This is a genomic window from Streptomyces sp. NPDC001137 (genome assembly GCF_040298885.1).
In the GTDB taxonomy this organism is placed as follows: domain Bacteria; phylum Actinomycetota; class Actinomycetes; order Streptomycetales; family Streptomycetaceae; genus Streptomyces.
Map to the genome: position 1 here is coordinate 55,057 of NZ_JBEPBA010000005.1, position 113,676 is coordinate 168,732.

A 113,676-nucleotide genomic window follows, 5' to 3' on the forward strand; every position below is an offset into this window, starting at 1 on the left:
TCGAAGGGCTCGGTCGTGAACTCCACTCTCAATCGCACTGTGCCCCCACAACACCCTTCTGACCTGCTCTTTTACCCTGACTCCCCTTGGCGAGGGGCATCAGGGCGGAACGGGGACGCCTCAATCGACTGCTCGACTGGCGCGATGCACCGCAGGCCGACCAATTTCACCGCGGCGGAGCCGGTACGTCCGCCACGAGGCGACCCTAACCGACCCGCGGCCCACACGGCCCCGCAGATGACCAAGCCGTCCGCGCCTCCGGTCAGGGCCCGCCCGGCGGCTCCTCCGTGAAGCCCGGCAGCCAGCGGGACGCCTCGGCGCGGAAGGGGATCTCGCACTCCAGCTGGCACAGCACCGCCGTGGCCTGGCCGACCACACGGTTGACCAGGACGTACGACGGCGGCAGGTTGAAGCGCCGCAGCAGTCCGCCCTCGCGCAGGTCGATGGCCTGCACGACCTCCTCGCGGAGCCACTCACGGGTGAAGAGGTACGACTGCTCGGCCGTCGGAGTGGCGAGGGGCAGCAGGAACGAGCAGAGCGCGACGGGGTCGAGGGGAGCGCCGGGCGTGATGATGCCCTCCGCCACCAGGACCTTCTCGGCGGCAGCCCACTCTCCGCCCTGCGCCAGCCTGATCAGCGTGCCGAGCGCGGGCGGGAAGCCGTCCGGCAGGTGCTTGACGGCACCGAAGTCGACAACGCCGAGCCGGCCGTCCTCGAGCAGCCGGAAGTTGCCCGGGTGCGGGTCGGCATGCAGCCGGCCCGCGCGCTCGGGGCCGGAGAACAGGAAGCGGGCGTAGAGCAGGCCCGCCCGGTCGCGCTCGGCCTGCTCCCCGTCCCGGATGACGGCCGCGACCGGGGTGCCGTCCAGCCACTCGGTCACGATCACGCGCTGGGTGAAGGCCACCACGTCCGGGACCAGGATCTCCTTGTCGCCCCGGTAGGCCTCGGCGAAGGCCTGCTGGGCCGCCGCCTCCAGCCGGTAGTCGAGTTCGTCGGCGACCCGCTCCCGCAGCTCCCGCAGCATGGGCTCCACGTCCAGGCCGGGGGTGACCACGGAGAACAGCCGGATCAGACGGCCGAGTTGGGCGTAGTCGCCGAGCAGCGCCTCCCCGGCTCCCGGGTACTGGATCTTCACGGCCACCCGGCGGCCGTCCTCCCACACGGCCCGGTGGACCTGGCCGATGGAGGCGGCCGCGGCAGGGGTGTCGTCGAACTCGGTGAAGCGGTCGCGCCACCGTGCGCCCAGTTCCTCGGCCAGCACCGCGTGCACCTGCTCCGCGGGCAGGGTGGGCGCGGCCTCCTGCAGGAGGGTCAGGGCGGCGCGGTAGGGACCGATGACCTCCGGGGGCAGCGCCGCCTCGAAGACGGACAGCATCTGCCCGAACTTCATGGCGCCGCCCTTGAGTTCGCCCAGTACCCGGAAGAGGTGGTGGCTCGTGCGGCGTTGCAGTTCGCTGGTGATCAGGTCCACCGGCTGGCCCAGCAGACGTCGGCCGAAGCGCATCGCGGACCGCCCCGCGAAGCCGAGCGGCAGCGAGGCCAGCCGCGCGTTGCGCGCCAGGGGCGAGCGCGGAATGCCGCGCACGGCACGGTCACGGGGCTGCGGAACGCGAGGATCCTGTCCCGGCTCTCGTTCCTGGCCCTCCTCGTGCTCCTCCCCCTGCGGAGTCCGCCCGGCCCCGCTCATCGCAGGCTCCCCGCGGCCGCGGCGCCGGCCGGTACGCCACGGCCGAGGCCCGTCACGGCGTTGGTGATGAGCGTGCGGCCCGCGCGCTCGGCCGAGGTCATGATCGACTCCGGGTGGAACTGGACGGCCGCGATCGGCAGCACACGGTGCTCCACGCCCATCACGGTGCCGTCGGGCGTCCGTGCCGTCACCATCAGTTCCGCCGGCAGCGTGCGCGTGTCGGCGTACAGGGAGTGGTAGCGCCCGGCGCGGAACCGGGCGGGGAGGTCACGGAAGACCGTTCCGCCGTCGCCGACCACTTCGACGGGCGACGGTTTGCCGTGCACGGGCCGCGGGAGGGTGCCGAGCGTGCCGCCGAAGTACTCCACGATGCCCTGCAGCCCCAGGCACACCCCGAACACGGGGATACCGCGCAGCACCGCCCCGTCCAGCGTGCCGGACATGCCGAAGTCCCCGGGGCGGCCGGGGCCCGGCGACAGGAACAGCAGGTCCGGCCGCTCGGCGTCGAGAAGTTCCGCGGGAAAGCCCGCCCGGTAGGTGACCACCTCGGCACCGGTCTGGCGGATGTAGTCGGCGAGCGTGTGGACGAAGGAGTCCTGGTGGTCGACGAGCAGGACCCGCCGTGGCCGCCCGTCGTCCGGGCCGGCGACGCCCCACGGCCGGGACGGCCCGGGCAGGGCACCGCGCCCCGGTCGGCCGGCGGAGGCGTCCGGTCCGGGGACGGCGCCCGACGGGTTCTCCAACGCGTCAAGGAGTGCGGACGCCTTGAGCAGGGTCTCGTCCTCCTCCGCCCGCGGGTCGGAGTCGAACAGCAGCGTGGCACCCGCCCGTACGGTGGCGACGCCGTCGCGGATCTGGACGGTGCGCAGCGTGAGCGCGGTCTCCAGGCCTCCGTCGAAGCCGATCCGGCCGACAGCGCCGCCGTACCAGCGGCGCGGGCTGCGCTCGTGCTCCTCCAAAAAGGCGATCGCGGCCCGCTTCGGCGCCCCGGTGACGGTGACCGCCCACATGTGGGTCAGGAACGCGTCGAGCGCGTCCCGGTCGGCGCGCAGCCGGCCGCGGACGTGGTCGACGGTGTGGATGAGCCGGGAGTACAGCTCGATCTGACGGCGTGCCAGGACCTCGACGCCGCCGGGGACGCACACCCGGGCCTTGTCGTTGCGGTCGACGTCCGTGCACATCGTCAGCTCCGACTCCTCCTTGGCGGAGGCGAGCAGCGTGCGGATCTGCTCGGCGTCCTCCAGGGCGTCGCGGCCGCGGGCGACGGTGCCGCTGATGGGGCAGGACTCGACCGTGCGGGCGCGGGGGTCGACCCGGACGAACATCTCCGGTGACGCCCCGACCAGGTGCTCGCCGCCGGCGAGGTTCATCAGCAGTCCGTACGGGGCCGGGTTGCGCTCACGGAGCCTGCGGAAGACCTCCGAGGGCGGGGCGGTGGCGCGGCGGTGGAAGCTCTGCCCGGGGACGACCTCGAAGAGGTCACCGGTCCGGAACCGTTCCTTGGCACGGCGGACCAGCCGCGCGTACGCGCCGGGCTCGTGGTCGCGGCGGACGGCCGGCTCGGCGGGCGGCCCACAGGGCGCGTCGGGCGTGGCCCGGTCGAGGCCGGCGGTGCGGTGCCCGGCGTAGGAGAACTCGTAGCTGTGCAGGGCGGCGGTGCCGCGCCGCCGGTCGATGCGCAGGATGCGGTCCGGCAGGTGCAGGACGAGGGTGCGCTCGCGCGGGTCGCGGACCTGGCGCAGGGGTACGGGGTCGAAGCCGAGGACGAGGTCGTAGCCGAACGCGCCGTACAGGCCCCACAGTTCGTCGTGCGGGGCGGCGAGCGCGGCGACGAGGGCGCGCAGTGCGGTGAAGGCGGAGGGCAGGCGGGTGCGCTCCTCCTCGGCGACGGGCCCGGCGGGCGGTGCGAAGCCCGCGGCGCCGAGGGTGGTGGTGACGGTGCCCGCCGCCTCGTCCAGGAGTGCCCCGTGCGGGGCCAGGGCCGCGGCGAGCGCGGGCAGCAGGACGCGGCCGCGTGCGTTCAGTGCGCACAGCCGTACGCCGTCCTGGTCGGCGGTCACTTCGACGGGCGGGTCGACATGGCCGAGGTCGTGCGGCTGGTAGCGGCCGGGCTGGTCGCAGCGGCCCGAGAACAGCAGGCCCCGCCGGGTGTCCAGGGCGTCTTCGACGCGGGCCAGTTCGGCGTCGGCCCGCCGTGGGTCCAGCGGCTCGCTGACGCGGGTCACCTCCAGGCCGATCGGGGTCGTCCACCGGTGTGTCGTTGCCGTCATCATGAGGTCCTTCTGCGTCGGTTCGCGGAGTGTCCTGGGCGGCCGTGCGGGCGCATCTCGCGGTGCCGGGCGAGCACACGGTCCACGAGCGCGCCCGCGGCGCCGGTGTAGTGCTCGGGGGCGCACAGGGCGCGCAGTGCGTCGGCGTCGTACCGTCCGGTGAGTTCGGGTGTCCGGGCCAGGACGTCCGCCAGCGGGCGGCCCTCGGTCGCGGCCCGGGCGGAGGCGGCGGAGACGAGGGCCCTGGCGGGGGCCCGGCCGAGGCCGGGCGAGAGAGCCGCCGCGAGCCGTTCTGAGACCACCAGGCCGCCGGTGAGGGCGAGGTTGGCGCGCATCCGGTCGTCGTGCACGGTCAGGCCGGCGGCGAGTTCCGCCGCCGTGTGCGCGGCGCCGCCGGCCAGCCGCAGTGCGGTGCGCAGCGGCTCCCACTCGGCGTGCCAGGCGCCGGCCGGCCGCTCGTCGTCGGTGACGGCCGCGTGGGCGAGGGTGCTCGCGAGGCCCGGCAGCTGGTAGGCCGCGGACCGTACGAGGGCTGCGAGGGCGGGGTTGCGCTTGTGCGGCATGGCGGAGGAGGCGCCGCGGCCCTCGGCGCCGGGTTCGCAGACCTCCGCGGTCTCGGTGCGCGACAGCAGCTGGACGTCGGCGGCGAAGGTGCCGAGGACGGAGCCGGTGAGGGTGAGCGCCGCGGCCAGGTCGGCGAGCGGGGTGCGCACGGTGTGCCAGGGCACCGCCGGTGCGGCGAGGCCGAGTTCGGCGGCGTAGGCGGCGGGCAGCCGGCGGGTGTACTCGGCGAGGGCGTCCGGGGCGAGGTCCGCGACGACGCGCGCGTACTCGAGGTAGCCGGCCATCGTGCCGGCCGCGCCGCCCAGTTGGACGGGCAGCCCGCTCGTGCGGACGCGGCGCAGCCGCTCGGCGGCGTCGAGGACGCCTTGGAGCCAGCCGGCCGCCTTGAGCCCGAAGGTGGTGGGCACGGCGTGCTGGCCGAGGGTGCGCGCGGCCATCGGCGTGTCGCGGTGCCGTGCGGCGAGCGCGGCGAGCGCGTCGGCGGTGCGGTCCAGGTCGGCGAGGATCAGCTCCACGGTGCGGGCCGCGACGAGCATCAGACCGGTGTCGAGGATGTCCTGGCTGGTGGAGCCCTGGTGCACGTAGTGCGCGGCCTCGGGGTCCTTGCGGGCCACGGTCTCGCCGAGCACCCGGACCAGGGCGACGACCGGGTTGGCGGCGGCGCGGGCGGCGACGGCCAGGGCCCGCGCGTCGAAGTGCTCCGCCCGCGCGGTGTCGCTGATGAGCTCCGCGGCCCGCCCGGGCACGGTGCCGAAGCCCGCCTGGACCCGGGCGAGAGCCGCCTCCGCGTCGAGCAGGGCCTGCAGGCAGGCGGTGTCGCTCGTGGCGCCCTCCGCGGGCGAGCCGGCACGCACGGGCGACAGCAGACCGGCGTCGACCGGGGACGGCTCGCCGTACGGCGGCGGGGTGGCGCTCACTCGGTCTCCTGAAAGGCCTGGAGGCCGGGCTCCCGGCCGAGCTGTGGGACAGGGGTCAAGGGCACTGCGGCCGTGGCCGGGGGCGCGGGGACGGGTCTCAGGGCGAGCAGGGCCAGGGCTATCGCGTCGGAGTCGCCGAGCGTCACCGAATCGACGCCGGGGCGGACGCCGGCGGCGGTCACCCAGTGGACGGCCTCGGTGGGGACGCCGTAGGCGAAGCGGCGCGGATGCGGCCGGCCGTCGGCGGCCACCAGGTGGTAGGGGCGCCGGGTGACGGACAGGCCGCCGGTCTCGTGGTCGCCGTGCTCGGCGTCCGGCACCACGAAGGGACGGCACTGGCCGGTGTCGGCCAGGTGACGCAGCAGCGGATCCGTGGTGTGGCGCAGGTCCGGCTCCGGCAGCCGGGCCTCGACCAGGCAGGTCGCCTCGATGCGGGAGCCGGGCACCTCGGCCGAGTCGACGACGAAGGCGCTCACCACGGCGTCCAGTCCGTCTATGCGGGTGCCGTTGGCGAGTGTGACGCACTGGAGGCCGTCCGGCCGGTCGTGCAGCCGGACCGCGCGCAGGGGGTGGACGACGACGCCGACGTGCGACGGAGCGGTGCGCAGCACCCGGGCGAACACCCAGCGCAGGTAGTGGCCGTAGAAGGCGCGGGTCGGGTAGGAGTCGGGGGTCAGGTCGCGGGCCTCGGCGAGCACCTGGTCGTCGAGGACGCCGTCGTCGGCCCATGGATCGCCCATGAGCACGAGGGAGCGTGCCCACTCGTAGAGGCTGGGGCCGGGCGCGAGTTCGCCCGCCATCCGCACGCTCGGGTCGGTGAACAGGGTCACCTGTGAGGCGACGGTGTTCATCAGGAGGTGGTGGGACTGATCGGTGCGCCAGACCCGGCCGGCGCCGGGCGGGCAGGGGTCGACGACGTGGACCACCACCTCGGTGCCCAGGGCGTGTGCGCGGGCGTTGGCGCACAGCCGCTCCAGGACCGACAGGCCGCGGGGGCCGGCACCGATGACGCAGACTTCGAGCTGCCTTTCGCTCACTGGCTGTCCGTTTCGCTGAGAAGTGGGGCGCGCACGGCTCGCCGGGGAGCCGCTGGGCCGGGGCATGGCTGCCGGGCGGGCGCGGAAGAGGCCGGGGCGGGGGCCGGAGCGGGCGGGTCCCGGGGAGACCGGGCGCCGGGTAGGTCGGGCGTGGTCAGACACCCAGGTCGCGGCCGATGATCTCCTTCATGATCTCGTTGGTGCCGCCGTAGATCGGGTGTACGCGGTTGTCGACGAACGCCTTGGCCACGGGGGTCTCGCGCATGAAGCCGTAGCCGCCGTGCAGTTGGACGCAGCGGTCGAGCACCCGGCGCTGGACGTCGGTGGCCCACCACTTGGCCTTGGCGGCGGCGACCGCGTCGAGGCGGCCCGCGTTGTGCTCGCCGACGGCCCGGTCCACGTAGGTGCGCGCCACGTCCAACTCCGTTGCCATCTCGGCGAGTTCGAAGCGGATGTGCTGGAAGGCACCGATCGGCTGCCCGAAGGCGGTACGGCTCCTGCAGTACTCCAGGGTCTGGGCGAAGGCGGTCTCGGCGGCGGCCACGGCGTAGGCGGCGATACCGAGGCGCTCCTGCGGGAGGTTGGCGGCCAGATGCAGGAAGGCCCGGCCGGGCCGTCCGAGCAGATTGGCGGCCGGGACCCGGACGTCGTCGAAGAACAGCTCGGCCGTGTCCTGCGCGGCCATGCCGATCTTCTCCAGCTTGCGGCCGCGGCTGAAGCCCGGCATGTCACGCTCGACCACGAGCAGGCTCAGGCCGCGCGCGCCCCGGCCCGGCTGCGTGCGGGCCACCACGACGACCAGGTCCGCGTGGATGCCGTTGGTGATGAACGTCTTGGCACCCTTGAGGACGTAGTCGTCGCCGTCGCGGAACGCGGTGGTGCGGATGGACTGCAGATCGCTGCCGGCCTCGGGCTCGGTCATCGCGATCGCGGTGATCAGCCCGCCCGAGCAGAAACCGGGCAGCCAGCGCCGCTTCTGCTCCTCGGTGGCGAGGTCGAGCAGGTAGGGGGCGACCACGTCGTTGTGCAGCGCGAAGCCGATGCCGGTGGCGCCGACACGCATGATCTCCTCGCTGATGATGACCTGGTAGCGGAAGTCGCGCACGCCTGAGCCGCCGTACTCCTCGGGTACGTCGATGCCGAGCAGGCCCAGTTTGCCGGCGCTGCGCCACACCTCACGGTCGACGAGTCCGGCACGCTCCCAGTCGGCGTGGTGGGGCACGATCTCGTGCTCCACGAAGTCCCGCACCATCGCCTGGAAGTCGCGGTGTTCCTGGGTGAGTTCGCTGTCGCGCACGCTCCTCACCCCGCCATCCGGCCGGCGGCGGCCGCCGTGCGATGGATGATCTGCTCCACGGTGCCGGTGCAGGCGCGGCTGCCGTGCTGCGCGAAGCGGACCTCGGCGACCGCGCGCCGGGTGGAGCAACTGGTCAGCTCCGTCTCGATGGTGACGGGGCCGGGGACCAGCGGTGCGTGGTAGGCGACCGAGAGGCCGGCGGTGAGGAAGCCGGCGCCGTCCGGGATCGCGGACAGCATCACCAGTCCGGCGAAGTGGTCGACCAGGCAGGCGATCCAGCCGCCGAAGACGACACCGGGGGTGAGCGTCAGTTCCTCGTCGAACGCGGTCTCACAGGTGATCAGGCCCGGCAGCCACGAGGTGGCGGGCGGCAGCGCGAGCGTGCGGGCCGCCGGCGGATCGGCCACGGTGCCGTCGGCCAGTCCGGTGAGCACACGGCGGCCGCCGGTGTCCGCACCGGCCGGCGCGAGCCCGCGCAGCCGGGTGGGACGAGCGGGCGGCGGGGTGGTTTCGAGCATGCTGGCATCTCCGCGTTTCCAGGGATCAGAAGGGCCGTGCCGAGGGGAGGCCGCCGCTCCCGGAGCCGGGGGACGCACTCCGGGGCGGCGGACCGGTTCAGGGGGTGGGGGCGGTGCCGTCGGACGGGGCGCCGCTGCCGAGGTCGACGACGCCCCGGATGTCCCGGCGGCGCAGCTCCATCTCGTACTTCGTCAGCGCGTCTACGGCGGCCTTGTCGTCGAGCGCGCGCAGCGCCTCCTCGTCCACCTCGTGGAAGCCGAGGACGCCCATCCGGGCCAGCGCCTCCTGCACCCGCGGGCCGAACATCCCGATCTCCTTCAGCCCCGGCACGATCCGCATGAAGACCAGGCGCCGGAACTCCCTCTTGGCGGGCGAGCGCCGCGAGGCCTTGATGGCCTCCTCGCCGTACCCGAGCGTGTTCCAGATCTCGTCGTCGACATACCGGTCGCGCAGCGCCCAGCAGCCCTCGACGACGAAGTCCTCGCGCTCCTTGAGCTCGGCCTCGGTCAACTGCGGGTAGTACTCCCGCAGCAGCAGCCGCCCGAACGCCACATGCCGGGCCTCGTCGCGCGCGACATACGCGCTGAACGCCCGCGCCAGCGGGTCCTTCAGCCGCTCGCGGTGCACGCCGAACGTGGCCAGGCCCATGTTCTCGACGAGGATGTGGGCCGCGAGGACGCCGAAGTCCCAGCGCGGTTCGCGCATCGCCTGCTCGAACATCGCGGAGATCGACGGCGAAAGACCGTACCGCAGGCCGATCTTGGTGTGCAGGAAGCGGTTGAAGCCCTCCACATGGCGGGCCTCGTCCATCATCTGCGTGGCGGCGTACAGCTTGGAGTCCAGGTCCTCCACGGTGAGCAGGATCTTGCCGACCGCGATCAGCGCGGCCTGCTCGGAGTGCAGGAACTGCGAGTACAGCCAGCCGCTGCTGTGCCGCCGCACCACGCGCCGCTCGCTCTCCGGCAGCCGGTCCCACAGCTTGGACCCGGCGATGGAGATGAAGTCGTCGGGCAGGCCGAGCGGGTCGTCGGGGTCCGTCTCGTGGTCCCAGTCGAGCCGTTCGTCCATGTCCCACTGGCGCTGCTTGCCCTGCTTGTACAGCCGTACCAGCTTGTCGTTGCGCCGGTCGTAGTCCCACTGGATGACGGCGTTGCCGTGCACCGGGACGGCCCACTCGCCGGCGAGGTCCGTCAGGACCTCGGGGCGGGTGTAGTCGGTGGTGGTCATGCGGTGTGCTCCCTGTCGGCGGTGAGCGTCTGACGGGCGGTCTCGCGCAGCTGGGTGCGCAACGCCTTGCCTGCCGGATTGCGCGGGATGCGCTCCACGGGCAGGAAGTGGGTGGGGCGTTTGTACGGGGCGAGCCCCTCGACGCACAGCCGCAACAGTTCGGTCTCGTCGAACCGGCCGGCGCCGGCCGGCTGTACGAACGCCACGGGCGTCTGCCCCCAAAGGCCGGACGGCAGGGGTACGACGACGACGTCGGCGACGTGCGGCGACTGCCGCAGCACGTGCTCGATCTCGGCCGGGTACACGTTCTGCCCACCGCGCAGGATCAGGTCGTTGCGCCGGTCGACGACCCAGACCAGGCCGGACTCGTCGACGCAGCCCAGGTCGTGGGTGTTGAGCCGGCCGTCGCGCAGCACCTCGTCGGTGGCCTCCGGGTTCTTCCAGTACGTCTGCATCAGGCCGTCGCCGCTGATCCGGAGCTCCCCGACGGTGCCCGCGGGCACCTCGCGTCCGTCCTCGCCGGTGACGCTCAGCCCGGCGCCGAGCATCGGCACGCCCACGCAGACGGCTCCTGGCACCGGAGGCTCGCCGACGGCGGTTCCCGGGCGGAGCGTGAGGACGGGGCCGCCGCCCTCGGTGATCCCGAAGATGGTCTGCAGCTCCACGCCGAGCCGGTCCCGTGCCTCGCGGGCCAGTTCCTCGGGCATCGGCGCGGCTCCGTGCAGCAGCAGCCGCAGCCGCGACAGATCCGTACCGGCCAGGCTCCTGGTCTGCAGCAGCAGCCGGACCATGGACGGGACCAGGAAGGCCTGCTCCACCTCCCAGCGCTCCATGGCGGCCAGGCAGCCCTGCGGGGTGAAGCGGTCCAGTACGCAGACGGTGCCGCCCGCCGCCAGGTGGTCCAGGGCGATCACCACACTGCCGTGGAACAGCGGCCCGGCGTTGAGGAACACGGTGCCGGCGGCCGGGCGCACGTCGGCGAGCCAGGACAGGGCGTTGATCTGCAGCGAGCGCTGGTCGACGACGACGCCCTTGGCGCGCCCGGTCGTCGCCGAGGTGTGCAGGATGAGCACCGGGTCGGCCGTGCCGCTGCCCGGCTCTCCCGCGAACTCGGCGTCCTCGTCGGGCAGTTCGGGGATCGCCGCGACGTCGATGACGGGCAGCCCCGGGTACAGGCCGCCGAGACGGGCCGCGAAGCCCTCCTCGGCGATCGCCGCGGACGGCTCCACCGACTCCATGATCGCGCCGATCTCCGGGTCGGTCAGCGCCGGATTGACCGGTACCGCGACCAGGCCGGCCGCGGCGCAGGCGAAGTAGGTCTCCAGCACCTCGACGCGGTTGCCGCTGAGCACCAGGACGCGGCTGCCGGGCAGCGTGTCGTGGCGCAGCCGGCAGGCCAGCGCCCGCACGTCGCGGTGCAGTTCACGCCAGCTGACGTCGCGTCGGCTGTCGCGCAGGGCGAGGGCGTCGGGGTCCCGGTCGAGACCGCGCCGCACCACATGGTTGAGCCACATGTCAGTCGGCCTCCGCCCCGAGCAGCGCGGCGACGGCGCGCACCGACCTGAGCCCGAGCAGTTCCTCGTCCTGAAGGGGACGCCCGAGTTCCTCCTCCAGGGCCAGCGCGATCCGGATCAGTTCGCCCGAGCCGATGCCCGCCTGCGCGAAGTCGTCGTCGCCGCCCAGGCGGTCCAGCAGGCCGGGGTGGTCGAGGCTCGACTTGATCAGGGTGCGTACGGCGTCCAGGGAGCGTACGGCGGTCATGCGGTCCTCCTCGGGCGGGCGCCGACGCCGACCATCGCCCAGTAGGGGGCGGGTTCGCCGTCGAAGTACACGAGAGGTTCGGCGCTGTCGGTTCGGCAGGGCAGCAGCCGGTTGAAGCGGCTGCCGAAGCAGGCGGCGGCGAAGTCGGGCGACTCGGCGACCCCGCGCTCGTCGCCGACGGTGGCGACGAAGGCGAAGACCGGGTCGAGCGACTTGTGCACCCCGTCCTCGACGACGTCGCACCAGGCGTGGTCGCTGCCGAAGAGCCCGAGAAGGTAGCCGCGCCGGGCGGTGGCCTCCAGGCCGGCCGCGCGCAGCCGGTCGGCGAGCAGCCGCGAGGCGACCACGCAGTCGGCGATGCCGAGTTCCCAGGCCCGGTGGTGGTCGGCACGCAATGGCTCGGGCACCGTCTGGTAGATCACACGGCGTGCGGCGAGCGCCTCGACGACCTCGGCCCATGCCTCGTGGACGCGCGGGTCGCGGACCGTCTGCTCGGTGCCGGTGAGCCGGATGGCCGCCTGGTAGCCGGACGTACGCAGCGGCTCGTCGAAGGGGCCGCCGGAGAGCAGTTCCACGCCGGGCGCGTTCAGGTCGGGGACCCGGACGGTGACCGCCGGCCGTCCCTCGCCGGCGCCGGGGGCCTCCGCTCCCTCGCCGCCGGCCGTGCGGGACGGGTGGACGCCGAGCTCCCAGTCGCGGGGTGCGAACCAGCTGGCCCGCGGCGAGGCCGCGAAGCGCATCAGGAAACGCAGCCCGAGCTCCGGCACCGTCTGGCCGGTGCCGCAGAACATGCCGACGTTCATCAGGTCGTCGTAGTCGAACAGCGGTCCGTGCTCGGAGTCGACGCGGTGCGGGAGCCCCTCGGCGGCGAGCCGGGCGACCTGTTCGGGGGCGGCGCGCAGGGCGCGCGCCGCGGTCGCGGTGTCGGTGTCGTAACGGGCGACGTCGCAAGGCGCCGCCTTGAACCGGTCCAGCGCGCCGAGCAGCGCATGGGACTCGGCGGTCTCCACGGTCATATGGTGCTGCCCTTCCGCGCCAGCTCGGCCACGAAGTCGGCGAGTTCACGCACGGTCGCGGACTCGAACAGGAAGTCGTCGGGGATGACGACGTCGCACTCGTCCTCGATCTCGGTGATGGCGCGCAGGGCCTTGACGGACTCGATGCCGGGCACTGCCGACAGGGGCTTGTCGGGGTCGACGGACGACTCGGCGACGCCCGCCTGCACGGCCAGGGCCCGTACGACGATGTCCAGGGTCGCGGTGACGCTCACGAGTGCTGTCCTTCCGATGTGGTGGTCAGGGACTTGTGCTGCCGGTACAGGTCGGCCGCGCCGGAGCGCTTGACCTTTCCGGAGCTGGTGAAGGGGAGGGTCTGGGGGGAGACCGCGAGGGTCTCCACGGCGGTGAGGCCGAGGTGTTCGGCGAGCCGGGTGCGGATGGCCTCGCCGACGGCGCGGGCCGTGTCCGCGTCGAACTTCGTCTCCCAGATGACGACCATGCGCTCTTCTCCGTCCCCGTCCCAGGCGAAGGCGGCGCAGTGCCGGCGGTCGACCCCGGGCGTGGACTTGACGACCTCTTCGACGTCCTCGGCGTAGTAGTTCTGGCCGCGGACGACGGCCATCGCCTTCAGGCGGCCCATGACGTACAGCTCGCCGTCCTTCAGGAAGCCGATGTCGCCGGTGCGCAGCAGTCCGTCCGGGGTGAACGGCTGCTGCTCGGCGGGCAGGCCGAGGTAGCCGGAGGTCACCGGGCCGCCGCCGATCTGCACCTCGCCGACGACGCCCTCGTCGAGCGGGGTGCCCTCGGCGTCGCCGATGCGCAGCCGGAGGGCCTCGACGGGCCGGCCGCAGGAGACGACGGTGCGGGTGGTCGGCCCGGTCCGGGCGGTTTCCTTGACCCGGTCGCCGACGGACAGGCCGGCGCGCTCCAACTCCAGGCTGCGGTACGGGGATCCGGGCGCACCCGTACTGACGATCAGCGTGGCCTCGGCGAGGCCGTAGTTGGGCTGGACGACCTGGGGACGCAGCCCGTAGGGGGCGAAGGTCTGCTGGAACGCCTCCAGGCTGGAGCGGCGCACCGGTTCGGAGCCGTTGCCGCCGTAGCGCCAGGCCGACAGGTCGAGACCGTCGGGGATGCCCTTGGCGGCAGCCGCGACCAGATAGTCGTAGAAGAAGTTCGGCGCCGGCATGACCGTGGAGCGCGAGGCGGCGAACTCGGCGAACCACTGCATGGGACGGCGCACGAAGTCGCCGGGTTGCCACAGGGTGATCGTCGAGCCCTTGCGCACCGCGGCGAGCAGGGTGAACAGGCCCATGTCGTGGAAGAGCGGCAGCCACTCGCCGAGCCGGTCCTCGGGCGTCCAGCGGATGCCGGTCTCGATCGCGTCGAGCCCGGCCGAGACGTTGTCGTGGCTGACCACCACGCCCTTGGGGGCCGAGGTGGAGCCGGAGGTGTACTGGATGACCGCGGGGGCCGATCCCCCGCCCTGCGGTGCGGGCAGCTTCGCGCGGGTGGCGGGCGGTTCGGCGATGTCGATGAACGGGACGTCCGGTACGGCCTCGGCGACGCGGGAGACGACACGGCTGCCGAGGCTGCCGTCGACGAGCATCGCGTCCAGCGAGGCGTCCTGCGCGATGCGCCGGACGTGGGCGGCGTAGGCGTCGGCGCCGCCGAAGGCCACCGGGAGCGCCAGGGGTACGGCCGCCGCGTCGAGGCGGAGTGCGGCGAGCAGTCCGCGCACCCATGGCTCGCCGTTGGCCATGAGCAGGCCCACGCGGCGCGGGGCGCGGCCGTCGCACGCGGCGAGCACGGCGCCGGCGGTGCGCTCGGCGCGGGCGAACAGGGCGGTGCCCGAGACCGGTTCCTCCGAGCGCGAGGGGGTGTGCAGCCGGGTGTCCTCGCGAAGGCCGCGGGCGAGTTCGTGCCAGAGGTGGGTCATGGTGTTCAGGCCTCCTTCCGGGCCGTGGCCGTGCGCTGGATACGGCCGGCCAGCTTGCGGCGCAGTACGGACCTGCGGACCTTGTAGGAGCCGGTGACCGGCATGGCCTCCCACTCCCAGAAGCGCACCTGGAGGTCGGGCAGGCCGGCCTCGGCGGCGACGGCGCGGAACCGCTCCGGGTCGGGAGTGGTGCCCGGGCGCGGACAGGCCACGGCGAACACGGAGTTGTCGTCCTCGTCCTTGACGAGGACCAGCTCGACGAGTTCGGGCATGGCCTCCAGGAGGTGGTCCTCCTTCTCCAGGAGGCTGCCGACGCCGTCGACGTGTTCGACGATGCGGTCGAGGAGCTCCAGCGAACCGTCGTCGAGCAGGCGGCCGATGTCGCCCATGGGCCACCAGGCGTCCTGGGGCGGCATGGGGCCGCCGCCGACGTAGCCGCGCATGCGGCCGGGGGAACGGGTCTCGATGAAGCCGGGCGTGTTCACCGGCTGCGGCACTCCGTTCTCGTCGACGATGCGGATCTCCATGCCGCCGCCGGAGTGGCCGACGTTGCGCGGCGAGTAGGCGGCCGACTCCTCGCGGGTGACGATGCGCAGGCAGATGGGGCCCGACTCGGTCTGGCCGTACGCCTGGAAGTAGTGCGCGCGCGGATGCTCCGAGGCGCCCAGCAGGGTGCGCACGGTGCGCGGGTGCATCGCGTCGAAGGTGCTGATGAACCGCTCGACGTGCTGGAAGGGCCGGTCCGGGTCGTGGGCCAGGGACTCCCACTGGATGTAGACGTTCGGGTGGGTCTCGACGGAGGTCGGGCGGTGCTCCAGCATCAGCCGCTTGACGTTGGCCGGGTCCGGGTCGGCGATGGCCAGCGCGGGCATCGCCGTCTCCAGTGAGGCGAGCGTGCCGGCGCAGGTGCGGGCGTGCACGAAGGAGAGGTGCTTGGCGTTCAGGTCCTGCGTGGAGTACTGGTCGCGGAAGATCATGATCATCGGCGCGACCATGCCGAACAGGGAACGGGTCGAGTGCGCGGCCATCTTGGGCGCGCCGGTCGTGCCGGACGAGTGGGTGATCACGAACCACTCGTCCTCGTCCCGCGGATCAGCGGTGTGCGCGGTCCGCTCCTGCAGCGGTACGACCCAGTTCTCGTCCGTCTCTTCCAGGCACAGCACGTCGCGGGTCAACAGGCGCAGCGCGTGCCGGTGTTCGACGAGCCGGGACAGCCCGAAGGAGTCGACGAGGAGGTAGGGGTTCTCGAGCCGTGCGAAGCACTCCAGGAGCTCTCCGGTCTCCATGGCGGAGGAGAGCAGGGCGGGCAGCGCGCCGATCTTGCCGAGAGCGCACATGATGCCCTCGACCTCGATGTGGTTGCGCTGCACCACGGCGACGACGTCCCCGCGGCGTACTCCCCCCGCCCAGAGCCGGTCGGCGTAGTCGTCGATCGCCCGGGCGAAGTCGCCGAGGTTGCGGACCGGACCGTCGTAGGTGCGCCACGGGGTGTCGGAGAGGAAGGGGGTGTCGGGGTACTTCTCGGCCGCGACGGTCGGGAGGATTCCGAGAGGCGCGGTCGGCTCGGGGACGACATCGAGCTTGAGTGCGGATATGTCGGGCATGGCGGTTCCCTCTGCTCGGCCTGGCGATGACGTGCGGGCAGCTCAAACGCGCCCGGTGGGGGCTGGTGCGCGTGCGTGGGGGGAGGGCCGGATCCGCTCTGTGCGGCGGTGCGTCCGACATCAGACAAGAGGCCGGATCCAGCCCATGTACTCCACCGGAATCCAAGATTTTCCGGAGGCCCGTATTCCCCGGCGTCGGCCGGACGGGGTCGGTGGCGGCCGGGTGTCAGTGGCGGCCGGGTGTCAGTGGCGGCCGGAGAAGAGAGTCAGCGCCTCCGCTGCCACCAGGTCGGGACGTTCCTCGTGGAGGTAGTGGCCGGTACCGGGGACCACCTTGACGCGGAGGGCGTCCGCCTGGCGGCCCGCTTCCGTGATGACGGTGGGCGGGAGCATGAAGTCCCGCTCGCCCGCGAGGATCACCGTCGGGGTGGTCAGACGGAGCTTCTTGTAGCGGCCCAGGAGCAGCCTGGCGATGTCCCGCAGTGCGAAGGCGCGGTGCAGGGCCTCACCGGCCCGCGCCCGAGGGGGCTCCTGACTGGAGCGCACGAACTCGTCCATCACGGCCGGCGTCCACACCTCCTGGTCGACCACGCCCCTGCGCATCAGGTAGCGCGTGAAACCCGGGCGGTTGCGCAGCATCCAGCGGCCCAGCAGCGGCTGCTCCAGCAGTGCCGTGTACCAGAACCGCCAGGACTGCGGCATCAGCCGGTGGTGCTGGGGCCAGGGGTGCATCATGTTCAGCGCCAGGTACTGCCGGACCCGCTCCGGGGCCTGGAGACAGACGTGGAAGCCGGTCCACGCACCCCAGTCGTGCCCGATGAGGCGGACCTGCGGCAGGCCCAGTTCGTCGAGGAGGGCGAGCACGTCGGCCACCCTGCTGTCGGTGTCGTAGCCCTTGGCCGGTGCGTCGGACCACCCGAAACCGCGCTGGTCCACACAGAGCAGCCGGTACCGGCCGGACAGCAGCGGGACCAGCCGCCGCCAGCCGTACCAGTGCTGCGGGAAGCCGTGCAGCAGCACGACCGGTTCGCCTTCTCCCACCTCCGCGACGTGCAGCCGCACACCGCGCACGCTGACGTGGCGATGCCTGGCTCCCGCCAGTTCGGGCATGGGCGGGGTGCTGTTCTCCAGGGTGTCCACGGCGGCTCCAGGGGGTGTTCGGCTTGCTGGTCGGTCTGTCAGGAGTCGCCGGATGCACGAAAGGTTCCCCCCGGTTGCCCACAAGGCCCGCGCGAAGACGTACGGAACGTTTCGGCGTCCCGCCTCCTCCTGATCCGACGTGGCTCGTTGGAGCCGACTGGCCCTCAACAGAGGAGAAGACCGTGACAAGCAGGCGAGGCCTGGCCCAGGCCGCCGGGCACTGGAGCGCCACACACCGATGGGCGGCCGTGCTGCTGTGGCTGGCGTTCGTCGTCGTGGCCACCGTGGGCGGCGGCATGGTCACCCAGCAGGAGCCGACCCCGGCCGAACTCACCAACGGCGAGGCCCGGCACGCGGAACGGATTCTGGACGACGCCGGGCTGACGCTCCCCGCGCACGAGGTCGTGTTCGTGCACAGTGACCGGTCGACCGCGGACTCCGCGGAGTTCCGGACCGCCGTCGCCGACGTGGTGCGGCGCATCAGGGGCACGGGCAAGGTGCGCGACGTGGTGTCGCCGTTCGACCCGGCCGGCGCCGCGGCCGTCTCGGCGGACCGGCACAGCGCCCTGGTGCAGTTCGACATGGCGGGCGACGCCGTCAGGGCCAAGGAGGAGGTGCAGCCGGTCCTGGACGCCGTGGCGAAGGCGGACAGGTCCCATCGGGCGATCGCCCTCGAGCAGTTCGGCGAGGCCTCGTTCGCCCACAAGTACGAGGAGAAGCTGCACACCGACTACACGAACGCCGAGACCATCTCCTTCCCGGTGACGCTCGGCATCCTGCTGGTGGCCTTCGGGGCGCTGGTCGCCGCTCTGCTCCCCGTGGTACTCGCGATCACCGCCGTGGTCGCCGCCGGCGGTCTGCTCACCCTCAGCAGTCATCTGGTGCACATCGACCAGAACGGCAGCTCCGTGATGTCCCTCATCGGCATCGCGGTCGGCGTCGACTACTCGCTGTTCTACATCCGCCGGGTGCGCGAGGAGCGGGCGCGCGGCAACACCACGCAGGCGGCGGTCAGCGCGGCGGCCGCCACCTCGGGCCGGTCCGTCGTCGTCTCGGGCCTGACCGTCATCGTCTCCCTGGCCGGGCTCTTCCTGTCGGGCAACGGCATCTTCTACGGCATGGCGACCGCGACGATCATCGTGGTGGCGGTGGCCGTCCTCGGCTCGGTGACGGTGCTGCCCGCGCTGCTCTCGCTGCTCGGGCAGCGCCTCGACAAGGGCAGGGTGCCGCTGGTGCCCCGGATGCGGGTGGACGAGGAGGACACGGGCCGGCGCGGGTTCTGGGGCGTGGTGCTCGGCGCCGTACTGCGCCGTCCGGCCGTGTCGCTGGTGCTCTGCGGCGGTGCGCTGGTGGCGCTGGTCGCCCCGGCCTTCTCGCTGCACACCTCCGACCCGGGCGTGAGCGACCTGTCGGCCAACCGCCTGCCGGTGCTGCGGACGTACGAGCGCATCCAGGAGGCGTTCCCCGGCTCGTCGACCCCGGCCAAGGTCGTGGTCAGGGCCGACGGTCTGGACGGGGCCGCGGGCGCCGCGGCGCTGAAGCGCTTCACCGAGGCGGCCGGTTCCACGCCGGGGCTGAGCGGTCCGGTCACCTACCGCGTCTCGGACGACGGCAGGGTCGGGGTGGCCACGGTCGGCCTGGCCGGCACCGGCACGGACGAGACGTCCGTACACGCGCTGAAGACCCTGCGCGACAAGGTGGTGCCGGCGACCTTCGGCGCCGTCGCGGGGGCCGATGTGGCCGTCGGCGGAACCACCGCGGCCTCGGTGGACACCAACGCGAACCTCTCGGACCGGGCCCCGTGGGTGGCGGGCTTCGTGCTGCTGTTCACCTTCGCGGTGATGCTGGTCTCGTTCCGCTCGCTCGTGGTGGCGGGGTTCACGCTGGTGCTCAACCTGCTGTCGGTGGGCGCCGCGTACGGCATCGTGGTGCTCGTCTTCCAGCGCGGCTGGGGCGAGGGCCTGCTCGGCTTCACCAGCACCGGCGGGATCGCCTCGTGGGTGCCGCTGTTCATGTTCGTCTTCCTGTTCGGCCTGTCGATGGACTACCACGTGTTCGTCGTCAGCCGTATACGTGAGGGCCACGACCGCGGGCTGTCCACGGCCCGGGCCATCGAGCAGGGCATCAGGGGAACGGCCGGTGTGGTCACCGGCGCGGCCGTGGTGATGGTGGCGGTCGCGGGCGTGTTCGGCATGCTGCCGCAGCTGTCGATGAAGGAGTCCGGCGTGGGCATGGCCACGGCCGTCCTGGTCGACGCCACGTTCATCCGGATCGTGCTGCTGCCGGCCACGATGAAGCTCCTGGGCGAAGCCAACTGGTACCTGCCGAAGTGGCTGCGGTGGCTGCCGGCCGGTTTCGCCGAGCCCTCCGCAGACCCGACCGCGGCGCCCACGCGGCCCGCCGACCGGGAAACCCTCCCGACCGGCGCCTGACCTGCGTCGTACGGCCCCGCAGACACACCGATGCCGCCGGGTTCCCGGCGGCATCGGTGGGGTGAGGGCCCGCCGCCTCACCGGCGAGGGCCCCAGGGGGACTCAGTCGCCGGCCGCGCACAACTGTGCGGTCAGTCCGGCGATCTCGGCCGTCTGGGAGCCGTTGAGACGGGGGTCGCAGGCCGTCTCGTAGCGGCGGGGCAGGTCCTCCTCCGCGATGCCGGCGACACCGCCGACGCACTCGGTGACCGCGGCCGGGGTCGCCTCCAGATGGAGACCGCCGGGCCGGCCGCCGACCGAGCGGACCGCCTCGAAGAAACCGCGGATCTCGTCGGCCACCACCGCCACGTCCCGGGTCTTGTGCCCGCTGCCGCTGACGTACGTGTTGCCGTGCACCGGGTCGCACAGCCACACCACCGGGTGGCCGAGCCGCGCCACCTCCGCCACCAGCGGCGGCAGTGCCTCGCGCACCCGCTCCGCGCCCATCCGGGAGATCAGCACAAGCCGCCCCGGCTCCCGGTCGGGGTCGAGTGTGTCGCAGAGCGCGGCCAGGTCCTCGATGCCCGTGGAGGGGCCGATCTTCACGCCGACCGGGTTGACGACGCCGGACAGGAAGCGGACGTGCGCCCCCTCGGGGTCGCAGGTGCGCGCGCCGATCCAGGGCAGATGGGTGGAGGTCAGGCAGAGGACACCGGTCACCGGATCGCGCCGGACCTGGGGCTCCTCGTAGTCGAGCACCAGCGCCTCGTGGCTGGTCCACACAGCGGGCGCCGCGCCCGCCGGGAGACCCGGCATCGCCATGCCCGACTCGGCGAGTTCCCGCAGCAGGGCCAGCACCTCCCGCGCGTGCGCATGGCCGCGCAGCAGCCGCATCGCGTCGGGCGTCCGCGCCTCGGGATCCGGCCCCGGGTCGTTCACCAGGTGTCCCCGGTACGAGGGCAGGACCAGGCCGCCGACCCGCTCGGTGGGCGAGGAACGGGGCTTGGCGTACTGGCCCGCGAGCCGGCCGACGGGGATCACCGGCCGGCCCAAGGCGGAGCCGATGGTGCCGGCCGTGCAGTGCAGCAGGTCGGCCCGGGCCGCGATCTCGGCGAAGGTGGGGCCGTCGAACGTCTCGGCGCAGTCGCCCAGTTGCACCACGAAGGCGTCCCCGTGTGCGGCCGCGGCCAGCGAACGGCGCAGATCGAGGATTTCGTGCGGCCGTACGAGGGGTGCGGCGCCGGCCAGCCGGGCGCGGATCCGGCGCAGCAGTGCCGCGTCGGGCCAGTCGGGCTGCTGGGCGGCCGGGCGGTGGCGCCAGTCGGACGGTGTCCAGTCGGGCAGTCTGGGCGATGCGAGTACAGCGGGCGAGGGCATGGCGAATCGGCCTCCGTCGTCAGATGAGGGGACGTTCGGGTGAGTCAGGGACAGTCAGGTGTCGCGGTACGGAGGGAGGCAGCGGAAGAAGGCCGCGGCCCAGCTCCCCGTCCGGGGCTTCAGCCGGCCGGCAGCGCCCAGCACAGCACGCCGCCCTGCGGCAGGTGCCGTACGCTCACGCGCACACCCGGCTCGGGGTGGCCCACGGCCTCTGCGAGGAATCCGCTGCCGTCCGGTGTGAGCCGCAGGTCACGCAGTCCGCGCAGGTCGGCGCCGATGAGCGGGCTGAGGGCCTTGAAGGCGGCTTCCTTGGCGGAGTAGAGGGCGAGCAGCCGCGAGGCCGCGGCCGGGGGCGGGCCGAGCAGCGGCTGCTCGGGCTCCCGCAGCACCAGGTGAGCGGCACGCACTGGCAGTTCTCCCAGTTCGAGGTCGATGCCGAGGGCCGGGAAGCGGTCCGCGGGACCCGCGACGGCGACCGCGACCCCGCGGGAGTGACTGATCGACGCCGAGAGTCCTTCGGGCAGCCGGGGCCGGGGTCCGTCGCACAGGACGGCACCGACGCTCGTCCCGGCGGCGCGCACCGCGCGGTGCAGCGCGCTGCGCCCGATGAGGAAGTCGCGGCGGCGCGGTTGCGGCATCGTCCGCGCCAGCCGCCGTTCCTCCTCGGTCACGGCCACCGGCGGCCCCTCATGGACCGAGGCGACCGCAAAGCCCATCCCCGGAATACGCGGCCCAGCGCTGGAGAATACGCGGGGAAGAATCTGGAGCGTCCCACCGAATTGCACGATGCTCGTTTCCCTGTCCTTGGCTGATGGCTCCCGAAAGGGCCGGAGCCCGGATACCGGAGAATGTCCGGACAAGACCTTGTCCCTTTCGCCGGAGGCTGCCGGATCACACGGCGGAGTGGCCGGGCTCACATTTTCCGGGCACCCGGCGACCGCCGCCACATACAAAGAGGCCGCGCGGCACCGATGCACTCCCCGTGGCATGAATCTCTTACCCGGCGGCCATCCGGGTCACCGGCACCATCGCTTTTGCCGGGCCTTGACCGTGCGGGGCGGGCGATGCGATTCTCCCTGACATACGCGGCAGAGGGAGCGAAGCAATGACCGGTTCGGTGAACAGCGGTTGGCCGGCAGCCGAACTCGATGCCGTACGCCGGCTACAGGTCATCGCGTCCACCGCGAAGCATCCGGCCTACGCCGAGCGCCGTTTCGCCGTGCCCCTCGAGCAGCTGTGGCCCGTCGCCTCCGATCTTGAGAACGAACTCCCTCTCATGGTCGGCGGATTGCGCTCCTTCACCGTCACACAGTCCTCCGGCGAGCGGCTGTCCGGGCAGGCGGTCGGTGCGTTCGGCTACAAGGAACAGTTCGACGTCGTACTGCGCCCCGGCTGGTGCCTGATGCAGGGCAAGGTGCTGACCAGCGGAATGGCGGCGGTGGCGGACGGCGACGGCTGCCGGTTCGCCTTCTTCACCAGCCTGCGCCTGCCCGCCGGCGATCTCCTCGACCGGATGCGCGCACCGTGGTCCGCGCGCCGGGCCGAGGACATGCTCGACCGCCTGGGTGAGAGGGTTGCCGCCAGGTCAGCCCCAGGCCGAGCGGAATGACCGCCGGGCGCGGAACAACCGGGACCTGACCGTCCCCACGGGTATCTCCAGCAGGGCGGAGACCTCCTGTTCGCTCAGCCCCTCCACATGACGCAGCATCAGCACCGCCCGGTGCTCGGGCGCCAGCCGCTGCAGCGCGTCGGCGATGTCGGAGGCCAGGTGGAGGTCGCCGGAGGACGGCGCCTCCTCCCACTCCATGGGCACCGTCGGCTGCCGGCGGCGCTGGCCCGCGATCTTCAGTGCCTCACGCACCGCGATCGCCCGCGCCCAGCCGAACAGGGCGGCGGGCTCCTTGAGTTGGCGGATGCTGCGGAAGACCGCGATGAGCGCCTCCTGCGTCGCGTCCGCGCCGTCCTGGAGCGCGACGGGCCCGCAGATCCGGCCGACGTACGGGGCGAGGATGCCCAGCAGTTCGTCCATCGCCAGGGCGTCGCCGCGCTGGGCCCCCTGGACCAGGCGGGCCAGCAGCTCGGGGGCGTGCAGCGTGCGCGCTTCCCTGCCCCCCGTCACCGCATCGCCGCTTCCGGCGCCGCCGCACGCGCAAGAGGAGGGGAATTGGGAAACCCGCGGGAAAAAGCACTCAGCAACCGCGACGAACCGTACGGACCCTTCCCGTATTGACACCGCTTCTCATTGAAATGACAGAATTCCGCTTCCCCGGAAAAACGCAGAACCATATACAACACCCCCGTCGATGGCGAATTCAAAAGCACACGCACACCGTCGGCAACCCTAGCACCGGGCACTGGAAAGGCACAGGCATCCGGAGACCGAAGATCGTAGCCCTCGACCGATCCGTGAGTAACCGGAAAACGTGAACAACGATCACGTCCGCGCAGCGCCTCCGGCACACGGCCCCGGAATCCTACGCATCGACAGACTCAAGACCCAAAACCTTGAATCCTGGTCTTTCCCAGAGCTCACGGGACGGCCGCAGCGGATCCTCGGCCAGGGTGTCCCCGCGGTCGTAGATCTTCGTCGGTCTGCCACCCGTGCCCTGGGCGGGCCAGCCCGGATCCCCGGTCTCGGCGAACCGTACCCAGGCCGCGCGCATCCGGCGGGACAGCTCCACCGCCTCCGGCGACGGCCCGGGCCCCAGCATCATCCGGGCCGCCGGCGCGTCCAGGGTGCCGAGGACGAGCGGTACGTCGAGCCCGTGGCAGGCGCCGAGCCGACCGCCGAACGCGGGCGCGGGCCAGCGCAGTTCGTAGGCGAACGCCCTTCCGCCCGCGGCGGCCTGCGCCTCCAGCAGGAGCAGCGTGGGCACCCGGCACAGCCAGTCGGAGCACACCCGCTCGTACAGCTCCTCCGCGCCGAGCCCGGGAAAGGCGTCCCGGTAGGCGCGCTCGCCGCCCACCGCGGCGCCGAAGACCTCCAGGGCCCACCCGGCGCGGTGCGCGTCCACCTTGCCGAACTCGCCCCGCTTGGCCATGAACAGCCGGTACTCGTCGCGATTCCAGCCCAGCAGCAGGTCGATCCCGCGGGCGGCGCCGCGCTCGACCGCGTCCCACGGGACGCAGGCCGGCAGCACACCGTCGACGACCGGGGAGAACACGGTCTCCGCATGGGCCAGAGCGCCCCAGCCCTCCGCGTGCCGGTGGCGGTCGGCGAACACGTCCTCGGCCGCCCGCACCAGCGCCGCGGGGTCCGTCGTGCGCAGCGCCTCCGCCGTGGCGGGCCGGCCCAGCCGCGCGGCCACGGCCGACGCGACATCGGCCGCGAGGGAGGGGGTGACGTAGGAGCCGGGCACGCTCTGCGCCACGGCACGCCGCAGCAGGCCGGCCGCCGCGTCGGTGGCCAGCAGCGCGGCTATGGACCCGGCGCCGGCCGACTCGCCGAAGGCCGTGACGCGCGCCGGGTCGCCCCCGAACGCGGCGATGTTCTCCTGGACCCAGCGCAGCACGGCGATCTGGTCGAGCAGGCCCCGGTTGGCGGGGGCGCCGGCGATGTGCCCGAACCCCTCCATGCCCACGCGGTAGTTGAAGGTCACCACGACGACTCCCCCGGCGGCCGTCACAGAACCGTCGTACACCGGATCGCCGGAGTGCCCGAAGACATAGGCGCCGCCGTGGAACCACACCATGACCGGCAGTCCGGCCGCGCCGGGATCCGGCGACCACACGTTGAGGGTCAGGCAGTCGGGGGCCGGACCGGCGCCGCCCGCGGCCGGGCCCGCCGGGTTCATCCGGTCGTACTGCGGCACCGCCGGACCGAACTCGGTCGCCCGGCGTACGCCGTCCCAGGGCTCGGGCGGTTCGGGCGCGGCGAACCGCAGGGCGCCGAACGGCGGTCTCGCGAACGGGATACCGCGGAAGGCGGCCACCCGTGCGCGGGCGCCCCGCGCTCCGTCGACCGGCTCCATCCGGCCGGACACCCGGCCCCGCTCGGTATGCACCTCGACGCGCGAATCCCTCGGCACGTGCCCGTCCTCCTCCATGCTCGGGTGCCGTGGCGGCCCGGTATCAGGCCGCCACGGCGGGCATCACCGACATCCGAGTAGAGGCACCGGAGAGCCGATGCACTCCCTCGCCGCCCGCATCAGTTCACGCCAGTTCACGAAAGCCGGGAGTACCTGGCCGATGCGGCTCCTCCTCTCCACCGAAGCTCCCGCACCGGCGCCGCCTCGGTGGCGCCGGAGCGTCGCCGAGCAAGGGAGGAGAACAGCAGATGAACACGGCCAGAGCGGGCACCCTGCCACAGGACCCGGCTCCCCCGCGGACCGCCCGGGAGGACCCCTGGTCCGCGGCGGCCCCCCTTGTCCGGACTGCCCAGGCCGGTGACGCGATGGCTCTCAACGACCTGCTGAGCCTGCTCACCCCGTATGTCAGCAGGCTGTGCCGGCCGATCGCCCTCAACAACAGCGCCGACGCCGTCCAGGAAGCGCTGATCGCGGTCTTCCAGGGGCTGCCCCGGCTCCAGGATCCGCGTGCCCTGTACGGCTGGGTGCGCACGATCACCGTGCGCGAGGCGGTGCGCGTGGCGCGCCGGGCTGAGCGTGAGACACCGGTGTGCGAGTTCGACGACCTCGCCTGGCCGCGCAGCCCCGAACTCGCCGTGGACGTACGGGACGTCCTGCGGCGCATGTCCACCGAACACCGCGCGGTCCTGGTTCTGCGGGAACTGGAGGGCCTGGACGAGCGGTCGGCGAGTGAAATCCTCAACATCTCCTCGGGCACGGTGAAGTCCCGTCTGCACCGGGCCCGACACAGCTTCCGAAAGGCGTGGCCGCGATGAACTCCCACTGGCCGACAGCCGAACTCGACCCGGTCCGCCGCCTGCGCGTCCTGGCGGGGGGACTGCACGCCGTCATGTACGCGGACGCCCATCTGGACCTGCCGATCACGGAGGTGTGGGCCGTCGCCGGCGACCTGGAGCACGAACTGCCCCATCTGGTCCCGACGCTGCGGGCGTTCCGCTGCTACCCGACCTCCGGGGACCGGCAGGTGGCCTGGGCGTACGGCCCCCTGGGGCACACCGCCCGCTTCGACGTCCTGTTGCAGACCGGGTGGTGTCTCATGCAGAGCCGCCATGTGGTGGGCGGCATGGCCGCCGTCCCCGAGGGCTCGGGTACCCGGTTCGCGGTGCTCGGCGGTCTGCGCCGGCCCTGGTCGGCGCCCTTCCAGCGAGCGCTGCGCCCGCTGGGCCACTCCCGTGGCCTGATGATGGTGGACCGCGCCGCCCGCCGCGCCCTCGCCCGCCGCGACCGGGGCCCGGTCGAGGCGGACGGGGACCGATGATGGTCGCGGCCCTCCGTCACGGCCTGCCCTGCCGCCCCTTGTGCAGGAAGCCCCGCAGCCGGCGCTCCGGCCAGGTGTTGATGACGTCCTCCCGGGTGAGCCGGCCGCGCTGGGCGGTGCCGATGCCGTAGCGCATGTTGGCCAGGTGGGGGACGGCGTGGGCGTCGCTGTCGACGGCGAACTTCACCCCGTGCCGCCCGGCCCGCAGGATGTCCTCGTCGCGCAGGTCGAGGCGGTCCGGATGGGCGTTGATCTCCAGGGCGGTGCCGGTGCGGGCGCAGGCGGCGAAGATCGCGTCGAGGTCGGCGTCGATACCGGGCCGCTTGCCGATGATGCGGGTGGTGGGATGGCCGATGATGTTGACGTACGGGTTCTCGCAGGCCCGTACGATCCGCCGGGTCAGGGCCTCGCGCCCCTGGCTGAAGTGCGAGTGCACGGAGGCCACGCACAGGTCGAAGCCGGCGAGGAACTCCCCGGGCCAGTCCACCTCGCCGTCCGGGCCGATGTTCAGCTCGACGCCGTGCAGCAACCGCAGTCCGCCGCGCCTGCCCCGGGTGGCGTACGTCCCGTCGAGCTCGCGCACCCGCTCGCGCTGGGCCAGCATCCGCTCGTCCGTCATGCGCTGCATGGCCATGTCCGGGCCGTGGTCGGTGATCGCGTAGTAGGCCCAGCCGCGCTCGGCGGCGGCCTGCGCCATCTCCTCCAGCGGGGCGAGGCCGTCGGTGAGGTCGGTGTGGGAGTGCAGATCGCCGCGCAGGTCCGCCTCCGTCACCAGGTCGGGCAGTTCGCCGTGCAGTCCGTCCTCGATCTCCCCGCGGTCCTCGCGCAGCGTCGGCGGGATCCAGGGCAGCCCGAGCCGGGCGTACACCTCCTCCTCGGTCTCGGAGACGATCTTCTTGCCGCTCTCGACGTCGAAGAGCCCGTACTCGGAGAGCTTCAGCTTCTGGTGCACGGCCAGTTCGCGGGTGCGGATGTTGTGCGCCTTGGAGCCGGTGAAGTACTGCAGTGCCGCGCCCCAGGAATCCGGTGGCACGACCCGCAGATCGACGTTGAGGCCCTTGCTGGTGCGCACGGACGTCTTCTTCTCGCCCGTGCCGATCACCTCGGTGACGTACGGCAGCTCGGTGAACGCCCGCATGATCGGGGCCGGTTTCGTGGCCGCGGCGAGGATGTCGATGTCGCCGATCGTCTCGCGCATCCGGCGCAGTGACCCCGCGTAGGCGCAGCGCAGACAGCCCGGCACCGCGGACAGGCCGGTCACGATGTCGTCGGCGAGGTCCATGGCCAGGTCGATCTGGACGCGGCCCCCGGCGGACTGGAGAAGCGAGATTCCGTGGAGGATGTTCTCCTCCGTCTTCGGTCCGAAGCCCTTGAGGTCGCGCAGCCGCTCCTCGTGGATGGCGTCGGCCAGTTCCTCGACCGAGGAGATGCCCAGCTCCTCGTAGACCGTCAGTGCCTTCTTCGGGCCGAGCGTGGGGATGGCGGTCAGCCGGCGGACCCCGGCGGGGATCTTCGCCCGCAGCTCCTCGACGGCCGAGACGCTGCCGTGGTCGAAGTACTCCAGCACCTTCTGGGCGATCGACCTGCCGATGTTCGGGATCTGCTGGAGGCCCTTGAGGTCGAGCGTCGCGACGTCGGCGTGGTGGCCGCCGATCGACCGTGCAGCCTTCTCGTAGACGCGTGCCTTGAACGCGTCTCCTCCGGTGATCGAGATTAGGTCCGCGTACTCCTGGAGCAGCGCGGCGACCTCGTCGTTGGACCGGGCCACATCTTCAGGGTAGGCATGCCGCGACGGACGTGCCGTCCTCCCCCGTAGAGCAGATGACAGGAGTTCTCAGGGAGGGGACCGCAAGGTGACAGGGCGCAGGGTCAGGCGGGTCAGGGGTACGGCGGTGGCAGCGGCGGCGATGGCGGCGCTGACCGCGTCGCAGGCGCCGGGGACGATCCCGGCACGGGCGGATGCGCCGGTGGCGCAGTCCGCCGGGCACGGGCCGAGCGTGTCCGGCGACGCCCCGTACCGCACGGAGCTTCCCCCGCTCACGCGGGGGCACACGGGCCACGAGGACGGGGCACCGGCGGGCGCGGGCGGCGCGGTGCCCGCGACGGTCTTCGCCGCGTACCGCCGTGCCGAGGCGGAGCTCGCGCGCACCGCGCCCGGCTGCGGGCTGCGCTGGCAGCTGCTGGCCGCGATCGGGCAGGTGGAGTCGGGGCAGGCGGACGGCGGACGGGTGAGCGCGGACGGCACGACAGTGACGCCGATCCTGGGCCCGCGTCTGGACGGCGGTGCCTTCGCCGTCGTAGGGGACACGGACGGTGGCGCGTACGACGGGGACACGGTGTACGACCGTGCGGTGGGCCCGATGCAGTTCATCCCGTCCACGTGGGCCCGCTGGGGAGCGGACGGCAACGGCGACGGGCGGGCCGACCCGGGCAACGTCTTCGACGCGGCGCTCGCCGCCGGGCGGTATCTGTGCGCGGCCGGAGGGGATCTGTCCGAGCCGGCGGGGCTGGACCGGGCGATCCTCGGCTACAACCACTCGGAGGCCTATCTGCGCACGGTGAAGGCCTGGTACGCGTACTTCCTGGAGGGGCACACGGTGGTTCCGGACGGTTCCACGGGTTCCTCGGTACGGCCCTCGACGCGTCCGGGATCCTCGCACCCCGCGAAACCGGCCGCGACCCCGAAACCGACGCCGAAGCCGTCCCCTCGGCCGGTCTCCACCCCGTCCGTGCCCGCCTCTCCGTCCCCGTCCAACTCCCATCCGACAGCCGGTACTTCACCCGAACCCCTCACCCCGGTGCCCACCCCGTCCCTCGCCCTGCCGACCGACGACGTGCTGCCCAGCGGCCTCCCGCTGACCGGCGGCTGACCAGTAACGGCGCGGACTCGATGCCCGCTCCCCCCTCCACAACCGCCGCTACCGGGCGGTAATGTCGCCCTCCGCCGGGCTGGGACGAGACCGGTGGGTGCGCCTGTGTCATGTCACCGGCCGGATCAGCGGACGGCGTCTGGTGCGTGCGATCGCGACGCGGCGAGCGTGCGTGCCGGGCGTCGCGCGCCCGGCCGGGGAAGCGACACAGGCGGTGAGCGCAAAGGGGCCCTCATGGCGACGGAGATACCTGCGGAGGCAAGAGCTGCCGACGAGCGTTGGCGACGCATGTGGAGCCACCGTGAGCAGCTGCTCAGGGTGGCCCGGCGCAGGTCGATGAGCCAGGAGGACGCCGAGGACGCGGTGCACGAGGCGATGCTGCGTGCGGCCGAGCGGCCGGACCTGGACGACGAGCGGCTCGGGGCGTGGCTGACGACGGTCACCATGCGGTTGTGCGTCGACCGGTACCGGCAGGTCAACCGGGAGGCCGAGGTCCGCACCAGCCCCACGCTGATCGCGCCCGGGCCGGTGCCGGTGGAGGAGGCCGTGTGCGACCGGGCGGAGGCCAGGTGGCTGGCGGTGCGCAGCGGTGAGCTGCCGGCGCGGCAGGCGGAGGCGCTGCGGCTGAAGTCCGAGGACCTGGACGTGAGCCAGGTCGCCGTGCGGATGGGGCTCAGCTACCGGACCGTCGAGTCGCTGCTGGCCCGGGCCCGGCGCACGCTGCGCGCCTCGCTCGCCGGGACGCTCGGGTTCGTGCTGTTCCTGTTCGGGCGGGGGCGGCTGCGGGCGGGCGGCAAGGCGCAGGCGGTGGCGGCCGCGTCTACGGCGGCCACGCTGGCGGTGGCCGGTTTCGTCCTGCCGTACGCCCTGGACGGCGGCCACCCGGCCACGACTCCCCCGCCGGCCGCGTCCCCCGCCCCCGGGAAAGCCGCCGAGACGGTACGCCCCGCAAGCGCCGGCCGCACGCCCACCGCGAAGGCTCGCGAACGGTCGACGGCATCGGCAGCGCCGACCGGCAGAACCCACAAGGGCTCCCTGCTCCCCCTGTCGGTCCCTCCCCTCCCGAAGGCATCACTGTCCCCGGTCCCCGCCGTCCCCGAGGTCCCGAGCCTGCCGAGCACCCCCCACCTCTCAGCCCTGCCGAACGTCCCCACCCCGACGACAACACTGCCCAGCCTCCCGAAGACCCCGGACATCCCGTCCGCACCGACCTCACTCCCGGCACCAACGCCGACCGGACTCCCGTAACGGCAACAGCCGCACCACCGACGCCAACCGCAGCGACGCCACTGCGGGCAGCCGTGCCGCAGCCGCGGGAAGTCGCGCCGCCGCCGACGTAACTACGATCGTGCCGCCGGCACCGTCCATGCCGCCCCAGCTGCGAGCATTCGTGTGCCAGTGCCAGTCCATGCCGCCCTAGCCGCGACCAGTCACACCACCGGCGCCCCCCCATCCCGCCCTAGCTGCGGCCAGTCGCGCAGCCGTCGCCCACCGTCCCGCTCTGGCTGCGAGCACTCGTCTGCCGGTGGCCAGTCCATGCCGCCCTAGCCGCGACCAGTCGCACCACCGGCGCCGCCCATCCCACCCCAGCTGCGGGCAGTCGTGCCGCTGGGGCGGCACCCGGCCCACTGAAAGCGGCACCGTCCCACGCGGCCCCCCACCCCGACGCCCAACCTCCGGCCCCCCAGCCCCCGAGCGCCTCGGACCCGCCGCCCGCGCCCCGCCCCGCCCAGGCCGCCGCAGGCACCCCGCACACCCCTGAGAAAAAAATCCACCTCCCCGCGACGGACCCCCCGCCCCTCCCCGTAGAGCAGATGTCGGAGCTGCTCCACGGGCCGAGAGGTGGACCGGATGGGTGTCGAGATCTGTGTGGAAGGGCTGACCAAGTCCTTCGGTCACCAGGTCATCTGGCAGGACGTCTCGCTGACGCTGCCCGCCGGGGAGGTGTCCGTCATGCTCGGCCCCTCCGGCACGGGCAAGTCGGTGTTCCTCAAGACGCTCGTCGGGCTGCTGAAACCCGAGCGGGGCAGCGTGAAGATCGCGGGGCGGGACATCACACGGCTGCGCGAGCACGAGCTGTACGAGGTGCGGAAGCTGTTCGGTGTGCTGTTCCAGGACGGCGCGCTGTTCGGTTCGATGAACCTCTACGACAACATCGCGTTCCCCTTGCGGGAGCACACCCGCAAGTCCGAGAGCGAGATCCGGCGCATCGTGCTGGAGAAGATGGACATGGTCGGGCTCATCGGCTCGGAGGCGAAGCTGCCCGGGGAGATATCCGGCGGCATGCGCAAGCGGGCCGGGCTCGCCCGCGCCCTCGTCCTCGATCCCGAGATCATTCTCTTCGACGAGCCCGACTCCGGTCTCGACCCCGTCCGCGTCGCCTATCTCAACCAGCTCATCGTCGACCTCAACGCCCAGATCGACGCGACCTTCCTGATCGTCACCCACGACATCGCCTCCGCCCGCCAGGTACCGGACAACATCGGGCTGCTGTTCCGCCGCGAGCTGGTCATGTTCGGGCCGCGGGAGGAACTGCTGACCAGCGACGAGCCGGTCGTCAGGCAGTTCCTGAACGGGCGGATGCAGGGCCCGATCGGCATGGCGGAGGAGAAGGACGCCGCCCAGGTCGAACAGGAGCTGGCCGCGCTGAGCGGAAGCGAGACCGCGCAGACACCCGGCAGCCAGGCTCTGACTCCCCGCCTGCTGCCGGGGCCCGGCATCACCCGGCCACCACGCTGGGAGGCGATCGCCCGGCGGGAGGCGGAACTGCGGCGCCGGAAGGCGGTGGCGGACGTATGAGACTGTCGCCGACCGGAGCGCTGCGGCAGTCGGGGAACCTGTTCGCGATGGCGCTGGACGTCGTCCGTACGATGCCCCGACGCCCCTTCCAGGCAAGGGAGTTCATCCAGCAGGCCTGGTTCGTCGCCAGCGTCACCATCCTGCCGACCGCGCTCGTGTCCATCCCCTTCGGGGCGGTCATCGCGTTGCAGATCGGCAGTCTGACGCGGCAGCTCGGCGCCCAGTCCTTCTCGGGTGCCGCCTCGGTGCTCGCCGTACTGCGCGAGGCCTCGCCGATCGTCACCGCGCTGCTGATCGCGGGCGCCGGCGGCACCGCCATCTGCGCGGACCTCGGGGCCCGGAAGATCCGCGAGGAGATCGACGCCATGCAGGTCCTCGGCATCGATCCCATCCACCGGCTGGTCGTACCGCGGGTGCTGGCCTCGATGGTGGTGGCGGTGCTGCTCAACGGGCTGGTGTCGGTGGTCGGTGTCGCCGGCGGCTATTTCTTCAACGTCGTCCTGCAGAACGGCACCCCGGGCGCCTATCTCGCCTCCTTCACCACCCTCGCCCAGCTCTCCGACCTGTGGGCGGCGGAGATCAAGGCGCTGGTCTTCGGGGCGATCGCGGCGATCGTCGCCTCGTACAAGGGACTGACCGCGAAGGGCGGCCCGAAGGGTGTGGGCGATGCCGTGAACCAGTCGGTGGTGATCACCTTCATGTTGCTGTTCGTGACGAACTTCGTGATGACCGCGGTGTATTTCCAGGTCGTCCCGCAGAGGGGTTGAGGCATGGCGCTGTTCAGCAGTCTGGAGGAGCTCGGCCGTCAACTCTCCTTCTACGGACGGTCGTTGGCGTGGACGGGCCGTACCGTGCGCCGGTACAAGAAGGAGATCCTGCGGCTGCTCGCCGAGGTGAGCTTCGGCCGCGGCGCCCTCGCCGTCGTGGGCGGCACGGTCGGCATCATCGCCTTCCTGTCGTTCTTCACCGGCACCGAGGTGGGTCTCCAGGGGTACGCGGCGCTCAACCAGCTCGGCACCTCCAACTTCGTGGCGTTCCTCTCGGCGTACTTCAACACCCGTGAGATCGCCCCGCTGGTCGCCGGACTCGCGCTGTCCGCGACCGTCGGCGCGGGCTTCACCGCCCAGCTCGGCGCGATGCGGATCAGCGAGGAGACCGACGCCCTGGAGGTCATGGGCGTGCCCTCGCTGCCGTTCCTGGTGACCACGCGGATGATCGCGGGGTTCGTGGCCGTCATCCCGCTGTACGTGATCGGGCTGCTGTCCTCCTACCTCGCCGCCCGCACGATCACCACCGGCTACTACGGGCAGTCGGCGGGCACCTACGACCACTACTTCCAGCAGTACCTGCCACCGGTCGACGTGCTGTGGTCCTTCGGGAAGGTCCTGGTCTTCGCCGTCCTGATCATCCTCGTGCACTGCTTCTACGGCTACTACGCGAGCGGCGGCCCGGCGGGCGTCGGCGTCGCGGTGGGCCGTGCCGTGCGGACCTCGATCGTGGCGATCAACGTCCTTGATTTCTTCCTCTCGTTGGCCATCTGGGGCGCCAACACGACCGTACGGATTGCGGGGTGAACCGTATGAGGGTGTGGAGACTGCGGTTGTACGGCGTGGTGTTCCTCGCCGTACTCGCCCTGCTGCTGTCGCTGTCCGTCGCCGTGTACCGGCAGGCGTTCACGCCGGTCGTACGGATCAGGCTGGAGGCCGACAGCCTCGGCAACCAGCTCGACCCGCGCGCCGACGTCAAACTGCGCGGCCTGCTGGTCGGCGAGGTGCGCTCGGTGCACGCCGACGGGCACAAGGCGACGCTCGACATCGCGCTCAAGCCGGAGTACGCCGCCGACATCCCGTCCGACGTGCGGGCCCGGCTGCTGCCCAAGACGCTGTTCGGCGAGAAGTACGTCGACCTGGTCGCGCCCGCGCGCTCCTCGGCCCGGCCCATCCGTGCCGGTGACGTGATCACGCAGGACCGCACCCGCGTCGGCATCGAGTTGCAGCAGGTGATGAACGACCTGCTGCCGCTGCTGCGGACCGTGCAGCCCGGCAAGCTCAACGCCACGCTGTCCGCGTTCGCCACCGCCCTCGAAGGGCGCGGCGAGCGGATCGGCGAGAACCTCACGCGTGTGGAGGACTATCTCCACCGCCTCAATCCTCATCTGCCGTCCCTCACGGAGGACTTCGCCCGGCTGGCCGATGTCGCCCAGGTGTACGGCGACGCGGCGCCGGACCTGATGGAGATCCTGCGCAGCACCGTGACCACCAGCCGCACGCTGGTCGCGGAGCGGGACCGGCTCGCGTCGGCCCTCACCACGACGGCCGGCACCGCCGGCACCGCACAGGACTTCCTCGACGAGAACGGCGACCGGTTGATCACCCTGGGGCAGGTCTCCCGCCCGACCCTCGAACTCTTCGCCCGCTACTCCCCCGAGTACCCGTGCCTCTTCGCAGGCCTGGTCCACGAGGAGCAGGCGTCCGAGCAGGCGTTCCGGGGCGGCAAGATGCACATCACGCTGGAGGTCGTACGGCAGCAGGGGGCGTACCGGCCCGGCGAGGAGCCGCGCTACGCCGACCGGTCCGGGCCGAACTGCCGTGATCTGCCGCATCCTTCGGTGCCCGCGCCGGGTTTCCACCTCAACGACGGCTCCGGGAAGGGCGGTTCGTCCGGTCCGCTCGGTGTCTCCGCCACCCGGGCCGAACAGCGGGCCGTCGGCTCGCTGGTGTCGCCCGTGATGGGGATGCCCGCCGACCAGGTGCCGCCGGTCGCGACGCTGCTGTTCGGGCCGATGGCGCGCGGGACGGCGGTGAGCGTCGCATGAGGACCTCGGCAGCGCGGCAGACCGCCGCCCCCCTCATCAAGTTCAGCCTCTTCGCGCTGGTGACGATCTTGGCGACGGCCCTGCTCGCCGCCACCATCGTCAACCTCTCCTTCACTCCGGACCGCACCTACCGTGCCGTCTTCAGCGATGTCACAGGGCTGGAGAAGGGCGACGACATCAGGGTCGCCGGAGTGCGCGTCGGGCAGGTCCAGGGCATCCGGATCAAGGACCGCACGCTGGCGGAGATCACCTTCACCGTCGGCGCCGACCGGCCGCTGCTCACCAGCACCCACGCCGTCGTCCGCTACCGCAACCTGGTCGGACAGCGGTACGTCGCCCTGACGGAGGGCGCGGGCGACGGCACCCCGCTGAAGCCCGGCGGCACGATCCCGCTGCGGCGGACGCAGCCCGCGTTGGACCTCAACGCCCTGCTCAACGGCTTCAAGCCGCTGTTCGCCGCGCTCAGCCCGCAGGACGTCAACCAGCTCGCCACCGAGATCGTCAAGACGCTGCAGGGCGAGGGCGGCACCGTGAACAGCCTGCTGGCGCACACCGCTTCGCTCACCACGACCTTGGCGGGCCGGGACAAGCTGATCGGCTCGGTGATCGACAACCTCAACACCGTGCTGAAGACGCTGGACAAGCGCGGCTCCCGCTTCTCCGAACTGATCGGGCAGCTGCGGCGGGTGGTCTCCGGGCTGTCCGCCGACCGCAAGCCCATCGGCCAGTCGCTGGCGAGCATCGGCGATCTGACGGACGCCACCTCGGGGCTGCTGAAGGACGCGCGGCCGCCGCTGAAGGACGACATCGCCCGGCTGACCGATCTCACCGGCACGCTGAACGACAACGAGAAGACCGTGGAGGGCGTCCTGCAGCGGCTGCCGAACAAGCTCAACGCACTGACGGGGACCGCGTCCTACGGCTCCTGGTTCAACTTCTACCTCTGCGACTTCGACGGCCGGATCGTGCTACCGAAGACCAAGCAGGCGCTCACCCCCGATCTGCACGTGGCGAGGGCGAGGTGCGGATCATGAGCCGGAAGACCCGCCCGGAGCCGCTGGTGAAGGTCCGCATCGACCGGCCGAAGCTGCCGAGGCCACGACTGCCCCGTCGTGCGCCCCGGCCGCAGAAGCCGGAACCGCTGATGAAGGTGCGCATCGACCCGCCTCGCCTGCGGCGCCCGAAGCCGCTGCCGCAGCCGCGCCCGGCGGCACCGCGCCCGCAGCCCATGATGAAGGTGCGCATCGACCCGCCCAGGCTGCCGCGCATACGGATACGGCGGCCCCGCCTGATCCCGTTCCGCGAACGCAACCCCGTCGTCATCGGGGCGGTCGGCCTCACCGTCCTCGCCCTGCTGACCGTGGCCGCCTTCAACGCCGACAGCCTGCCGTTCATCGGCGGCGGCGACACGTACAGCGCGGCCTTCTCGGAGGCCGGCGGGCTCAAGCCCGGTGACGAGGTGCGGATCGCCGGGGTGAAGGTCGGCAAGGTGGAGACCGTCGACCTGGACGGCGACCACGTCAAGGTCACCTTCAAGGTCAAGGGCGATCCCGGCCTCGGCGCCGACACCGGCGCGTCGATCCGGATCAAGACGATCCTCGGCGCGAAGTACCTCGCGCTGCAGCCCAAGGGGCCGGGCCGGCTGAAGCCGGGCGGCGAGATCCCGCTCAGGCACACCGTGCCGGCGTACGACGTCGTGCAGGCGTTCAGCGACCTGACCACCACCACGGAGAAGGTCGACACCGGGCGGCTGGCGAAGGCCCTGGACACCATCTCCGCCACCTTCCAGGACTCGCCCGCCGAGGTGCGCGCGTCCATCAAGGGCCTGTCGGAGATCTCCCGCACGGTCGCCTCCCGCGACCAGGCCCTCGGTGAGCTCCTCGACCACGCGAACGGCACGACCGGTGTGCTCGCCGACCGCTCCAAGGACTTCACGGCGCTGGTCAAGGACGGCGACCAGCTGTTCCGGGAGATCAGCAGGCGGCGGGAGGCGATCCACAAGCTGCTGAAGACCTCCGCCGCGCTCGGCATCGAGCTCTCCGGACTGGTCCAGGACAACGAGAAGGAGATCGGGCCCGCGCTCGAGGGCCTGAAGCGTGTGGTGCAGATGCTCGAACGCAACCAGGCAAGCCTCGACCGCAGCGTGCGGCTGCTCGCGCCGTATGTCCGGGTCTTCACCAACGCCCTGGGCAACGGCCGTTGGTTCGACTCCTACGTCCAGAACCTGGTCGCCGCTCCGGTGACACCGCGGACGGGAGGTTCACAGTGAGGCGCCTGAAGACACGTCTGGCGGTGCTCACCGCACTCGCCCTGGTCGCCGCCCTCACCTATGTGCTGTGGCCGCGGCCCGAGCCGGTGCGCGTCACCGCGTACTTCCCCCGCGCCGTCGGCATCTACCCCGGCTCGGACGTCCGCGTCCTCGGCGTCCGCATCGGCGAGGTCAAGAAGATCACGCCCGAGGGTGAGCGGGTGCGGGTGGAGCTGGAGTACGACCACGGGCGCAAGGTGCCGGCCGGCGCCCAGGCCGCGATCATCAACTCCTCGGTGGTCAGCGACCGTTATGTACAGCTGCTGCCGGTGTACCGGAAGGGTCCGGTCATGCACAGCGGTGCCGTCATCCCCGAGAACCGCACCGCCGTACCCGTGGAACTGGACCGGATCTTCGACAGCCTGCACACCACGGCCGAGGCGCTGGGCCCCAAGGGCGCCAACAAGGACGGCTCCCTCTCCCGGCTGCTCGGGGTGAGCGCGGACAACCTCGACGGGCAGGGCGCGAACCTCAACCGGAGCGTCCAGGACCTGTCGCAGGCGGTCACCACCCTGTCCGACGGCCGCAAGGACCTGTTCGGCACGGTGCGCAACCTCCAGGTGTTCACGGCGGCACTCGCGTCCGACGACAAGAGCGTGCGGTCCTTCAACACCAGTCTCGCCGACGTCGCACGGCAGCTCTCGGGCGAGCGTCAGGACCTGGCGGAGGCGCTGGCGAACCTGGGGACGGCGCTCGCCGACGTGTCCGCGTTCGTCAAGAACAACAAGAAGTCCCTGACCTCGAACGTGAAGGGCCTCAGCAAGGTGACCAAGGTGCTCGTCACCCAACGGGCCGCCCTGGACGAGCTGTTGCGGGTCGCACCCACGGGCCTGTCGAACCTCAACAACGCCTACAACCCGTCCTCCGGCACCCTCGACACCCGCAACAACGCCCAGCAGGCGCAGGACCCGGCCTCGCTGCTGTGCTCGATCCTGCGGACGACCGGCGACACGGGCGGCAGGAACCCCGACTGCAAGCAGCTGAAGAAGCTCTTCGACTCGCTGCCCGAACTGCCCACGCAGGGCACCGCGGTGACCGGCACGGTCGACAGGACCCTCGGCGGGATCCTGGGGGCGAGCGCATGAGCACACGACGCAAGGCCGGGACACTCGCCTGGGCGGCGGTCGGTTCGCTGCTGCTGTCCGGCTGCGAGTTCAACGGCTGGTACGACGTCCCGCTGCCCGGCGGCGCGGCCGACGACGGACACGCCTACCACGTCACCGTCGACTTCCGTGACGTCCTCGACCTGGTGCCGCAGTCGGCGGTGAAGGTCGACGACGTCACCGTCGGCGCGGTGGAGAAGGTGAAGCTGGACGGCTGGCACGCGCGCGTACGGCTGCGGGTCGCCGACTCGGTGAAGCTGCCCGCGAACGCGGTCGCCGAGCTGCGGCAGACCAGCCTGCTGGGCGAGAAGTACGTGGCGCTCGCACCCCCGGCCGGCACCGCCCCCGTGGGCCGGCTCCGCGGCGGCGACCGCATCCCGCTCTCCCGCAGCGGCCGCAACCCGGAGGTCGAGGAGGTGCTCTCCGCCCTGTCCGCCCTGCTCAACGGCGGTGGGGTCGCCCAGCTGAAGACGATCACCGTGGAGCTGAACAAGGCCCTGGACGGCCGGGAGAACCGGGTCAGATCACTGCTGAAGGAGCTGGACACCTTCGTCGGCGGACTCGACCGGCAGAAGGCCGACATCATCCGTGCCATCAAGGCCGTAGACCGGCTCTCGGGGCGGCTCGGCAAGGAGAAGAAGACCATCGCCGAGGCCGTCGAAACGATGCCGCCCGCCCTGAAGGTCCTGGCCGACCAGCGGCGCAACCTGACGACGATGCTCACCGCCCTGTCGAAGCTGGGCAAGGCGGGCACCAAGGTGGTCGACGCCTCGCACGACGACACGGTCGCGAACCTGAAGAAGCTCCGGCCGATCCTGCAACAGCTGAACAAGTCGGGCAACGACCTGCCCAACTCCCTTGAGCTGCTGACCACTTACCCGTTCCCACGCAACGCCGTGGACACCGTCAAGGGCGACTACGTCAACCTGCACATCACCGCGGACCTCAATCTGGCGGACCTCTACGGGAACGTGGCGGGCGGCGACTCCGGCCATGGCGACGGCGGTTCGCCGACGCCGGGCGGCTCCCCCGCACCGGGTCTCCCGCATGTGCCGGGCGTCCCGACACCGGCCCCGCTGCCGAGCACGCCGAGCCTGCCGTCCTCGCCCTCCGTGCCGTCGTCACCCTCGAGCGGCGGCGGACCGCTGTGCCCGCCGGTCTGCACGAGCAGCTACACCACCGGAGCGAAGCCGCCCGAGGGCATCGACCTCGCGCTCGCCGAGCTGATGCTGAAGGGGGTCCGGCCGTGATCACTCGTACGGTCAAGGCACAGCTGGTGGCCTTCGCGGCCGTCACCGCGGTCGGGGTGTCGTACGTGGGCGCCCGGTACACCGGCCTGGTGGACGACGTCCTGGGCCGCGGCTACACCGTGCGGGCCGACTTCGCCGACTCCGGGGGCATCTTCCCCGGCGCCGAGGTCACCTACCGCGGGGTGCCCGTGGGCAAGGTCGGCGCGCTGCGGCTGAGCGGCTCCGGGGGCGTCTCGGTCGCCCTCGACATCAAGGACGGGGCGCCGCGCATCCCGGCGGACACCCTCGCGGTGGTGGCGGACCGCTCGGCGGTGGGCGAGCAGTACGTCGATCTGCAGCCGCGCACCTCCCACGGCCCCTATCTCCTCGACGGCAGCGCCATCCCGCGCGGCAGCACCCGCGTGCCGCTGCCCACGACGGACCTGGTCCTCAGCCTGGACCGGCTGGTGAACTCGGTCGGCAAGAACGATCTGCGGGTCACCGTCGACGAGCTGGGCAAGGCCTTCGACGGCACCGGCCCCAACCTGAGCCGCCTGGTCGACTCGGGCAACGCGCTGGTGGAGTCGGCGTCCCGGTCCCTGCCCGAGACGGTCTCGCTGATCGAGAACTCGCGGAAGGTCCTCAAGACCCAGGCCGACCAGGGCTCGTCCATCAAGTCGTTCGCGCACGATCTGGCGGCGCTCAGCGCGCAGTTGAAGGCGAGCGACGGGGACCTGCGCAAGGTGATCGGCAACGCGACACCGGCCGCACAGCAGGTCGACTCGCTGCTGAAGTCGACCGGCCCGGGCCTGTCGGTCCTGCTGGCCAACCTGATCAGCGGCGGCCGGGTCACGCTGGCGCACCTGCCCGGCGTGGAGCAGGCCCTCGTCACCTTCCCGGCGCTGGTCGCGGGCAGCTACACGGTCGTCCCGGGCGACGGCACCACCCACTTCGGGCTGGTGGTGAACGCGGGCGACCCGCAGCCGTGCACCAAGGGGTACGGCACCACCTGGCGCGACCCCTCGGACACCAGCACGCGTGCGGCCAACACCGACGCGCACTGCACCGCCCCGCGCGGCGGCAAGACGTCCGTGCGCGGCGCACAGAACGCCCCCGGTGGGTCATCCGGCGGCGCGAACCAGGCGGCGTACATCACCCCGTACGACCCGGACACCGGCACCGCGACCGGTCCGGACGGAAGGCCCGTCGAGATCGGCTCGACGGGCGGCCAGCAGACGGTGTTCGGAAAGGAGTCGTGGCAATGGCTGCTCGTCGGCCCGATGGCATGAACAGGGTCCTGACGGTGGGGCTGGTCGCGGCGACCGTCCTCACCGCCGCGATCGCCGGCTGGCTGGGCTTCGCCCTGCACGACCGGCACGCGACGGAACAGCGGCGCCAGGATCTCCTGGCCGCGGCCCGCCAGTCCGCGCTGAACTTCACCTCGCTCGACTACCGGCACTACGACCGGGACAGCGCGAACGTCCTCAAGGGCGCCACCGGTGACTTCAAGAAGCAGTTCACCGCGCAGACGGCACAGCTGACCAAGCTGGTGGCCCAGAACAAGTCGGTCTCCGAGGGGCAGGTCCTGGACGCCGGCATAGTCCGCTCCGACGCCCACTCGGGCCGCGTCCTGGTGGTCGCCGACAGCAAGGTCACCAACACCGCCGCACCCCAGGGGCAGGCGCGCACCTACCGGCTGCAGCTCGACCTGGTGTACCGGGGCGGGCGCTGGCTGACCTCCGACGTCGAGTTCGTGAGCTGACGGGCCCCCAGTGAGGAGTACGACCATGGCGAACCCGACCACCCGGAGCCGCACGATGAGCGCGGCGGCCCGTGCGGCGGCCAAGCGCGCCAAGCGGGTGGAGTACCAGCAGCGGCCCGAGCCGCCGGCCCCGGACCGCTGGGACGACCCGCCGGAGCCCTCGCCAAAGCCGCTGGAGCAGGACCCGGACGCCCTGACGGAACCGGAGGGGAGCGCACCCCCGCCCGGGCCCCGGCGGAAGCTGCTCACCCCGGTGCTCGGCGTCCTGCTGGTGGCGGCCCTGGTCGCCGCCGCACTGCTCGGCCGGCAGTACGCGCAGGCCCGGCAGGCGGAGAGCGCGCGGTCGCAGGCGCTCGCGGCGGCGAAGCAGGCGGCGCCGGTCGTGCTGTCGTACGACTACCGGCATCTGGACCGGGACTTCGCCCGGGCCCGCACGCTGCTGACCGGGCACTTCAAGGAGCAGTACGGGAAGACCACGAAGACGGTGGTCGGGCCGACGGCGCGGAAGTACCACGGGGTGGTGAGGGCGACCGTGCCCGCGGCCTCCGTCGCCTCGGCCGCACCGGACAGGGTCACGGTGCTGCTCTTCGTCAACCAGGTCACGCAGAGCACCCAGGTCTCCGGCTCCCGGCTGGACCTGAACCGGGTGCGGATGACGATGAGCCGTACCTCCGAGGGCTGGAGGGTGAGCGCCGTAGACGCCCTGTGATCAGCCGCTTCACCGTGCCCCCGCGCCGTCCGCGCGGGGGCACTTTTTTGTCCGCGCTTCGGCGGGCGCTCTTGACAGTCCTCCCCGACCACAGGCAGTCTTCCATTAAGCAGAAAGCAACTTCCGCATTACGGAATAGCTGGCCATAGCCCGAGTCGCCACGGAAGGGAGCGCCGACCCCATGGGATTTGCAGAGCAGCGCTTCAACGTCAACCTGTCGATCCTCTTCACGGAACTCCCGCTTCTGGAGCGCCCCGCGGCCGCCGCCGCCGCGGGCTTCACCGCGGTCGAGCTGTGGTGGCCCTGGGTCGACTCCCCCACCCCCGAGCAGTCCGAGCTCGACGCCCTGAAGAAGGCGATCGAGGACGCGGGCGTCCGGCTCACAGGCCTGAACTTCTACGCCGGGCAGCTTCCCGGACCCGACCGCGGCGCCCTGTCGATCCCGGGTGAGGAGTCGGAGAAGTTCCGCGCCAACATCGAGGTGGCGGCCAAGTTCGCCCACTCGCTCGGCACCAAGGCGCTCAACGCGCTGTACGGCAACCGCGTCGAGGGCGTGGACCCGGCCGAGCAGGACGCGCTCGCCCTGGAGAACCTGGTCCTCGCGGCCCGCGCGGCCGACCGCATCGGCGCGATCCTGCTGGTCGAGACGCTCAACCAGCCCGAGTCGCCGCTGTACCCGCTGGTGTCCGCCCCGGCCGGCATCGGCATCGTCGACAAGGTCAACGCCGCGACGGGGCTCGGCAACGCGAAGTTCCTCATGGACCTGTACCACCTGTCCATGAACGGCGAGGACCTTTCCTCGGTGATCGAGCAGTACGCGGCGAAGACCGGCCACGTCCAGATCGCCGACAACCCGGGCCGCGGGGCGCCGGGGACGGGCTCGCTCCCGCTGGAAGCGCTCCTCGACCAGCTCAAGAAGGCCGGATACGAGGGCTGGGTCGGCCTGGAGTACAAGCCGGGCGACCGGCCCAGTGCGGAGGCCTTCGACTGGCTGCCGGTGGAGTACCGCGCCGCTCGCTGACGGCGTCGTCGACCGGGGGCTGCCGCCCCCAGACCCCCGCCATCGGCCTGAACGGCCTCGTCCTCAAACGCCGGACGGGCTGGGTTTCGCCCCCCGGCGCCAATTCACTGACGTAGAAATGCAGTTCAGAGAGGTACCCCCATCATGAGCACCCTCCCCAAGATCGCCTGGATCGGCCTCGGCATCATGGGCTCCCCCATGTCCGAGAACCTGATCAAGGCGGGTTACGACGTCACCGGGTTCACCCTGGAGCAGGACAAGCTGGACCGGCTGACGGCCGCCGGCGGCCGTGCGGCCGGGTCCATCGCCGAGGCCGTGCGGGACGCCGATGTGATCATCACGATGGTGCCCGCGTCACCGCAGGTCGAGGCCATTTCGTACGGCCCCGACGGCATCCTGGAGAACGCGAGGGCGGGCGCGCTGCTGATCGACATGTCGTCCATCACGCCGCAGACCTCCGTGGACCTGGCGAAGGCCGCCGAGGCCAAGGGCATCCGGGTGCTGGACGCGCCGGTGTCCGGCGGTGAGGCCGGCGCCATCGAGGCCGTACTGTCGATCATGGTCGGCGGCGAGCAGGCCGATTTCGACCTCGCCAAGCCGATTCTCGAGGCGCTCGGCAAGACCATCGTGCTGTGCGGTCCGCACGGCTCGGGTCAGACCGTGAAGGCCGCCAACCAGCTGATCGTCGCCGTGAACATCCAGGCGTGCGCCGAGGCCGTGGTCTTCCTGGAGAAGTCCGGCGTGGACCTGAAGGCCGCGCTCGACGTCCTCAACGGCGGCCTGGCGGGCTCGACCGTGCTGACGCGCAAGAAGGACAACTTCCTCCAGCGCGACTTCAAGCCGGGCTTCCGTATCGACCTGCACCACAAGGACATGGGCATCGTCACCGACGCCGCCCGCAACGTCGGCGCCGCCCTGCCCGTCGGTGCCGTGGTCGCACAGCTGGTCGCCAGCCTGCGTGCGCAGGGCGACGGCGGCCTGGACCACTCGGCCCTGCTGCGGGCGGTCGAGCGCCTCTCGGGCGCTCAGCTCTGAGACTTCCGGGTCGCGGCGCCGCTGACATCTGTCCTGTCGCGCCCAGGCGGCGCCGCGGCCCGGAATCAACTTCAACAAACTGTTGACGCCCAACTCGCCCACTCTTAGGCTCCACAAAGCGGAAACAGTTTTCCGCTGACACCCGCACGGAAGGTCCACGATGTCGAAGCGCGTGCTCACGACCGAGTCCGGCGCCCCGGTCGCCGACAATCAGAATTCCGCCTCCGCCGGCATCGGCGGACCGCTCCTCCTCCAGGACCAGCACCTCCTGGAGAAGCTGGCGCGCTTCAACCGCGAGCGCATCCCGGAGCGCGTGGTGCACGCCCGCGGCTCGGGCGCCTACGGCTACTTCGAGGTGACCGACGACGTCACCGGGTTCACGTACGCCGACTTCCTGAGCACGGTCGGCAGGCGCACCGAGGTCTTCCTGCGCTTCTCGACGGTGGCGGACTCGCTGGGCGGGGCGGACGCGGTCCGCGACCCGCGCGGTTTCGCCGTCAAGTTCTACACCGAAGAGGGCAATTACGACCTCGTCGGGAACAACACCCCGGTGTTCTTCATCAAGGACCCGATCAAGTTCCCGGACTTCATCCACTCGCAGAAGCGCGACCCGTTCACGGGCCGTCAGGAGCCGGACAACGTCTGGGACTTCTGGGCGCACGCCCCCGAGGCCACGCACCAGGTGACCTGGCTGATGGGCGACCGCGGCATCCCCGCCTCCTACCGCCACATGAACGGCTACGGCTCGCACACCTACCAGTGGACGAACGCCGACGGCGAGGCCTTCTTCGTCAAGTACCACTTCAAGACCAACCAGGGCGTCCGCTCGCTGTCCTCCGAGCAGGCCGCCGAGATCGCGGGCAAGGACCCCAACTCGCACCAGACGGACCTGCTGCAGGCCATCGAGCGCGGGGTGAACCCGTCCTGGACCCTCTACGTCCAGATCATGCCGGCGGCCGAGGCGGCGGACTACCGCTTCAACCCCTTCGACCTCACCAAGGTGTGGCCGCACAAGGACTACCCGCTGCAGCGCGTGGGCCGCCTGGTCCTCGACCGCAACCCGGACAACGTCTTCGCCGAGGTCGAGCAGGCCGCGTTCTCCCCGAACAACTTCGTGCCGGGCATCGGCCCCTCGCCGGACAAGATGCTCCAGGGCCGCCTGTTCGCCTACGCGGACGCCCACCGCTACCGGCTGGGCGTCAACCACACCCTGCTGGCGGTGAACGCGCCGAAGGCGACGACCGCGCAGAACTACGGCCGCGACGGCTTCATGGCGGTCAACGCGCAGGGCCGCGGGGCGAAGAACTACGAGCCGAACTCGTACGACGGCCCGGTGGAGACCGGCCGCCCCCTGTCCGCCCCGCTGGCGGTGACCGGCCACACCGGCACCCACGAGGCCCCGCTGCACACCAAGGACGACGACTTCTTCCAGGCGGGCGAGCTGTACCGCCTGATGTCCGCGGACGAGAAGTCCCGCCTGATCGCCAACATCGCCGGCGGCCTCTCCCAGGTCTCCCGCGACGACGTGATCGAGAAGAACCTGGCCCACTTCCACGCCGCCGACCCGGAGTACGGCCGCCGCGTGGAGGAGGCGGTCCGCGCCCTGCGCGAGGACTGACCCACAGACGGCCCGCGACCGCCTGACGGCCCGGATGAGGGGTGGCCGGCCGGCGGTGGCGGGCGAGGCGAGGACCGCGGCGGCGTGCGAGCCAGTGCGGTGGTGAAGGTCCCGGGCACTGGTTCTTCGACCTGAGGGGAGCAGCGCCGCGGTTCCGTCGCACCCGCCGCGGTCCCAGCCGTCCTCCGTACCCCCCGCAGACTCCGTCCGGCGGCGCGAACGTCCTGTCGCGCCCAGCCTCGCGCCGCCGGACGGCCAGTGTCCCGCGCGCTCCCTACACCGGATCCTCTCCGGCGAGGGAGCGCTCGGCGTTGTCCAGGAGTTCCTTGTATGTCAGCACTTCGACCCTGGTGACATGCGAATTGAACGTCCGCAACGCCTCGTTGATCTCCTCCTCCGGCACCTCCGGATGCAGTGCGGGGTGCCCGACCAGGACGAGTGCGGAGGCACGCCGGGTCTCGATCCCGAAGTCGGCACGGAGTCGCTCCCTGCTCTCGTCCAGTCCTGTGAGGTAGTTGACGGCCTGCCCGACCGCCTCGTGCACCTGCGCCGCCGGCACCCAGGCGTTGCGGTACCGCTTGACGAGGGGCCCTTTGAGGCTCATGGCGCGCTTGAGTTCCACGATGTGGAGCGCCCCGTCGCCGCGTATCAACGGAATGTCGACCTCGTCCCCCGGCACGAGTCTCCGGTGCGCCGCCTCACCCACGAACCGCCCGCCGAAGATCCAGTACTGCCCTTCCAGCGCCCGCTGCACATCCGACTCCGTCGCCGTGCGATTCTCGACGACCGTACGCAGTTCCTTGAGCCTGGCGGAACGTCGGCGCAGTTCAGCGGCGCGCAGGAGGATTTGCCCCCGGTCGTCGGCGGCCAGCAGGGCCAGGGCTTCCGGCGAGGTGACGATCTTTTGGGCCTCGGCGGCCGCATCCACGACGTCGATCCGGCGGCTGCGCAGGATCCGCTCCAACCACAGCATGGTCTCGGCCCTGCCCCGCGGAATCACGTAGCGTCCCGGCCGGTCCTCGGGGGCCTCCAGGAACTGCGCGTCCTCACCCTGCGCCCGGAAGTGCTCCAGGAACTCCTCGATCCCGGCCTCCGGACGGTCCGCCAAGAACTCCCGCCCGCTGTCGAAGATCCATTGGTGCATCGCCCTCATCGTGTTGCCGAGGAAGCCCGAGTGCGACTCCCTCAGCCGCCCGTCCCCGAACAGCCGGTACCGGTCCTCGAAGTCGTACCGCGTGATGCGCCCCTCCGTGTACTCGATGGCATCGTGCACGAGCCGCACGACCTGCCATTCGCCGACCCCCGCCGCAGTCCCCCGCACCTCCTCCAGGAGCCGTACCAGCTCTCTGCCACCCCGGCGCTTGGGACTCCGCCCGCCGTGCATGTGCTTGAGAACCGCCTGCACGGCCTCCTTCACGGTCTCGCCGACCGCCTCCTTCGCCACGACGTCGCGAAGGTGCCACTCCAGGGCCATGTCGCTTCTCACTGCCATACGGCGCATTGTGTCCGCCGGGTCTGACAACACCCCGGGTGCGCATCCCCCGCTCCCGCAGGACGCTGAAGGTATGACACATCCACCAACGGAGCATCCGCACATCGTGGTGCACTCGCCGGCCCTGGACGGCTCCCGGCGGGTCACGGACGGCGACGAGACGCTGGGGATCGCCACCCACGTCGACGACGTCAGCGAGATCCTGCGCCTGGCCGACCTGTACGTCACGGACGTCGAGGACAGCGACCTCATCGAGTGGCAGGGCGGCGGCCCGGACGACTGGCCGGGGCTGTCGGAGCACCACGAGGGGCCGTGAGCACACGCGTACGCCTACGGCCCGGGACGTAGGACGTCTACGCAAACCTCAAATCCAGCTCTGAACATGGTTCAAGAGGCTTCAGCCGCACCCGCGCGAGGGCATATTCACGTCACATGGGGCCCGCCGACACGGGGGCGGCGGGCTCCATGACGGGGGAAACGGGAGATCGCACGGGGGAAACGGGGGATCTCACGGGGGAAACGGGGGACGGCTCCTCGGAGCCGGGCACGCGAAAGGGGCGGTCCAACCGGAAGGTTGGACCGCCCCTCAGCTGTCGGCAGGGTCAGACCTTCAGCGTCCTGATGGACGTCGGGGCGTGCCCCGGCTCGGTCGCGAGCTCCTCGAACTCCACGATGTTGCCGATGTCGTTGGTGGTCGACATGGCGATGTTGGTGACGCGCTCCAGGATCGCCTCGACGACGACCGGCACCTGGAACTCGGCGGCGAGCTTCTTGGCCTGCTCCAGGGCCGCACCCAGCTCGTTCGGGTCGGTCACCCGGATCGCCTTGCAGCCCAGGCCCTCGGCGACCTTGACGTGGTCGACGCCGTAGACGCCGAGCTCGGGCGAGTTGATGTTCTCGAACTCCAGCTTGACCTGGAAGTCGATGTCGAACGCCCGCTGCGCCTGCCGGATCAGGCCCAGGTAGGCGTTGTTCACCAGGACATGGACGTAGGGGATCTTGTGCTGCGCGCCGACCGCCAGTTCCTCGATCATGAACTGGAAGTCGTAGTCGCCGGACAGGGCGACCACCTGCGCCTCCGGGTCCGCCTTCGCGACGCCCAGCGCGGCCGGGATGGTCCAGCCCAGCGGGCCCGCCTGGCCGCAGTTGATCCAGTGCCGCGGCTTGAAGACGTGCAGCATCTGGGCGCCGGCGATCTGCGAGAGGCCGATCGTGGAGACGTACCGGGTCTCCGGGCCGAACGCCTTGTTCATCTCCTCGTACACGCGCTGCGGCTTGATCGGGACGTCGTCGAAGTGCGTACGGCGCTGGAGGGTTGCCTTCTTCTCCTGTGCCGCGGCCGCCCAGGCGGAGCGGTCGGGCAGCCGGCCCGCCGCCTCCAGCTCCCTCGCCACCTCGACGAAGAGCTCCAGGGCCGCCTTCGCGTCGGACGCGATGCCGTAGTCCGGGGCGAAGATCTTGCCGATCTGGGTGGGTTCGACGTCGACGTGGACGAACTTGCGGCCGGCCGTGTAGACGTCCAGTTTGCCGGTGTGGCGGTTGGCCCAGCGGTTGCCGATGCCGAGGACGAAGTCGGACTCCAGGAAGGTCGCGTTGCCGTAGCGGTGCGAGGTCTGCAGGCCGACCATGCCGGCGTTCAGCTCGTGGTCGTCGGGCAGGACGCCCCAGCCCATCAGGGTCGGGACGACCGGGGTGCCGGTCAACTCGGCGAACTCGACGAGGAGTTCGGCCGCGTCGGCGTTGATGACACCGCCGCCGGCGACGATCAGCGGCCGCTCGGACTCGTTCAGCAGCCCGATCGCCTTCTCGATCTGGGCGCGGGTCGCGGCCGGCTTGTACGCCTGGAGCGGCTCGTACGTCTCCGGGTCGAACTCGATCTCCGTCAGCTGGACATCGATCGGCAGGTCGATGAGGACCGGGCCGGGACGGCCCGAGCGCATCAGGTGGAAGGCCTGCTGGAAGACGCCGGGGACCTGCGCCGCCTCAAGGACCGTGACCGCCATTTTCGCGACCGGCTTGGCGATCGAGGCGATGTCGACGGCCTGGAAGTCCTCTTTGTGGATCACGGCGGTCGGGGCCTGGCCCGTGATGCACAGGATCGGGATGGAGTCACCGGTCGCCGAGTACAGGCCGGTGATCATGTCGGTCCCCGCGGGCCCCGAAGTGCCGATGCAGACACCGATGTTGCCCGGGTGGGTGCGGGTGTAGCCCTCGGCCATGTGCGAGGCGCCCTCGACATGGCGGGCGAGGGTGTGGTTGATGCCGCCGGAGGCCTTGAGCGCCGCGTAGAACGGGTTGATCGCCGCGCCGGGCACACCGAACGCGTTGGTGACGCCCTCGCGCTTGAGGATCTCAACTGCCGCGCGGGCAGCGGTCATACGTGCCATCGAGTACTCCTGCTTCGGCTGTCGGACCAGCCCTCCCGTCGCGCCCCGCGGTGAGCTCTTCCGTAATCGGCTTCCTAGCTAGTTTCCACAATGCGGAAACTGTTTTCTACTATCTGGAAGCAATGTAGGTGGGCGAAGGAAGGCCGTCAAGAGACGGACAAGCGGGGGCCCACTGGGGGACGATGTGGGCCATGTCAGAGAGCGTCTCGGTGCGCTGTCCGGCCTGCCGGCGCGAGCACCTTTATGCGGCGCCGTCGTATCCGTGCACGTGCGGGGCGCCCGTCGCCCCGGAACTGGACCGGCACGGGACGGCGGTGGCCGTCACCCATCGGGCCTGGGCGGAGGACTGGATCACACTGCGGTGCGGCTCCTGCGGCCGCCGCGACCAGTGGCCGCGCCCGGAGCTGGGCTGTGAGTGCGGGACGGTGCTGCGGATCGCGGTGGCCGGGCAGACCGCCGCCGCGGAGGCGGACACCGAGGCCGCCGCCCCCGCTCCGGCCAAGCGCCGCCGGCCCTTCCAGCCCGTCACCATCCGCACCGCCCGGGACGCGGTGACGGCCGCGGCCGTGTATCTGCGCTGGCTCGGCTACCGGGACATCCGCCGGGCCGACCAGCGGCCCCCGTCCGGCATCGGCATCGCCGCCCGCGGCCTGCTGGCCCAGGTCGACCCGACCGTGCGCCCGGCCTCACTGCGGGACGTGGAGTGCCTGTGGCTGACCGCCATGACGGAGTCGGCGGCCTGCGTCTATTTCTCCCTGGCCGGCTACGCCACCGACGCCCGCACCCGCGCGGACAGTCTCGGCGTCCCCCTGTTCGTCCTGGACCTCACGGGCACCCCGCAGCCGGTCAACAGCCTGGCCGACGAGCTGGACGCCACCGGGGTGCGGTAGTTCCGCGGGATGAACCTCCATCTGCTGCGCGGTGTGCTGCACGGCCTGGGGGGCGAGACCGGCTACGAGGCCTGTCTCGCCCCCCGGGACGGGCGATGCTGCGTGCTGCTCCAGTCGGCCGCCTGATCCGCCCGGCTGATTCGGTGGCCCGGCTACAGGGCGTACTTCTCCCGCAGCTCGACCTTGCGCACCTTCCCGGACACCGTCATCGGGAAGGCCTCGAGGATCCGCAGCCGGCTCGGCACCTTGTAGTGGGCCAGCCGGCCCTCGCAGAAGGCGCGCACGTCCTCCAGGGTCGGCGGGTCGGCCGGGTCGCGCGGGATGACGCAGGCGAGGACCTCCTCGCCGTACTTCTCGTGCGGTACGCCGACGACCTGGACGTCCTGGATCTTCGGGTGGCCGTAGAGGAACTCCTCGATCTCCCGCGGGTAGATGTTCTCGCCACCCCGGATGATCATGTCCTTGATGCGGCCGACGATCTCGACATAGCCGTCCTCGCGCATCACCGCCAGGTCCCCGGTGTGCATCCAGCGGCCGGGGTCGACGGCCTCGGCGGTCTTCTCGGGCTCGTTCCAGTAGCCGAGCATCACGCTGTAGCCGCGGGTGCACAACTCGCCCGGGACGCCACGTGGTTGGGTCACCCCGGTCGCCGGGTCGACGACCTTCACCTCGATGTGCGGGAGGACCCTGCCGACCGTCCCGGTGCGGTGTTCCAGGTCGTCGTCCCTGCGGGTCTGCAAGGAGACCGGGGACGTCTCCGTCATGCCGTAGCAGATGGAGACCTCCTCCATGTGCATCTCGGCGACGACCCGCTTCATCACCTCGACCGGGCAGGGCGAGCCCGCCATGATGCCGGTGCGGAGGGTGGAGAGGTCGTAGTCCGCGAAGTCGGGGAGGTTCAGCTCCGCGATGAACATGGTGGGGACGCCGTACAGGGATGTGCAGCGCTCCTGCTGGACGGCCTCCAGCGTGGCCTTCGGGTCGAAGGAGGGGGCCGGGATCACCATGCACGCACCGTGCGAGGTCGCCGCGAGGTTGCCCATCACCATGCCGAAGCAGTGGTAGAAGGGCACGGGGATGCAGATCCGGTCCTGCTCGGTGTAGGCGATCAACTCACCCACGAAATAGCCGTTGTTGAGGATGTTGTGGTGGGAGAGCGTGGCCCCCTTCGGGAAGCCCGTCGTGCCCGAGGTGTACTGGATGTTGATGGGGTCGTCGCAGGACAGCTCCTCGTACGAGGCCTCGGCGGTCCCGCGGCCGAGCAGTGCCTGCCAGCTCGGGTCGCCGATGTACACGACCTCGCGCAGCTCGGGGCACCTGCCCCGCACCTCCTCGACCATCGCCCGGTAGTCGCTCGTCTTGTGGCTGAGGGAGGCGAAGAGCAGCGAGATCCCGGCCTGCTTTAGGACGTACTCGACCTCGTGGGTGCGGTACGCCGGATTGATGTTCACCATGATCGCCCCGATGCGGGCGGTGGCGTACTGGACCAGCACCCACTCGGCACAGTTGACCGCCCAGATGCCCACCCGGTCGCCCTTGGCCACCCCGCTCGCGACCAGCGCCCGCGCCAGCTCCTCGACGTCCGCACCGAACCGGGCGTACGTCCAGCGCCGCCCCGACCCCACGTCCACCAGCGCCTCGCGGTCCGGCCAGGTCGCCACCGCCCGGTCCAGGTTGGCGCCGATGGTGTCCCCGAGCAGGACGGTCGGGCTCGTCCCGTGCGTGTACGACAGTGCGGTCACCGGAAGTCCTCCTCGCGGTACTCGTCGGCCGAGCCCGCGGCGGTCGCCTCGCGCAGCTCGATCCGGCGGATCTTGCCGGAGACGGTCTTGGGCAGCGGCGCGAACTCCAGGCGGCGGATGCGCTTGTACGGGGCGAGGACCTCGCGGGAGTGCTCGAACAGCACCTTCGCGGTGTCGGGGCCCGGCTGCCAGCCCTCGGCGAGGACGACATACGCCTTGGGGACGGCGAGGCGCAGCTCGTCCGGGGCGGGCACGACGGCCGCCTCGGCCACCGCCTCGTGCTCGAGGAGCGCGCTCTCCAGCTCGAAGGGGCTGATCTTGTAGTCGGAGGCCTTGAAGACGTCGTCGGCGCGGCCGACGTAGGTGATGTAGCCGTCGGCGTCGCGGGAGCCGATGTCGCCGGTGCGGTAGTAGCCGCCGGCCATCGCCTCCGCCGTACGGTCGGGGTCGCCGTGGTAGCCGGTCATCAGGCCGACGGGTCGCGCCGACAGGTCGAGGGCGATCTCGCCCTCGGCGGCTCCGGGGGCGCCCGTCACCGGGTCGAGGAGCTCGACCTTGTAGCCCGGGCTGGGCCGTCCCATCGAACCGGTCTTGAGCTCCTGACCCGGGCTGTTGGCGACCTGCACGGCCGTCTCGGTCTGTCCGAAGCCGTCCCGGATGGTGACGCCCCAGGCGCGCCGGACCTGCTCGATGACCTCGGGGTTCAGGGGTTCGCCCGCCGCCACGACCTCGCGCGGCGGGGTGCGCAGCTGGGTCAGGTCCGCCTGGATGAGCATCCGCCACACGGTGGGCGGGGCGCAGAAGGTCGTCACCCCTGCCCGGTCCATCTCGGCCATCAGCCGGCCCGCGTCGAAGCGGGTGTAGTTGTGGATGAAGACGGTCGCCTCCGCGTTCCACGGGGCGAACAGGTTGGACCAGGCGTGCTTGGCCCAGCCGGGCGAGGAGATGTTCAGGTGCACATCACCGGGCTTGAGGCCGACCCAGTACATCGTCGCCAGATGGCCGATCGGGTACGAGGTGTGGGTGTGCTCGACCAGCTTGGGCCGGGCGGTGGTGCCGGAGGTGAAGTACAGCATCAGCGGGTCGTCCGCGAGCGTGGGGCCGTCGGGGAGGAACTCGGCGGGGGCGAGGACGTACGCGTCCTCGTACGGCTCCCAGCCCTCCTCCGGCAGACCACCGACGCAGATGCGGGTGTAGGCGCCGGGGACGTCGTCGAACTTGGGGGTGTCCTCGGCCCGTACGATCACGTGCTTCACCCGCCCCCGCTCGACGCGGTCGCGCAGGTCGGCGGGGCCGAGCAGCGGGGTGGCCGGGATGACGACGGCGCGCAGCTTCATCGCCGCGAGGGCCGTCTCCCACAGCTCGACCTGGTTGCCGAGCATGACGAGGATGCGGTCCTCGGCGCGCACGCCGCGCTCGCGCAGCCAGTTCGCCACCCGGTCGGAGCGGTCGGACATCTCCGCGAACGAGACCCGGACCTCGCTCCCGTCCTCCTCGACGATGTGCAGGGCGGTCCGGTCGTTGCCGTCGGCGATGACGTCGAACCAGTCGAGCGCCCAGTTGAAACGCTCGGGCCGGGGCCAGCTGAACCCCTCGTACGCCTTCGCGTAGTCCTCGCGGTGCTCCAGCAGGAAGTCCCGCGCACTGCGGAAGAGCTCCGTCGCCGTCGTCATTCTCGTTCCTCCTCATCACCGGACCATTGCCGGGCGGCTCTCTGCCATCGTGTAATCCGTGATGCAGGTCTCACTACCCCCGAACGGGGGTGTGCGCCGCAGGGAGAGGGCAAGCAGGTGACGGCAGACGCGGCCGGGGCGGTCGAGATACGCAACGCGCTGGTACGGCTGCGGCGCACCACGGGGCTCCCGGTCGCCTTCGGCGGCCTGGTGGAACCGGGGCGCCGGCACATGCGCATCAGCGAACTCAGCGGCACCGAGACACCCGCGCTGAGCGGACTGCCGGTGACCTCCGGCAACGGCCTGGGCGGCCGGGCGGTCGCGCTCGCCCGCCCGTGCGCGGTGACGGACTACTCCTCCTCGCGGCAGATCAGCCACGAGTACGACATCCCGGTCGCCACGGAGGGGCTGCATTCGATCCTCGCGGTGCCGGTGGTCGTACGACGCCGGGTACGGGGTGTGCTCTACGGGGCCCTGCGCACCGCGCAGCCGCTCGGTGACCGGACGCTGGGCGCGGCGATGGAGGCCGCGCGGGACGTGGAGCAGGCGCTGGCCGTGGGGGACGAGGCGCGGGGTCTTCTGGCGGCGGCCGCCCGCGGCGAGCCGGAGCGGGCCCCGGCGGGCGGTGCCGCCTGGGAGCAGGTGCGGGAGGCCCACGCCGCCCTGCGGGCCCTCGCGCCCCGGATCGCCGATCCGGCGCTGCGGGCGGAACTGCTCGGCGTGTGCGGGCTCCTCACCCCGAAGGCGCGGGCCCACGGGGTCGACCTGGCCCCCCGCGAGCTGGACGTACTGGCCTGTGTGGCCGCGGGGGCCACGAACGCGGTGGCCGCCGAGCGGCTAGGACTGCGCACCGAGACGGTCAAGGGGTACCTGCGGTCGGCGATGCGGAAACTGGGCGCTCACACGCGGGGCGAGGCGGTGGCCGCGGCCCGCCGGGCGGGGCTGCTGCCGTAGCGCCCTATTCGTCCACCAGCGCTCTGAATTTCGCCACACTTGACCGTTGTTATATCCCTCACCACGTCGTCCGTCCGAATTTCAAAGAGAGATTGCCTAGAATTTGGCCCGAAGCACGACACTTGGAGGGGAGCGGTGACCGTGCGAGGGGACTTGAGGGAGCCTGCCAGACGCCACCCCGACCTGGTCATCGGCCGGGACGAGCTGCTCAGCGCGGCGCGCGAGCAGCTCGCGCGCGGCGGCAGCGTGCTGCTCCACGGCCCCGCCGGAATAGGAAAGTCGACCGCTTTGCGGGCTTTGGCATCCGAATACGGGACGGCCGCCCGCACCGTGCTGCGCTGCTCGGCGACCGAGTCCGAATCCCACCTCCCCTTCCTGGCCCTCGCCGACCTGCTCGGCCTGGTCGTGGACCAGGTGTACGACAAGCTGCCCGCCGCCCAGCGCACGGCACTGGAGTCGGCGCTCACCGGCCGCGGCGAGTCCACCCTCCAGCGCGACGGCCTGGCCCTGCGCCTCGCCGTCCTGTCCGCGCTGCGCGCGCTCGCCGAGCAGGGCCCCGTCCTCGTCGTGGCGGACGATCTGCAGTGGCTGGACCCGGCGAGCGCGGAACTCCTCGGCTTCGCCGCCCGTCGCCTGGGCGACACCCCGGTGCAACTGCTGTGCGCGGTCCGCACCGAGGGCCAGGAGTACGACCGTCACCTCAGCGCGTCCCCGCCCGACACCCTGGCCGTGCGGCTCGGCGCGCTCTCCCGTGCCCAGGTGTCCGCGCTGCTCGACCACCGCGGCTACACCGGCCTGCCGCGCTCCACCGTCCGGGACATCCACCGCACCAGCGGGGGCAACCCGTTCTTCGCCCTCGAACTGGGCCGCGCCCTCGCCGAGAGCCCGACCCCGCCGCGGCCGGGCGAGCCGCTGCCGGTGCCCACCTCGCTGCGCGCCCTCGTCCTGAACCGGCTCGACATGCTCTCCGTCGAGGCCCGCCGCACCCTGCTGGTGGCCAGCGTGGGCGCCCGCCCCACCCTGGCCCTGCTGCACGACGCCGGCCGGGAGAACGCCGAGGCGGAGACCGCGCAGGCGGCCGAACTCGGGCTGCTGGCCACCGAGCCGGAGGGCCCCGCCGTCCGCTTCGCGCACCCGCTGATCTCGGCCGCGCTGTACGCGGAGGCGCCCGCGCAGGAGCGGCGGGCCGCGCACGCCGCGCTGTCCACGGCGGCCTCCGACCCGATCGAGCGCGCCCGGCACCTCGCCCTCGCGACCACCGGCACCGACCCGGACGCCGCGGCCCGGCTCGCCGAGGCCGCCGCCCTGGCCCGGGACCGCGGGGCCCCCTCGGTCGCCGCCTCGCTCGGGCTGCTCGCCGCCCGGCACACCCCGGCGGACGGCGAGCCGGGCCCGGACGAGCGCCGGCTGGAGGCCGCCGAGGACGCGATCACCGCCGGCGAGGTGGACCTCGCCCGGGACATCGCCCGCGACGTGCTGACCCGGGCCGCCGAGCCCGCGGACCGGGTGCGGGCCTGGATGGTGGTCATCGAGGCAGCCGGGCAGGCCCTCGGCGAGGTCGACACCGTCTACCCGCAGGCGCTGGCCGACGCCGGCGACGACCCGGGTCTGCTCGCCCTGGTCCACTACCAGCTGGCCTGGCGCGGACTGGTCGTGGAGGGCGACTTCGCCATCGGCCGGGAGGAGGCCGCGCACGCCGCCGAGCTCGCGGCGCGGGCCGGCGACCGCCGCACCGAGCTCCTCGCGCTGGCCTTCCAGGCGACGACCGAGACCCTGATGGGTCACCCGGACGCCCCGGCAACCATCAAGCGCGCGCTGAAGGAGCCTCAGCTCCCCGACGTGGCCTGCCACCACAACGGCGCGGGCGCGACCCGCTACCGCTGGCTGATCATGAGCGACCAGCTGCCGGAGGCCCGCTCCACCGTCAGCGCGCTGCTGCGCGAGGCCCGCAGGCGCGGCATGGTCGAGAGCGAGGTGCACTTCGTGCGTCTGCTCGCCGAGACCGAACTGCGCTCCGGGCACTGCGGCCGGGCTCTGGACCTGGCCCGGGAGAGCATGCGGCTGGCCCGCGACTCGGGGATCGGCGAGGCGTCCTCCGCCGTGCTCGCCTCCCTCGCGGAGGCCTCCGGCGGGGACGTGGAGCGGGCGCTGACGCTGGGACGCGAGGCGGTGGAGCTCGCCGAGCGGGCCGGCGACCAGATGTACATCTCCCGGGGGCTGACCGCGCTCGGCCACGCCCAGTTGGTCGCCGGGGACGCCGAAGGCGCGGTCCGCTCCCTGCGCCGGGTGCGGGACCTGGAGGACGGGCTCGGCATCACCGACCCCGCGCGCGGCCGCTGGCACGGCGACCTCGCCGAGGCCCTCGTGCGCATCGGTGAGACCGACGAGGCGCAGCAACTCCTCGACGTGGCGCGCGGACAGGCCCAGCGGCTCGGACGCGAGGGCGTGCTGGCGGTGCTGGACCGTGCCGAGGCACTGGTGCGGGCCGCACGCGGGGAGCACGAGGCCGCGCTCGCCCAGCTGGCCTCGGCGCAGGACCGGCTCGCCAAGCTGGGCTACGGCCTGGAGGAGGCGCGCGCCGCGTTCGCGCTGGCGTCGCTGCGTCCCGGCCGGGCGGGGCGCTCGTCGTACGACGAGGCGGCCCGGCTGTTCCGCCGTTGCCGGGCGCTGCCGTGGGTGCGTCAGGTGGAGGCGGCCGCCGTGGCGAACCCGGTGGAACCGATCGCCCCCACTGACGCGTCGGAGGGCCTGGAAGGGCTCGCCGCGATGGAACGCCAGGTCGCCGCGCTCGTCATGGAGGGCGCGACCAACCGGGAGATCGCCGCGCGGCTGTTCATCAGCGTCAAGACGGTCGAGGCAACACTGACCCGGGTCTACCGCAAGCTGGGGATCCGTTCGCGCGTGGATATCGTCCGTTTGGCGGCGGCACGGCGAGCGAAGTGACGGCGCGCCAGGTTAACTGAAGCCGACCGAGGGTTTTCCCTTACACAACCCCCTAGGGGGTTCCCTCATTGGGAGCCGGGGGTTCCGCGTCCTAGCTTGAGGACGTGCCGCTCGCCCGGGCATACGGGGGTCGGTCCCGCGACCCCCGTGCACAACCCCCCACACCCGCGCGACCCCCCACCGGCAACCCCCACTGAGGAGACTCATGTTCGGGTCCAACCGTGCCAGGAAGACCGCCGCGGTACTGACGGCGACCGCTGCAGCGGCCGCCACCGCACTGCTCGGCGCGCCTTCCGCGGCAGCCGCGCCCCAGCCCATCGTGGGCGGCACCACGACCACGACCACGGCCTACCCGTTCGTCATGCAGATCACGGACGCCTCGCAGAACCAGTTCTGCGGCGGCACCCTCGTCTCGGCCACCAAGGTGATCACCGCCGCTCACTGCATGGTCGGGGAGACGACGAGCAGCGTCAGAGTCGTCGGCGGACGCACCTATCTGAACGGCACCAACGGCACGGTCAGCAAGGTCAGCAGGATCTGGATCAACCCGGACTACACGGACGCCACCAACGGCGACGACGTGGCGGTACTGACGCTGGCGACGTCGATGCCGTACACGACGGCGTCGTACGTGAAGTCCTCGGACACGTCGGTGTACGCGGCCGGCACCACCGCCCGCATCCTCGGATGGGGCACCACCTCGGAGAACGGCAGCTCCTCCAACCAGCTGCGGACGGCGACCGTGCCGATCGTGGCGGACTCCAGCTGCAAGAGCTCGTACGGGTCTGAGTTCGTCCAGACCGACATGGTTTGCGCCGGATACACATCCGGTGGCGTAGACACCTGCCAGGGCGACAGCGGCGGTCCCCTGCTCATCGGGGGCGTCCTGGCAGGGATCACTTCTTGGGGCAACGGCTGTGCGGAGGCGGGATACCCGGGTGTCTACACCCGGCTGACCACCTTCTCCAGCCTGGTGACCGCACAGGTCAACTCGTAGGAAGAGTGCTCCAGAAGATCTCCTGAGCACCCCTCAGGTGAGAGACAAGGGGGCGTTGCGGGCTACCACGAGCAGCTCGCAGCGCCCCCTTTCCATGCGCTGCTTGTCGCGCAGGGGGCACTACTTGTCGGCGGTGAGCTTCCCCGCCGCGCCCCAGCTGTCCGCCGGCACCTCGTGGATCCACACCTGAACGGTCTCGGCCGGGATCCGGTACGCGTCCACGAAGGCGTCGGTGATGCGCTTGACGAGGTCCCGCTTGAGCTCGGTGTCGCGGGGACCCTGCTGGACGGTGACGATCGGCATGACTGAACTCCCTTGGATACGTTGCCTGTCGGGGCCTGTTGCAGGTCCCCTTCCGGTGAGTCCAGTCCATCGCGCCGGGCGCCCGCGACCAAGAACCGGACCGCGACCGCAGCGATCAGTTCTCGTGATCGCCGCAGGCCAGCAGCAGGGTGTCCAGGTGCGGGGGCGGGGCACCGACCGGCACGGCGAGACCCGTGGACAGGGCGAGGCCCGGCGCGCGGAACGGTACGAAGGCGACGCGGGGGCTGTGCAGCACGCGCGCGTGGGACGCGTACACGACGGTCCACAGGGGGCGGCTGCCGATGGTGGCGAGGGTGTCCTGGAGGGAGCCGCTCGACGGTCCGGGCAGCGGCTCGAACCCGGCCTCGTGACAGGCGCCGACGACCAGGTCGACCAGGGCGGGGTTGTTGCGGCGCCCGGTGAGGGCGAGCGGGACCTCGGCCAGCTCCTCGATGCCGATCTCCGCACGGCCCGCGAGGGGGTGCGTGGCGGGAAGGGCTGCCACCAACGGGTCGGGCCACAGGGGCAGCACGCGTACGCCGGGCACCGGCTCGACCGCTCGTACGAAAGCGGCGTCCAGCCGGCCGCCCGCGACGCCGGCGAGGCGTTCGGCGACCGGCAGCGAGAACAGCTCGACGGGCACGTCCGGCGCCCGGCGCGCGAACGCGGCGAGCACACGGTCGAGATGCGTCCCCAGGCCCGTACTGGTGCCGATCCTCAGGCCGGGCGGCGGGGCGACGGCCGCGCGCGCCCGGTCGGCCGCCGCCAGCACCTCCCGCGCCTCGGGCAGCAGCCGCTCCCCCGCCGGCGTGAGCCGCACCCGGCGCGGCGTCCGGTCGAACAGCTCGGCCCCCAGCTCCCGCTCCAGGCGCTGTATCTGCATGCTCACCGCGGACTGCACGATGTGCAGCCGCTCGGCCGCCCGCCCGAAGTGCAGCTCCTCGGCGACGGTCACGAAATAGGTGAGCTGCCGCAGTTCCATGGGCTCGACTCTAGAGGGGCCGGGCGGGCGGCTGTTTGAATGAGCGCCCGAGGGAACGACCGGAGGAGAGCGGTGTACATGGTGTCCACGGACCGCTTCCTCGCCTTCGCCGCGATGTCCCTGCTGGTGATCGTGATTCCGGGCCCCAGCGTCCTGTTCGTCATCGGCCGTGCGCTCGCCCACGGCCGCCGTACGGCGGTGGCGACGGCGGTCGGCAATGTGTTCGGCTCGTATCTGCTGGTGGTGGCGGTCGCGATCGGGGTCGGCTCGCTGGTGGAGCGCTCGGTGGCGATCTACCTGGCGGTGAAGCTCGCAGGGGCCGCGTACCTGGTGTACCTGGGCGTGCAGGCCTTCCGGCACCGGCGGCAGCTGAAGGCGTCTGCGATCCGCACACAGCCGACGGGACCGGCGCGCGGCGATCTGCGCACGGTGCTCGACGGGGTGCTCGTCGGGGTGACCAACCCGAAGGGCGTGGTCTTCTTCGCCGCCGTACTCCCCCAGTTCGTGGACCACACGGCGGGCCACGTCCCGGTGCAGATGCTGCTGCTCGGCCTGATCCCGATCTCGATCGGCCTGGTCACGGACACCCTGTGGGGCCTGACCGCCTCGGCCGCCCGCACCTGGTTCGCCGGCTCCGACCGCCGTCTGTCGATGATCGGCGGCGCGGGCGGCTTCGCGATGATCGGGCTGGGCCTGACGGTGGCGGTGACGGGCCGCGCGGACTGAGGCCTACGGAATCACGGTCCCGAACCTGATGTCGTACGAGGTCCCCGGATGCATGGTGTCGAGCATCCGCGCACCTTCCTCCACGAGGTCCGCGCGCTGGGCCTTGGTGAGTGTGCCGAACGGCTCGATGACGAGCGCCCCCTCCGCCGACCTCCACACCCCCGCCAGGAACCCGTCGACGAGGAACGTGCAGTAGGCCTGGTTTCCCGCCCAGCTGCGGCCCCAGTACTCGGCCGGTACGACCCGGGTGCGGTCGGCATGGGAGAGGAGCAGGTTGTCGAACTCGGGGAGGAAACGGGGCGGCGCAGGAGTCTCCGCGTCGGGCCGCGGAGCCTCCGGCAGATCGAAGAGCTCGACCCCACTCTCGTCCCGAAAGGTGACGAGCTGCGACCGCAGCCGCTCGAAGACCTCACGCAGCCGGGTCAGCCCCGCCCAGGTCTGCATGTCCTTGACGGATGCGGGCCCGAAGGCGGCGAGATAGCGCAGCACCGTGGCGTCGGGAGACGGGGCGGCCGGGCGGGCGGCGGGGGCGCGGCCCAGCCAGTGCTCCAGGGTGGTCAGGGCGACCTGGCCGCTTTTGCCCCACAGGCCGCGTGGGGTGACCTGGACGAGGGGGAGCTTGCAGCGCGCCGCGATGGCGAGGGCCTGTGGGTCGGCGTCGGGCCACTCGGTCTGCAGGGCCTCGCGCAGCTGCTTCATGGTGCGCGGCTCGGCCTCGACGAGCTCGCGGGCGAGGGCGGCGAGCCGGTCGAGGTCCACGCCCACAAGTCCCTTGCGGAAGTTGGTGAGTTCACGGTCCCGGGCCGGCTGGACGAGCGGACGCAGGGTGAGGGCGTCGGCGGCGGTGTGGGTGTGGATGGTCGAGCGCATGGTGACGATACGGACGACCTCGCGGTCCGCCATCGGACGCGAAAGATCCTCGGGAGTGAAGCCGGCGAGGCGGGCGGCGAGCGCGTAGTACGGCGGCTTGACGTTCTGCGCCTGCAGCCCGAGGAGATGCTCGACTGCGGTCGTGGCGGAGAGCGTGGACCGGCGCAGGAGCAGCTGCCGTTCCAGGGTCGCGCGGTTGAGAGCGCGGGTACCGAGCACAGGAGCCGTCGCTGTCGTCTTCGTCATGCCCCGCACGCTAGCCGCGCTTGCGGACACCTGCTGTCCGCAACGTGCGTCCGATCCCGCATGCCCAGGTCACCCCGGCGCCGTTTGCCCCGTATATCCTGCCCGGGATCACGCAGCCGCAGGTTTCGACCCGGGAGGCAGCCGCATGTCCGAGCGACGCGCCCGTCCGGTCTCCAAGGACGCGAGGAAATCCGTCTGGCGCCGCGCGCCGACCCCACCGCAGCCGCCGGCGCCGGCCGGCACCCCGGAGCCCGCCGATCCGGCACCCCCGTCGTCGCCGGAGGTGGCCAGCGTCGTCCAGGCGGCGCTGTACCGCGACGGCGTCCGTGTCTCCGCCCCGGCCACCCTCGCCGAGACCTTCCGCGCACTGCGCGACCAGCCGTCCGGCATGGCCTGGATCGGCCTCGCCCGCCCCACCGAGGGCGAACTCCTCTCCCTGGCCGCCGAGTTCGACCTGCACCCGCTGTCGGTCGAGGACGCGATGGAGGCCCACCAGCGCCCCAAGCTGGAACGCTACGGCGACACGCTCTTCGTCGTGCTGCGGGCGGCCCGGTATCTCGACGCCCCGGAGGAGGTCGACTTCGGCGAGCTGCATGTGTTCGTGGGACCCGACTTCGTCATCACGGTCCGCCACGGCGCCGCCCCCGACCTCTCCGCGGTCCGCCGCCGCATGGAGGAGTCGCCGGAGCTGCTGAAGCTGGGCCCGGAGGCCGTCCTGTACGCCATACTCGACGCGGTCGTCGACGGTTACGCCCCGGTGGTGGCGGGCGTCCAGAACGACATCGACGAGATCGAGACCGAGGTCTTCCGCGGCGACCCGGAGGTCTCCCGCCGCATCTACGAACTCTCCCGCGAAATGGTCGAGTTCCAGCGCGCCACCCGGCCCCTGGTCGGCATGCTGCACGGCCTGATCGCCGGGTTCTCCAAATACGGCACGGACGAAGAACTCCAGCGCTACCTCCGGGACGTGGCCGACCACGTCACCCACACCAGCGAACGCGTCGACGGCTTCCGCCAGGCCCTCACCGACATCCTCACGGTGAACGCGACGCTGGTCACCCAGCAGCAGAACGCGGAGATGCGGGCCCTGGCGGAGGCGGGCTTCGAACAGAACGAGGAGATCAAGCGGATCTCGTCCTGGGCGGCCATCCTGTTCGCTCCGACGCTGGTCGGGACGATCTACGGCATGAACTTCACGCACATGCCGGAGTTGCACTGGGTGTTCGGATACCCCTTCGCGATCGCCCTGATGGCCGCTGTCTGTACCGGTTTGTACGTCATCTTCAAGCGCCGGGACTGGCTCTGAGCTGGGCTTCCGAGGACCCGACCCAGCCGTGAAAGCCCCGGATGGCCAGCGACAGTACGGGGCGGCGGTGGGTGAGGAAGGACAGGGCGGGGGCCGGCGCGGCCTCCACCCGGGTGCGGCCCAGCGCCGGCCGGCCCTGTAGGCGCAAGGGGACACGGCATGTGGTTCCGTCGGGCAACTCCTGGACCAGATGGGCGCGGGCCGGCAGGCGAAAGGGCAGACGGAGCATGTCACGGTGCACGGCACGTACCGCAGCCGTGCTCCCGGTGCCGGTCAGTTCGGAGCGGGTGCTGTCCGCGTCCTGCTCCAGAGTGATGGTGCCCAGTTGTTTGGGGATTCCCCACAGGGTGCGTCCGCCGACCAGCGCCTGCTCGCTGTCGACCCAGGCGGCGACCGTGCTGGCGGCCAGGCGGCCTCGGTGCCGGACGGCCAGGGCGACGAGGAATTCGCGGTAGGTGAGGACGCCGCCCGGCTGGTAGTCGACCCAGAAGGTGACCAGCGTGCAGCGCTTGCGGGCCACCCACGGCCGGACCCCGCTCGGGAGCGGCCAGGACGGCAGCTCGGCCTGGGGGACCTGCCACACCGAGCTGATCATGTCGCCGGTCAGGTGCCACGGGGAGGGGGGAATGCCGTGCGCTGCCGGCGTCATGTCGTCGCCCGGTCTCGGAGTTCGGCCTCGTACGGGCCGCGGACGGCTGCGTCCGCGGCCTGGGCGATGGCGTCCGTGCCGAGGAGCGCGTCGATCATGTCGCCGGCCCGGTGCGGCAGCAGCGCGGTGAGCGACAGCAGCCGGGCCGCGCGCGGTACGAACACCTGCCGGCGAGGCCGTCGAAGGACGCCGGCGACCGCGTCGGCCACCTGCTCGGGCCTCAGCGCGGGCAGAACGCAGGGGCGGATACCGGCTGCGGCAGCGGTGTGGACCATGTACGGCAGGATTGCGGTGACGTGTATGCCGTCGAGGCGCAGTTCGCGGTGCAGGCTCCGGGAAAGGGCCAGCACGCCGGCCTTGGTCGCGCTGTAGGCCGCGAAGCCGGGCAGTGGCTTGACGGCGAGCACGCTGGCGATGTTCACGATGTGCCCGCCGCCCCGGGGGCGCATCCGCAGCGCGGCGGCGCGGCAACCGTGCACGGTTCCGGTGAGGTTGACCTGGCAGGCATGGGCCAGCAGACCGGCCTCCTGATCGTCCAGTCGCCCCAGGGGCACGACCCCGGCATTGTTCACCCACACATCGAGCCGCCCGAAGTGGGCCTCGGCGGCTCCGGCGAGTTGCTCCGCCGCTTCCCCACGGGCGATGTCCACCTCCATCAGGGCATGTTCTCGGCCGAGTCCGGCCGCGGCTCGGTGCAGCCGTTGTCCGTCGACGTCGCCCAGCACGAGCCGGTAGCCGTCGCGGGCGAGCCGTCCGGCGATGGCATGCCCCACCCCCCGTGCCGCTCCGGTGACGACGGCGACCGGTGACGGACCGGTGACGGTGTCGTCCTTGCGCGGCGCGCGCCGGTTGTCCTTGCCTCCCTGCACGTCCCTCCAACGACGCCGGTCCCGGTCCGTCACCGCAGGAGAGTGGGAAAGACGGCCCAGCGTGGTGGCGAGGACGACGAAACCGCATCCCGTGTGATGGTCCGATCAATCCGATGGGCGCCACCTGGTCGCGCCATGATCGTTGGGTCAGGACGTGATCAGAAATGTCGATCGTCCGACCAGAATGACGGGGCGCACGAGCAAGCTCCGATTCGCCCTGGCTCTCGCGCCCTTGTCCATCGGCGGCACCGCCCTGCTGGCCGGAAGCGCGCAAGGTGCCGTATCGATGGCCTTCGCGGGCCAGGTACCGGTCACCGTGCACGCCGCGCGGGTCTCCGGGTCCGGCCTGACGGCCTCCCCGGCGGGATCCGGCCGGGGAGGACTGCTGCCGGCACTGGCGACACGCATGGAACGCGCTCGCGTGGACGACGCCTGCGTCACGTCCACCGCTCAACTGCCCCTCGTCGGGGCAGTGACGGCGGTCGTCCACATCGACCGGGCCTCCGCCACGGGGCTGACGGTGGAGGCGGGCCGAGCCACCGCGCGATCCGTGTCCGTCTCCGGCGCCGAGTTCAGCACCCCGCAGGTGTCCGTGACCCGGCCCACGGGTCTGTTCAGCATCGGCGCGAGCAAGGTCAGCGGCCGCGAAGTCAGCACCGAGCCACGGGCCTTCACCGCCGGGACGATCACAGCCAGCGGAGTCACCATCGACCTCCACCAGGGCGAGGGCGGCTGCGCGCGGGAGGGGCACCGGTGACCGCCGCGGTCGTCACCGATGGCTGGTCGCGGTGGCGGGAGTGGCGAGGCAGCCGCCCGTTCGCCGCCGGGCTGTTGCTGGTTCTGGGCGGGCTGGAGATGATCTGCGTCTCCTGGAGCGGTCTGGGGTTCCTGCGGTTCACCGGCACCGCGGGCGCCGCGTCGTGGACCTTGGGTGCGTTGTTCGCCGTGGCCGGGCTGACGACCTGGCAGAACCCGCCCCTGCGCTACTTCGCCGGAGTTCTCTCCGCCGCCCTGTCCCTGGTCAGCCTGATGGCCGCCAACCTCGGCGGGCTCCTGCTCGGCTTCCTGCTCACCGCCGTGGGCAGCGCCCTGGCCCTGGCCTGGGTCCCGCAGCAGCCCGCCGCCGCCGAAGAGGAGGCGTGAGATGAGCCGGTCCGCCATGCCGCGCGCCCGTTGGGGGTCCGTCTACCGCCGCGGCGGTGTGGTCGATCCCGCCCTGCGCCACGGGTACGACATGTGCCGGCGCGCCACCCGCTCCACCGGGGAGATCGAGTACGCCGTCTCGCTGCTGTTGCCCCCGCCGCTGCGGCTCGCCGTCTGGGCGCTGTACGGCGCCGTGAGAGCCGTCGACGACCTGGTCGACACGGGCGGCAGCGGGGCCGGCGAGGCTGCCACCGGCGTGGGGCGGGCCGAGCGGCTGGAGGCATGGATCGCGGCGTTCGACGCGGACCTGCGGGCGGGCGCCGGCTCCGACCCGGTCCGGCTCGCCCTAATCGACACCATGCTGAGCTGGAGCCTGCCGCCGGAGTTCCTGCACACCCTGTTCGAGGAACTGCGCCAGGACGTCCACGGCCGGCACTTCGCCACCTGGGGGGAATGGAGGCGTTACAACGCGCTGATCAACACCCCGCTCGTGCTGCGGACCGGCTCGTTGCTGCTGCGGGCCGCGGGCCTGCCCGCCGAACCCGAGGCCCTCGCCACCGCCGTACCCGGAGCGGCCGCGGCCTGGCAGACCGCCGTCGAGGCCGTCTATCTCACCGACGCGCTCGTCGACCTCGCCGACGACCTCGACCGCGGCCATGTTCCGCTGCCCCAGGAGGCCCTGGACGAGGCCGGCGTCCGGCGCGCGGACCTGCTGAAGCGGCGCAGCACCCCGGCCTACGAACGCATGGTGCGCGATCTGACGGACCGGGCCCGCGGCTGGTTCGACCGCACCCCTGTCCCGCCGGTGCTGCACCCGGCCGTAGGCATCGCACTCGGCACCTACACCGACCTGTACCGCCTACGGCTGGCCACCCTCGCCGGCGATCCCGCCGGACTGCTGCACCGCAGGCCCGCCCTGCCCCGGCCCGCCCGTCTGCGGCTGCTGCCGCTGGCCCGCGCACGCGCCGCGCTGGCCTGCACCCTCTTCCCCTTCACCGTCGTGACCGGCTCGGCGACCGCCCCCGCGCCACCGCCGACCGGCCCGGCCACGGGTCGTCCCGCCGAAGGGACGAGACCATGCGAAGCCCCAAGGCAGCCGGTCACCGCACCGACGCCTCACCCGTCCGGCGCCCGCCCACCCGAGGTGCCCACCGATGCGATGCCACGCCACGTCGCGATCGTGATGGACGGCAACGGCCGCTGGGCCACGGCCCGCGGCCTGCCCCGGACCGACGGCCACCGGGCCGGCGCCGACGCCCTGATCGACGTGGTGCACGGCGCCCTGGAAATCGGCCTCGAGTACCTGAGCGTGTACATGTTCTCCACCGAGAACTGGAAGCGCCCCGCCGATGAACTGCACTCGCTGATGCACGAGATCCCGCAGTTGCTGCGCCGGCTGTTGGACGACAGTCGCGGGCTGAACGTGCGCCTGCGCTGGGCCGGGCAGCGGTCCCGGCTGCCCGCAGAGGTCGTCGACACCCTCGTCGAGGCCGAGCGGGCGACCCGCGACTGCAACGGGCTGACCGTGACAGCGTGTGTGAACTACGGCGGCCGCGCCGAGATCACCGCCGCCGCGGCGCAACTCGCCCGTGAGGCCGCCGCCGGACGCATCGACCCGGCCTCGGTCTCCGAGCACTCCTTCGCCCGCTGTCTGCACGTCCCCGAACTACCCGACGTCGACCTGCTCCTGCGTACCGGCGGAGACCAGCGCACCTCCAACTTCCTGCCCTGGCAGGCCACCTACGCCGAACTGCTCTTCCTCGACACCTGCTGGCCCGACACGGACCGCCGCGACCTGTGGCGGGCGATCGAACAGTACGCACACCGCACCCGCCGCTACGGCGCCGTCCCTCGCGTCCCCGCCCCCGCACCGGCGCCCGCGTGAGCCGCTCCCCCTAACCGGTCTACCGCCGCACGATGATCTTGCCGGTGTTCCGGCCCCGCAGCATCCCCAGGAACGCGTCCACGATGTGCTCGAACCCGTCGACCACCGTCTCGTCCGCAGCGAGCCGGCCGCTCTGCAGATGCGGTACGGCGAACTGGTACAACTCCTCCTGCAGATCGCGGTAGTTGCTGACCAGGAAGCCCTCCATGCGCAGGCTCTTCTCCACGAGGTCCGCGTGGTTGAAGCGCGGCGGCGGCGCGTCGGGGGTGTTGTACTGGCTGATCGTGCCGATGCGGACGATGCGCCCGAACTCGCGCAACGCCCCGACGGCCGCCGCCAGTTGCTCACCGCCGACGTTGTCGACGAAGACGTCGATGCCGTCCGGTGCGGCCTTGGCGAGCAGATCGGCGGCGGGGCCGTCGTGGTGGTCGAAGACCGCGTCGTAGCCGACCTCCCGCATGAGGTGGTCGGCCTTCGCGGCCGAGCCCGCGCTGCCCACGAGCCGGCCGGCGCCTAGCAGACGCGCGAACCGGCCGGTCGCGGTGCCGACCCCGCCCGCCGCGGCCGACACGAACAGGTCCTCGCCCTCCTTCAGCCGGGCGATCCGGGTCAGGCCCACATAGGCGGTCAGGCCGGTGCCACCGAGGATGCTCAGGTACGCGGTCAGGGGTACGCCGTCGAAGCGGGGCAGCCGCCGGATCTCCTCCGGCGTGACCACCGCGTGGGTGCGCCAGCCCTGCCGGTGGAACACGAACTCGCCCTCGGCCAGCCTGGGCGTGCGGGAGGCGACGACCCGCCCGATGGTGCGGCCCTCCAGTGGTGTGTGGAGCGCGAAGCCGCCGGGCACGTCGTCCATCATCTCCCGGTGGTAGGGGTCGACGGACCAGTGGAGGTTCTCCACCAGCGCGCTGCCGACAGCGGGTTCGGGAAGCGTGGACTCGACGAAGGCAAAGTGGTCGGCGGTGGGGAAGCCGTGCGGGCGGGCGGTCTGGTGCACGGTGAGCGCGGTCTCGTTCATGACCGGACCGTAGGGCGGGAATGCGCCCGGTGGGCAGCCGGTTGGGCTCATGCGACGCCCCGTTCCATGAGCAGTTCTCATACCTTGAGGTGAGCGCCCCGTGGCCCGCACGACCGACTCCGATCTCGCCCCGCACGAACTGCGGATCCTGGTGGCGGTCGCGGACACCGGCGGCTTCTCGGCCGCGGCCCGGGCACTCGGTCTGACGCAGTCCGCGGTCTCCCACTCGGTGCGCGGCAGCGAGCGCAGGATCGGTGCCGTGCTCTTCGACCGCGGCCGCACCGGCGCCCGCACCACCCCCGCAGGAGAGCAGGCCGTGACGCACGCCCGCCGCGTCCTGCGGCTGCTGGACGTCCTGACCGCCGAGGCGCGCGGTGCGGCCCGGTCCGACGCCGCGGAGGGGCCGCTGCGGATCGTGGCCTTCCGCAGCGCGGCCCTCCATCTGCTGCCGCCCGTCCTCGAGCGGCTGCGCGCCCGGCATCCCGGGATCGAGCCGCGCGTGCGGATCGTGCGCGAGGTCGGGCGCGGCGCCGCGGGCGAAGTCGCCGACGGGAAGGCCGACCTCGGCATCGCCACGCTCGGCGGTTCCCTGCCGCTGCCGCCCGGTCTGGTCGCGAGCGGGCTGTTCGAGGAGCCGTACGCCCTGGTGCATGCGGCAGGACACACCGCCCCGCGCTCACTGCCGCTGGTCGACTGGGCCGAGAACTGCGGCTCGTACACCCGCGACTGGTGGGCGGCACAGGAGTGGATCCCGAAGGCGACCGTCGAGGCCGAGGACGACGGAGCGGTCCTCTCCCTGGTGGGCGGAGGGCACGGAATGGCGATCATGCCCGCGCTCTCGCTGGTCGGAGCAGCGGACACGGTCAGGATCGCCGATCTCGGTCCCCGGCGTCCGACCCGTCAGGTCGGCTACGTCACCACCTCCGAACTGGCCGGATCCGCCGTCGTGCGCGCCTGTGTGAGGGAACTGCGGGCCGCGGCCGCTCAGCTGCGACCGGCGCCGGGACACTTGCCAACAGCCCCGCCGACCTGAGGAAATCAGGCCCATGTCCTCCTCCCCCGTCCCCCTCGCCTCCTACGTCGAGTCGTGGCACCCCGAGCCGGTCACGGACGGGGACCCCCTGCCGGCCGGGCCGGCGGCAGCTCTGTCGGCGGTGCTGGACCTGCCCGCTGCCGCCGTGGAGGCCGGTGATCCGCTGCCTCCGCTGTGGCAGTGGCTGTACTTCCTGCACTGGCCGCCCCAGCGGTCCCTGGGCCCGGACGGGCATCTGCGTGACGCCCGCTTCCTGCCGCCCGTCCCGGGCCGTCGGCGGATGTTCGCCGGCGGACGCTGCACGATCAGCGAGCCCCTGCGCCTGGGCGAACCGGCCGAGCGGGTCAGCAGTCTGGTCGCGGTCACCCCGAAACAGGGCCGCAGCGGAGAGCTGCTGTTCGTCACCGAACGCCAGGAGTTCCGCCAACACGGCCGTACCTGTCTGGTCGAGGAGCAGGACATCGTCTACAGGTCGGGTGCGGGCCCCGCTCCCCGGCACCCGGCCCCGCCCGCCGACCCGGCCGTACCGGAGGCAGAGGGTCCGTGGCGCCTGCGGCTGCAGCCGGACGAGGCCCTGCTCTTCCGCTTCAGCGCGCTCACCGCCAACGCCCACCGCATTCACTACGACACCCCGTACTGCCGTGACGTCGAGGGCCATCCGGGCCTGGTCGTCCACGGGCCGTTGCTGGCGCTGCTGATGCTGGAGCTGGTCCGCAGGAACGCCCCGCAGCGGCAGGTGCGGTCACTGTCCTACCGGCTGCACCGTCCGGCGTTCGTGGGCGAACACCTCCTCGCCGAGGGCATGCCCTCCGGCGGGCAGGCCCGGCTGCACCTCGCCACCGCCCGCGAGTCCCGGCACGCGAGCGCCGAGGTGACCTTCAGCTGAGGCGGAGCAGGACGGCCGTGCCGGGGCGGGGCAGGGAGACGGTGAGCTTTCCTTCCGCCGCGTTCCAGTGCGCGGCGCCGTCGAAGGCGGTGGGGTGGAGCACGGACGGCTGGAGCTGTGCGCCGCGCAGATGGGGGACGGTGAGCTCGCGGCTCGTCGCGTCGGAGGGGCCTCCCCTGCGCCACACCGTGACGAACGTGGACTCCCCGCCGCGCAGTCCCTGGGCGATCCAGGTGTCGTCCCAGCCCGGCAGGCCGAGCGGCCAGAAGGGGTGCGCCTCGGCGATCTCCGGCCGGATCTCCTTGTGGACGTCGAGCGCCGAGCGTACGAGGGCGAACTGGCCGTCGTTCATGCGGTCGAGGAAGCCGGAGAGGTGGATACGGCCGAGCAGTGCCCCGGCGAGGGTGAAGGCGATCTCGTCGAGGGTGTGGTGGGGCTGCGGGTAGGCCCACACGGCGGCCTGTTCCGGGGTGACGGCGGTGGCGGCCGCGGCGGCGATGGGCGGGTAGCGCAGCAGGTCCTGCTGGTCGCTGGTGGACTGCAACTGGGCCACGGCCAGTTGTGCGTAGTCCATGCGCAGCCCGCCCGAGCCGCAGTTCTCCAGGACCAGGCCGGGGTGCCGGTCGAGGACGGCGGCCATCCAGTCGAGGTGGGCGCGGTGGTGCCCGAGCAGCCCGGCGCCCGGGCTCTCGACGCCGTTCTCCGTGCCGGGGCCGATGTTGATGTTGTAGTCCAGCTTGAGGTAGCCGACGCCCCACTCGCCGGCCAGCCGGTCCACGACCGCGTCGAGATGGGCACGGGCCGCGGGGTGCCGCAGGTCCAGGTGGTGCCGGCCGTGTTCGGTGACGCGGATGCCGCCGCGCCGGAAGAACGCCTCGGGCGGGAGGGTGCGGGCCAACGGGCTGCGCACGCCGACGACTTCGGGTTCCAGCCACAGCCCCGGTGTCATGCCATGGGCCCGGACGGCGTCCAGGACCTCCTTGATACCGCCGGGAAAGCGCCCCCGAGCGGGCTCCCACGCGCCGACGGCGTCCCACCAGCCCTGGGCGTCGTCGTCGTACCACCCCGCGTCGACGACGAAGACCTCGGCGCCGGCCGCGCCCGCCGCCTCGATGAGCGGCATGAGCTTCTCGGTGGTGGGGTCGCCCATGAGGGTGTTCATGTAGTCGTTGTAGATCACCGGGAGTGCGCGGTGGTCGGGGTGGTCGCGGCGCAGAGCGCGGCGGCAGTCGGTGAGTTGGCCGAACGCGGCGTCCAGACCGCCGGTCCCGACCCGGACGAGGGCGGCGGGCACGGTGTGGAACTCCTCGCCGGGCGCGAGGGTGTGGTGCCACTGGTGGTGGGCGTCGTCGGGGCCGAAGAGGGCGACGTAGGCCGCGCCTTCGCGTTCACCGGTCTCGAAGCGCCAGCCGGCGCTGGACTCGATCTGCCACAACCAGGCGCCACCGTCTTCGTCCGTGAGTGCGCCGACGGGGAGATGGCGGCCGGTGGACCAACTGCCCTGCGAGGAGCGCGCGAAGCAGCCGCGCCCCTCGTGTCCGTGGGCGGACCGGCTGAGCGGGACGACCTGCTCGCGGAAGGCGGCCTGCCGCCAGCGGCATTCGGCGAGCCAGTCGTTGTCGGCCCAGTGCAGGGTCAGGCCGTCCGGGCGGCCGCCGGCGGCGGTGATACCGCCGAGGGTCAGGGTGGTCACGCTCTCCAGCCGGAGCGGTGCGCCGCCCTCGTTGACCAGACGTACCCGGGCGCGCAGGAAACCGGCGCCCCGAGCCGTCTCCAGGACGACGTCGGCGGCCAGTTCGGTCACCGGGTCGGCCAGCCTGATCGTCGTACGCTCGCGGCTTTCGTCCTGTGCCGTCTCGTGGCCGCGGTAGGCCAGGCGCTCGCCGATGGCCGTCTCGACGAAGCGTTCGCCCGACCACAGGCGTCCGTGGCCGGTCGCGGTGACCTCGACGAGGGGGACGAGAGCGGCCCAGTCCTGGTCGGGCGTGCCCAGTCTGACCGAGCCGGCTTCGTCCAGGAAGGCGTGCAGGCCGAGTTCCGGGTGCGACCAGAGGCGGGATGTCTCCACTGCTGCGAGGTCAGCGGTCAACGCTCTCCCCTTCCAAGGCTCTTCCAGGACGGTTCCGGGCACTGGGGCGGTCCGAACGAGGGACATTGCGTGTGTCAGCGGGGTGCGCCGAGACGCAGAGCGCCAAGGTGGCCGCCATGAAGCAGAAGATCATGCGCTTGTTCGCGCTGTCGACCGTCCTGACCTGCCTGCTCGGCGCCGCCTCCGGCGAACCGAAGGAAGGGGCGGAGTACTTCCGCCTCAAGCACCCGGTCAGCGGTGTGCCCGCGCGGGAGGTGGCGGAGCTGTTCTGGTACGACTGCCCGCACTCCTACGAGCTCGAGAAGCCGCTGGAGGACTGGGCCGCACGGCAGAGTCCCCCGGTGAAGGTGGTGCGGATCCCGGCCACCTGGGAGGACCAGCCCGACATGGTCGCCTACGCCCGCCTCTACTACACCCTGGACCGGCTCGGCCTCGCGGAGAAGGAGGCGATCCCGGTCTTCCAGGCCGTACGGGACGAGGGCAAGGACCTGACCACCGAGCGGACCGTCCTGAGATGGGCGGCCGGGCAGGGCCTCGACGTGGCGGCGGTCAAGCACGCCTACACGTCCACGGAGGTCGACGACGCGGTCAAGGCCGCACCCGCGCTCCGTGAGCGCTACCAGGTGAACGAGATGCCCACCGTGGTCGTGGCCGGCCGCTACCGCACCACGCCCATGCTGCTGGGCAGCGCGGCCAAGACCATCTCGGTGCTGGACCACCTGTATCGCACCGCGGCACGTCACTCAGCCACGGCGCGGCAGGCGCGAGCTCAGCGGTAGGTGAGCAGTCGGCGGCCGTCGCCGGTGAAGTGGGCGGCGAGGACGCCGCCCGAGGTGACCACGACCGCGTCGCGGCCCTGGCCGAGGGTCGTTGTCTCCTCGGCCGGCGCCGCCCGCGCGCCGCCCGCGAACGCCGTCCAGCCGGTGGGGCCAGGCAGGCATCGCGCCGTCCACTCGTCTGGAGCGGATCCGGCTGCTGCGGCAGCGCGGTGTGATCCGTGGCTATCACGCCGAGGTCGCGCTGCCGGCGCCGAACCGGGGTGTGCAGGCGATGGTGGCGGCGACGGTCCGGCCGCTGAGCCGGCAGGTCGTGGTGGAGTTCGAGCGGTCGGTGTCCCGGCTGCCCGAGGTGCTGTCCGTGTACACGATGGCGGGCAGCGACGACTTCCTGATGCATGTGACGGCCCAGGACATCGAGCATCTGCACTCGTTCCTGCTCGACCGGTTCACCGAACGCCGTGAGATCCTCGGCTTCCGCACCATGATCATCTACCAGCATCTGACCAACCAGGTGCTGGATCCGGTGCCGCCGCCCTGAGTCACCAAGCCAGGTGCAGGCTCTCCGGTGACCGGTGGATCATCGTCGGCCGCATGCTCACCGGACGGTCGTCCGCCAGTCGCAGGCCCGGCAGCCTGCGGGTCAGCTCCTCCAGGGTGAGGCGGAGTTGCTCGCGGGCCAGCTGGGAGCCGGGGCAGCCGTGCGCGCCGAAGCCGAAGGCGAGATGGCGTTCCGGCGGGCGGGTGATGTCGAACTCGTCGGGGCGGGGGTGCCGTGCGGAGTCCCGGTTGGCGGCACCGAAGGCCACGAACAGCGTTGCGCCCGGCGGGAGTTCGGTATCGGCGAGGGTGGCCGGGCCGGTGGTGACACGGCGGAAGCCCTGCAAGGCGGTGTCATAGCGGGCGGCCTCCTCGACGGCCGCCGGAATCCGCTCCGGCTCGGCGCACAGCAGCTCCCACTGGCGGGGGTGCCGGAGCAGGTGCAGGACGGTCGTGCCGATGAGCGCGGTCGTCGTCAGATGCCCGGCGATCAGCAGGTTCTGGAGATGGGCGACGAGTTCGTGCCGGTGCTCCAGGGTGAGCTCGCCCTCGCCGACGACCGAGGTGACCAGCTCCGTGCACAGGTCCTCGCGGGGCTCGGCGTGCCGCTGTCGGGCGTACCGGTCGAGGATGTGCTGCATCGCGACCACGTCCTCGGCCGCGGCGATCTGCTCGTCCTCCTCCAGGGGGCGGAACAGCAGTTCCTCGGCGCGATGGCCGCCATGTACGACGGCGGGCACGTCGGCGGGGTCGAGGCCGACGATGCGGCCGATGACCTCTCCGGGGAGCTTCCCGGCGTACGCCGACATCAGCTCGACGTGCCCGTCCTTCACGAACCCGTCCACCAGGGCGGCGGCCCGCTCGGTGGCGTACGGCACCACGGCCGCGACGCGCGCCGGTGAGAGCCCGCGGACGATCGGCGCCCGTAACCGCTGGTGCTCGGCGCCGTCGGCGGTGACGACGACGGGCCGGCCGCCGAACCCGCCGCCGAGGACGGCGAGTGCGGCGGGCCGGGCAGCACGTCGGGGACGAGGGCATTGGCCGAGGAGAAGTCCTCGGGCCGGCGCAGGACCTCCCGTACGTCGGCGTCCCGGGCGACCAGCCAGGCGTCGAGCTCGGCGACGTAGGTCAGGCCCTCGGCGGTCCTGGCCCGCTCGTAGTGCGGGTAGGGGTCCCGCTGCAACTCGTCGAGCATGCCGTGCGGTTCACGGTCCACGGGACACCCTCCCGGCCGGCGGTGGTGCGGGTCGGGCTCATCGTGCCGTACGGGTGTGCGAGTCCGGAAGGGGGCTTCCGCGCTCGGCAGGTGTCTTTCCGGTGCCGGTCAGAACACCACCGACCAGCCTTCGCGGGCCGCCTGCTCCGCGGTGTACGACACCCCGTGCACCTTGAGGCCGTCGGCGTTCTTCAGGGTGATCTCCCCTCCGTGGTTGCCGAGTTGGGCGCCCCCGGTGAGCGGGACGAGCAGACAGGCGCCGGCGGCGAGCGGGCCGGCCGGCACGGCGGAGCTCTGGCCGATGCGGTCGACGAGGTGCCAGCCGGTGAGATCGACCGGGGCGGGCGAGGCGTTGAGCAGCGTCACCGTCTCGTGCTCGGGTGCCGGGCCGGTCGGGTTGACCAGCGCCGCGACGATCCGGACGGGCTGGGTGCCCGGCTGCGGGCGGTCGCCGTCGACATCGTCCAGGGCGTGCCCGGTGACGTCGTCCGTGTGCCAGGACTGGCTCTGGAAGGCCAGGAAGATGCCGACCCAGCGTTCCTGCGCCGGGAAGTGCAGCAGCAGCCCGCCGTCCTGCCAGACGCCGTCGTCGCCCTGGAACTTCCGGCTGTTGCCCTGGTTCATGTGGATGTCGTGGACGCCATTGCCGGGCAGGAAGCCGAACACCTTGTCCTTGACGGCCGGTTCGGGACCGAAGCGCTCGCCGAAGACATACAGGCGGGCCTGTGGGTCGTCGACCGCGCGGCGTACGTAGTGGTCCAGGAGGTCGGCCAGGTCGTTGTCGGGGCCGGAGGCGTCCGGGGGCAGGGTGCGCATCCTCGCCGGGTCGAAGAGGTTGCCGCGCACGAAGTCGAGGTTCGGGCCGCCGGGGCCGGACGGCAGGGTGCTCCAGCCGCCCGGCAGACCGTCCAGACGGGCGGTGACGGGGTGCCGGAGGTCCTCGTCGACCAGGTAGAGCAGCTCCGAGGGCCGTTCCTGGGAGAGGACGTTGACGGCGGCCCGGTAGTCCGTGCCGGCGTCGTCCTGGAGGTGGATCTGGTAGTGCGGTGTGTTGGTGGCGCCCTCGCGCCGGGTGTCCACCGCGCGTGCGATCAGCACGCCGTAGGCCTTGAGTGGCATGACGTCCAACTTCCCCCGGGGGCAGGCGGATTGCCCGCCCATGGGAGGAATGGTAGAGGGATGGGACTTATGTGACCCCGCCCTTGCGGCATTCCACTGCCACCGTCCTCTCTACGCCTTCTGGCGATTACGCCGCTGGGCCAAGTGCGTGACGAGCGGATGAACACGCCTCTGAGCAGCCCGGATTCCCTACGATTCGTCACGTGGTCAACTTCCTCGTCCAACGCACGGCACCGCTCCCCCTCGACGAGGCGTGGCGCCGCCTGACCGAATGGCCCCGGCACGGCCAGGTGGTCCCCCTGACCCGCGTCACGGTGACCACTCCCCCACCGACGCACGAGGGCACGGTCGTCGTGGCCCGCTCAGGACTCGGCCCGCTCGCCTTCGACGACCGGATGGAGGTCACGGTGTGGCAGCCGCCGACGGCCGACGCGCCCGGTCGGTGCCGGCTGGAGAAGCGGGGGCGGGTCGTGACGGGGTGGGCGGAGATCGAGGTGCGGCCGGGGCCCGGGGGCCGCAGCCGGGTGATCTGGCGGGAGGAGCTCGGGGTCCGGTGGCTGCCGGGCTTCTTCGACCCGCTCCTCCTGCGGGCGGCCCGGTATGTGTTCGGGCAGGCGGCGAACCGGCTGCTGAGGATGGCGTGATGTCCGCCGACCGGGGCCGCTGGGAGGACCATTTCGCGGCGGGCTTCGGCTTCCACCGCGTCGACGCTCGCGAGATACGTGTGCTCGGCGAGACGCTACGACCGCGCCACGGGGCGCGGGCACTGGACGTCGGGTGCGGCCTGGGCACTTACGCCGCCGCACTGGCCGGCATGGGTTACCGGACGCCGGCGGTGGACTGGGCGGACGCGGCGGTGGCCGCGACCCGGGACCGCTACGCGGACCTGGAGCCTCGACTGGAGGTCGCCCGGCTGGACTTCGAGGATGCGACGGCACGCCTGCCGCGGGCGGCCTTCGATCTGGCGACGATGCGGCTCGTCTTCGCGTTCATGGCGGACAAGGAGGCGGCCGCCGAGCGCGTGCGCGGACTGCCGGCGCCCGGCGGGGCATGGGTGGTCACCACCTCGCTGGCTCAGCGCCTGCCCGAGGAGCGTCGGCGCATCGGGCTGACCGCGGCCGATGTCGCCGGGCTTCTGGGCGGCTGGAGCCGGGGGCACTGGTACGACCCTGGAGCCGGACGGGCTGCGCGTCTTCGTGCTGCGGGCACAGGACACCTGAGCGGGCGCCACGGCCTTCGCCCTGCCGGCTGACCGTCCCACGAAGACCGCGCACCGGCCGGCTGGCCCGGGCAGCGGCTCTCAGGCCACCGACCCGATCCGCCCCACCGCCCCCGACGTGGCATCGTGATGGATCGGCTTATGCGCCCCGGTGAGGGAAACCCCGCTTCCGCCCCGCCGGTTGGCGACGATCTCGGAGGCGATCGACAGGGCCGTCTCCTCCGGGGTGCGGGCACCGAGGTCCAGGCCGATCGGGGAGCGCAGACGGGCCAGCTCCAGTTCCGTGACGCCGACCTCGCGAAGGCGTTCGTTGCGGTCCAGGTGGGTGCGGCGGGAGCCCATCGCGCCGACGTAGGCCACCGGGAGGCGCAGGGCCAGCCGCAGCAGCGGTATGTCGAACTTGGCGTCGTGGGTGAGGACGCACAGCACGGTCCGGGCGTCCACGGACGTCTGCTCGAGGTACTTGTGGGGCCACTCGACGACGATCTCGTCCGCCTCCGGGAAGCGGGTCCTCGTCGCAAACACGGGGCGCGCGTCGCACACCGTCACGTGGTAGTTCAGGAACTTGCCGATCCGCACCAGCGCGGACGCGAAGTCGATCGCACCGAACACGATCATCCGGGGCGGCGGGACCGAGGACTCCACCAGGACCGTGAGCGGGGCCCCGCAGCGTGAGCCCTGCTCACCGATCTCCAGGGTGCCGGTCCGCCCGGCGTCCAGGAAGGCCGCCGCCTCCCCGACCACCGTGCGGTCCAGCTCCGGGTGGGCGCCGAAGCCGCCCTCGTACGAGCCGTCGGGGCGCACCACGAGCGCCCGGCCCCGCAGTTCGGCCGGTCCCGACACGATCCGCGCCACCGCCGCCGCCTCCCCACGGGCGGCGGCGGCCAGCGCGGTCGCGACCACCGGACGGGCGGGATCACCGGCCCGTACCGGCGTGACGAGGATGTCGATGATGCCGCCGCAGGTCAGGCCGACTGCGAAGGCGTCCTCGTCGCTGTACCCGAAGCGCTCCAGGACGGTTTCGCCGTCCTCCAGCGCCTGCGCGCACAGGTCGTAGACGGCGCCCTCCACACAGCCGCCGGAGACCGAGCCGATAGCCGTGCCGTCGGCGTCCACCGCGAGGGCGGCGCCCGGCTGGCGGGGTGCGCTGCCGCCGACGGCCACCACGGTGGCCACGGCGAAGTCACGTCCCTGCTCGACCCACCGGTTGAGCTCCTCGGCGATGTCCAGCATCTCTCGGTCTCCTAACGGGGTTGGTGTGGAGGGCCATTCAAGGGCGTCTAGTGGACGCCCATCCAGCTCTCGATCGGGTTGAGGGCGAAGTAGACCAGGAAGATGACCGTCAGGCCCCACATGAAGGCGCCGATCTCCCGCGCCTTGCCCTGGGCCAGCTTGATGGCGACGTAGGAGATGACTCCGGCCGCGACACCCGCCGTGATGGAGTACGTGAACGGCATGATCACCACGGTCAGGAAGACCGGGATCGCGGTGGCGCGGTCGGCCCAGTCCACATGGCGGGCGTTCATCATCATCATGGCGCCGATGACCACCAGGGCGGCGGCCGCCACCTCGCCGGGGACGATCGCCGTCAGCGGTGTGAAGAACAGACAGGCCGCGAAGAACAGGCCGGTGACGACGGAGGACAGGCCCGTACGGGCGCCTTCGCCGACGCCGGTCGCGGACTCGACGAAGACCGTCTGGCCGGAGGCGCCCGCGACGCCGCCGATCGCGCCGCCCGCGCCGTCGATGAACAGCGCCTTGGACAGGCCCGGCATCCGGCCCTGCTCGTCGGCCAGCTTGGCCTCGGTACCGACGCCGATGATGGTGGCCATGGCGTCGAAGAAGCCGGCGAGCACCAGCGTGAACACGATCATGCCGACCGTCATCGCGCCGACGCTGCCCCAGCCGCCGAACTCGACCTTCCCGAAGATCGAGAAGTCCGGCATGGACACCGCGCTGCCGTGCAGTTCGGGAGCACCGCTCGCCCACTGCTTGGGGTCGATGACACCAAGTGCGTTGAGCAGTACGGCGACCACCGTGCCGCCGACGATGCCGATCAGGATCGCGCCGGGGACGGCCCGCGCCTGGAGCATGAAGATGACGAGGAGCGTGGCGGCGAACAACAGGACGGGCCAGCCCGCGAGTTCACCCGTCGGGCCCAGCGACACCGGGGTCGCCTTGCCCTGGTGCACGAAGCCCGCCTTGACCAGGCCGATCAGGGCGACGAACAGGCCGATGCCCATGGTGATCGCGTGCTTGAGCGCGAGCGGAATCGCGTTCATGATCATCTCGCGCAGGCCGGTGACGACCAGCAGCATGATGACGACGCCGTACATCACGCACATGCCCATGGCCTGCGGCCAGGTCATCTGGGGCGCGACCTGCGAGGAGAGCACACCGGAGACGGAGAGGCCGGCGGCGAGGGCGAGCGGCACCTTGCCGAAGAAGCCCATCAGCAGCGTGGTGAAGGCCGCCGCGAACGCGGTCGCGGTGATGAGGGCCTTCTGGCCGAGCGTGTCCCCCGCCGCGTCCTTGCCGGACAGGATCAGGGGGTTGAGCAGGAGGATGTACGCCATCGCCATGAAGGTGGTGATGCCGCCGCGCACCTCGCGCGCGACCGTGGATCCTCGCTTGGATATGTGAAAGTACCGGTCGAGCCAGGACCTGCCGGCCGGGATACGGGTTCCTTCACCCGCATCGTCGGCGGTGGTCGACGGCTCCAGTGACTGCTGGGTCATGTGGGCCTACTCCCAAGGTTCACAGGGGCACCCGCGGTTGTTCTGTGGGTTCGCGGGATTTGGGAAGGTGCTTCGGCCGCACGACCCGGGGGACGGCCCGAGACGAACGAACTCTCTGGTACTGACGGTGGTGCTGTGGTGCGGTGCTGCTTCAAGTGCCGCGAGCGGTGCGGTGCTTGAGTACTCCGGGCGGCGCGGCGAAGTGTGACGTTCCCGGCGCCGCCCGGAGAGACGGTGCCTACGCCGTTCCGGTGAGGTGCTCCGGACGTACCGGCGTGCGGTTGAGCTCCAGCCCGGTCGCGTTCCGGATCGCCGCGAGGACGGCCGGGGTCGAGGACAGGGTGGGTGCCTCGCCGATGCCCCGCAGCCCGTACGGGGCGTGGTCGTCGGCGAGTTCGAGCACGTCGACCGGGATGATCGGGGTGTCGAGGATGGTCGGCAGCAGGTAGTCCGTGAAGGAAGGGTTCCTGACCTTCGCGGTCTTGGGGTCGACGATGATCTCCTCCATCACCGCGATGCCCATGCCCTGGAGGGTGCCGCCCTGGATCTGGCCGAGGACGGACAGCGGGTTGAGCGCCTTGCCGACGTCCTGGGCGCAGGCCAGCTCGATGACCTTGACCAGGCCGAGTTCGGTGTCGACCTCGACGACGGCGCGGTGCGCGGCGAAGGAGTACTGGACATGGCCGTTGCCCTGGCCGGTGCGCAGGTCGAAGGCCTCGGTGGGACGGTGCCGCCACTCGGCCTCGACCTCGACGGTCTCGCCTTCGAGGACGTCCGCCAGGTCGGCGAGGACCTCGCCGCCGTCGGTGACGACCTTGCCGCCCTCCAGGAGGAGTTCGGCGGTGGCCCAGGCCGGGTGGTACGTGCCGAACTTGCGGCGCCCGATCTCCAGGACCTTCTCCCGGACGAGCTCGCAGGAGTTCTTGACGGCGCCACCGGTGACGTACGTCTGCCGCGACGCGGACGTCGAACCGGCGCTGCCCACCTGCGTGTCCGCCGGCTGGATCGTGACCTGCGAGACGCCCAGCTCGGTGCGGGCGATCTGCGCGTGGACGGTGACACCGCCCTGGCCGACCTCCGCCATCGCCGTGTGCACGGTGGCGACCGGCTCTCCGCCGACGACCTCCATGCGGACCTTGGCGGTGGAGTAGTCGTCGAAGCCCTCGGAGAAGCCGACGTTCTTGATGCCGACCGCGTAGCCGACACCGCGTACGACGCCCTCGCCGTGGGTGGTGTTGGACAGACCGCCGGGCAGCTGCCGGACGTCGGGGCCCTCGCTGGACTCCCACTGGCGCTCCGGCGGCATCGGCATCGCCTTGACGCGGCGCAGGAGTTCGGCGACCGGGGCCGGGGAGTCGACCGGCTGTCCGGTCGGCATGATCGTGCCCTGCTCCATCGCGTTGAGCTGGCGGAACTCGACCCGGTCCATGCCCACCTTGTCGGCCAGCTTGTCCATCTGCGCCTCGTAGGCGAAGCACGCCTGGACCGCGCCGAAGCCGCGCATGGCGCCGCAGGGCGGGTTGTTGGTGTAGAGGGCGATGGCCTCGATGTCGACGTCGTCGATGACGTACGGGCCGACGGAGAGCGAGGAGGCGTTGCCGACGACGGCCGGCGAGGCGGAGGCGTAGGCGCCGCCGTCCAGGACGATCCGGCACTTCATGTGGGTGAGCTTGCCGTCCTTGGTCGCCCCGTGCTCGTAGTAGAGCTTCGCGGGGTGGCGGTGGACGTGCCCGAAGAAGGACTCGAAGCGGTTGTAGACGATCTTGACCGGCTTGCCGGTGCGCAGGGCGAGCAGGCAGGCGTGGATCTGCATCGACAGGTCCTCGCGGCCGCCGAACGCGCCGCCGACGCCGGCGAGCGTCATCCGGACCTTGTCCTCGGGCAGACCCAGGACCGGTGCGATCTGGCGCAGGTCGGAGTGGAGCCACTGGGTGGCGATGTAGAGGTCGACGCCGCCGTCCTCCGAGGGGACCGCGAGACCGGACTCGGGGCCGAGGAAGGCCTGGTCCTGCATGCCGAAGGTGTACTCGCCCCGGACGATGAAGTCGGCCTTCTTGGCCGCCTCTTCGGCGTTGCCGCGCACGATCGGCTGGCGGTGGACGATGTTCGGGTGCGGGACGTGGCCGATGTGGTGGTCGTCGCGGTTCTCGTGGATGAGGATCGCGTCCGGCGCGGTCGCGGAGGCCTCGTCGGTGATGACCGGGAGCTCGCGGTAGTCGACCTTGATCTTGGCGGCTGCGCGGCGGGCGGTCTCCGGGTGGTCGGCGGCGACGATGGCGACCGGCTCGCCGTGGTGGCGTACCTTGCCGTGCGCGAGGACCGGGGTGTCCTGGATCTCCAGGCCGTAGTTCTTCACCTCGGTCGGCAGGTCGTCGTACGTCATGACGGCGTAGACGCCCGGGGTCTTCAGCGCCTCGCTGGTGTCGATCGAGACGATCTCCGCGTGCGCGACGGTGGAGCGCAGGATCTGGCCCCAGAGCATGTCCTCGTGCCACATGTCGGACGAGTACGCGAACTCGCCGGTGACCTTGAGGGTGCCGTCCGGGCGGAGCGTGGACTCACCGATGCCGCCCTTGGTCTTCGAACCCTGGGTGACCTTGGTGGGAGTGCCGATGGGAGCACCGTTGGTGGGCATCGTCAGACCGCCTCTCCCTGCCGGGCGGCCGCCAGACGGACCGCGTCCATGATCTTCTCGTAGCCCGTGCAGCGGCACAGGTTGCCCGACAGGGCCTCGCGGATGTCCGCGTCGGTCGGGTTCGGGTTGCGCTCGAGCATCTCGTCGGCGGCGACCAGCAGACCCGGGGTGCAGAAGCCGCACTGGACGGCACCGGCGTCGATGAACGCCTGCTGGATCGGGGAGAGTTCGGTGCCCTCGCCGGTCTGCGAGTCCTGGCCCTTGGCCGCCCACTGCTGGGCGTCCTGCAGCGAGGTACCGCAGGCACCGGTCGCACAACCGCCGTGCTCCGCACGCTGCTTGGCGAAGTCCGCCAGCCCCTCGACGGTGACGACCTCACGGCCCTCGACCTGACCGGCGGCGACCAGGCAGGCACACACGGGCACGCCGTCCAGGCGGACCGTGCAGGACCCGCACTCGCCCTGCTCGCAGGCGTTCTTCGAACCCGGCAGACCGAGGCGCTCCCTCAGCACGTACAGCAGGGACTCGCCCTCCCAGACGTCGTCGGCTTCCTGCGGACGTCCGTTGACGGTGAAGTTGACACGCATCACGCAGCTCCCTCGGTGGTGCGGCGGGCGCCGCGGTACGACTCCCAGGTCCAGGTCAGCGTGCGGCGCGCCATGACGCCCACCGCGTGCCGGCGGTAGCTCGCCGTGCCCCGGACGTCGTCGATCGGGTTGCAGGCGCCGGAGCACAGCTCCGCGAACTGCTTGGCGACCGACGGGGTGATGATCTTTCCGTTGTCCCAGAAGCCGCCCTCTTCGAGCGCCGCGTTCAGGAACTCCTCCGCGGCCTTCGCACGGACGGGTGTGGGCGCCGCGGAACCGATGCCCGTACGGACGGTGCGCGACGAAGGGTGCAGGGCGAGGCCGAAGGCACACACGGCGATCACCATCGCGTTGCGCGTGCCGACCTTCGAGTACTGCTGCGGGCCGTCGGCCTTCTTGATGTGCACGCTCTTGATGAGCTCGTCGGCGGCGAGCGCGTTGCGCTTCACGCCGGTGTAGAACTCGTCGATCGGGATCAGCCGGGTGCCGCGCACCGACTCGACCTCGACCTCGGCGCCCGCCGCGAGCAGCGCGGGGTGGGCGTCGCCGGCCGGGGAGGCGGTGCCGAGGTTGCCGCCGACGCCGCCGCGGTTGCGGATCTGCGGGGAGGCGACGGTGTGCGAGGCGAGGGCGAGACCCGGCAGCTCGGCGCGGAGGCTCTCCATGATCTTCGAGTACGGGACGGAGGCCCCGAGCCGCACGGTGTCCTGGCCGACCTCCCACTCGTAGAGGTCGCCGATGCGGTTCAGGTCGAGCAGGTACTCGGGCCGGCGGTGGTCGAAGTTGATCTCGACCATCACATCGGTGCCGCCCGCAATGGGCACAGCGGTGGGGTGCTCAGCCTTGGCGGCGAGCGCCTCCTCCCAGCTGGCGGGGCGAAGGAAGTCCATGACCGGCTCTCTTCTTCGTCTCGTGGGTCGTACGTATCAAGCCAGATCCGGTGCGGCTGGCCCGGCTTGTTCATGTGCTGTTTACGCGGAGTGGAGCCAGTACACAGCGCCGTGCTCCACCCAGGTCAGTCACGGAAACCATGAAGGAGTTGGCTGGCCAGGCCGGGCATCTTGTAGATTCGTATGAACGGAGGCCATCAGTAACCTCTTCGTTTTCCTGTAGAAACGCAGGAAACAGCCTGGCAATCAAAGGATGCGCCGTGCGCACCGGTCGCCGGGCTCCTCCCACCGACCATCCTCACGACTCATCGTAGATTTCTAGACAAAGAACGGCGGCGACGAGAATGCGGCTGCGCGCACTGCTGGACACCGACGCGCTGGGCCTCAGGCTGCTCGGCGGCGAGGACGAGCTGGACCGCACCGTACGCGGTGTGATGACCACCGACCTCCGGGACCCCAGCCGCTATCTCTCGGGCGGGGAACTGGTCCTCACGGGGCTCGCCTGGCGCCGCGACGCCGACGACTCCGAGGCGTTCGTACGGATCCTGGCGCAGGCCGGGGTGGTGGCGCTGGCCGCCGGCGAGGCGGAGCTCGGGGACATCCCGGACGACCTGGTGGTGGCCTGCGCCCGGCACCGCCTGCCGCTGTTCGCGGTGCACGAGTCGGTGGCCTTCGCGACGATCACCGAGCACGTCGTACGGCAGGTGTCCGGGGAGCGCGCCGGGGACCTCGCGGCCGTGGTCGACCGGCACCGGCGGATGATGACCTCCGGTCCGGCGGGCGGCGGCCCGGACGTGGTCCTCGACCTGCTCGGCTCCGACCTGGACCTGCGGGCCTGGGTGCTGTCCCCCACCGGACGGCTGATCGCGGGCCCTAAGGTCGCGGGCCCCGGGCTGCCCGCCGAGACCTGCGCCGAGCTGGCCGCCGAGCACCTCGCCGCCGCCCGCACGGGCCGGCGCGGACCCCACCGGGTGACGCTCGGCACGGCCACCTACAGCCTCTTCCCGATCCGCAGCTCGGGGCACCGCCCGGCGGCGGCCGGGGCAGGACGCTCCGCGCAGGCCTCCCGGGACGTGCGTGAGACGGTCCTGTCGGACTGGCTGCTGGCCGTCGAGGCGGACGCCGGGGACTGGCCCGCCGAGCGGCTTGACCTGCTCCAGGGCGTCACCCAGCTGATCTCGGTCGAGCGGGACCGCCGGGACGCGGCGCGCACGGTGCGCAGGCGGCTGGCGCAGGAGGTCCTGGAGCTGGTGCAGACGGGAGCCGCGCCCGCCGAGATCGCCGCCCGGCTGCGGGTGGCCGCGCCGGTGCTGCTGCCCGGCCTCGGGGCAGCCCCGCACTGGCAGGTGGTCGTGGCCCGGGTCGAGTGGGAGGGCGGGGAGATCGAGGCGGGGCCGGTCGCCCAGTCGCTCCTGGAGGAGATCCTCGTCGACCCGCTCGCCACGGGCCCCGAGCCCTCCGACCGCATCGCCGTGGCCCACACGGGCGACGAGGCGATCGCGCTCGTACCGCTGCCGGCCGTCTCCACCGAGCACGACGGCTCGGAGTCCGGCATCCTCGCGGACGCGCTGCTGGAGTCCGTACGGGACCCGCTGTCGGCCGGCCTGGACGGCGACGGGCAGGTCACGCTGGGCGTCAGCGCGGCCGTGCACTCGGCGGAGGGGCTGCGCGGGGCGCTGGAGGAGGCGCGGCACGCGCGGCGGGTGGCGGCGGCGCGACCCGGGCGGGTGTGCGCGGCGGGGCACCAGGAGCTGGCCTCGCACGTGCTGCTGCTGCCGTTCGTCCCGGACGACGTGCGGCGGGCCTTCACCGCGCGGCTGCTGGATCCGCTGCGGGACTACGACCGCCGCCACCGCGCCGAGCTGATCCCCACCCTGGAGGCGTTCCTCGACTGCGACGGCTCCTGGACGCGCTGCGCGACCCGGCTGCACCTGCACGTCAACACGCTGCGCTACCGGGTCGGGCGGATCGAGCAGTTGACGAGCCGTGATCTCTCGCGCCTCGAGGACAAGCTGGATTTCTTCCTGGCGTTGCGCATGAGCTGAGGTGCTGGGACAGGCGGCGCCATCCTCGTTCGCGCCCCATGTGGCGTCCCACGACTTTGCCACCTTCTCGGCCGTGAACGGCCGGGCTGCCGCCCGAGGTTCACACCTCGTCGCGCTCCTCAGCGCCGCCGGCCGCGGCTTGGATGTCGCATCCGACGCCGACCACAACCGTGTCGCCGGCAAGGCCGGTTCGCGCCTTCAAAGGGCTCGCGGACCGATCGCGCGAGTCTAGCGCAAGTGAAATCTTTCACACACCCCCTTGGCCGAGCCACGGAATTCGTGCTGAGATGCCGCCACCACTCATAGCTCGATGGCGTGCTCGGGGAGGGCAACGTGGCGCATACCGCCATGTCTGGTAACGGAACGACCGCCGGTGACGATCCCCTCCAGACCGCGGTATGGCGGCTGCGCTCACGCGCCTGCTGGGCCGACGCGGCGGCCCTGCTGGAGCCCGGCACCGCGGACGCCGCGCTGCAACGGGCCGCGTTGCTGGTCGAACGGTGTCTGTACACCGAGCAGGGCTGGGAGGAGGCCGAGGACGCTCTGCGTACGGCCGAGGCGCTGGCCCACACCGACGAGGAGCGCGGCGCGGCCGCTTGTGAACGCGGGTACTTGGCGTATGCCGCGACGCTGCTGGGGGTGCGGGACCGGGCCGACGAGGCGCGTGCCGCGCTCGGGCGGACGGCGGCGCTGATTCCGCCGGGGGCGGCCGGGCGGGCGTTGCTGGACTTCCGGCGGGGGCTGGTGGCGCAGAACCTCGCCGACGCGCCCCAGGCGGCGCGGGCCGCGTTCCGCCGCGCCCATGCGGGGGCGACCGCGCACGGCGATCTCCTGCTGCTGTCCTTCACCTGGCGGCATCTGGCGGGACTCGCGCTGCGGGAGGGGGAGTTGGCGGAGGCGCGGCACGGTTTTGCCGAGTCTCTGCGGATCCGTGAGGAGCTGGGGTATCTCGTGGGTACGGCGCCGGCGCTGGTGTCCCTTGCCGACGCGGAGGTGGAGCCTGAGGCGTCGCGGCTGCGGGAGGAGGCCCGGCGGCTGTTCCAGTTGCTCGGGGGTGTCCCGACGTGGCTGGCGCGGCAGTTGGCGCCGCCCGCGGCGGGGGCGGCCACCGCGTGAGAGCCGCCGCAGCCGAGGGGCCACTCAGAGGAACCTGAGAGGTTGCTGTGCCAGGGTGGCGCGCCCGACCCCCTGGAGGAGCGCCCGATGAGCCTCGTCAACGGCTTGCCCGCACATGTCCTGCTGGTCCATTTCGTCGTGGTCCTGGTACCGCTGACCGCCCTGGCCCTGGTCGTGTGCGCCGTGTGGCCGCCCGCCGCCCGCCGCATGGGCCTCGTATTGCCGGTGCTGGCCCTGGTCACCCTGGCGAGCGTGCCGCTGACCACGGGGGCCGGCGAGTGGCTGGAGAAGCACGTGGGCAGCAACGCCCTCGTACGGCGGCACGCGGAACTCGGCGACGGGCTGCTCCCCTGGGCCCTGGGCCTGTTCGTCCTGGCGGCGGCGGTGTGGTGGACGACCCGCCGGCCACGGTCGCAGCAGGACGGCGCCCGTTCCGGCTCCGTCATCCGGATCGCGGCCGCCGTCCTGTCCGTCGCGGTGGCGGCGGGCGCCGTCGTCGACGTCTACCGCATCGGCGACTCCGGCGCGAAGGCCGCCTGGCAGGACGGCTACTCGAAGACGGCGACCGGCTCGGCCGAGGGCAACGGCTGACCCCGGTCGGCGCCCTGACGGGCCGTGCGGGGGTTCCGGTCGGCGGGGCCCCCTCCACGGATCATGCGTCCCGCACCGCTCGGGACGCCCCCGCGAAGTGTTCCCCCACCAGTGCCCGCACCACGTCGAGATCCCGTGCGATCAGCGCGTCCAGCAGGGTGGTGTGTTCGGTCGCGTCCGCCAGGAGTGCGGCGTGGCTCCGGGAGGACGGGCTGCCGACCAGGGGCCACTGGGCCCGGCGGTGGAGGTCGTCGGCGATCTGGACGAGTTGTTCGTTGCCGGAGAGGGCGAACAGGGCGCGGTGGAAGGTGCGGTCGGACTCGGCGTAGGTCGCGCGGCAGCCGGAGGACGCGGCGCGCAGGGTCGCCTCGGCGAGGGGGCGCAGTGCGCTCCAGCGCTCGGCGGGCACCGTGCGGGCCAGGCGGAGCATCACGGGGATCTCGATCAGTGCACGGACCTCGGCCAGCTCGGCCAGTTCACGGGCGCCCCGCTCGACCACCCGGAAGCCACGGTTGGGGACGACCTCGACCGCGCCCTCCAGGGCGAGCTGCTGCATGGCCTCACGCACCGGCGTCGCGGAGACCCCGAACCGCTCCCCCAGCGCGGGCGCCGAGTACACCTCGCCCGGCGTCAGCTCGCCCGCGACCAGCGCGGTGCGCAGCGCGTCGAGGATCTGCCCGCGCACGGAGGCCCGCTGGACCAGGCGGGGCCGGGGAATCGGCGCTTCACTGTGCGTGTGCTCGCCCCGCGTGGCCCCCTCGGCGACGGCCCGCTCCCGGTCCACGTCCTCGGCCCTGGGCTGCGGCGGAACCCGGGGCACCCCTCCGGTCCGGGCCACCGGAACCCCCGTGTCCGCGGAGCCATGGGCGCTCTGCTGCACGGGTCCTCCTCCGGACGTGTCGGTACTTGGGGTCATTACGGCGGGTTGTTACTCGTCCGTCAAGCACCTTAGGCGCAGTTGTCATCAGTTCAAATCCCATTCAGTTTAGGTAAGGATAGGCTTACCTTGTTAGGCGTCATGTTTCCGTCACGAATCGGTGGTCCCCGCATGCCTGCGCCCCGCTCGGCCCTCAGTGACGCCTACGCCCGCCTGAACAGGGTCTTCCCCGGGCCGGCCGTCATGGAGACGGCCGCCGGGGAGCAGGTCCCGACAGGCGGCGGATGGATCCGTGCCGCCTCGCTCGCGGAGGGCGGAGTCGGTCTCGACACATTTCTGGCACGGGACGACGCACAGGTGCTGCGCGACTACGGAGTGCGCGCCCGGCCGGACGTCGTCGCCGGCTTCGGGCTGCATCGGTACGCGTGGCCGGCCTGTCTGCTGATCACCGTGCCGTGGTTCCTGCTGCGCCGGGTGCCCCGTCTGCCCGTGGACCACGTCTCGTTCGACCGGAGCGACCCGGAGCTCTCGATCGGCCGCATGGCCGTGCGCCCCGCCGGCTTCGCCTGTCTGCCCGGCGATCCGGCCGCCGCACTGCCCGGCGCACGCGTCGTCGCCGACGAGGAGGCGCTGCGGGAAGAGGTGCGGACCTCGGTGGCCGACCATCTCGAACCCGTGCTCGCCGCGTTCGGGCCCCGGATGCGGCGGCGCGGGCGGGCCCTGTGGGGCATGGCCACCGACGAGGTCGTGGAGGGGCTCTGGTACGTCGCCCAGCTGCTCGGCGAGGAGCAGCGGGCCGTGCGCGAGCTGGAGGCGCTGCTGCCGGGGGCCACCAAGCCGTACGCGGGATCCGCTGCCTTCCGGGAACTCGCCGGCCCGGACGGGGAGCCGCTGCCCACCCGGGACCGGATCAGCTGCTGCATGTTCTACACCGTGCGCCCCGAGGACACCTGCGCCACCTGCCCGCGCACCTGTGACGCCGACCGGTTGGGCAAGCTGTCGGCCGCCGCCGCCAGTTGAGGCACCCTCAGGCGCACCGGCCGCCGGCCGTCCCGTAAGATCGGCGCGAACAAGGCGCCCGCCCGGTTACAGTCAATTCACAACTTCCTCACTTGCCGCAGGAACTTTCCGAGGAACCATCCGTACGGGTAGTCTTATTCGAACTCAACTCCCGCCCCTCAAGCGGCAGTTCGAGCAGAACGCCGCCCTGGGCATCCCCTTGCACTTCCTTGGCGGCCTCTTGCCCCGAAACCCCCTGAGGGCCGGTGGGATTGGGCCACTATGGCGGGCGTTACGCCCTATCCCAATGCAAGGGACCCCAGATGAGACTGACCGACATATCGCTGGACTGGCTGCTTCCGGGCGCCGTACTGCTCCTGGGCATGCTGGCGGCGGTGGCGGTGCTCGCGCGCAGCAAGCGCTCCGGGGAGCACGCGAAGACGGACGATTCGTGGGAGCGCAGCGAGGAGCGCCGCCGGCGCAAGGAGGCCATATATGGCACCGCCTCCTATGTCCTGCTGTTCTGCTGTGCGGCGGTCGCCGCCGCCCTCTCCTTCCACGGCCTGGTCGGCTTCGGCCAGCAGAACCTCGGCCTGACCAACGGCTGGGAATACCTGGTGCCGTTCGGCCTGGACGGTGCGGCCATGTTCTGCTCCGTGCTCGCGGTCCGCGAGGCCAGCCACGGTGACGCGGCCCTCGGCTCCCGGATACTCGTGTGGACGTTCGCGGGCGCCGCGGCCTGGTTCAACTGGGTGCACGCGCCCCGGGGCATCGGTCACGACGGTGCGCCCCAGTTCTTCTCCGGCATGTCCCTGTCTGCGGCCGTCCTCTTCGACCGCGCCCTGAAGCAGACCCGCCGGGCCGCGCTGCGCGAGCAGGGCCTGGTGCCGCGCCCGCTGCCGCAGATCCGTATCGTCCGCTGGCTGCGGGCCCCCCGCGAGACCTACAAGGCCTGGTCGCTGATGCTCCTGGAGGGCGTGCGCAGCCTGGACGAGGCGGTCGACGAGGTGCGCGAGGACAAGCGGCAGAAGGAGGAGAACCGGCTGCGGCGCCGCGAGGCGGACCGCCTGGAGCGCGCCCAGCTCAAGGCCATCAGCCGGGGCCACCGCGGGTTCATCGGCCGCGGCGGCGGACGCCAGGTGGAGCCCCAGGCCCTGGAGCGAGCCTCCGCCTCGGTCTCCGCGGAGCCTGCCATATCCAGCGCGGAACCGCTGCCCGTACGCTCACGGCCGTCCCTGCAGCCCGTCCGCAAGGCCGGTTCTGAACCGGTGACCGTCGACCTCACCGCGGAGGACGACACAATGGCCCTGCCGCGCCTCGACTCCCTGGAGCGCAAGCTCAAGGACCTCGAGCAGCAGTTCGGCTAGAACGGCCTGCACGGGAAGGGGGCGTGACCTTCGGGTCACGCCCCCTTCCCGTGTCATGTCGCTCCGGCGTCGAGTTCGAACCACACCGCCTTCCCCACCCCGTGCGCTCGTACCCCCCACGCGTCCGCGAGGGACTGCACCAGGACCAGGCCTCTGCCGTGCGTGCCGTCGTCGGCGTTCGGTACGCGCAGTCTGGGCCTGCGACCCACGAAGTCCCTCACCTCCACCCGCAGTCCGCGGGGCCCGACGGTGGCGGTCAGCACCGCGTCGTGGTCGGTGTGGACGAGTGCGTTGGTGACGAGTTCGCTGGTGAGCAGTTCCGCTATCTCCGAGCGACCGGGCCTGCCCCACTGCCGTAACAGCTCGCGCAGTGCCCGGCGTGCCTCGGGCACCGCCTTCAGGTCCGCCCGGCCCAGTCTCTGCCGCAGCTTCCGTGTCTGGGACGACTGCGCCTCGTCCGCGTCGCCGTCGGTCTTTTCCTCCGTCTTCGCCGAGAAGGCCCCGATCGCCATGGGACCGCCCCCTCGTGCCTGCCTCTTCATGACCCCCGCCCGCGTGCCGATGTCGGTTCCCCTCCTTGTCGAACACGTTCACGGGATCCATGCCCCTCTGGGCACGCGGCAGTCATGTCGAATACTCAACGACCAGGTGTTCGGCCACGGATGCTGCAGTTCCGGCCGGATGGAGGGAACCTTCTGGAACGAGGCACCACAGCCGTCCGAGCGCCGAGGGAGCCGCCGTGCACGACGACCGAACGCTGGTGGAGGCGCGCCTGGAGCGCGCCATGGGACAGTTCGTGCGGCCCGCGCAGTACGCGGAGCGCGTGCCGCTGGTGCTGTCCGTGTGGCATGTGCCCGGCGAACCGGTGCCGGTGGACCAGGCGCTGCAGGCCGACTACGAGACCTTCACAACCGGAACGGCCTGGGGAAAGCCCTGGTCGACGAGTTGGTTCCGGTTGACGGGCCGGGTCCCCGAGGAGTGGGCCGGGCGCCGCGTGGAGGCGGTGATCGACCCCGGGTTCACCGGCGACGGCCCCGGTTTCCAGGCCGAGGGACTGCTCTACGACGCCGCGGGCGTCCCCCTGAAGGGCATTCACCCGCGCAACCGTCACCTCGCCGTCGGCTCCCCCGCGAGCGGAGGCGAACCGGTGCATCTGCTTCTGGAGGCGGCCGCCAATCCGGCCGTGCTGCACGGCTTCGCGCCTACCCACCTGGGAGACGTCCTGACCGCCGGGGACCGGCCCGTCTACCGATTCCGCTCTGCCGACCTCGCCGTACTCGACGAGGCCGTGTGGCAGTTGGTGCTGGACGTCGAGGTGCTTTCGGAACTGATGCACGAACTGCCGATGGACCGGCCCCGGCGGCACGAGATCCTGCGCGCCCTGGAGGACATGCTCGACGCCCTCGACCTGCACGACGTCTCCGGCACGGCGGCCGCCGCCCGTGCCGCGCTGACGGACGTCCTGTCCCGCCCGGCCTCGGCGAGCGCGCACCGGATCTCCGCGACCGGGCACGCCCATATCGACTCCGCCTGGCTGTGGCCGCTGCGCGAGACCGTCCGCAAGGCCTCGCGCACCTTCGCCAATGTCACCGCGCTCGCCGCCGACTACCCCGAGCTGGTGTTCTCCTGCTCGCAGGCCCAGCAGTACGCCTGGGTGAAGGAGCACCAGCCGCACATCTGGGAGCGGATCAAGAAGGCGGTGGCGGACGGCAACTGGGCGCCCGTCGGTTCGATGTGGGTGGAGTCGGACGCCAACATGCCCGGCGGTGAGACGCTGGCACGGCAGATCGTGCACGGAAAGCGGTTCTTCGCCGAAGAACTGGGCGTGGAGACGGAGGAGATCTGGCTGCCGGACTCCTTCGGCTACACCGCGGCCTTTCCGCAGCTCGCGAAACTGGCCGGAATCCGATGGTTCCTCACACAGAAACTCAGCTGGAACCAGTCGAACAGAATGCCCCATCACACCTTCTGGTGGGAGGGCATCGACGGCACCCGTGTCTTCACACACTTCCCGCCCGTCGACACCTACAACTCGCAGTTCCACGGCCGCGAACTCGCCCACGCGGAACGCAACTTCGCCGAGAAGGGGCGCGCCACCCGCTCCCTGGTCCCCTTCGGATGGGGCGACGGGGGCGGCGGCCCGACCCGCGAGATGCTGGAGAAGGCCCGGCGGCTGCGCTCCCTGGAGGGCTCACCGCGGGTCGAGGTCGAGAAGCCGGCGGCCTTCTTCACCGCGGCCGAGGAGGAGTACGGACCGCAGGCGCCCGTATGGTCGGGCGAGCTGTACCTGGAGCTGCACCGGGCCACCTACACCACCCAGGCGAAGACCAAACAGGGCAACCGGCGCTCGGAACACGCCCTGCGCGAGGCCGAGCTGTGGTGCGCCACGGCAGCCGTACGCAGTCCGGCGTACGCCTACCCGTACGACGCCCTGGACCGGCTGTGGAAGACGGTGCTGCTGCACCAGTTCCACGACATCCTGCCGGGGTCGTCGATCGCCTGGGTGCACCGGGAGGCACGGGACACGTATGCGCGGGTCCTGGCGGAGGTGGAGGAGCTCACTGCGGCGGCCGTGGAGGCGCTGGGGACGGGCGGGCCCGTGGTGCTCAACGCGTCGCCGTACGAGCGGACCGAGGTCGCCGGGGGTGTGCTGGTGACCGCGCCGGGACTGGGCAGTGCGCCGGTCGTGGGCGTGGCGGGCGAGGTCGTCCGGGCCGAGGAGGACGACGGCACGTACGTACTGGAGAACTCCCGGCTGCGGGTCACCGTGGACGCGCGGGGACTGCTCTCCTCGGTACGCGATCTCACCGCCGGCCGCGAGGTGCTGTGCGGTCCCGGCAACCTCCTCCAGCTGCACCCCGACCATCCCAACGCCTGGGACGCCTGGGACATCGACCGGCACTACCGGCGCCGGCACACGGACCTGACGGACGCCGAGTCCGTGGAGCTGGTGGAGGACGGGCCGCTGACGGCGGCGGTGCGGGTGACGCGGACGTTCGGGAAGTCACGCGTCACCCAGGAGATCCGCCTCGCGGCCGGTGCCCGGCGCCTCGACATCGTCACGGACGTCGACTGGCAGGAGTCCGAGAAGGTGCTGAAGGCCGCCTTCCCGCTCGACGTGCACGCCGAACGCTCCACGGCGGAGATCCAGTTCGGGCACGTCCACCGCCCCACCCACACCAACACGTCCTGGGACGCGGCCCGTTTCGAGATCTGCGCGCACCGCTGGCTCAGGGTCGCGGAGGAGGGCTACGGCGTGGCGGTCCTCAACGACTCGACGTACGGCCACGACGTGACGCGCACCCCGCACGAGGGCGGCCTCGGCACGACCGTCCGTCTGACGCTGCTGCGCGCCCCGCACAGCCCGGACCCGGAGACCGACCTGGGCACGCACCGCTTCACCTATGCGCTGCTGCCGGGCGCGGACGTCGGGGACGCGGTCGCGGAAGGACTCGCGCTGAACCTGCCGCTGCGGGTGGCGCAGGCGCCGGTCGTGGAGCCGCTGGTCCGCGTCGACCACCCCGCCGTGACCGTCGAGTCGGTGAAGCTCGCGGAGGACCGCAGCGGGGATTTGGTGGTACGGCTGTACGAGTCCCGGGGAGGGCGGGCGCGGGCCACGCTGACGCCCGGCTTCCCGGTGGGCCGGGCCGAGGTGACGGACCTGCTGGAACGGCCGCAGCACGAAAGCGACTTGAGCTTCGAGCTGCGGCCGTTCCAGATCCTCACACTGCGGCTGCGACCGGAGTGACTACTTGGCCGCTGCGCCCTTCTCCCCGATGTGGAAGATCTCGCGGCTGTCGCGGGCCATGTCCACCACCAGCTTGCTGGTGGAGTTCCGGCTCCAGGTGAGGGTGACGACGGCCTCCGTGCGGTTCGCCGTGCTGCCGTTGTCGGTGACCTTCCAGGCGAGCGGGACGTTCTGGGCGCGCAGGACACCGTCGGCGTGCTCCCTGTCCTCCCAGGCCGCCAGTTCCTTCTGGAAGGCGGGGGTCAGGTAGTGGGCGCGCAGCGCGTCGCCGAGGTTGCCGCTGTCCTCGTCGGTGACCGCGTCGATGTAGGCGCCGTAGAAGTCGGCGATACGGCTGATGTTGTCGGACGGCTTGCCGCTGACGCTGTGCGCGGCGCCGGCGGAGGCCTGGGCGGTGGCGCCGAGGCCGAGGGCGACGGCGAGAAGGCCGGCGGTCAGGACGGTGCGGGTCTTGCTGCTCATGTTCGGTTCCCCGTTTCGAGTGGTTGAGTGATCGAGTCGCGTGGTCGGGTCGTGCCGTGGGCCGCCCTCCCGACCCCCGAGGCGAGAGGGCGGCCCTGGTCGTGCGGTCAGTGGAGCTTGTTCACGGCCGCGGTGGTCGTCTTCTTGAAGGCCTTCACGGGGGCGCCCCTGAAGTCGCCCAGCTGCGCCCAGTTCACGACCGTGACGGTGCGGCCGTCCCGGCCGACCGACAGGAGGCGGACGTCGCTCGCGCCCCCGGAGGTCTCGGTGTGGACGCCGTAGACGTGGGCGCCCTCCTCGACGGCCAGCTTCCCGTAGTCCTTGCCGGTGGCCTCGGTGTCCGGGTCCTGCTGCTCGATCCGGGCCGCGCAGGACTTCATGTCCTTGTTCAGCCACGAGGTCAGCTCCTTGGCCGCTCGGGTGTCGGGCAGGACGACGGTGATCTGCCGGGCGTTCGTGTCGAGGTCGGTGCGGAAGTCGCGGTGCCAGGCGGACTCGTGGCCCGGCAGCGCCCGCAGGCAGGTGTCCCCGTCCGTGTCCTCCGGCACGCCGGCGGTGACCTTGCCGGCCGTCCAGGACGAGCTCGGGTGCGGCGGCAGGTCGGCCGCCGCGAGGAAGCCGGGTGCCTTGGGAGCGGCGGCTGCCGGTCCGGCGAGCGCCGCGGTCAGACCCGTGACGGCGATGGCGAGGAGCGCGCCTGCTCGGGTGCGCTTGGGCATGGGTGTCCCCCGTGAATGAGTGCATGGGTGTCGGATGTCGCCCGACGCCGATGGGGCGGTCCGGCCCTGGTCGGTGCGACACCAAGAGCATCGGCGGTCACGGCGGCCCGGCGCAACGACTGCCGCCCTTTCGGCGACGGTGGAACCATCCCAGCCCATCTGACGTGCAGGTATATGAGTGCCTGGGATACGGGATGCGGTGGATGACGGGGGAACAGTGGAGACTCGGGACGACGTCGAGGCGTTCGCGGCGCTGTTACGGCAGCTGAAGGACCGCACGGACCGGAGTTACGGCTCCCTGGCACGGCGCGTCAACATGAACACCTCCACGCTGCACCGGTACTGCGCGGGCGAGGCGGTACCGCAGGACTTCGCGCCCGTGGAACGGCTCGCGTCCTTCTGCGAGGCGACACCGGAGGAGCGGCTCGAACTGCACCGGCTGTGGCTGCTCGCGGTGGCGGCGCGCCAGCGGGTGCGTACGAACGGTTCGGCGCAGGGGCCGGTTCCGGCGGCGGATGCGGACCCCGCCGGGAGCAGCGGCCCGGCGCAGGCCCTGGACCCGCCCGAGCCGAGCGAGCCCGCTCCCGCTCACCGCCCCTGGTACCGCCGCCGGCGGGTCCTCGCCTCGACCGCCGTCGCCTGCGCCCTGCTCGCCACTCTGGGCAGCCTGTCCGCGTTGTCGGACGACCGCGGCTCCTCGGACACGGCCGCGTCCCCCTCCGGACGGCCCGGCACGACGGCCGCGGCGGCACCGCACCGCTCGTCGAAGCCGTCCGCGAGCCCCTCCCCCGGCAGCACATCGCCCTCACCGCACTCCCAGGACAAGGACGAGGACAAGGGCAGGGACAAGGGCAAGGGCAAGGACTCCGGCTCGACCGCCCCGGCCAACGGCACCGGCACCGGGCAGAGCACTGTCGGCACGCCCCTGACCTGGAGCGCCAACTCCCAGATCTGGCAGGGCGGCTGCGGCCACGACTACGTCATCGACAAGGCACCGACCGAGGTCCCCCCACCGCCGTTGCCGCAGGACGCCGCGGCCTGGGCGGCGACGCAGGGCGCGGTGCACGGGCGGCAGACGATGGTGCAGATCTCCGTGCAGGGACGGTCTTCCACCGCTGTGGTCCTGGAGGCGCTGCGGGTCCGGATCGCAGGCCGGGCGGACCCGGTCCACGGAAACGCCTACTCGACAGAGCAGGGCTGCGGCGGCGGGCTGACCCCCCGCTCCTTCGACGTGAACCTCGACATCGACCGCCCCATCGCCCACTCGGTCGCCGGCAACGACGGCGGCCGGACCCTCCCCGCCGTGCAGTTCCCCTACCGGGTCTCGGCCCAGGACCCGGAGGTCCTGCTGGTCACCGCCACGACCGAGACGTACGACTGCAACTGGTACCTGGAACTCGACTGGTCCTCCCAGGGCCGCACCGGCACGATCCGCATCGACGACCACGGGCGCCCGTTCCGCACCAGCGGCATCAAGGGACTGCCCCACTACGGGTACGGCACCAACGGCCACGGCGTGCGCCAGTGGGTCCCGTACGGAAGCTGACGCGCCCGCCGCTGGTTGCGCCGGGCGCTCACGCCTCCCAAACGGCGGCGGCCGTACGGTCGTCCGCATACCCCTTCACCCTGACCTGGGTGTCGGCGAGGAACGCGGCGAGGCCGGGTGGGGTGGGACCGGACCACCGGGTCGTCAGATACCGGCACAGATCGGGTTCGCCGCGCAACGGCTCCGCGAGGCCGCCGGAGCACATCAGCAGCGTGTCCCCCGGGCGGGCGACGGAGGCGCGGAAGCGGAAGGGTTCGCGGGGCGGCTCGGGTGCGGGTTCGTAGGGGCTCGGCGGGGTCGGGATCCCCAGGTCCATGGTGAGCCGGTCGCCCTCGGGGGTCTCGGCGGGCAGCGACCCGAAGCCGACTACGGGCTCTCCCGTGACCTCGCCGACCCGCGGCTCGATGTCCTGCCAGTCGCCGTCGCGCAGCCGGAACAGTCCGCCGGCGCCCACGCCGAAGAAGACGCGCGTACGGCACTCGGGGTCGGCGGGCAGGAGCAGACAGCGCAGGGTGGCCGCGTACTCCTCGGGCTCGATGCCCTGCTCGGCGGCGCTGGCGCGGAGTTTGCCGAGGCTGCGGTCGGTGAGGCGGTGCAGGCCCGACTTGAGGTCGCCGCGCCGGGCGGCCCTTATGTCCTCCGCGAGCCGGGCGTGACTGCGGCCGACGGCCCGGCCGATCCAGTGGCAGGCCTCGGCGGCCGCCCGGTGGGCGCCGGGGGTGGCGCGGGCGCCGGTGGCCATCGCCACCAGGACCAGTGCGTGCTCTCCGGTGCCGAAGCGGGCCGTGAGCAGGGAGTCGCGGCGCGGCTCGCCCCGGTAGCGGGCGGAGTCGCCGCGGACGGAGACGGCACGGAGGGTGCAGGCGCCGTAGCGGGCGCCGTCCAGCACGGTGTCCGCGACCAGGTCGTCGAGGTCGTCGGGGTCGGCGGGCGGGAGCGCGGTGGGCTCGGCGTCGTAGGTGGGCGGGCCCGAGCCGACGTAGTCGACGGAGGCCGGGGGGAGGGTGGGGAGGTCCAGGTGGGTGGCCGTGCGGAGGGGGACGGCGTCGGCCACGGGGGCCGGCGCCGAAGGGGATGCGGCCCGCTGCGGGACGGGGTTCCCGGCGGCGGCGCGATGGCGTGCGGTGTGCGGCAGAGTGCCGTCGGGGATCTGCGGCGGAGGGCTGTCCGCGGCCGCCGGGGCGGCGGCGGGCGAGCCGTCCCGGGCGGGGTCCGGGTCCGGGGACGGTTGCGCCGGCGCCTCGGGGGGCATGCGCGACTCGGGCACCGTCGTGACGGGTGTCTCCGTGGAGGTACGGCCGCCGGGCGGGGGCGGCGGGTCCCAGGGTGCCCTCCGCTGGGCCGACCCCTCGTCCACGGCCTCCGCCTCGGCACCCACGGCCCCGGCCACCGAGGCGAACCGGTCGTCCAGGGTGTCGGGCGCGGGTGCGGGACCCGTGTCCTCGGTGGAGTCGTCGTACAGCTGCCCCCACCAGTCGTCCTCATGACCGGTGGGACTTCCCCCCTGCTGGCTCATGCCCCTAATTGTCCACCGCATGGGCGGTATGAAAACGGGGCATCAGGAAAAACCGGCACCGCACAACGCGTCCGGCACCCGTCTAGAGTGAGCCGTCGAACGGCGGTGCGGAAAGAGGGGCCGGTGTGACCCAGGTCCGGACCGCTGACCTGCGTCTCCTCCGTCCCTCCGGCACTCTGGTGAGATGGGAGTGTGGGACCTCCTGCTGGTCGGACTGGTCCTCCTGCTCGGCCTGTGCGGAGTGCTGGTGCCCGGGGTGCCGGGCTCGTGGCTCGTGTGGGCCGCGGTCCTGTGGTGGGCGCTGAAGGCCACACAGCCGGTGTCCTGGTGGATCCTGGTGGGCGCGACCCTCGCGATGTTCCTCTCCCAGGTGGTGCGCTGGGCACTGCCCCCGAGGCGGCTGCGCGCGAGCGGCGCCACCCCCCGGATGGGGGTGTACGCGGGGGCGGGCGCGTTCCTGGGCTTCCTCCTCATCCCCGTGCTGGGCACGATCCCCGGCTTCATGGGCGGCATCTACCTGTACGAACGCCGCCGGCTCGGCCGGCACCGCGAGGCGAAGGCGGCGCTGCGCACCGTGATGCGCTCGGGCGGCTCCAGTGTGCTGGCGGAGCTGTTCACCTGTCTGCTGATCGCGGGAGCCTGGCTGGGCGCCGTGATCTGGGGCTGACGTAGGGCCACGGGCCTAGGCCGAGGATCCGATGTGCGGAGCGGGCCGGGCGTGTTTCCCTGCTCCCATGACCGAATTCAGCGAGGCGGAACGCGCGTACCTGAAGTCGCAGCGCCTGGGGCGGCTGGCCACCGTAGACCCGCAGGGACAGCCGCAGGCCAACCCGGTGGGCTTCTTCCCCCAGGACGACGGCACCATCCTGATCGGCGGATACGCCCTGGGCCGCACCAAGAAGTGGCGCAACCTCCGGCAGAACCCCAAGGTGGCCCTGGTCGTCGACGACATCGTGAGCCTGCGCCCGTGGAAGGTACGAGGCGTGGACATCCGGGGCGAGGCGGAACTCCTCACCGGTCCCCACGAGTTGGGCCCGCACTTCAGTGAGGAACTGATCCGCATCCACCCGCGACGGATCCACAGCTGGGGCCTGGAGGACTAGCCGGCGGGAGGGGTCGACGGCGGCCGGAGGACGCCTTCCAGCGTCAGTAGCCGCACCTTCCGCTCGAGGCCGCCCGCGTATCCGGTCAGCGAACCGTCCGCTCCGATCACCCGGTGGCACGGCCGGACGATCAGCAGCGGGTTGGCGCCGATCGCGCCGCCCACGGCCCGTACGGCAACCCGTGGGGCGCCGATCCGGGCGGCGATCTCGCCGTAGGTGGCGGTCGCCCCGTAGGGAACGCTGTCGAGAGCGGCCCACACCCGTTCCCTGAACTCGCTCCCGGCGGTGCTGAACTCCAGCCGGAACTCCTTCAGTTCACCGGCGAAATAGGCCGCCAACTGCTCCTCGGCGGCGCGGAAGGGTGCGGGCTCGCGCCGCCAACCGGCCTGCACCGCACGGCCGTTCTTCTGTCCGGGCACGGACACGGAGGTCAGAGCACCGGCCGTATCGGCGGTGAGGAGGAGGGGCCCGACGGGACTGTCGAAGCGGCTCCAGAGAACACTCATCAGGATCGGTCCCACTCTCTCGCTGCACGAAGGTGTTGCAGGGCGTACGAGCGCCAGGGGCGCCAGCTGTCGGGAACGTCCGGGCCGGGCGGGGCGACGTCGGGATCGCCGAGCGCCCGGGTGCGGATCACGGCGACCGTGCCGGGGTCCATGCCGGGCACGGCGAGCAGCGCGGCCTCGGCCTGGTCGCGGTCGGCGCCCGGATCCAGGCGTACGGCGCCGTCGGCGAGGGCGGCGGTGAGCGCGCCCAGGAGGCCCTCCGGTTCGGCCTCCGCGAGGACGGCGGGCTCGGGGAACAGACGGGTGAGACTGCCGGACGGTGCGTCGAGCACCTTCCCGTACTCCCGCACGAGCCGCCCGGCCTCCGCCCGCCCCACCAGCGCGCGCACCGCCAGTTCCTCGGGATCGGCGGCCCCCGGAGATCGCAGCCCCGGCCGTGCGGCGACCAGCGGTGCCAGCCGCTCGTCACCGCCGAGCCGCTCGTCCACGGCGTACGGATCGGCGTCGAGGTCGAAGAGCCGCCGAAGCCGCCCCACGGCGGTGGTCAGATCGCGGGGGTCGCTGAGATGCAGCCGCGCGTCCAGCCAGCCACCGGGATGGGCACCGGACACGGACCTGGCCGCCCCCGGCCGCTCGTCGACGGCGACGATGCCGGTACCGTGCGGAAGCCGGAGGGTACGCCGGTAGGTCCGCCGGCCACGCTCCCCGCCGACCTCCTCCACCCCCTCCACGGCCTCGTCCGCCAGCAGATCGAAGACGGCACCGGCCTGATACGGCCCCCGGTGGGCCAGCCGCAGCGGAATCCCCCCGGTCGGGGCGGCCGCGCGCCGGCCGGCCCTCGGGGCGGCCGCACGCAGCTCGCTCGGCGTCGACGCGTACACGTCCCGGATCGTGTCATTGAACTGCCGCACACTGGCGAACCCGGACGCGAAGGCGATCTCCGTGATCGGCAGCTCGGTCGTCTGCACCAGGACGCGCGCGGTGTGTGCCCGCTGGGCCCGGGCGAGAGCGACGGGCCCGGCCCCGAGCTCACCGGTGAGCTGCCGCTGCACCTGCCGAGCGCTGTACCCGAGCCGGGCCGCCAGCCCGGTGACCCCCTCCCGGTCGACGACCCCGTCCCCGATGAGCCGCATGGCCCGCCCCACCACATCCGCCCGTACATTCCACTCGGCCGACCCCGGCACGGCATCCGGCCGGCACCGCCGGCAGGCCCGGAACCCCGAGCCCTGCGCGGCGGCGGCCGTCGCGAAGAACCGGACGTTACGCCGCTTCGGCGTCACGGCGGGGCAACTGGGCCGGCAGTAGATCCCGGTCGTCCGGACAGCGAAGAAGAACTCCCCGTCGAACCGGGCATCCCGACTCCGCACGGCTTCGTACCTGCTGTCTTCGTCCATCACGCCATCCAGTCTCCGCCGGACCCGACTCGTGGGCTAGCGGAAATCGGACGTGGAGTACCAGCCCGTCCGGCGTTTGAGGACGAGGCCGTTCAGGCCGAAAGCGGGGGCCTGGGGGCGGCAGCCCCCAGACGGCACCTCCACCCCCGGCACCCCTACCGCCGCCCCCGCTTCAGCTCCATCGCCGCCCGCCCCGCAGCACCCTTCCGTTTCCAATCCCGCCGAAGCTCCGCACGGAGCCGCGCATCGGTCTTGGCCACGATCCACTGGTTCTCCCGAATCAGCTTGCGGTAGCTCTCCAGCCGCCGATGCGACAACTCCCCGCTCTCGACAGCCTCCCGCACCGCGCACCCCGGCTCCGCATCATGCGCGCAGTCGTGGAAGCGGCACCGCTCGGCCAGTTCCTCGATCTCGGAGAAGACCTGTCCGACCCCGCTCTCGGCGTCCCAGAGGCCGACGCCCCTGAGCCCCGGTGTGTCGATGAGGACACCTCCGCCGGGCAGGGCGAGCAGGTTGCGGGTGGTCGTCGTATGACGCCCCTTGCCGTCGACGTCCCGCGCGGCCTGCACCTCCATCACGTTCTCGCCCAGGAGGGCGTTCGCGAGGGTGGACTTGCCCGCACCGGACTGCCCGAGCAGCACGGACGTACCGCCGGAGACCAGGCCCACGAGAGCGTCGAGCCCGTCCCCCTCCACGGCACTGACCGTCAGCACGGTCACGCCGGGCGCCGACAGCTCGACGTCCTGGACGAGATGCGCACGCGTCACGGCGTCCGGCACCAGGTCGGCCTTGGTGAGCACGACCAGCGGCTGCGCGCCCGACTCCCAGGCCAGGGCCAGGAAGCGTTCGATGCGCCCGAGGTCGAGTTCGACGGCAAGGGAGACGGCGACGATCGCGTGGTCGACGTTGGCGGCGAGGATCTGCCCCTCGGACCGCTTGGAGGAGGTGGAGCGCACGAAGGCGGTACGGCGCGGCAGATACGTCCGTACGTAGCGGGGGTTGCCGCCGGGTTCGACGGCGACCCAGTCGCCGGTGCACACGACCCGCATCGGGTCGTGCGGGGTGACGAACGCGGTGTCGGCCCGCAGGACGCCGTCGGCGGTGACGACGTCGCACTGGCCGCGGTCGACCCGGATCACACGTCCGGGCAGGAGCCCCTCGGGCTCGTGGGGGGCGAACGCGTCCGCCCATGCCTCGTCCCAGCCGTAGGGAGCGAGCGCGGAGAAAACAGCACCGGAAGCGGAACTGAAAGCAGAGCTGGAAGTCAAGGGTGACCCTTCACAAGGGTGGCCCCGGCGAAAGGAGTTGAGGTCAGCCGAAGGCCACGGAGGTGGACTTGATGATCTGGATGCGGGCAGCACTCGTCGCAAAGACAGCCATCGGTCAACACCTCCCGGTTCCACGCTCGTTCGGCAGCGGCGGCCACCGGCCACCGCTCCATGCCCGCTCACCATAGAGCCGTACGACCGCCGGGCGCCACGGAATATTCGGGGAGCCGCTCCACAGCCCCCGCACCCGCTCAGAGGCCCGGTCCCGCAAAAGGCCCGGGCACCTCCCCCGACCCCCGCCTGATCAGCTCCGTCGGCATGACGAGGGTGCGGGGCGGTGAGTCGTCGCCCTGGATGCGGGCGAACAACAGGTGCGCGGCCGTGGTGGCGAGCGCGACGGGGTCCTGGGCGATGACGGTGACGGGTGGCGACAGCCGCTCAGCCAGCGGGAAGTCGTCGAAGGCGACGAAGGCGATCCGGGGCGGCAGGACCGTCAGCGCGCCGAGGGCGAGGTTCTCGTTGTCGGCGAGGAGGGCGGTGGGCGGCTCGCCGCCGGCGAGGAGGGCCATGACGGCCTCGGCGGCGGACGGCGCCGAGCGCAGACCGTGGCGGACGAGCCCGGGATCGGCACCGATGCCCGCCGCCCGAAGTGCCGCCCGATAGCCCCGGTGGCGCTCGCCGTTGGTCCAGATGTCCTGCCGGCCCCCGAGGTAGCCGATACGGCGGTGGCCGTGCGCGATCAGGTGCCGTACGGCCTCCTCGACCGCGGCGCGGTTGTCCACCACCACGGTGTCCGCCTCCAGCCCGGGTGCGGCCCGGTCCACGCACACGATCTTGGTGCCCTGCTCCTGGGCGGGCCGCAGGAAACGGTGGCTGCCCGCGGCCGGCGTGAGGATGAGACCGTCGACGCGGCGCGCGGTGAAGGCGGCGACGACCTCGCGCTCCCGGCGCGGGTCGGCGCGGCTGGAGCCGATCAGCACCACGCTGCCGCGCCGGCGGGCGACGTCCTCGGCGGCGGAGGCCACGGCGGCCATGAAGGGATCGGCAACGTTGTCCACCAACAGGCCTATCGTCCGGCTGGGTTGGTCCGCGCGGCGCAGCTGGCGCGCCAGCTCGTCGCGCTGGTAGCCCAGTTTGCGGACGGCGGCCTCGACTCTCGCGGCGGTCCGAGGTGCCACGCTCCCCGCGCCGTTGACCACCCGGGACACCGTCATCGCGCTGACGCCCGCCTCGGCGGCGACGTCCTTCATCGTGGGGCGGCCGACCACGCCGCAGTCCTCCTCGGCAGTCGGGCGGGCAGCTCCCGGGCCGCTGTGCAACCTCTTGAGAACGGGTCACACACGACCCTTGACGCCCACCCACGGGGCTCCCAGAATCGACGAACTGTTAACGATACCAACGCGAAGGCACAACATGGCCTCTGCAAGGGAACCACTTCTCGCGGCACACGGTGTGGTCAAGCGTTTCGGTCACGTCCAGGCGCTGCAGGGCGCCGACTTCACGGCGTACGCGGGCGAGGTCGTCGCCCTGATCGGCGACAACGGCGCAGGAAAGTCGACTCTGGTGAACGTCCTGTCGGGGGTGCTCGCACCCGACGAGGGCGAAGTGCGGGTGGAGGGGCGGGCGGTCCGGTTCGGCGGGCCGATGGACGCCCAGCGGCACGGACTTGAGACCGTCTACCAGGATCTGTCGCTCGCGCCGGATCTGGACGCGGCGGCCAATCTGTATCTGGGCAGGGAAGTTGTGCGCGGCGGGCTGCTCGGCCGCCTGGGCGTGCTCGACCGGCCCGCGATGCGACGGGAGGCGGTCAAGGCGTTCGCCGAGCTGGGCGTCGAACTGAAAGATGTGACGGCTCCTGTGACAACGTTGTCCGGCGGTCAACGGCAGTCGGTGGCCGTGGCGCGTGCGGTCGCGTTCGCGAACAAGGTCATCTTCATGGACGAGCCGACGGCCGCGCTGGGGGTCGTGCAGCGCGCCCGGGTCCTGGACACCGTGCGCAGGGTCGCCGACCGGGGCATCTGTGTCGTGCTGATCAGTCACAACATGCCGGAGGTGCTGTCGGTCTCGGACCGGGTGGAGGTGCTGCGGCTCGGGCGCCGGGTCGCCTCGTTCACCGCGGCGGACACCACGATCGAGGAGCTCGTCGGGGCCATGACCGGGTCGCTGGACGAACCGGGCCGGCGGAACGGGTCCTTGAGGAAAGCGGAGGACGGGCGATGACCGCCGACAGCAAGGAAGTCCGGCCGGCCGCGGCACAGCAGCAGGCCCCGCCCGACTCGGCGGGTGGGCACCGGACCGTACCCGACTGGCTGCGCCGGGCGGCCGGCATCAGCGAGCTGTGGACCTTCGTGATCCTCGTGGTGCTGGTCCTGTTCTTCACCATCGCCGCGCCGGGCAAGTTCTTCACGCAGTACGACCTCACACAGATCGCCGTGAACGCGGCCATCTATCTGGTGCTGGGCGTCGGCATGACGTTCGTGATCATCACGGCGGGCATCGATCTGTCGATCGGTTCGGTGCTGGTGCTGTCCGCGGTGGCCGCGGGCGAGTACAACATCCACCACGGCGGGCCGGACGCCGGCTGGGGCACGGTCGCGCTCTGTGTGGTCATCGCCCTTGCGGTGGGCGCCGGTTGGGGTGTGCTCCAGGGTGCGGTGGTGGCGACCGGGAAGGTTCCGCCGCTGATCGTGACGCTCGGCGGTCTGGGTGCCGCGCTGGGGATCGCCGAACTCGCCACCGGAGGCCAGGACCCGGCGGGTGCGGCGGCCACGCATCTGCAGAACAGCCTCGGTTTCGGCAAGGTGCTCGGCATTCCCTGGCTGGTGGTCCTGGCCGCGGTGGTCACGGCCGTGTTCGGTCTGGTGCTGGGCGCGACCCGGTTCGGCACGCACACCTTGGCCATCGGCTCCAATCCGACTGCCGTACGGCGGGCGGGAATCGGCGTCGGCCGGCATCTGGTGATGGTGTACGGGCTGATGGGCCTGCTGGCCGGGCTCGGCGCGGTGATGTGGCTGGCCTCGTACGGCACCACGTCGATCGCCGGGCACTCCACCGACAACCTGAAGGTGATCACCGCCGTGGTGCTGGGCGGCACCAGCCTCTTCGGCGGGCGCGGCTCGGTGCTGGGCACCGTGATCGGTGTCTTCATCCCGGCCGTGCTCACCACCGGACTGATCGTCATCGGCGTTCAGCAGTACTGGCAGGACGTCGCGGTGGGCGTGGTGCTCGTCGCGGCCGTCTACGTCGACCAGATGCGCAGGAAGACCCGAGAGCAAGCTTAAGGAGATGTCTCGATGTTGAGCATTCGCAGCAGGCGCAGCGCACTGGTCGCCGCGGGCACCGTACTGGCCCTCACCGGGGCCGCCGCGTGCAGTTCGTCCAGCGGTGGCGGGTCGGGGTCGTCGGGCGGGGCCGCGCACAAGAAGGTGCGGCTGATCACCGGAGTGAAGAGCGACCCCTTCTACATCACCATGACCTGCGCGGCGAAGACGGAGGCGAAGGCCAAGGGCATGGACTTCGGCACGGACGGTTCCGCGCAGTGGGACGTGTCGGTGCAGCGCCCGCTGCTGGACTCGGTGGCGGCCTCCCGGCCGGACGGGCTGATGATCTCGCCGGTGGACACCAGCGCGCTCACGCCGTCGCTGAAGCAGATCCAGTCGGCGGGCACCAAGGTCGCGCTGGTCGACACCACGGTCACCGACGACTCGATCGGCATCACCCGTATCTCGTCCGACAACGAGAAGGGGGGCCGGGTCGCCGCCGACGCGCTCGCCAAGCTGATGGGCGAGAAGGGCTCGGCGATCGTGATCAGCGTCAAGCCCGGTGTCTCCACGACGGACGCCCGGATCAAGGGTTTCACCGAGGAGATGAAGAAGTACCCCAAGATCAAGATGCTGCCCACGCTCTACGACAACGACCTGCCGGCCACGGCCGCCTCGCAGATCCAGTCGACGCTGGCGGCCCATCCCGACCTGGGCGGTGTCTTCGCGGGCAACACCAACACCGGCCAGGGCATCGCCACCGGCCTCAAGCAGGCCGGCAAGCAGGGCAAGGTGAAGGTCGCCGCCTTCGACGCCGAACCCGACGAGGTCGCCTCGCTCAAGGCGGGCACGCTGCAGGTCCTGGTCGCCCAGGACCCGGCGGCGATCGGCCGGGAGGCCGTCGACCAACTGGCGGCCGCCTTCGAGGGCAAGAGCGTCCAGAAGTCGATCGGCACCAACATGGTCGCCATCACGAAGGCGAACATGAACGACCCGTCGGTCAGCAAGTACTTCTACAAGTCGGGCTGCTGACCGGCCGGCGCCGAAGGACCGGGTGAACCTTGCCGAGTTCACCCGGTCGCGGCGCCTGGCTCGGGCTGTACGAGATCAACTCTTCGCGCAGGCCAGCCCGTTGAGCGTGAAGTCGTACGGCGGGGAGTTCTTGCCCTGCCAGGAGCCCAGGAAGCCGAAGGTGATCTTGCCGCCGGCAGGGACGGCCTTGTTGTAGTCGGCGGCGGTCGCGGTGACCCGGGAGCCGTTCTGGGCGACGCTCGCGTCCCACATCTGGCCGACCTTCTGGCCGTCCCGGAAGGACCAGGCGACGCGCCAGGTGTCGAGGGCTTCGACGGTGGTGACGGTGACCGTGGCCTGGAAGCCGTCGGTCCACTGGCTGTCCAGGTGGTAGGCGACCTTGCAGGTGGCGGACGCGCTCTTGCCCGGATCCGGTGCGCTGCTCTGCGTGGTGGCGGAGGTGCCCTGGGGTTCCGGGTCGGAGTTCTTGCCCCCCTCGGGTTTCGTCGGGGTGTCGGAGGGGGTCGGGGAGGCGCTCTTCGGCGTCGGTGTGGCCGACGGCAGGGACGGGCGCGGGGCCGCCACCGGGCTGCTGTCGGTCGGGGCGTCACTGCTCGCGGCCTCGTTGTCGCGGGAGCCGAACGGCATCATCGACGTGGCCAGCGCCAGCAGCGACACCATGACGGCGGCCACGAGCAGCCCGCCCCGTATGACGCGGGCTCGGTCGGCACCGCTCTTCGCTGCGCCGCTCTGCCCCTCTCCCGCCTCCGGTCGCCCGACACCGAGGCGCACCTCGGCGGCCCGGCGGCGGCGCTCCAGATAGGCGAGACCGCCCCAGCCGATCACACCGCCGGCGAGGGCGGCGGGCAGCCCACCGCCCTGCGGGCGCAGACAGGAGGCGGCCTCCGCGCAGTCCACGCAGGTGGCGAGGTGCCGCGAGAGGTCCGGCGGGATGTCGGCGGCGGGCGACCTGGTGATCGCGTCGAGCAGCCGCGCATAGCTGCGGCACCGCGCGTCCATCGGCGTGTCGAGGTGGTTGCGGTGGCAGCGGTCCCTGAACAGGCCCCGCACCTGGTCGAGTTCCTCGCCCACGAGGGCCGGGTCGAGGCCGAGCCGGCGGGCCACCGCGGACCGCGGCAACGACTCCACCTCGGTCAGCCACAGCAGCGCCGCATCCGCCTCCTGGAGGTCGCGCAGTCCGCGCAGGGCGATCGGGCGGCGCAGCGGGGGGCCGGTGTAGCGGGCGGCCTTCTCCGAGTTGAGCCACAGGCGCAGGTCGGGGTCGAGGTCCTGGCCCTGCCCGCCGGCCTCCCAGGCCGCAGCCGTGGTGCGTACGGCGGTCAGCAACAGGGGGATCACGGGGAGCCGGGGCGAGCGGCGGCCGTTGCTCGGTGAGCTTGCGGTCTCGGCGGCGCGGACCTCGCGGATACCGAGGGCGAACGCCTCCGTGGCCAGCTGAGTGGCCGCACTGGCGCCGGCCGTGCAGAGATCGGCGTAGGAAAGCACCGCGTCCCAGCACTCGGAGAACAGCGCGGCCTCGGCGGCGTCCTTCGGGGTCGGCAGGTCGGGCATGAGTCTCCTGCATCCACAAGCGAGGTCAACTCACCATTTCGGCGAAGGAGTTGGGGGGAACCTCGCGGCAGGACAGGAGCCTTTCACGTTTTCGACACAACTGACAAGCGCTGTGTTCAGTTGTCCGCACAGAACCTGTGAACCGGCCGGGAGACACAACTCCGGCCTCTTGTACGGACGGGGACCCGTTCTGACTCAAAGTCCCCGTCCGTCGCTCACACCTCTGCCGCCTCCTGCGCCGGAAGGCTGTCCATGAACGAGCTGACGGAGAAGACCGCGCGGCCGGGTCCGGGCGGGCCGTATCCGGGCGGGGAGGAGAGACCGAAGTCGTCCATCGTCCGGCGATAGGCCTGCAGCAGCCGGATGTGGTACTCCAGCGGGGCGCCGTGCGGGTTGGCCTTGCCGAGCGGGGTGGTGGGCTCGGGGCACCAGGTGGTGAAGCGGGGCGTGATGCCGTGCGACATGAAGAAGCGCAGGCCCTCGGTGGTGGACTCGATGGCCTCGTCGACCGTCTTGAACCCGAAGGGCTCGGCCATCTCCACGCCGGCCACGAAGTTGGGGATGACGTTGCGGGCGCCGAAGATCTCCGCCGAGTCGAGGATGCGCCTGTGCCACTCGTCGCGGCCGACGTAGCGCTCCTTGCCCGGGCAGTACATCTTGAACAGGTACTCGTCCCACACCTCGTAGTTGGGGTGGTAGATCTGCACGCCGTAGTCCTTGAACCGCTGCACGTCGTCCTTGGGCAGCGCCTGGGCGACGACCTTGCCGATCCAGCGTCCGGGGAAGCGCTCCTCGATGGCCTTCGCGTAGTGCCCGTAGAAGTCGGCCTCGTCGCGCCCGGCGACCGTCTTGGTGATGGCACCGCCGGTCAGCGTGTAGGCGGTGGACGCCTTCTGGGTGTCGTACCGGTCGATGATCTCGAGCGCCTCGAGGACCTCCTCGACGTCCTTGACACCGGTGTACGGCCGCCCGGCGGCCTTGTGCTGGCGCCAGTTGTGGTTGATGTCGCAGTACTGGCACTCCTCCTTGGCACCGAAGTACTGGCAGACGCGGAAGACCGTCAGGTAGATCAGATAGCCCCACTGGATGGTCGGGGCGACCTCCATGACCGACTTCCCGTTGGAGAGGGTGTGCCGGTAGTACTCCGGCATCGGCGGCACACCGACGTCCGCGATGCGCTTGCCGTCGAGGTACAGCCCGAGCATGCCCTCGTCGTCGGCGGCGACGCGATAGGGCGAGGCCGGGTTCACGCGTACGGAGACGACGGTACGGCGCAGGTCGTACGGGCCGCCGGTGAGGATGATCTCCTCCGGGGGGCGCCTCAGTGCGGCCTCGCCCAGCTCCGGCAGGGTGCCGTGGTCGAAGGAGAAGATGAAGTACGACTTCGGCTTGACCTCACCGGACTCGTTGTCGCTGAGCGCGGACGGGTCGAAGGCCACGCCTCCACGCAGCAGGTCCTCTTTGAAGACGGCTTCCCGCGGTACCTGCGGGAACCGCTCCATCAGATCCTCGACCAGTGCGGTACGGCTGCCCATCCCGACTCTCCTTCCGGCTCAGGCGTTCGACTCCTCACGGTATGCCCCCGCGTGCGCGTCAGGGGTGCCGGGTCCCCCCGCGGCGCGCGATGTGTCCTGGTACGGGGGTGTCCGGCGGCAGCAGGGGGTCGGGCACGGGGGCGCCCCAGGCCGAGGTCAGCGGCAGGGTTCCGGCCCACAGGCCCAGTTCCGCGTCGGGTCCGTCGCCGTCGTCGGGGCCGCGGACAAGCGACGAGCAAGCGTGGTACCTCCCGCGGAGCGCCAGGCGCTCACGCTTCCCGCTCCAGCGCCCCCGGATCGACCGGATGGGCCGGCTCCTCGCCCGTCAGCAGACGTGCGGCCTCCTCCGCGACCGTCATGCCGAGACGGGACAGCTCGTTGCCCTGCGAGCCCGCGAGGTGCGGGGTGACGAAGGCGCCGGGGAGGTCGTAGAGGGGAGAGTCCGCGGGGAGCGGCTCTGGGTCGGTGACGTCGAGGACGGCGTTCAGCCGGCCGGTGCGGACCTCGTCGACCAGGGCCTCGTGGTCGACCAGACCGCCGCGCGCGGTGTTGACGAGGGTCGCCCCGTCCGGCATCAGGGCGAGCTGCCGGCGGCCGATCAGGTGGTGGGTCTCCGGCGTCGCGGGCGCGTGGATCGTGACGATGTCCGACGTGCGCAGAAGGTCGTCCAACGGCAGGAGCCGCACGCCGAGTTCGGCCGCCCGCGGCTCGGTGACATACGGATCGCTGAGGCTCACCCGCAGGTCGAAGGGTGCCAGCAATTCGATGACGCGCCGGCCGATCCGGGAAGCTCCGATCACGCCGACACGGCGGCCGTGGTTGCCGATGCCCGGGACGACGCCCCAGCCGGGATGGGCCCGTGTGGTGCGCAGGCGTTCCCGGGCGCCCAGGATGTCCTTCCCGGCGAGCAGGATCATCGCGAGCGTGTACTCGGCGACCGGCAGCGCATTGGCCGCGGCGGCCGAGGAGACCGCGATGCCGCGCCGCCAGACCTCGGGAGTGGTGAAACCCTTGACCGAGCCCGCCGAGTGCAGGATCGCGCGCAGTTTCGGGGCCGCGTCGAGGACGGCCGCGTCCAGGCGGGGGCAGCCCCAGCCGGTGACCAGGATCTCGGTGCGTGCGAGCACCTCCCGGACGGCGGGCTCGGCGAAGTCCTCCGCGATCAGACCCGGATCGATGTCCACCGCCTCGCGCAGTCGCCCAAGCACCTCTGCGGGGAAGACGAGCGGCAGGTTCTCGGCGGTCATGGCGAACAGAGCCTGGGGACGCTCGGGCAAGGGGGTGGCCCTCCGGCTTCGGCGAGGAAGTTGTAGAAAACGCTCTCACGGTAGGTCGCGGCAGATGAGAGGGTCAATGCACACGCACTCGCCGGAGGGACGACAGGAATGACGGAGACGGTCACCAACTGGGCAGGCAACATCACCTATGCGGCCAAGGAGTTGCACCGCCCCCACTCGCTCGACGCGCTGAGGACCCTGGTGACCGACAGCGCCAAGGTCCGCGTCCTGGGCAGCGGCCACTCCTTCAACGAGATCGCCGAGCCGGGTCCCGAGGGCACCCTGCTCTCGATCGCCGGGCTGCCGCCGGTGATCGACGTGGACACCACGGCCCGCACGGTACGGGTGTCGGGCGGCGTCCGGTACGCGGAACTGGCCCGCGTGGTGCACACGCATGGGCTCGCGCTGCCCAACATGGCGTCCCTGCCGCACATCTCCGTCGCCGGTTCGGTGGCGACCGGCACGCACGGCTCGGGGGTGACCAACGGATCGCTGGCGGCACCGGTGCGGGAGGTGGAGCTGGTCACGGCCGGCGGGGACACGGTACGGATCGGGCGGGGCGACGCCCGGTTCGACGGCGCCGTCACCTCACTGGGCGCGCTCGGCGTCGTGGTGGCCCTCACCCTCGACCTGGAGCCGGCCTTCGAGGTCGAGCAGCACGTGTTCACGGAACTCCCCCTCGCCGGGCTGGACCCGCAGACGTACGAGACGATCGCTTCGGCGGCGTACAGCGTGAGCCTGTTCACCGACTGGCGAGAGCCCGGCTTCCGACAGGTGTGGCTCAAGCGTCGCACCGACCAGCCGCTGCCGGACTTCCCCTGGGCCGCGCCCGCCACCGAGAAGCTGCACCCCGTGCCGGGGATGCCGGCCGTGAACTGCACCGAGCAGTTCGGGGTGCCGGGGCCGTGGCACGAGCGGCTGCCGCACTTCCGGGCGGAGTTCACACCGAGCAGCGGGGCCGAGTTGCAGTCGGAGTATCTGCTGCCGAGGCAGCACGCCGTCGACGTACTGCATGCCCTCGACGGGATCCGGGCGACGGTGGCGCCCGTACTCCAGACCTGCGAGATACGGACGGTCGCCGCCGATCGGCAGTGGATGAGCCCGGCGTACGGGCGGGACACGGTGGCGGCGCACTTCACCTGGGTGGAGGACACGCGGGCGGTGCTGCCGGTGGTGCGGCTGCTGGAGGAGGCGCTGGACCCGTTCGACGCCCGCCCGCACTGGGGCAAGGTCTTCACGACGCCCGCGGCGGTCCTGCACGGCCGGTACCCCCGGCTGGCCGGCTTCCGGTCGCTTGCGCGGACACTGGACCCGGACGGAAAATTCGCCAACCCCTTCGTGCGGACGCTGCTGGGCGACTGACCTACGAAGGGCTTTATAAACCCCCTTTCCTAACCCCTTGTCGAAAGTCCCCCGCAGGCCATAGCCTTGCGCCGCGCCGGTGCCGACGTGTCCGGTGCGCCTGAGCGAAGGGACGGGGGTACCCCACCGGTGAAGCGCACATCACGTGACATCCGCACCGCGAATCGCTACGAGGTGCTGCGCCAGATCATCGCCGCGTCGCCCACCTCCCGGCAGGAGCTGGCGGCCGCCACCGG

At 71.9% G+C, this 113,676-nt stretch carries 99 protein-coding genes and 2 pseudogenes (2 of these 101 cut by a window edge); 50 read left to right on the forward strand and 51 right to left on the reverse strand.

Translation table 11 applies throughout. The features are described from left to right. The 15 genes from ABT254_RS11530 to ABT254_RS11600 form a co-directional block, all read right to left on the reverse strand. On the reverse strand, positions 1–38 hold the beginning of the coding sequence (locus ABT254_RS11530) for a YkoF family thiamine-binding protein (protein WP_351467047.1). 223 nt of this gene lie to the left of the window's left edge; 38 of the gene's 261 nt are visible here — the first part of the coding sequence; the start codon lies at positions 36–38; the stop codon falls past the left edge of the window. A gap of 224 nt (positions 39–262) precedes the next feature. Then, on the reverse strand, positions 263–1,687 hold the full coding sequence (locus tag ABT254_RS11535) for an ABC1 kinase family protein (RefSeq protein ID WP_351467050.1): 1,425 nt from the start codon (positions 1,685–1,687) through the stop codon (positions 263–265). Continuing rightward, on the reverse strand, positions 1,684–3,957 hold the full coding sequence (locus ABT254_RS11540) for an anthranilate synthase component I (protein WP_351467053.1): 2,274 nt from the start codon (positions 3,955–3,957) through the stop codon (positions 1,684–1,686). Before ABT254_RS11540 ends, ABT254_RS11535 begins: the two co-directional genes overlap by 4 nt. Next, positions 3,957–5,438, reverse strand: coding sequence for a nitrosuccinate lyase (locus tag ABT254_RS11545; protein ID WP_351467056.1), 1,482 nt, complete (start codon positions 5,436–5,438; stop codon positions 3,957–3,959). Before ABT254_RS11545 ends, ABT254_RS11540 begins: the two co-directional genes overlap by 1 nt. Then, positions 5,435–6,475 (reverse strand): FAD/NAD(P)-binding protein, encoded by a 1,041-nt coding sequence (locus ABT254_RS11550; RefSeq protein WP_351467059.1) that lies wholly within the window; start codon positions 6,473–6,475, stop codon positions 5,435–5,437. The genes ABT254_RS11545 and ABT254_RS11550 overlap by 4 nt, the downstream gene beginning before the upstream one ends. 154 nt (positions 6,476–6,629) lie before the next feature. After that, positions 6,630–7,772, reverse strand: coding sequence for an acyl-CoA dehydrogenase family protein (locus tag ABT254_RS11555; protein WP_351467062.1), 1,143 nt, complete (start codon positions 7,770–7,772; stop codon positions 6,630–6,632). Between the two features lie 5 nt (positions 7,773–7,777). Continuing rightward, entirely contained in the window at positions 7,778–8,290 is a 513-nt protein-coding gene (locus tag ABT254_RS11560; RefSeq protein WP_351467065.1) for a PaaI family thioesterase, read from the reverse strand. A 97-nt stretch (positions 8,291–8,387) separates the two neighbouring features. Further along, on the reverse strand, positions 8,388–9,518 hold the full coding sequence (locus tag ABT254_RS11565; RefSeq protein ID WP_351467068.1) for a ferritin-like domain-containing protein: 1,131 nt from the start codon (positions 9,516–9,518) through the stop codon (positions 8,388–8,390). After that, on the reverse strand, positions 9,515–11,032 hold the full coding sequence (locus ABT254_RS11570; protein WP_351467071.1) for a class I adenylate-forming enzyme family protein: 1,518 nt from the start codon (positions 11,030–11,032) through the stop codon (positions 9,515–9,517). Before ABT254_RS11570 ends, ABT254_RS11565 begins: the two co-directional genes overlap by 4 nt. 1 nt (position 11,033) lies before the next feature. Continuing rightward, entirely contained in the window at positions 11,034–11,279 is a 246-nt protein-coding gene (locus ABT254_RS11575; RefSeq protein ID WP_351467074.1) for an acyl carrier protein, read from the reverse strand. Beyond that, positions 11,276–12,295 carry a hypothetical protein gene (locus tag ABT254_RS11580; protein WP_351467077.1) on the reverse strand — a complete coding sequence of 340 codons (1,020 nt, stop codon included), beginning with the start codon at positions 12,293–12,295 and terminating at the stop codon, positions 11,276–11,278. Before ABT254_RS11580 ends, ABT254_RS11575 begins: the two co-directional genes overlap by 4 nt. Next, on the reverse strand, positions 12,292–12,549 hold the full coding sequence (locus ABT254_RS11585; protein WP_351467080.1) for an acyl carrier protein: 258 nt from the start codon (positions 12,547–12,549) through the stop codon (positions 12,292–12,294). The genes ABT254_RS11580 and ABT254_RS11585 overlap by 4 nt, the downstream gene beginning before the upstream one ends. Next, positions 12,546–14,216, reverse strand: a complete 1,671-nt coding sequence (locus ABT254_RS11590; RefSeq protein WP_351467083.1) for an AMP-binding protein — start codon at positions 14,214–14,216, stop codon at positions 12,546–12,548. Before ABT254_RS11590 ends, ABT254_RS11585 begins: the two co-directional genes overlap by 4 nt. A gap of 5 nt (positions 14,217–14,221) precedes the next feature. Continuing rightward, positions 14,222–15,820 (reverse strand): class I adenylate-forming enzyme family protein, encoded by a 1,599-nt coding sequence (locus ABT254_RS11595; RefSeq protein WP_351467086.1) that lies wholly within the window; start codon positions 15,818–15,820, stop codon positions 14,222–14,224. A 243-nt stretch (positions 15,821–16,063) separates the two neighbouring features. Next, complete coding sequence (locus tag ABT254_RS11600; RefSeq protein WP_351467089.1) at positions 16,064–16,960, reverse strand: alpha/beta fold hydrolase; 897 nt, start codon at positions 16,958–16,960, stop codon at positions 16,064–16,066. Positions 16,961–17,142: 182 nt separating this feature from the next. Here ABT254_RS11600 and ABT254_RS11605 point away from each other — a divergent pair, with 182 nt between their 5' ends. Further along, positions 17,143–19,392, forward strand: a complete 2,250-nt coding sequence (locus ABT254_RS11605; RefSeq protein ID WP_351467092.1) for an MMPL family transporter — start codon at positions 17,143–17,145, stop codon at positions 19,390–19,392. Positions 19,393–19,494: 102 nt separating this feature from the next. Here ABT254_RS11605 and ABT254_RS11610 read toward each other — a convergent pair whose 3' ends face one another. Both ABT254_RS11610 and ABT254_RS11615 read right to left on the reverse strand, forming a co-directional pair. Next, the gene (locus ABT254_RS11610; RefSeq protein ID WP_351467095.1) at positions 19,495–20,748 is read right to left on the reverse strand and encodes a 3-deoxy-7-phosphoheptulonate synthase; all 1,254 of its coding nucleotides are present in this window, start codon (positions 20,746–20,748) and stop codon (positions 19,495–19,497) included. Positions 20,749–20,867: 119 nt separating this feature from the next. Further along, positions 20,868–21,425: a 4'-phosphopantetheinyl transferase superfamily protein gene (locus ABT254_RS11615; protein ID WP_351467098.1), complete on the reverse strand. Its 558-nt coding sequence runs from the start codon at positions 21,423–21,425 to the stop codon at positions 20,868–20,870. Between the two features lie 428 nt (positions 21,426–21,853). Between ABT254_RS11615 and ABT254_RS11620 the strand changes: the two genes are divergently transcribed. Continuing rightward, positions 21,854–22,357 (forward strand): hypothetical protein, encoded by a 504-nt coding sequence (locus ABT254_RS11620; protein ID WP_351467101.1) that lies wholly within the window; start codon positions 21,854–21,856, stop codon positions 22,355–22,357. On the opposite strand, the gene ABT254_RS11625 is transcribed toward ABT254_RS11620, so the two are convergent. Both ABT254_RS11625 and ABT254_RS11630 read right to left on the reverse strand, forming a co-directional pair. After that, positions 22,334–22,867: an RNA polymerase sigma factor gene (locus ABT254_RS11625; protein ID WP_351467104.1), complete on the reverse strand. Its 534-nt coding sequence runs from the start codon at positions 22,865–22,867 to the stop codon at positions 22,334–22,336. The two genes, ABT254_RS11620 and ABT254_RS11625, sit on opposite strands and share 24 nt — an antisense overlap. A 355-nt stretch (positions 22,868–23,222) precedes the next feature. Beyond that, on the reverse strand, positions 23,223–24,776 hold the full coding sequence (locus tag ABT254_RS11630) for a carboxylesterase/lipase family protein (protein WP_351467107.1): 1,554 nt from the start codon (positions 24,774–24,776) through the stop codon (positions 23,223–23,225). A 248-nt stretch (positions 24,777–25,024) separates the two neighbouring features. Here ABT254_RS11630 and ABT254_RS11635 point away from each other — a divergent pair, with 248 nt between their 5' ends. Both ABT254_RS11635 and ABT254_RS11640 read left to right on the forward strand, forming a co-directional pair. Continuing rightward, positions 25,025–25,591, forward strand: a complete 567-nt coding sequence (locus ABT254_RS11635; protein WP_351467110.1) for an RNA polymerase sigma factor — start codon at positions 25,025–25,027, stop codon at positions 25,589–25,591. Beyond that, positions 25,588–26,094 (forward strand): hypothetical protein, encoded by a 507-nt coding sequence (locus tag ABT254_RS11640; protein ID WP_351467113.1) that lies wholly within the window; start codon positions 25,588–25,590, stop codon positions 26,092–26,094. The genes ABT254_RS11635 and ABT254_RS11640 overlap by 4 nt, the downstream gene beginning before the upstream one ends. Before the next feature lie 16 nt (positions 26,095–26,110). Here ABT254_RS11640 and polX read toward each other — a convergent pair whose 3' ends face one another. Then, positions 26,111–27,862, reverse strand: a complete 1,752-nt coding sequence (gene polX, locus ABT254_RS11645; protein ID WP_351467116.1) for a DNA polymerase/3'-5' exonuclease PolX — start codon at positions 27,860–27,862, stop codon at positions 26,111–26,113. An 85-nt stretch (positions 27,863–27,947) separates the two neighbouring features. Here polX and ABT254_RS11650 point away from each other — a divergent pair, with 85 nt between their 5' ends. The 16 genes from ABT254_RS11650 (at position 27,948) to ABT254_RS11725 (ending at position 45,363) form a co-directional block, all read left to right on the forward strand. Next, positions 27,948–28,964 (forward strand): lytic transglycosylase domain-containing protein, encoded by a 1,017-nt coding sequence (locus ABT254_RS11650; RefSeq protein ID WP_351467119.1) that lies wholly within the window; start codon positions 27,948–27,950, stop codon positions 28,962–28,964. A gap of 234 nt (positions 28,965–29,198) precedes the next feature. Beyond that, positions 29,199–30,212, forward strand: a complete 1,014-nt coding sequence (locus tag ABT254_RS11655) for an RNA polymerase sigma factor (RefSeq protein ID WP_351467122.1) — start codon at positions 29,199–29,201, stop codon at positions 30,210–30,212. Between the two features lie 603 nt (positions 30,213–30,815). Then, positions 30,816–31,763: an ABC transporter ATP-binding protein gene (locus ABT254_RS11660; protein WP_351467125.1), complete on the forward strand. Its 948-nt coding sequence runs from the start codon at positions 30,816–30,818 to the stop codon at positions 31,761–31,763. After that, positions 31,760–32,530, forward strand: coding sequence for an MlaE family ABC transporter permease (locus ABT254_RS11665; protein WP_099932182.1), 771 nt, complete (start codon positions 31,760–31,762; stop codon positions 32,528–32,530). Before ABT254_RS11660 ends, ABT254_RS11665 begins: the two co-directional genes overlap by 4 nt. A 3-nt stretch (positions 32,531–32,533) precedes the next feature. Then, positions 32,534–33,337, forward strand: coding sequence for an MlaE family ABC transporter permease (locus ABT254_RS11670; RefSeq protein WP_351467129.1), 804 nt, complete (start codon positions 32,534–32,536; stop codon positions 33,335–33,337). A gap of 5 nt (positions 33,338–33,342) precedes the next feature. Next, positions 33,343–34,578: an MCE family protein gene (locus ABT254_RS11675; RefSeq protein WP_351467132.1), complete on the forward strand. Its 1,236-nt coding sequence runs from the start codon at positions 33,343–33,345 to the stop codon at positions 34,576–34,578. Next, positions 34,575–35,612, forward strand: coding sequence for an MCE family protein (locus ABT254_RS11680; RefSeq protein ID WP_351467135.1), 1,038 nt, complete (start codon positions 34,575–34,577; stop codon positions 35,610–35,612). The genes ABT254_RS11675 and ABT254_RS11680 overlap by 4 nt, the downstream gene beginning before the upstream one ends. Before the next feature lie 254 nt (positions 35,613–35,866). Then, positions 35,867–36,847, forward strand: coding sequence for an MCE family protein (locus ABT254_RS11685; protein ID WP_351468057.1), 981 nt, complete (start codon positions 35,867–35,869; stop codon positions 36,845–36,847). After that, the gene (locus tag ABT254_RS11690; protein ID WP_351467138.1) at positions 36,844–37,971 is read left to right on the forward strand and encodes an MCE family protein; all 1,128 of its coding nucleotides are present in this window, start codon (positions 36,844–36,846) and stop codon (positions 37,969–37,971) included. The genes ABT254_RS11685 and ABT254_RS11690 overlap by 4 nt, the downstream gene beginning before the upstream one ends. Next, positions 37,968–39,239 (forward strand): MCE family protein, encoded by a 1,272-nt coding sequence (locus ABT254_RS11695; protein ID WP_351467141.1) that lies wholly within the window; start codon positions 37,968–37,970, stop codon positions 39,237–39,239. The genes ABT254_RS11690 and ABT254_RS11695 overlap by 4 nt, the downstream gene beginning before the upstream one ends. After that, the gene (locus tag ABT254_RS11700; RefSeq protein ID WP_351467144.1) at positions 39,236–40,507 is read left to right on the forward strand and encodes an MCE family protein; all 1,272 of its coding nucleotides are present in this window, start codon (positions 39,236–39,238) and stop codon (positions 40,505–40,507) included. Before ABT254_RS11695 ends, ABT254_RS11700 begins: the two co-directional genes overlap by 4 nt. Next, on the forward strand, positions 40,480–40,980 hold the full coding sequence (locus ABT254_RS11705; protein ID WP_351467147.1) for an Rv1363c family protein: 501 nt from the start codon (positions 40,480–40,482) through the stop codon (positions 40,978–40,980). The genes ABT254_RS11700 and ABT254_RS11705 overlap by 28 nt, the downstream gene beginning before the upstream one ends. Positions 40,981–41,005: 25 nt before the next feature. After that, positions 41,006–41,689 carry a hypothetical protein gene (locus ABT254_RS11710; protein WP_351467150.1) on the forward strand — a complete coding sequence of 228 codons (684 nt, stop codon included), beginning with the start codon at positions 41,006–41,008 and terminating at the stop codon, positions 41,687–41,689. A 181-nt stretch (positions 41,690–41,870) separates the two neighbouring features. Beyond that, entirely contained in the window at positions 41,871–42,710 is an 840-nt protein-coding gene (locus ABT254_RS11715) for a TIM barrel protein (protein ID WP_351467153.1), read from the forward strand. A 144-nt stretch (positions 42,711–42,854) separates the two neighbouring features. Beyond that, on the forward strand, positions 42,855–43,745 hold the full coding sequence (locus ABT254_RS11720) for a 2-hydroxy-3-oxopropionate reductase (protein WP_351467156.1): 891 nt from the start codon (positions 42,855–42,857) through the stop codon (positions 43,743–43,745). A 160-nt stretch (positions 43,746–43,905) separates the two neighbouring features. Further along, entirely contained in the window at positions 43,906–45,363 is a 1,458-nt protein-coding gene (locus tag ABT254_RS11725) for a catalase (protein ID WP_351467159.1), read from the forward strand. Between the two features lie 274 nt (positions 45,364–45,637). On the opposite strand, the gene ABT254_RS11730 is transcribed toward ABT254_RS11725, so the two are convergent. After that, positions 45,638–46,855 (reverse strand): Shedu anti-phage system protein SduA domain-containing protein, encoded by a 1,218-nt coding sequence (locus tag ABT254_RS11730; RefSeq protein ID WP_351467162.1) that lies wholly within the window; start codon positions 46,853–46,855, stop codon positions 45,638–45,640. Positions 46,856–46,928: 73 nt separating this feature from the next. On the opposite strand from ABT254_RS11730, the gene ABT254_RS11735 reads away from it, so the two are divergent. Next, positions 46,929–47,171, forward strand: coding sequence for a hypothetical protein (locus ABT254_RS11735; protein WP_351467165.1), 243 nt, complete (start codon positions 46,929–46,931; stop codon positions 47,169–47,171). A 286-nt stretch (positions 47,172–47,457) separates the two neighbouring features. Here ABT254_RS11735 and gcl read toward each other — a convergent pair whose 3' ends face one another. Beyond that, positions 47,458–49,242, reverse strand: a complete 1,785-nt coding sequence (gene gcl, locus ABT254_RS11740) for a glyoxylate carboligase (protein ID WP_351467167.1) — start codon at positions 49,240–49,242, stop codon at positions 47,458–47,460. A 182-nt stretch (positions 49,243–49,424) separates the two neighbouring features. Between gcl and ABT254_RS11745 the strand changes: the two genes are divergently transcribed. Then, positions 49,425–50,132 (forward strand): hypothetical protein, encoded by a 708-nt coding sequence (locus tag ABT254_RS11745; protein ID WP_351467170.1) that lies wholly within the window; start codon positions 49,425–49,427, stop codon positions 50,130–50,132. Between the two features lie 152 nt (positions 50,133–50,284). Here the strand turns inward: ABT254_RS11745 and ABT254_RS11750 are convergent, their stop codons facing one another. Beyond that, positions 50,285–51,874: an AMP-binding protein gene (locus tag ABT254_RS11750; protein WP_351467173.1), complete on the reverse strand. Its 1,590-nt coding sequence runs from the start codon at positions 51,872–51,874 to the stop codon at positions 50,285–50,287. Next, complete coding sequence (locus tag ABT254_RS11755; RefSeq protein ID WP_351467176.1) at positions 51,871–53,547, reverse strand: AMP-binding protein; 1,677 nt, start codon at positions 53,545–53,547, stop codon at positions 51,871–51,873. Before ABT254_RS11755 ends, ABT254_RS11750 begins: the two co-directional genes overlap by 4 nt. Positions 53,548–53,664: 117 nt before the next feature. Here ABT254_RS11755 and ABT254_RS11760 point away from each other — a divergent pair, with 117 nt between their 5' ends. From ABT254_RS11760 to ABT254_RS11770, 3 genes are all read left to right on the forward strand, one after another. Beyond that, positions 53,665–54,501 (forward strand): helix-turn-helix transcriptional regulator, encoded by an 837-nt coding sequence (locus ABT254_RS11760; RefSeq protein WP_351467179.1) that lies wholly within the window; start codon positions 53,665–53,667, stop codon positions 54,499–54,501. A gap of 135 nt (positions 54,502–54,636) precedes the next feature. Further along, complete coding sequence (locus tag ABT254_RS11765) at positions 54,637–57,444, forward strand: ATP-binding protein (RefSeq protein ID WP_351467182.1); 2,808 nt, start codon at positions 54,637–54,639, stop codon at positions 57,442–57,444. A gap of 205 nt (positions 57,445–57,649) precedes the next feature. Then, positions 57,650–58,441, forward strand: a complete 792-nt coding sequence (locus ABT254_RS11770) for a S1 family peptidase (protein WP_351467185.1) — start codon at positions 57,650–57,652, stop codon at positions 58,439–58,441. A gap of 120 nt (positions 58,442–58,561) precedes the next feature. Here ABT254_RS11770 and dmpI read toward each other — a convergent pair whose 3' ends face one another. Continuing rightward, positions 58,562–58,744, reverse strand: coding sequence for a 4-oxalocrotonate tautomerase DmpI (gene dmpI / locus ABT254_RS11775; protein WP_351467188.1), 183 nt, complete (start codon positions 58,742–58,744; stop codon positions 58,562–58,564). Between the two features lie 115 nt (positions 58,745–58,859). Beyond that, the gene (locus tag ABT254_RS11780; RefSeq protein WP_351467191.1) at positions 58,860–59,726 is read right to left on the reverse strand and encodes a LysR family transcriptional regulator; all 867 of its coding nucleotides are present in this window, start codon (positions 59,724–59,726) and stop codon (positions 58,860–58,862) included. A 78-nt stretch (positions 59,727–59,804) separates the two neighbouring features. Between ABT254_RS11780 and ABT254_RS11785 the strand changes: the two genes are divergently transcribed. After that, complete coding sequence (locus ABT254_RS11785; protein ID WP_351467194.1) at positions 59,805–60,452, forward strand: LysE family translocator; 648 nt, start codon at positions 59,805–59,807, stop codon at positions 60,450–60,452. 3 nt (positions 60,453–60,455) lie between these two features. On the opposite strand, the gene ABT254_RS11790 is transcribed toward ABT254_RS11785, so the two are convergent. Further along, on the reverse strand, positions 60,456–61,568 hold the full coding sequence (locus tag ABT254_RS11790; RefSeq protein WP_351467196.1) for a winged helix DNA-binding domain-containing protein: 1,113 nt from the start codon (positions 61,566–61,568) through the stop codon (positions 60,456–60,458). Positions 61,569–61,713: 145 nt separating this feature from the next. On the opposite strand from ABT254_RS11790, the gene ABT254_RS11795 reads away from it, so the two are divergent. Then, on the forward strand, positions 61,714–62,874 hold the full coding sequence (locus ABT254_RS11795) for a magnesium and cobalt transport protein CorA (RefSeq protein WP_351467199.1): 1,161 nt from the start codon (positions 61,714–61,716) through the stop codon (positions 62,872–62,874). On the opposite strand, the gene ABT254_RS11800 is transcribed toward ABT254_RS11795, so the two are convergent. Both ABT254_RS11800 and ABT254_RS11805 read right to left on the reverse strand, forming a co-directional pair. Continuing rightward, positions 62,852–63,523, reverse strand: coding sequence for an acetoacetate decarboxylase family protein (locus tag ABT254_RS11800; RefSeq protein ID WP_351467201.1), 672 nt, complete (start codon positions 63,521–63,523; stop codon positions 62,852–62,854). The two genes, ABT254_RS11795 and ABT254_RS11800, sit on opposite strands and share 23 nt — an antisense overlap. Further along, positions 63,520–64,392: an SDR family NAD(P)-dependent oxidoreductase gene (locus ABT254_RS11805; RefSeq protein WP_351467204.1), complete on the reverse strand. Its 873-nt coding sequence runs from the start codon at positions 64,390–64,392 to the stop codon at positions 63,520–63,522. Before ABT254_RS11805 ends, ABT254_RS11800 begins: the two co-directional genes overlap by 4 nt. Before the next feature lie 184 nt (positions 64,393–64,576). Here ABT254_RS11805 and ABT254_RS11810 point away from each other — a divergent pair, with 184 nt between their 5' ends. From ABT254_RS11810 to uppS, 3 genes are read left to right on the forward strand one after another with little or no spacing between them, the layout of a single operon-like run. Next, positions 64,577–65,149 carry a DUF6230 family protein gene (locus ABT254_RS11810; protein ID WP_351467207.1) on the forward strand — a complete coding sequence of 191 codons (573 nt, stop codon included), beginning with the start codon at positions 64,577–64,579 and terminating at the stop codon, positions 65,147–65,149. Then, complete coding sequence (locus ABT254_RS11815; protein WP_351467210.1) at positions 65,146–65,535, forward strand: DUF6114 domain-containing protein; 390 nt, start codon at positions 65,146–65,148, stop codon at positions 65,533–65,535. Before ABT254_RS11810 ends, ABT254_RS11815 begins: the two co-directional genes overlap by 4 nt. A gap of 1 nt (position 65,536) precedes the next feature. Further along, positions 65,537–67,420, forward strand: a complete 1,884-nt coding sequence (uppS, locus tag ABT254_RS11820) for a polyprenyl diphosphate synthase (protein ID WP_351467213.1) — start codon at positions 65,537–65,539, stop codon at positions 67,418–67,420. A 19-nt stretch (positions 67,421–67,439) separates the two neighbouring features. Here the strand turns inward: uppS and ABT254_RS11825 are convergent, their stop codons facing one another. Beyond that, complete coding sequence (locus tag ABT254_RS11825) at positions 67,440–68,438, reverse strand: NADP-dependent oxidoreductase (protein ID WP_351467216.1); 999 nt, start codon at positions 68,436–68,438, stop codon at positions 67,440–67,442. A 100-nt stretch (positions 68,439–68,538) separates the two neighbouring features. Here ABT254_RS11825 and ABT254_RS11830 point away from each other — a divergent pair, with 100 nt between their 5' ends. Together ABT254_RS11830 and ABT254_RS11835 are read left to right on the forward strand one after the other, a co-directional pair. After that, positions 68,539–69,471, forward strand: a complete 933-nt coding sequence (locus ABT254_RS11830; protein WP_351467219.1) for a LysR family transcriptional regulator — start codon at positions 68,539–68,541, stop codon at positions 69,469–69,471. 13 nt (positions 69,472–69,484) lie between these two features. Continuing rightward, positions 69,485–70,357, forward strand: coding sequence for an HTD2 family dehydratase (locus tag ABT254_RS11835; RefSeq protein WP_351467222.1), 873 nt, complete (start codon positions 69,485–69,487; stop codon positions 70,355–70,357). On the opposite strand, the gene ABT254_RS11840 is transcribed toward ABT254_RS11835, so the two are convergent. Beyond that, entirely contained in the window at positions 70,350–72,446 is a 2,097-nt protein-coding gene (locus tag ABT254_RS11840) for an alpha-galactosidase (RefSeq protein ID WP_351467225.1), read from the reverse strand. The genes ABT254_RS11835 and ABT254_RS11840 overlap by 8 nt on opposite strands. Before the next feature lie 116 nt (positions 72,447–72,562). On the opposite strand from ABT254_RS11840, the gene ABT254_RS11845 reads away from it, so the two are divergent. Both ABT254_RS11845 and ABT254_RS11850 read left to right on the forward strand, forming a co-directional pair. Further along, positions 72,563–73,225, forward strand: a complete 663-nt coding sequence (locus tag ABT254_RS11845; RefSeq protein ID WP_351467228.1) for a thiol:disulfide interchange protein DsbA/DsbL — start codon at positions 72,563–72,565, stop codon at positions 73,223–73,225. A gap of 91 nt (positions 73,226–73,316) precedes the next feature. Then, positions 73,317–73,763: an Lrp/AsnC family transcriptional regulator gene (locus ABT254_RS11850; protein WP_351467231.1), complete on the forward strand. Its 447-nt coding sequence runs from the start codon at positions 73,317–73,319 to the stop codon at positions 73,761–73,763. Between the two features lies 1 nt (position 73,764). Here the strand turns inward: ABT254_RS11850 and ABT254_RS11855 are convergent. Both ABT254_RS11855 and ABT254_RS11860 read right to left on the reverse strand, forming a co-directional pair. Further along, positions 73,765–74,978: pseudogene (locus ABT254_RS11855) on the reverse strand (cytochrome P450). A 108-nt stretch (positions 74,979–75,086) separates the two neighbouring features. Beyond that, complete coding sequence (locus ABT254_RS11860) at positions 75,087–76,097, reverse strand: DUF2278 family protein (RefSeq protein WP_351467234.1); 1,011 nt, start codon at positions 76,095–76,097, stop codon at positions 75,087–75,089. A gap of 203 nt (positions 76,098–76,300) precedes the next feature. Here ABT254_RS11860 and ABT254_RS11865 point away from each other — a divergent pair, with 203 nt between their 5' ends. Beyond that, entirely contained in the window at positions 76,301–76,741 is a 441-nt protein-coding gene (locus ABT254_RS11865; protein ID WP_351467237.1) for an SRPBCC family protein, read from the forward strand. Continuing rightward, positions 76,741–77,349, forward strand: coding sequence for a class I SAM-dependent methyltransferase (locus tag ABT254_RS11870; RefSeq protein ID WP_351467240.1), 609 nt, complete (start codon positions 76,741–76,743; stop codon positions 77,347–77,349). Before ABT254_RS11865 ends, ABT254_RS11870 begins: the two co-directional genes overlap by 1 nt. 48 nt (positions 77,350–77,397) lie before the next feature. Here the strand turns inward: ABT254_RS11870 and ABT254_RS11875 are convergent, their stop codons facing one another. From ABT254_RS11875 to ABT254_RS11895, 5 genes are all read right to left on the reverse strand, one after another. After that, the gene (locus ABT254_RS11875; protein ID WP_351467243.1) at positions 77,398–78,549 is read right to left on the reverse strand and encodes an XdhC family protein; all 1,152 of its coding nucleotides are present in this window, start codon (positions 78,547–78,549) and stop codon (positions 77,398–77,400) included. 47 nt (positions 78,550–78,596) lie between these two features. Next, positions 78,597–80,054, reverse strand: a complete 1,458-nt coding sequence (locus tag ABT254_RS11880; RefSeq protein ID WP_351467246.1) for an NCS2 family permease — start codon at positions 80,052–80,054, stop codon at positions 78,597–78,599. 238 nt (positions 80,055–80,292) lie between these two features. Beyond that, the gene (locus ABT254_RS11885) at positions 80,293–82,689 is read right to left on the reverse strand and encodes a xanthine dehydrogenase family protein molybdopterin-binding subunit (protein WP_351467249.1); all 2,397 of its coding nucleotides are present in this window, start codon (positions 82,687–82,689) and stop codon (positions 80,293–80,295) included. A gap of 2 nt (positions 82,690–82,691) precedes the next feature. Continuing rightward, on the reverse strand, positions 82,692–83,276 hold the full coding sequence (locus ABT254_RS11890; protein ID WP_351467251.1) for a (2Fe-2S)-binding protein: 585 nt from the start codon (positions 83,274–83,276) through the stop codon (positions 82,692–82,694). Next, positions 83,276–84,166 (reverse strand): FAD binding domain-containing protein, encoded by an 891-nt coding sequence (locus tag ABT254_RS11895; protein WP_344397828.1) that lies wholly within the window; start codon positions 84,164–84,166, stop codon positions 83,276–83,278. Before ABT254_RS11895 ends, ABT254_RS11890 begins: the two co-directional genes overlap by 1 nt. Before the next feature lie 344 nt (positions 84,167–84,510). Here ABT254_RS11895 and ABT254_RS11900 point away from each other — a divergent pair, with 344 nt between their 5' ends. From ABT254_RS11900 to ABT254_RS11910, 3 genes are all read left to right on the forward strand, one after another. Further along, on the forward strand, positions 84,511–86,211 hold the full coding sequence (locus tag ABT254_RS11900; RefSeq protein WP_351467254.1) for a PucR family transcriptional regulator: 1,701 nt from the start codon (positions 84,511–84,513) through the stop codon (positions 86,209–86,211). A gap of 333 nt (positions 86,212–86,544) precedes the next feature. Continuing rightward, a complete protein-coding gene (locus ABT254_RS11905) occupies positions 86,545–87,327 on the forward strand; it encodes a hypothetical protein (protein ID WP_351467257.1) in 783 nt (260 codons plus the stop codon). Between the two features lie 87 nt (positions 87,328–87,414). Further along, a complete protein-coding gene (locus tag ABT254_RS11910; protein ID WP_351467260.1) occupies positions 87,415–87,918 on the forward strand; it encodes a DUF2231 domain-containing protein in 504 nt (167 codons plus the stop codon). A gap of 61 nt (positions 87,919–87,979) precedes the next feature. Here ABT254_RS11910 and ABT254_RS11915 read toward each other — a convergent pair whose 3' ends face one another. Further along, complete coding sequence (locus ABT254_RS11915; protein WP_351467263.1) at positions 87,980–88,798, reverse strand: GntR family transcriptional regulator; 819 nt, start codon at positions 88,796–88,798, stop codon at positions 87,980–87,982. A gap of 168 nt (positions 88,799–88,966) precedes the next feature. On the opposite strand from ABT254_RS11915, the gene ABT254_RS11920 reads away from it, so the two are divergent. Both ABT254_RS11920 and ABT254_RS11925 read left to right on the forward strand, forming a co-directional pair. Continuing rightward, positions 88,967–89,815, forward strand: a complete 849-nt coding sequence (locus tag ABT254_RS11920) for a (2Fe-2S)-binding protein (protein ID WP_351467266.1) — start codon at positions 88,967–88,969, stop codon at positions 89,813–89,815. A gap of 302 nt (positions 89,816–90,117) precedes the next feature. Further along, a complete protein-coding gene (locus tag ABT254_RS11925; protein ID WP_099932109.1) occupies positions 90,118–91,161 on the forward strand; it encodes a DUF2637 domain-containing protein in 1,044 nt (347 codons plus the stop codon). 53 nt (positions 91,162–91,214) lie between these two features. Here the strand turns inward: ABT254_RS11925 and ABT254_RS11930 are convergent, their stop codons facing one another. Further along, entirely contained in the window at positions 91,215–91,673 is a 459-nt protein-coding gene (locus tag ABT254_RS11930; RefSeq protein WP_351467269.1) for an ATP-binding protein, read from the reverse strand. A 227-nt stretch (positions 91,674–91,900) separates the two neighbouring features. Here ABT254_RS11930 and ABT254_RS11935 point away from each other — a divergent pair, with 227 nt between their 5' ends. Beyond that, complete coding sequence (locus tag ABT254_RS11935; protein WP_351467272.1) at positions 91,901–94,909, forward strand: alpha-mannosidase; 3,009 nt, start codon at positions 91,901–91,903, stop codon at positions 94,907–94,909. On the opposite strand, the gene ABT254_RS11940 is transcribed toward ABT254_RS11935, so the two are convergent. Next, positions 94,910–95,371 carry a hypothetical protein gene (locus tag ABT254_RS11940; RefSeq protein WP_351467274.1) on the reverse strand — a complete coding sequence of 154 codons (462 nt, stop codon included), beginning with the start codon at positions 95,369–95,371 and terminating at the stop codon, positions 94,910–94,912. It lies immediately after the preceding gene. Between the two features lie 107 nt (positions 95,372–95,478). Then, the gene (locus ABT254_RS11945) at positions 95,479–96,090 is read right to left on the reverse strand and encodes a hypothetical protein (RefSeq protein WP_351467277.1); all 612 of its coding nucleotides are present in this window, start codon (positions 96,088–96,090) and stop codon (positions 95,479–95,481) included. 217 nt (positions 96,091–96,307) lie between these two features. On the opposite strand from ABT254_RS11945, the gene ABT254_RS11950 reads away from it, so the two are divergent. Next, entirely contained in the window at positions 96,308–97,636 is a 1,329-nt protein-coding gene (locus tag ABT254_RS11950) for a helix-turn-helix domain-containing protein (RefSeq protein ID WP_351467280.1), read from the forward strand. 28 nt (positions 97,637–97,664) lie between these two features. On the opposite strand, the gene ABT254_RS11955 is transcribed toward ABT254_RS11950, so the two are convergent. After that, positions 97,665–99,152, reverse strand: coding sequence for a PP2C family serine/threonine-protein phosphatase (locus tag ABT254_RS11955; protein ID WP_351467283.1), 1,488 nt, complete (start codon positions 99,150–99,152; stop codon positions 97,665–97,667). Between the two features lie 184 nt (positions 99,153–99,336). On the opposite strand from ABT254_RS11955, the gene ABT254_RS11960 reads away from it, so the two are divergent. Both ABT254_RS11960 and ABT254_RS11965 read left to right on the forward strand, forming a co-directional pair. Then, on the forward strand, positions 99,337–99,819 hold the full coding sequence (locus ABT254_RS11960; RefSeq protein WP_351467285.1) for a DUF456 domain-containing protein: 483 nt from the start codon (positions 99,337–99,339) through the stop codon (positions 99,817–99,819). 67 nt (positions 99,820–99,886) lie between these two features. Beyond that, positions 99,887–100,255 (forward strand): PPOX class F420-dependent oxidoreductase, encoded by a 369-nt coding sequence (locus ABT254_RS11965; RefSeq protein ID WP_351467288.1) that lies wholly within the window; start codon positions 99,887–99,889, stop codon positions 100,253–100,255. Here the strand turns inward: ABT254_RS11965 and ABT254_RS11970 are convergent. The 4 genes from ABT254_RS11970 to ABT254_RS11985 all read right to left on the reverse strand — a co-directional run bounded on the left by ABT254_RS11970 (position 100,252) and on the right by ABT254_RS11985 (position 104,691). Further along, positions 100,252–100,761 (reverse strand): methylated-DNA--[protein]-cysteine S-methyltransferase, encoded by a 510-nt coding sequence (locus ABT254_RS11970; protein WP_351467291.1) that lies wholly within the window; start codon positions 100,759–100,761, stop codon positions 100,252–100,254. The genes ABT254_RS11965 and ABT254_RS11970 overlap by 4 nt on opposite strands. Beyond that, complete coding sequence (locus ABT254_RS11975) at positions 100,761–102,155, reverse strand: DNA-3-methyladenine glycosylase 2 family protein (protein ID WP_351468060.1); 1,395 nt, start codon at positions 102,153–102,155, stop codon at positions 100,761–100,763. The genes ABT254_RS11970 and ABT254_RS11975 overlap by 1 nt, the downstream gene beginning before the upstream one ends. A gap of 155 nt (positions 102,156–102,310) precedes the next feature. Further along, complete coding sequence (gene rsgA / locus ABT254_RS11980) at positions 102,311–103,423, reverse strand: ribosome small subunit-dependent GTPase A (protein WP_351467294.1); 1,113 nt, start codon at positions 103,421–103,423, stop codon at positions 102,311–102,313. Positions 103,424–103,674: 251 nt separating this feature from the next. Then, positions 103,675–104,691: a LacI family DNA-binding transcriptional regulator gene (locus ABT254_RS11985; RefSeq protein WP_351467297.1), complete on the reverse strand. Its 1,017-nt coding sequence runs from the start codon at positions 104,689–104,691 to the stop codon at positions 103,675–103,677. Positions 104,692–104,836: 145 nt separating this feature from the next. On the opposite strand from ABT254_RS11985, the gene ABT254_RS11990 reads away from it, so the two are divergent. Genes ABT254_RS11990 through ABT254_RS12000 form a run of 3 tightly spaced genes read left to right on the forward strand, consistent with a single transcriptional unit; the run spans position 104,837 to position 107,715 of the window. Further along, positions 104,837–105,643 (forward strand): ATP-binding cassette domain-containing protein, encoded by an 807-nt coding sequence (locus ABT254_RS11990; RefSeq protein WP_351467300.1) that lies wholly within the window; start codon positions 104,837–104,839, stop codon positions 105,641–105,643. After that, a complete protein-coding gene (locus ABT254_RS11995; protein ID WP_351467303.1) occupies positions 105,640–106,704 on the forward strand; it encodes an ABC transporter permease in 1,065 nt (354 codons plus the stop codon). The genes ABT254_RS11990 and ABT254_RS11995 overlap by 4 nt, the downstream gene beginning before the upstream one ends. Positions 106,705–106,716: 12 nt before the next feature. After that, positions 106,717–107,715: an ABC transporter substrate-binding protein gene (locus tag ABT254_RS12000; RefSeq protein WP_351467306.1), complete on the forward strand. Its 999-nt coding sequence runs from the start codon at positions 106,717–106,719 to the stop codon at positions 107,713–107,715. Between the two features lie 75 nt (positions 107,716–107,790). Here the strand turns inward: ABT254_RS12000 and ABT254_RS12005 are convergent, their stop codons facing one another. The 4 genes and pseudogenes from ABT254_RS12005 to ABT254_RS12020 form a co-directional block, all read right to left on the reverse strand. Further along, positions 107,791–109,266 (reverse strand): cellulose binding domain-containing protein, encoded by a 1,476-nt coding sequence (locus ABT254_RS12005; protein WP_351467308.1) that lies wholly within the window; start codon positions 109,264–109,266, stop codon positions 107,791–107,793. A 215-nt stretch (positions 109,267–109,481) separates the two neighbouring features. After that, positions 109,482–110,801 (reverse strand): radical SAM protein, encoded by a 1,320-nt coding sequence (locus ABT254_RS12010; RefSeq protein ID WP_351467311.1) that lies wholly within the window; start codon positions 110,799–110,801, stop codon positions 109,482–109,484. A 58-nt stretch (positions 110,802–110,859) separates the two neighbouring features. Continuing rightward, positions 110,860–111,021, reverse strand: a pseudogene (locus ABT254_RS12015) (pyridoxamine 5'-phosphate oxidase family protein); the annotation flags it as partial. Positions 111,022–111,070: 49 nt separating this feature from the next. Continuing rightward, positions 111,071–112,078: a hydroxyacid dehydrogenase gene (locus tag ABT254_RS12020; protein WP_351467314.1), complete on the reverse strand. Its 1,008-nt coding sequence runs from the start codon at positions 112,076–112,078 to the stop codon at positions 111,071–111,073. 108 nt (positions 112,079–112,186) lie between these two features. Here ABT254_RS12020 and ABT254_RS12025 point away from each other — a divergent pair, with 108 nt between their 5' ends. Beyond that, on the forward strand, positions 112,187–113,440 hold the full coding sequence (locus tag ABT254_RS12025) for an FAD-binding protein (protein ID WP_351467316.1): 1,254 nt from the start codon (positions 112,187–112,189) through the stop codon (positions 113,438–113,440). A gap of 129 nt (positions 113,441–113,569) precedes the next feature. Then, positions 113,570–113,676 carry the 5' portion of an ROK family transcriptional regulator gene (locus tag ABT254_RS12030; RefSeq protein ID WP_351467319.1) on the forward strand. It continues 1,135 nt past the right edge of the window, so only the first 107 of its 1,242 coding nucleotides appear in the window; its start codon is at positions 113,570–113,572; the stop codon falls past the right edge of the window.

Bases quoted from the DNA above. Each gene is read 5' to 3' on its own strand.
- ABT254_RS11540 (WP_351467053.1), bottom strand. From the start codon at position 3,957: ATGACGGCAACGACACACCGGTGGACGACCCCGATCGGCCTGGAGGTG.
- ABT254_RS11910 (WP_351467260.1), top strand. From the start codon at position 87,415: ATGAGCCTCGTCAACGGCTTGCCCGCACATGTCCTGCTGGTCCATTTC.
- ABT254_RS11595 (WP_351467086.1), bottom strand. From the start codon at position 15,820: ATGCCCGACATATCCGCACTCAAGCTCGATGTCGTCCCCGAGCCGACC.
- ABT254_RS11735 (WP_351467165.1), top strand. From the start codon at position 46,929: ATGACACATCCACCAACGGAGCATCCGCACATCGTGGTGCACTCGCCG.
- ABT254_RS11715 (WP_351467153.1), top strand. From the start codon at position 41,871: ATGGGATTTGCAGAGCAGCGCTTCAACGTCAACCTGTCGATCCTCTTC.
- ABT254_RS11890 (WP_351467251.1), bottom strand. From the start codon at position 83,276: ATGCGTGTCAACTTCACCGTCAACGGACGTCCGCAGGAAGCCGACGAC.
- ABT254_RS11635 (WP_351467110.1), top strand. From the start codon at position 25,025: ATGAACACGGCCAGAGCGGGCACCCTGCCACAGGACCCGGCTCCCCCG.
- ABT254_RS11730 (WP_351467162.1), bottom strand. From the start codon at position 46,855: ATGGCAGTGAGAAGCGACATGGCCCTGGAGTGGCACCTTCGCGACGTC.
- ABT254_RS12010 (WP_351467311.1), bottom strand. From the start codon at position 110,801: ATGGGCAGCCGTACCGCACTGGTCGAGGATCTGATGGAGCGGTTCCCG.
- ABT254_RS11900 (WP_351467254.1), top strand. From the start codon at position 84,511: ATGCGGCTGCGCGCACTGCTGGACACCGACGCGCTGGGCCTCAGGCTG.
- ABT254_RS11925 (WP_099932109.1), top strand. From the start codon at position 90,118: ATGAGACTGACCGACATATCGCTGGACTGGCTGCTTCCGGGCGCCGTA.
- gcl (WP_351467167.1), bottom strand. From the start codon at position 49,242: ATGGCACGTATGACCGCTGCCCGCGCGGCAGTTGAGATCCTCAAGCGC.
- ABT254_RS11780 (WP_351467191.1), bottom strand. From the start codon at position 59,726: ATGGAACTGCGGCAGCTCACCTATTTCGTGACCGTCGCCGAGGAGCTG.
- ABT254_RS11640 (WP_351467113.1), top strand. From the start codon at position 25,588: ATGAACTCCCACTGGCCGACAGCCGAACTCGACCCGGTCCGCCGCCTG.
- ABT254_RS11860 (WP_351467234.1), bottom strand. From the start codon at position 76,097: ATGCCACTCAAGGCCTACGGCGTGCTGATCGCACGCGCGGTGGACACC.
- ABT254_RS11670 (WP_351467129.1), top strand. From the start codon at position 32,534: ATGGCGCTGTTCAGCAGTCTGGAGGAGCTCGGCCGTCAACTCTCCTTC.
- ABT254_RS11580 (WP_351467077.1), bottom strand. From the start codon at position 12,295: ATGACCGTGGAGACCGCCGAGTCCCATGCGCTGCTCGGCGCGCTGGAC.
- ABT254_RS11745 (WP_351467170.1), top strand. From the start codon at position 49,425: ATGTGGGCCATGTCAGAGAGCGTCTCGGTGCGCTGTCCGGCCTGCCGG.
- ABT254_RS11560 (WP_351467065.1), bottom strand. From the start codon at position 8,290: ATGCTCGAAACCACCCCGCCGCCCGCTCGTCCCACCCGGCTGCGCGGG.
- ABT254_RS11965 (WP_351467288.1), top strand. From the start codon at position 99,887: ATGACCGAATTCAGCGAGGCGGAACGCGCGTACCTGAAGTCGCAGCGC.
- ABT254_RS11990 (WP_351467300.1), top strand. From the start codon at position 104,837: ATGGCCTCTGCAAGGGAACCACTTCTCGCGGCACACGGTGTGGTCAAG.
- ABT254_RS11565 (WP_351467068.1), bottom strand. From the start codon at position 9,518: ATGACCACCACCGACTACACCCGCCCCGAGGTCCTGACGGACCTCGCC.
- ABT254_RS12000 (WP_351467306.1), top strand. From the start codon at position 106,717: ATGTTGAGCATTCGCAGCAGGCGCAGCGCACTGGTCGCCGCGGGCACC.
- ABT254_RS11620 (WP_351467101.1), top strand. From the start codon at position 21,854: ATGACCGGTTCGGTGAACAGCGGTTGGCCGGCAGCCGAACTCGATGCC.
- ABT254_RS11880 (WP_351467246.1), bottom strand. From the start codon at position 80,054: ATGACCCAGCAGTCACTGGAGCCGTCGACCACCGCCGACGATGCGGGT.
- ABT254_RS11845 (WP_351467228.1), top strand. From the start codon at position 72,563: ATGAAGCAGAAGATCATGCGCTTGTTCGCGCTGTCGACCGTCCTGACC.
- ABT254_RS11930 (WP_351467269.1), bottom strand. From the start codon at position 91,673: ATGGCGATCGGGGCCTTCTCGGCGAAGACGGAGGAAAAGACCGACGGC.
- ABT254_RS12025 (WP_351467316.1), top strand. From the start codon at position 112,187: ATGACGGAGACGGTCACCAACTGGGCAGGCAACATCACCTATGCGGCC.
- ABT254_RS11835 (WP_351467222.1), top strand. From the start codon at position 69,485: ATGTCCTCCTCCCCCGTCCCCCTCGCCTCCTACGTCGAGTCGTGGCAC.
- ABT254_RS11875 (WP_351467243.1), bottom strand. From the start codon at position 78,549: ATGCTGGACATCGCCGAGGAGCTCAACCGGTGGGTCGAGCAGGGACGT.
- ABT254_RS11790 (WP_351467196.1), bottom strand. From the start codon at position 61,568: ATGACGAAGACGACAGCGACGGCTCCTGTGCTCGGTACCCGCGCTCTC.
- ABT254_RS11960 (WP_351467285.1), top strand. From the start codon at position 99,337: ATGGGAGTGTGGGACCTCCTGCTGGTCGGACTGGTCCTCCTGCTCGGC.
- ABT254_RS11825 (WP_351467216.1), bottom strand. From the start codon at position 68,438: ATGAACGAGACCGCGCTCACCGTGCACCAGACCGCCCGCCCGCACGGC.
- ABT254_RS11720 (WP_351467156.1), top strand. From the start codon at position 42,855: ATGAGCACCCTCCCCAAGATCGCCTGGATCGGCCTCGGCATCATGGGC.
- ABT254_RS11590 (WP_351467083.1), bottom strand. From the start codon at position 14,216: ATGACCCACCTCTGGCACGAACTCGCCCGCGGCCTTCGCGAGGACACC.
- ABT254_RS11810 (WP_351467207.1), top strand. From the start codon at position 64,577: ATGACGGGGCGCACGAGCAAGCTCCGATTCGCCCTGGCTCTCGCGCCC.
- ABT254_RS11870 (WP_351467240.1), top strand. From the start codon at position 76,741: ATGTCCGCCGACCGGGGCCGCTGGGAGGACCATTTCGCGGCGGGCTTC.
- ABT254_RS12005 (WP_351467308.1), bottom strand. From the start codon at position 109,266: ATGCCCGACCTGCCGACCCCGAAGGACGCCGCCGAGGCCGCGCTGTTC.
- dmpI (WP_351467188.1), bottom strand. From the start codon at position 58,744: ATGCCGATCGTCACCGTCCAGCAGGGTCCCCGCGACACCGAGCTCAAG.
- ABT254_RS11975 (WP_351468060.1), bottom strand. From the start codon at position 102,155: ATGGACGAAGACAGCAGGTACGAAGCCGTGCGGAGTCGGGATGCCCGG.
- ABT254_RS11710 (WP_351467150.1), top strand. From the start codon at position 41,006: ATGGCGAACCCGACCACCCGGAGCCGCACGATGAGCGCGGCGGCCCGT.
- ABT254_RS11945 (WP_351467277.1), bottom strand. From the start codon at position 96,090: ATGCCCAAGCGCACCCGAGCAGGCGCGCTCCTCGCCATCGCCGTCACG.
- ABT254_RS11610 (WP_351467095.1), bottom strand. From the start codon at position 20,748: ATGCCCTCGCCCGCTGTACTCGCATCGCCCAGACTGCCCGACTGGACA.
- ABT254_RS11575 (WP_351467074.1), bottom strand. From the start codon at position 11,279: ATGACCGCCGTACGCTCCCTGGACGCCGTACGCACCCTGATCAAGTCG.
- ABT254_RS11705 (WP_351467147.1), top strand. From the start codon at position 40,480: ATGGCTGCTCGTCGGCCCGATGGCATGAACAGGGTCCTGACGGTGGGG.
- ABT254_RS11660 (WP_351467125.1), top strand. From the start codon at position 30,816: ATGGGTGTCGAGATCTGTGTGGAAGGGCTGACCAAGTCCTTCGGTCAC.
- ABT254_RS11695 (WP_351467141.1), top strand. From the start codon at position 37,968: ATGAGCACACGACGCAAGGCCGGGACACTCGCCTGGGCGGCGGTCGGT.
- ABT254_RS11785 (WP_351467194.1), top strand. From the start codon at position 59,805: ATGGTGTCCACGGACCGCTTCCTCGCCTTCGCCGCGATGTCCCTGCTG.
- uppS (WP_351467213.1), top strand. From the start codon at position 65,537: ATGAGCCGGTCCGCCATGCCGCGCGCCCGTTGGGGGTCCGTCTACCGC.
- ABT254_RS11675 (WP_351467132.1), top strand. From the start codon at position 33,343: ATGAGGGTGTGGAGACTGCGGTTGTACGGCGTGGTGTTCCTCGCCGTA.
- ABT254_RS11770 (WP_351467185.1), top strand. From the start codon at position 57,650: ATGTTCGGGTCCAACCGTGCCAGGAAGACCGCCGCGGTACTGACGGCG.
- ABT254_RS11795 (WP_351467199.1), top strand. From the start codon at position 61,714: ATGTCCGAGCGACGCGCCCGTCCGGTCTCCAAGGACGCGAGGAAATCC.
- ABT254_RS11995 (WP_351467303.1), top strand. From the start codon at position 105,640: ATGACCGCCGACAGCAAGGAAGTCCGGCCGGCCGCGGCACAGCAGCAG.
- ABT254_RS11970 (WP_351467291.1), bottom strand. From the start codon at position 100,761: ATGAGTGTTCTCTGGAGCCGCTTCGACAGTCCCGTCGGGCCCCTCCTC.
- ABT254_RS11665 (WP_099932182.1), top strand. From the start codon at position 31,760: ATGAGACTGTCGCCGACCGGAGCGCTGCGGCAGTCGGGGAACCTGTTC.
- ABT254_RS11895 (WP_344397828.1), bottom strand. From the start codon at position 84,166: ATGGACTTCCTTCGCCCCGCCAGCTGGGAGGAGGCGCTCGCCGCCAAG.
- ABT254_RS11535 (WP_351467050.1), bottom strand. From the start codon at position 1,687: ATGAGCGGGGCCGGGCGGACTCCGCAGGGGGAGGAGCACGAGGAGGGC.
- ABT254_RS11570 (WP_351467071.1), bottom strand. From the start codon at position 11,032: ATGTGGCTCAACCATGTGGTGCGGCGCGGTCTCGACCGGGACCCCGAC.
- ABT254_RS11800 (WP_351467201.1), bottom strand. From the start codon at position 63,523: ATGACGCCGGCAGCGCACGGCATTCCCCCCTCCCCGTGGCACCTGACC.
- ABT254_RS11920 (WP_351467266.1), top strand. From the start codon at position 88,967: ATGCCTGCGCCCCGCTCGGCCCTCAGTGACGCCTACGCCCGCCTGAAC.
- ABT254_RS11755 (WP_351467176.1), bottom strand. From the start codon at position 53,547: ATGACGACGGCGACGGAGCTCTTCCGCAGTGCGCGGGACTTCCTGCTG.
- ABT254_RS11885 (WP_351467249.1), bottom strand. From the start codon at position 82,689: ATGCCCACCAACGGTGCTCCCATCGGCACTCCCACCAAGGTCACCCAG.
- ABT254_RS11680 (WP_351467135.1), top strand. From the start codon at position 34,575: ATGAGGACCTCGGCAGCGCGGCAGACCGCCGCCCCCCTCATCAAGTTC.
- ABT254_RS11955 (WP_351467283.1), bottom strand. From the start codon at position 99,152: ATGAGCCAGCAGGGGGGAAGTCCCACCGGTCATGAGGACGACTGGTGG.
- ABT254_RS11940 (WP_351467274.1), bottom strand. From the start codon at position 95,371: ATGAGCAGCAAGACCCGCACCGTCCTGACCGCCGGCCTTCTCGCCGTC.
- ABT254_RS11725 (WP_351467159.1), top strand. From the start codon at position 43,906: ATGTCGAAGCGCGTGCTCACGACCGAGTCCGGCGCCCCGGTCGCCGAC.
- ABT254_RS11655 (WP_351467122.1), top strand. From the start codon at position 29,199: ATGGCGACGGAGATACCTGCGGAGGCAAGAGCTGCCGACGAGCGTTGG.